This is a genomic window from Stenotrophomonas sp. ASS1 (assembly GCF_004346925.1).
Lineage (GTDB): Bacteria > Pseudomonadota > Gammaproteobacteria > Xanthomonadales > Xanthomonadaceae > Stenotrophomonas > Stenotrophomonas maltophilia_A.
Window position 1 is genome coordinate 169929 of sequence record NZ_CP031167.1, and the last position, 113025, is coordinate 282953.

At 66.5% G+C, this 113025-nt stretch carries 106 protein-coding genes, 1 tRNA gene and 1 riboswitch (2 of these 108 running past the window's edge); of the genes, 68 read left to right on the plus strand and 39 right to left on the minus strand.

Annotated features, from left to right (window positions below):
• Positions 1 to 402: the 5' portion of an XAC0231 family protein gene (locus MG068_RS00750; RefSeq protein ID WP_132808774.1), read on the minus strand. Its footprint begins 75 nt before the window's first position; 402 of the gene's 477 nt are visible here — the first part of the coding sequence; the start codon lies at positions 400 to 402; its stop codon lies off the left edge, out of view.
• Positions 403 to 817: 415 nt separating this feature from the next.
• On the opposite strand from MG068_RS00750, the gene MG068_RS00755 reads away from it, so the two are divergent.
• The 4 genes from MG068_RS00755 (at position 818) to MG068_RS00770 (ending at position 6306) form a co-directional block, all read left to right on the plus strand.
• Positions 818 to 3667 (plus strand): M16 family metallopeptidase, encoded by a 2850-nt coding sequence (locus tag MG068_RS00755; protein ID WP_107431624.1) that lies wholly within the window; start codon positions 818 to 820, stop codon positions 3665 to 3667.
• Between the two features lie 215 nt (positions 3668 to 3882).
• Positions 3883 to 4200, plus strand: a complete 318-nt coding sequence (locus MG068_RS00760; RefSeq protein WP_005407628.1) for a DUF4156 domain-containing protein — start codon at positions 3883 to 3885, stop codon at positions 4198 to 4200.
• A 103-nt stretch (positions 4201 to 4303) separates the two neighbouring features.
• Complete coding sequence (locus MG068_RS00765) at positions 4304 to 5320, plus strand: 3-oxoacyl-ACP synthase III (protein WP_014035559.1); 1017 nt, start codon at positions 4304 to 4306, stop codon at positions 5318 to 5320.
• Between the two features lie 95 nt (positions 5321 to 5415).
• The gene (locus tag MG068_RS00770; RefSeq protein WP_132808776.1) at positions 5416 to 6306 is read left to right on the plus strand and encodes an alpha/beta fold hydrolase; all 891 of its coding nucleotides are present in this window, start codon (positions 5416 to 5418) and stop codon (positions 6304 to 6306) included.
• 88 nt (positions 6307 to 6394) lie between these two features.
• On the opposite strand, the gene MG068_RS00775 is transcribed toward MG068_RS00770, so the two are convergent.
• Complete coding sequence (locus MG068_RS00775) at positions 6395 to 6820, minus strand: YkgJ family cysteine cluster protein (RefSeq protein ID WP_004135417.1); 426 nt, start codon at positions 6818 to 6820, stop codon at positions 6395 to 6397.
• Between the two features lie 104 nt (positions 6821 to 6924).
• On the opposite strand from MG068_RS00775, the gene oleC reads away from it, so the two are divergent.
• The 3 genes from oleC (at position 6925) to MG068_RS00790 (ending at position 9810) form a co-directional block, all read left to right on the plus strand.
• On the plus strand, positions 6925 to 8583 hold the full coding sequence (gene oleC / locus MG068_RS00780; protein WP_049421105.1) for an olefin beta-lactone synthetase: 1659 nt from the start codon (positions 6925 to 6927) through the stop codon (positions 8581 to 8583).
• Positions 8580 to 9572, plus strand: coding sequence for a 2-alkyl-3-oxoalkanoate reductase (oleD, locus tag MG068_RS00785; protein ID WP_032130147.1), 993 nt, complete (start codon positions 8580 to 8582; stop codon positions 9570 to 9572). Before oleC ends, oleD begins: the two co-directional genes overlap by 4 nt.
• Positions 9573 to 9654: 82 nt before the next feature.
• Entirely contained in the window at positions 9655 to 9810 is a 156-nt protein-coding gene (locus tag MG068_RS00790) for a DUF1328 domain-containing protein (RefSeq protein ID WP_004153593.1), read from the plus strand.
• A gap of 157 nt (positions 9811 to 9967) precedes the next feature.
• Here MG068_RS00790 and ddlA read toward each other — a convergent pair whose 3' ends face one another.
• Positions 9968 to 11062 (minus strand): D-alanine--D-alanine ligase, encoded by a 1095-nt coding sequence (gene ddlA / locus MG068_RS00795; RefSeq protein WP_132808778.1) that lies wholly within the window; start codon positions 11060 to 11062, stop codon positions 9968 to 9970.
• A 411-nt stretch (positions 11063 to 11473) separates the two neighbouring features.
• On the opposite strand from ddlA, the gene MG068_RS00805 reads away from it, so the two are divergent.
• The 4 genes from MG068_RS00805 (at position 11474) to MG068_RS00820 (ending at position 15230) form a co-directional block, all read left to right on the plus strand.
• Positions 11474 to 12109, plus strand: a complete 636-nt coding sequence (locus tag MG068_RS00805) for a ubiquinone biosynthesis accessory factor UbiJ (protein WP_132808782.1) — start codon at positions 11474 to 11476, stop codon at positions 12107 to 12109.
• Complete coding sequence (gene ubiB, locus MG068_RS00810; protein ID WP_110710728.1) at positions 12106 to 13761, plus strand: ubiquinone biosynthesis regulatory protein kinase UbiB; 1656 nt, start codon at positions 12106 to 12108, stop codon at positions 13759 to 13761. The genes MG068_RS00805 and ubiB overlap by 4 nt, the downstream gene beginning before the upstream one ends.
• Before the next feature lie 5 nt (positions 13762 to 13766).
• Positions 13767 to 14345: an O-methyltransferase gene (locus MG068_RS00815; protein WP_132808784.1), complete on the plus strand. Its 579-nt coding sequence runs from the start codon at positions 13767 to 13769 to the stop codon at positions 14343 to 14345.
• A 117-nt stretch (positions 14346 to 14462) separates the two neighbouring features.
• Entirely contained in the window at positions 14463 to 15230 is a 768-nt protein-coding gene (locus tag MG068_RS00820; protein ID WP_489686037.1) for a pseudouridine synthase, read from the plus strand.
• A 75-nt stretch (positions 15231 to 15305) separates the two neighbouring features.
• Here the strand turns inward: MG068_RS00820 and MG068_RS00825 are convergent, their stop codons facing one another.
• Complete coding sequence (locus MG068_RS00825; protein ID WP_010487093.1) at positions 15306 to 15833, minus strand: DUF2059 domain-containing protein; 528 nt, start codon at positions 15831 to 15833, stop codon at positions 15306 to 15308.
• Positions 15834 to 15966: 133 nt separating this feature from the next.
• On the opposite strand from MG068_RS00825, the gene arfB reads away from it, so the two are divergent.
• From arfB to dcp, 3 genes are all read left to right on the plus strand, one after another.
• The gene (gene arfB, locus MG068_RS00830; protein WP_032130467.1) at positions 15967 to 16398 is read left to right on the plus strand and encodes an alternative ribosome rescue aminoacyl-tRNA hydrolase ArfB; all 432 of its coding nucleotides are present in this window, start codon (positions 15967 to 15969) and stop codon (positions 16396 to 16398) included.
• Positions 16399 to 16444: 46 nt separating this feature from the next.
• On the plus strand, positions 16445 to 17005 hold the full coding sequence (locus tag MG068_RS00835) for a lysophospholipid acyltransferase family protein (protein ID WP_223276957.1): 561 nt from the start codon (positions 16445 to 16447) through the stop codon (positions 17003 to 17005).
• Between the two features lie 111 nt (positions 17006 to 17116).
• Positions 17117 to 19273, plus strand: coding sequence for a peptidyl-dipeptidase Dcp (gene dcp, locus MG068_RS00840; RefSeq protein ID WP_032130469.1), 2157 nt, complete (start codon positions 17117 to 17119; stop codon positions 19271 to 19273).
• A 117-nt stretch (positions 19274 to 19390) separates the two neighbouring features.
• On the opposite strand, the gene MG068_RS00845 is transcribed toward dcp, so the two are convergent.
• Positions 19391 to 20653, minus strand: a complete 1263-nt coding sequence (locus MG068_RS00845; protein WP_132808788.1) for a hypothetical protein — start codon at positions 20651 to 20653, stop codon at positions 19391 to 19393.
• Between the two features lie 258 nt (positions 20654 to 20911).
• On the opposite strand from MG068_RS00845, the gene MG068_RS00850 reads away from it, so the two are divergent.
• The 4 genes from MG068_RS00850 to MG068_RS00865 all read left to right on the plus strand — a co-directional run bounded on the left by MG068_RS00850 (position 20912) and on the right by MG068_RS00865 (position 23906).
• Positions 20912 to 21307: a hypothetical protein gene (locus tag MG068_RS00850; protein ID WP_132808790.1), complete on the plus strand. Its 396-nt coding sequence runs from the start codon at positions 20912 to 20914 to the stop codon at positions 21305 to 21307.
• Between the two features lie 3 nt (positions 21308 to 21310).
• Positions 21311 to 21757, plus strand: coding sequence for a 3-dehydroquinate dehydratase (locus tag MG068_RS00855; protein WP_132808792.1), 447 nt, complete (start codon positions 21311 to 21313; stop codon positions 21755 to 21757).
• 142 nt (positions 21758 to 21899) lie between these two features.
• Positions 21900 to 22526, plus strand: a complete 627-nt coding sequence (lepB, locus tag MG068_RS00860; RefSeq protein ID WP_132808794.1) for a signal peptidase I — start codon at positions 21900 to 21902, stop codon at positions 22524 to 22526.
• A 123-nt stretch (positions 22527 to 22649) separates the two neighbouring features.
• On the plus strand, positions 22650 to 23906 hold the full coding sequence (locus tag MG068_RS00865; RefSeq protein ID WP_132808796.1) for an MFS transporter: 1257 nt from the start codon (positions 22650 to 22652) through the stop codon (positions 23904 to 23906).
• An 82-nt stretch (positions 23907 to 23988) separates the two neighbouring features.
• On the opposite strand, the gene MG068_RS00870 is transcribed toward MG068_RS00865, so the two are convergent.
• Both MG068_RS00870 and MG068_RS00875 read right to left on the minus strand, forming a co-directional pair.
• Positions 23989 to 24897 carry a LysR family transcriptional regulator gene (locus MG068_RS00870; RefSeq protein WP_049461669.1) on the minus strand — a complete coding sequence of 303 codons (909 nt, stop codon included), beginning with the start codon at positions 24895 to 24897 and terminating at the stop codon, positions 23989 to 23991.
• 275 nt (positions 24898 to 25172) lie between these two features.
• Complete coding sequence (locus MG068_RS00875; protein WP_132808798.1) at positions 25173 to 26141, minus strand: LysR family transcriptional regulator; 969 nt, start codon at positions 26139 to 26141, stop codon at positions 25173 to 25175.
• A 110-nt stretch (positions 26142 to 26251) separates the two neighbouring features.
• On the opposite strand from MG068_RS00875, the gene aceB reads away from it, so the two are divergent.
• From aceB to MG068_RS00895, 4 genes are all read left to right on the plus strand, one after another.
• On the plus strand, positions 26252 to 27889 hold the full coding sequence (gene aceB / locus MG068_RS00880) for a malate synthase A (protein ID WP_132808800.1): 1638 nt from the start codon (positions 26252 to 26254) through the stop codon (positions 27887 to 27889).
• A gap of 64 nt (positions 27890 to 27953) precedes the next feature.
• A complete protein-coding gene (gene aceA, locus MG068_RS00885; RefSeq protein ID WP_004153647.1) occupies positions 27954 to 29255 on the plus strand; it encodes an isocitrate lyase in 1302 nt (433 codons plus the stop codon).
• Between the two features lie 419 nt (positions 29256 to 29674).
• Positions 29675 to 30718, plus strand: coding sequence for a GGDEF domain-containing protein (locus MG068_RS00890; RefSeq protein WP_132808802.1), 1044 nt, complete (start codon positions 29675 to 29677; stop codon positions 30716 to 30718).
• A 42-nt stretch (positions 30719 to 30760) separates the two neighbouring features.
• Entirely contained in the window at positions 30761 to 33250 is a 2490-nt protein-coding gene (locus MG068_RS00895) for a putative peptide modification system cyclase (protein ID WP_132808804.1), read from the plus strand.
• Between the two features lie 3 nt (positions 33251 to 33253).
• Here MG068_RS00895 and MG068_RS00900 read toward each other — a convergent pair whose 3' ends face one another.
• The gene (locus tag MG068_RS00900) at positions 33254 to 33541 is read right to left on the minus strand and encodes an NHLP-related RiPP peptide (RefSeq protein WP_132808806.1); all 288 of its coding nucleotides are present in this window, start codon (positions 33539 to 33541) and stop codon (positions 33254 to 33256) included.
• 120 nt (positions 33542 to 33661) lie between these two features.
• On the opposite strand from MG068_RS00900, the gene MG068_RS00905 reads away from it, so the two are divergent.
• Positions 33662 to 34858, plus strand: a complete 1197-nt coding sequence (locus MG068_RS00905; RefSeq protein WP_071229560.1) for a putative peptide maturation dehydrogenase — start codon at positions 33662 to 33664, stop codon at positions 34856 to 34858.
• An 18-nt stretch (positions 34859 to 34876) separates the two neighbouring features.
• On the opposite strand, the gene MG068_RS00910 is transcribed toward MG068_RS00905, so the two are convergent.
• Genes MG068_RS00910 through MG068_RS00920 form a run of 3 tightly spaced genes read right to left on the minus strand, consistent with a single transcriptional unit; the run spans position 34877 to position 39670 of the window.
• Positions 34877 to 36859 carry an acetyl/propionyl/methylcrotonyl-CoA carboxylase subunit alpha gene (locus MG068_RS00910; protein WP_132808808.1) on the minus strand — a complete coding sequence of 661 codons (1983 nt, stop codon included), beginning with the start codon at positions 36857 to 36859 and terminating at the stop codon, positions 34877 to 34879.
• A gap of 26 nt (positions 36860 to 36885) precedes the next feature.
• Complete coding sequence (locus MG068_RS00915) at positions 36886 to 38496, minus strand: carboxyl transferase domain-containing protein (protein WP_049400582.1); 1611 nt, start codon at positions 38494 to 38496, stop codon at positions 36886 to 36888.
• Positions 38497 to 38506: 10 nt separating this feature from the next.
• Positions 38507 to 39670: an isovaleryl-CoA dehydrogenase gene (locus MG068_RS00920; protein ID WP_014645571.1), complete on the minus strand. Its 1164-nt coding sequence runs from the start codon at positions 39668 to 39670 to the stop codon at positions 38507 to 38509.
• A 161-nt stretch (positions 39671 to 39831) separates the two neighbouring features.
• Here MG068_RS00920 and MG068_RS00925 point away from each other — a divergent pair, with 161 nt between their 5' ends.
• The 3 genes from MG068_RS00925 to MG068_RS00935 all read left to right on the plus strand — a co-directional run bounded on the left by MG068_RS00925 (position 39832) and on the right by MG068_RS00935 (position 42732).
• On the plus strand, positions 39832 to 40440 hold the full coding sequence (locus tag MG068_RS00925) for a TetR/AcrR family transcriptional regulator (protein ID WP_005407661.1): 609 nt from the start codon (positions 39832 to 39834) through the stop codon (positions 40438 to 40440).
• Positions 40441 to 40645: 205 nt separating this feature from the next.
• Positions 40646 to 41164 carry a c-type cytochrome gene (locus MG068_RS00930; protein ID WP_005407662.1) on the plus strand — a complete coding sequence of 173 codons (519 nt, stop codon included), beginning with the start codon at positions 40646 to 40648 and terminating at the stop codon, positions 41162 to 41164.
• A gap of 125 nt (positions 41165 to 41289) precedes the next feature.
• Positions 41290 to 42732, plus strand: coding sequence for an ExeM/NucH family extracellular endonuclease (locus MG068_RS00935; RefSeq protein WP_132808810.1), 1443 nt, complete (start codon positions 41290 to 41292; stop codon positions 42730 to 42732).
• 60 nt (positions 42733 to 42792) lie between these two features.
• Here the strand turns inward: MG068_RS00935 and MG068_RS00940 are convergent, their stop codons facing one another.
• Entirely contained in the window at positions 42793 to 43650 is an 858-nt protein-coding gene (locus MG068_RS00940; protein ID WP_132808812.1) for an EamA family transporter, read from the minus strand.
• Positions 43651 to 43693: 43 nt separating this feature from the next.
• Between MG068_RS00940 and MG068_RS00945 the strand changes: the two genes are divergently transcribed.
• Entirely contained in the window at positions 43694 to 44365 is a 672-nt protein-coding gene (locus tag MG068_RS00945; RefSeq protein WP_132808814.1) for an alpha/beta hydrolase, read from the plus strand.
• Complete coding sequence (gene zapE / locus MG068_RS00950) at positions 44362 to 45462, plus strand: cell division protein ZapE (protein ID WP_132808816.1); 1101 nt, start codon at positions 44362 to 44364, stop codon at positions 45460 to 45462. The genes MG068_RS00945 and zapE overlap by 4 nt, the downstream gene beginning before the upstream one ends.
• A 75-nt stretch (positions 45463 to 45537) precedes the next feature.
• On the opposite strand, the gene MG068_RS00955 is transcribed toward zapE, so the two are convergent.
• On the minus strand, positions 45538 to 46374 hold the full coding sequence (locus tag MG068_RS00955) for a DUF2884 family protein (protein ID WP_132808818.1): 837 nt from the start codon (positions 46372 to 46374) through the stop codon (positions 45538 to 45540).
• A 552-nt stretch (positions 46375 to 46926) separates the two neighbouring features.
• Here MG068_RS00955 and MG068_RS00960 point away from each other — a divergent pair.
• Positions 46927 to 49329, plus strand: coding sequence for a ribonucleoside-diphosphate reductase subunit alpha (locus MG068_RS00960; RefSeq protein WP_132808819.1), 2403 nt, complete (start codon positions 46927 to 46929; stop codon positions 49327 to 49329).
• 118 nt (positions 49330 to 49447) lie between these two features.
• On the plus strand, positions 49448 to 50467 hold the full coding sequence (locus MG068_RS00965; RefSeq protein WP_004153683.1) for a ribonucleotide-diphosphate reductase subunit beta: 1020 nt from the start codon (positions 49448 to 49450) through the stop codon (positions 50465 to 50467).
• A gap of 189 nt (positions 50468 to 50656) precedes the next feature.
• On the opposite strand, the gene MG068_RS00970 is transcribed toward MG068_RS00965, so the two are convergent.
• On the minus strand, positions 50657 to 51292 hold the full coding sequence (locus tag MG068_RS00970) for a LysE family translocator (RefSeq protein WP_032128209.1): 636 nt from the start codon (positions 51290 to 51292) through the stop codon (positions 50657 to 50659).
• Positions 51293 to 51444: 152 nt separating this feature from the next.
• Here MG068_RS00970 and MG068_RS00975 point away from each other — a divergent pair, with 152 nt between their 5' ends.
• From MG068_RS00975 to MG068_RS00985, 3 genes are all read left to right on the plus strand, one after another.
• Entirely contained in the window at positions 51445 to 51846 is a 402-nt protein-coding gene (locus MG068_RS00975; protein WP_004153688.1) for an acyl-CoA thioesterase, read from the plus strand.
• Positions 51847 to 51901: 55 nt separating this feature from the next.
• On the plus strand, positions 51902 to 52708 hold the full coding sequence (locus tag MG068_RS00980; protein ID WP_049399769.1) for an NAD-dependent protein deacetylase: 807 nt from the start codon (positions 51902 to 51904) through the stop codon (positions 52706 to 52708).
• A gap of 113 nt (positions 52709 to 52821) precedes the next feature.
• Positions 52822 to 53922, plus strand: a complete 1101-nt coding sequence (locus MG068_RS00985) for an NADH:flavin oxidoreductase/NADH oxidase (protein WP_132808821.1) — start codon at positions 52822 to 52824, stop codon at positions 53920 to 53922.
• A gap of 3 nt (positions 53923 to 53925) precedes the next feature.
• Here the strand turns inward: MG068_RS00985 and MG068_RS00990 are convergent, their stop codons facing one another.
• Positions 53926 to 54837 carry a LysR family transcriptional regulator gene (locus tag MG068_RS00990; protein WP_049399772.1) on the minus strand — a complete coding sequence of 304 codons (912 nt, stop codon included), beginning with the start codon at positions 54835 to 54837 and terminating at the stop codon, positions 53926 to 53928.
• A 114-nt stretch (positions 54838 to 54951) separates the two neighbouring features.
• Here MG068_RS00990 and purU point away from each other — a divergent pair, with 114 nt between their 5' ends.
• Positions 54952 to 55803, plus strand: a complete 852-nt coding sequence (gene purU, locus MG068_RS00995; RefSeq protein ID WP_132811091.1) for a formyltetrahydrofolate deformylase — start codon at positions 54952 to 54954, stop codon at positions 55801 to 55803.
• 287 nt (positions 55804 to 56090) lie between these two features.
• Here purU and pncA read toward each other — a convergent pair whose 3' ends face one another.
• Both pncA and MG068_RS01005 read right to left on the minus strand, forming a co-directional pair.
• Positions 56091 to 56717 (minus strand): bifunctional nicotinamidase/pyrazinamidase, encoded by a 627-nt coding sequence (pncA, locus tag MG068_RS01000; protein ID WP_132808823.1) that lies wholly within the window; start codon positions 56715 to 56717, stop codon positions 56091 to 56093.
• Positions 56718 to 56772: 55 nt separating this feature from the next.
• Entirely contained in the window at positions 56773 to 57459 is a 687-nt protein-coding gene (locus MG068_RS01005) for an epoxyqueuosine reductase QueH (protein WP_080291760.1), read from the minus strand.
• 161 nt (positions 57460 to 57620) lie between these two features.
• Positions 57621 to 57835, minus strand: a riboswitch (cobalamin riboswitch).
• Positions 57836 to 57989: 154 nt separating this feature from the next.
• Here MG068_RS01005 and MG068_RS01010 point away from each other — a divergent pair.
• Complete coding sequence (locus tag MG068_RS01010) at positions 57990 to 59837, plus strand: patatin-like phospholipase family protein (RefSeq protein ID WP_165929913.1); 1848 nt, start codon at positions 57990 to 57992, stop codon at positions 59835 to 59837.
• Positions 59838 to 59881: 44 nt separating this feature from the next.
• Complete coding sequence (locus MG068_RS01015) at positions 59882 to 60319, plus strand: hypothetical protein (RefSeq protein ID WP_132808827.1); 438 nt, start codon at positions 59882 to 59884, stop codon at positions 60317 to 60319.
• Positions 60320 to 60505: 186 nt separating this feature from the next.
• On the opposite strand, the gene MG068_RS01025 is transcribed toward MG068_RS01015, so the two are convergent.
• The gene (locus MG068_RS01025; protein WP_132808831.1) at positions 60506 to 61873 is read right to left on the minus strand and encodes a helix-turn-helix domain-containing protein; all 1368 of its coding nucleotides are present in this window, start codon (positions 61871 to 61873) and stop codon (positions 60506 to 60508) included.
• A 115-nt stretch (positions 61874 to 61988) separates the two neighbouring features.
• Between MG068_RS01025 and MG068_RS01030 the strand changes: the two genes are divergently transcribed.
• Genes MG068_RS01030 through mmsB form a run of 5 tightly spaced genes read left to right on the plus strand, consistent with a single transcriptional unit; the run spans position 61989 to position 67528 of the window.
• Entirely contained in the window at positions 61989 to 63494 is a 1506-nt protein-coding gene (locus tag MG068_RS01030) for a CoA-acylating methylmalonate-semialdehyde dehydrogenase (protein WP_049399840.1), read from the plus strand.
• A 14-nt stretch (positions 63495 to 63508) separates the two neighbouring features.
• Positions 63509 to 64675: an acyl-CoA dehydrogenase family protein gene (locus tag MG068_RS01035; RefSeq protein WP_071229412.1), complete on the plus strand. Its 1167-nt coding sequence runs from the start codon at positions 63509 to 63511 to the stop codon at positions 64673 to 64675.
• Positions 64672 to 65469, plus strand: a complete 798-nt coding sequence (locus MG068_RS01040) for an enoyl-CoA hydratase (RefSeq protein ID WP_132808833.1) — start codon at positions 64672 to 64674, stop codon at positions 65467 to 65469. The genes MG068_RS01035 and MG068_RS01040 overlap by 4 nt, the downstream gene beginning before the upstream one ends.
• Complete coding sequence (locus MG068_RS01045; RefSeq protein WP_132808835.1) at positions 65466 to 66641, plus strand: enoyl-CoA hydratase/isomerase family protein; 1176 nt, start codon at positions 65466 to 65468, stop codon at positions 66639 to 66641. The genes MG068_RS01040 and MG068_RS01045 overlap by 4 nt, the downstream gene beginning before the upstream one ends.
• Complete coding sequence (mmsB, locus tag MG068_RS01050; protein WP_004136647.1) at positions 66638 to 67528, plus strand: 3-hydroxyisobutyrate dehydrogenase; 891 nt, start codon at positions 66638 to 66640, stop codon at positions 67526 to 67528. The genes MG068_RS01045 and mmsB overlap by 4 nt, the downstream gene beginning before the upstream one ends.
• A 100-nt stretch (positions 67529 to 67628) precedes the next feature.
• Here the strand turns inward: mmsB and MG068_RS01055 are convergent, their stop codons facing one another.
• From MG068_RS01055 to MG068_RS01070, 4 genes are all read right to left on the minus strand, one after another.
• Positions 67629 to 68519 (minus strand): nucleotidyl transferase AbiEii/AbiGii toxin family protein, encoded by an 891-nt coding sequence (locus MG068_RS01055; protein WP_049399844.1) that lies wholly within the window; start codon positions 68517 to 68519, stop codon positions 67629 to 67631.
• 9 nt (positions 68520 to 68528) lie between these two features.
• A complete protein-coding gene (locus MG068_RS01060; RefSeq protein WP_049463053.1) occupies positions 68529 to 69455 on the minus strand; it encodes a type IV toxin-antitoxin system AbiEi family antitoxin domain-containing protein in 927 nt (308 codons plus the stop codon).
• A gap of 280 nt (positions 69456 to 69735) precedes the next feature.
• Positions 69736 to 70161: an organic hydroperoxide resistance protein gene (locus MG068_RS01065; protein WP_004153735.1), complete on the minus strand. Its 426-nt coding sequence runs from the start codon at positions 70159 to 70161 to the stop codon at positions 69736 to 69738.
• 111 nt (positions 70162 to 70272) lie between these two features.
• Positions 70273 to 71229 carry a cation diffusion facilitator family transporter gene (locus MG068_RS01070; protein ID WP_132808837.1) on the minus strand — a complete coding sequence of 319 codons (957 nt, stop codon included), beginning with the start codon at positions 71227 to 71229 and terminating at the stop codon, positions 70273 to 70275.
• Between the two features lie 242 nt (positions 71230 to 71471).
• Here MG068_RS01070 and MG068_RS01075 point away from each other — a divergent pair, with 242 nt between their 5' ends.
• The 6 genes from MG068_RS01075 (at position 71472) to MG068_RS01100 (ending at position 77762) form a co-directional block, all read left to right on the plus strand.
• Complete coding sequence (locus MG068_RS01075) at positions 71472 to 72935, plus strand: SulP family inorganic anion transporter (RefSeq protein ID WP_132808839.1); 1464 nt, start codon at positions 71472 to 71474, stop codon at positions 72933 to 72935.
• Between the two features lie 144 nt (positions 72936 to 73079).
• Complete coding sequence (locus tag MG068_RS01080) at positions 73080 to 73730, plus strand: DUF6338 family protein (protein ID WP_049399849.1); 651 nt, start codon at positions 73080 to 73082, stop codon at positions 73728 to 73730.
• A gap of 206 nt (positions 73731 to 73936) precedes the next feature.
• Positions 73937 to 74968, plus strand: a complete 1032-nt coding sequence (gene dusA / locus MG068_RS01085; RefSeq protein WP_132808841.1) for a tRNA dihydrouridine(20/20a) synthase DusA — start codon at positions 73937 to 73939, stop codon at positions 74966 to 74968.
• Positions 74969 to 75180: 212 nt separating this feature from the next.
• The gene (locus tag MG068_RS01090) at positions 75181 to 75555 is read left to right on the plus strand and encodes a hypothetical protein (protein ID WP_049399851.1); all 375 of its coding nucleotides are present in this window, start codon (positions 75181 to 75183) and stop codon (positions 75553 to 75555) included.
• Positions 75556 to 75628: 73 nt separating this feature from the next.
• On the plus strand, positions 75629 to 76312 hold the full coding sequence (locus MG068_RS01095; protein ID WP_004136763.1) for a response regulator transcription factor: 684 nt from the start codon (positions 75629 to 75631) through the stop codon (positions 76310 to 76312).
• Positions 76313 to 76337: 25 nt separating this feature from the next.
• Entirely contained in the window at positions 76338 to 77762 is a 1425-nt protein-coding gene (locus MG068_RS01100; protein WP_071229404.1) for an ATP-binding protein, read from the plus strand.
• A 298-nt stretch (positions 77763 to 78060) separates the two neighbouring features.
• Here the strand turns inward: MG068_RS01100 and MG068_RS01110 are convergent, their stop codons facing one another.
• Both MG068_RS01110 and MG068_RS01115 read right to left on the minus strand, forming a co-directional pair.
• A complete protein-coding gene (locus MG068_RS01110; RefSeq protein ID WP_165929914.1) occupies positions 78061 to 78852 on the minus strand; it encodes a M90 family metallopeptidase in 792 nt (263 codons plus the stop codon).
• Complete coding sequence (locus MG068_RS01115) at positions 78819 to 79097, minus strand: hypothetical protein (RefSeq protein WP_032128189.1); 279 nt, start codon at positions 79095 to 79097, stop codon at positions 78819 to 78821. The genes MG068_RS01110 and MG068_RS01115 overlap by 34 nt, the downstream gene beginning before the upstream one ends.
• A gap of 144 nt (positions 79098 to 79241) precedes the next feature.
• Between MG068_RS01115 and birA the strand changes: the two genes are divergently transcribed.
• The 4 genes from birA (at position 79242) to MG068_RS01135 (ending at position 81912) form a co-directional block, all read left to right on the plus strand.
• Positions 79242 to 80210, plus strand: a complete 969-nt coding sequence (gene birA / locus MG068_RS01120; protein WP_132808845.1) for a bifunctional biotin--[acetyl-CoA-carboxylase] ligase/biotin operon repressor BirA — start codon at positions 79242 to 79244, stop codon at positions 80208 to 80210.
• Complete coding sequence (locus tag MG068_RS01125) at positions 80207 to 80938, plus strand: type III pantothenate kinase (RefSeq protein ID WP_005407698.1); 732 nt, start codon at positions 80207 to 80209, stop codon at positions 80936 to 80938. The genes birA and MG068_RS01125 overlap by 4 nt, the downstream gene beginning before the upstream one ends.
• Before the next feature lie 9 nt (positions 80939 to 80947).
• Positions 80948 to 81796 carry an SPOR domain-containing protein gene (locus tag MG068_RS01130; RefSeq protein WP_132808847.1) on the plus strand — a complete coding sequence of 283 codons (849 nt, stop codon included), beginning with the start codon at positions 80948 to 80950 and terminating at the stop codon, positions 81794 to 81796.
• 40 nt (positions 81797 to 81836) lie between these two features.
• Positions 81837 to 81912: transfer RNA gene (locus tag MG068_RS01135), tRNA-Thr, on the plus strand.
• A gap of 84 nt (positions 81913 to 81996) precedes the next feature.
• Here MG068_RS01135 and MG068_RS01140 read toward each other — a convergent pair.
• On the minus strand, positions 81997 to 83121 hold the full coding sequence (locus tag MG068_RS01140) for an XVIPCD domain-containing protein (protein WP_132808849.1): 1125 nt from the start codon (positions 83119 to 83121) through the stop codon (positions 81997 to 81999).
• Between the two features lie 27 nt (positions 83122 to 83148).
• Positions 83149 to 83748 carry a hypothetical protein gene (locus MG068_RS01145; protein WP_132808851.1) on the minus strand — a complete coding sequence of 200 codons (600 nt, stop codon included), beginning with the start codon at positions 83746 to 83748 and terminating at the stop codon, positions 83149 to 83151.
• Between the two features lie 231 nt (positions 83749 to 83979).
• Here MG068_RS01145 and MG068_RS01150 point away from each other — a divergent pair, with 231 nt between their 5' ends.
• Positions 83980 to 84267, plus strand: coding sequence for a type II toxin-antitoxin system RelE/ParE family toxin (locus MG068_RS01150; protein WP_132808853.1), 288 nt, complete (start codon positions 83980 to 83982; stop codon positions 84265 to 84267).
• Between the two features lie 58 nt (positions 84268 to 84325).
• Positions 84326 to 84628 (plus strand): addiction module antidote protein, encoded by a 303-nt coding sequence (locus MG068_RS01155; protein ID WP_029380112.1) that lies wholly within the window; start codon positions 84326 to 84328, stop codon positions 84626 to 84628.
• Between the two features lie 175 nt (positions 84629 to 84803).
• On the opposite strand, the gene MG068_RS01160 is transcribed toward MG068_RS01155, so the two are convergent.
• Positions 84804 to 85205, minus strand: a complete 402-nt coding sequence (locus MG068_RS01160) for a hypothetical protein (RefSeq protein ID WP_132808855.1) — start codon at positions 85203 to 85205, stop codon at positions 84804 to 84806.
• Between the two features lie 596 nt (positions 85206 to 85801).
• Here MG068_RS01160 and MG068_RS01165 point away from each other — a divergent pair.
• Together MG068_RS01165 and MG068_RS01170 are read left to right on the plus strand one after the other, a co-directional pair.
• Positions 85802 to 86572: a DUF3011 domain-containing protein gene (locus MG068_RS01165; RefSeq protein ID WP_132808857.1), complete on the plus strand. Its 771-nt coding sequence runs from the start codon at positions 85802 to 85804 to the stop codon at positions 86570 to 86572.
• A gap of 58 nt (positions 86573 to 86630) precedes the next feature.
• Entirely contained in the window at positions 86631 to 87575 is a 945-nt protein-coding gene (locus tag MG068_RS01170) for an ankyrin repeat domain-containing protein (protein ID WP_132808859.1), read from the plus strand.
• A 17-nt stretch (positions 87576 to 87592) separates the two neighbouring features.
• On the opposite strand, the gene MG068_RS01175 is transcribed toward MG068_RS01170, so the two are convergent.
• Positions 87593 to 87940, minus strand: a complete 348-nt coding sequence (locus tag MG068_RS01175) for a hypothetical protein (RefSeq protein ID WP_132808861.1) — start codon at positions 87938 to 87940, stop codon at positions 87593 to 87595.
• A gap of 130 nt (positions 87941 to 88070) precedes the next feature.
• Here MG068_RS01175 and rocF point away from each other — a divergent pair, with 130 nt between their 5' ends.
• The 3 genes from rocF to MG068_RS01190 all read left to right on the plus strand — a co-directional run bounded on the left by rocF (position 88071) and on the right by MG068_RS01190 (position 89716).
• The gene (gene rocF / locus MG068_RS01180) at positions 88071 to 88991 is read left to right on the plus strand and encodes an arginase (RefSeq protein WP_094001609.1); all 921 of its coding nucleotides are present in this window, start codon (positions 88071 to 88073) and stop codon (positions 88989 to 88991) included.
• A 162-nt stretch (positions 88992 to 89153) separates the two neighbouring features.
• Positions 89154 to 89291 carry an entericidin A/B family lipoprotein gene (locus MG068_RS01185; protein WP_008266021.1) on the plus strand — a complete coding sequence of 46 codons (138 nt, stop codon included), beginning with the start codon at positions 89154 to 89156 and terminating at the stop codon, positions 89289 to 89291.
• A 203-nt stretch (positions 89292 to 89494) separates the two neighbouring features.
• Complete coding sequence (locus MG068_RS01190; RefSeq protein ID WP_004153772.1) at positions 89495 to 89716, plus strand: CsbD family protein; 222 nt, start codon at positions 89495 to 89497, stop codon at positions 89714 to 89716.
• Between the two features lie 73 nt (positions 89717 to 89789).
• Here MG068_RS01190 and MG068_RS01195 read toward each other — a convergent pair whose 3' ends face one another.
• A complete protein-coding gene (locus tag MG068_RS01195; protein WP_132808863.1) occupies positions 89790 to 90590 on the minus strand; it encodes a hypothetical protein in 801 nt (266 codons plus the stop codon).
• A 108-nt stretch (positions 90591 to 90698) separates the two neighbouring features.
• Between MG068_RS01195 and MG068_RS01200 the strand changes: the two genes are divergently transcribed.
• From MG068_RS01200 to MG068_RS01215, 4 genes are all read left to right on the plus strand, one after another.
• Positions 90699 to 91991 carry a tryptophan--tRNA ligase gene (locus tag MG068_RS01200; RefSeq protein WP_132808864.1) on the plus strand — a complete coding sequence of 431 codons (1293 nt, stop codon included), beginning with the start codon at positions 90699 to 90701 and terminating at the stop codon, positions 91989 to 91991.
• Between the two features lie 137 nt (positions 91992 to 92128).
• Positions 92129 to 92431, plus strand: a complete 303-nt coding sequence (locus MG068_RS01205) for a hypothetical protein (RefSeq protein ID WP_065724234.1) — start codon at positions 92129 to 92131, stop codon at positions 92429 to 92431.
• Between the two features lie 110 nt (positions 92432 to 92541).
• Complete coding sequence (locus tag MG068_RS01210) at positions 92542 to 93474, plus strand: MBL fold metallo-hydrolase (RefSeq protein ID WP_132808866.1); 933 nt, start codon at positions 92542 to 92544, stop codon at positions 93472 to 93474.
• A 105-nt stretch (positions 93475 to 93579) separates the two neighbouring features.
• Positions 93580 to 95232, plus strand: coding sequence for a M28 family metallopeptidase (locus MG068_RS01215; RefSeq protein ID WP_132811093.1), 1653 nt, complete (start codon positions 93580 to 93582; stop codon positions 95230 to 95232).
• A gap of 126 nt (positions 95233 to 95358) precedes the next feature.
• On the opposite strand, the gene MG068_RS01220 is transcribed toward MG068_RS01215, so the two are convergent.
• The gene (locus tag MG068_RS01220; RefSeq protein WP_132811094.1) at positions 95359 to 95655 is read right to left on the minus strand and encodes a hypothetical protein; all 297 of its coding nucleotides are present in this window, start codon (positions 95653 to 95655) and stop codon (positions 95359 to 95361) included.
• 67 nt (positions 95656 to 95722) lie between these two features.
• Positions 95723 to 97057 carry an MFS transporter gene (locus MG068_RS01225; protein WP_043035190.1) on the minus strand — a complete coding sequence of 445 codons (1335 nt, stop codon included), beginning with the start codon at positions 97055 to 97057 and terminating at the stop codon, positions 95723 to 95725.
• 223 nt (positions 97058 to 97280) lie between these two features.
• Between MG068_RS01225 and yedA the strand changes: the two genes are divergently transcribed.
• Complete coding sequence (gene yedA / locus MG068_RS01230) at positions 97281 to 98186, plus strand: drug/metabolite exporter YedA (protein WP_132808868.1); 906 nt, start codon at positions 97281 to 97283, stop codon at positions 98184 to 98186.
• Entirely contained in the window at positions 98183 to 99079 is an 897-nt protein-coding gene (rarD, locus tag MG068_RS01235; RefSeq protein WP_132808870.1) for an EamA family transporter RarD, read from the plus strand. The genes yedA and rarD overlap by 4 nt, the downstream gene beginning before the upstream one ends.
• 118 nt (positions 99080 to 99197) lie before the next feature.
• On the opposite strand, the gene MG068_RS01240 is transcribed toward rarD, so the two are convergent.
• The 5 genes from MG068_RS01240 to MG068_RS01260 all read right to left on the minus strand — a co-directional run bounded on the left by MG068_RS01240 (position 99198) and on the right by MG068_RS01260 (position 107003).
• Positions 99198 to 102023, minus strand: a complete 2826-nt coding sequence (locus MG068_RS01240; RefSeq protein WP_132808872.1) for a TonB-dependent receptor — start codon at positions 102021 to 102023, stop codon at positions 99198 to 99200.
• 426 nt (positions 102024 to 102449) lie between these two features.
• Positions 102450 to 103772 carry an ABC transporter permease gene (locus MG068_RS01245; protein WP_132808873.1) on the minus strand — a complete coding sequence of 441 codons (1323 nt, stop codon included), beginning with the start codon at positions 103770 to 103772 and terminating at the stop codon, positions 102450 to 102452.
• A gap of 13 nt (positions 103773 to 103785) precedes the next feature.
• Complete coding sequence (locus MG068_RS01250) at positions 103786 to 104943, minus strand: ABC transporter permease (RefSeq protein ID WP_132808875.1); 1158 nt, start codon at positions 104941 to 104943, stop codon at positions 103786 to 103788.
• Positions 104944 to 104957: 14 nt separating this feature from the next.
• Positions 104958 to 105647, minus strand: coding sequence for an ABC transporter ATP-binding protein (locus MG068_RS01255; RefSeq protein WP_049399872.1), 690 nt, complete (start codon positions 105645 to 105647; stop codon positions 104958 to 104960).
• Positions 105648 to 105749: 102 nt separating this feature from the next.
• Complete coding sequence (locus MG068_RS01260; protein WP_132808877.1) at positions 105750 to 107003, minus strand: efflux RND transporter periplasmic adaptor subunit; 1254 nt, start codon at positions 107001 to 107003, stop codon at positions 105750 to 105752.
• Positions 107004 to 107205: 202 nt separating this feature from the next.
• Here MG068_RS01260 and MG068_RS01265 point away from each other — a divergent pair, with 202 nt between their 5' ends.
• Genes MG068_RS01265 through MG068_RS01280 form a run of 4 tightly spaced genes read left to right on the plus strand, consistent with a single transcriptional unit; the run spans position 107206 to position 110695 of the window.
• Positions 107206 to 108102, plus strand: a complete 897-nt coding sequence (locus tag MG068_RS01265; protein WP_132808879.1) for an ABC transporter ATP-binding protein — start codon at positions 107206 to 107208, stop codon at positions 108100 to 108102.
• Positions 108099 to 108875 carry an ABC transporter permease gene (locus MG068_RS01270; protein ID WP_107431384.1) on the plus strand — a complete coding sequence of 259 codons (777 nt, stop codon included), beginning with the start codon at positions 108099 to 108101 and terminating at the stop codon, positions 108873 to 108875. The genes MG068_RS01265 and MG068_RS01270 overlap by 4 nt, the downstream gene beginning before the upstream one ends.
• 6 nt (positions 108876 to 108881) lie before the next feature.
• Positions 108882 to 110096, plus strand: coding sequence for a sensor histidine kinase (locus tag MG068_RS01275; RefSeq protein ID WP_121505145.1), 1215 nt, complete (start codon positions 108882 to 108884; stop codon positions 110094 to 110096).
• Positions 110093 to 110695: a response regulator transcription factor gene (locus tag MG068_RS01280; protein ID WP_014645643.1), complete on the plus strand. Its 603-nt coding sequence runs from the start codon at positions 110093 to 110095 to the stop codon at positions 110693 to 110695. Before MG068_RS01275 ends, MG068_RS01280 begins: the two co-directional genes overlap by 4 nt.
• A gap of 467 nt (positions 110696 to 111162) precedes the next feature.
• On the opposite strand, the gene MG068_RS01285 is transcribed toward MG068_RS01280, so the two are convergent.
• The 3 genes from MG068_RS01285 to MG068_RS01295 form a co-directional block, all read right to left on the minus strand.
• Positions 111163 to 111699, minus strand: a complete 537-nt coding sequence (locus tag MG068_RS01285; RefSeq protein WP_132808881.1) for a cytochrome b — start codon at positions 111697 to 111699, stop codon at positions 111163 to 111165.
• Entirely contained in the window at positions 111696 to 112799 is a 1104-nt protein-coding gene (locus MG068_RS01290) for a catalase family peroxidase (protein ID WP_132808882.1), read from the minus strand. Before MG068_RS01290 ends, MG068_RS01285 begins: the two co-directional genes overlap by 4 nt.
• A gap of 135 nt (positions 112800 to 112934) precedes the next feature.
• Positions 112935 to 113025, minus strand: partial view of a leucyl aminopeptidase family protein gene (locus MG068_RS01295; RefSeq protein ID WP_049398105.1) — the final stretch only. It continues 1277 nt past the right edge of the window; only the last 91 of its 1368 coding nucleotides appear in the window; its start codon lies off the right edge, out of view; the stop codon is at positions 112935 to 112937.

The window sequence follows — 113025 nt, forward strand, 5'->3', positions numbered from 1 at the left end:
GGCCGGCAGGTTGACGATGACCGAGTTGGTGACGTTGGTGGCGGCAGCAGCCAGGGTGGCGGCGTAGCGCTGGGCTTCCATTTCGGCGGCCAGGGCGACGCGCTGTTCCAGGCTCGGGCGCACTTCCACCGAGGCCAGGGTGGTGATCGGCATCGCGGCAGCAACCGGGGCGGCAACGTAGCCGTTGCGCTCGGCCAGCTGGTCGGCGCTGGGGCGCACTTCCACGGTGGCCAGGGTCGGGATGCCGCTGGCCTGTTCCCAGGCCTGCTGGGCCAGCTGGTCGGCGGCCGGGCGAACCTGCACGGTGGACAGGGTCTTGATGGATTCGGAGGCCTGCACCGACGAAACAACCGCGGTGCCGGCGATCAGGGCGATGGCGATGGCAATGGTCTTGGCGTTCATGACGGGGCCTGTTTAGTGTTGGTGAGCAGTGGTGTGGTAGTAAGGTAGTACACCAATTCTGGGCATGCAAGAGAAATTTTCTATTTCCTGCATTTGTTCAGTCTTCAGTCAGCTTTTGTCTGAAGCCCTTCCTGGCGCAGGAAGTACCAAGCAATCCGCGTGCCAACTTTTAGTTATTGATTTGCAAGAGTTTTTGTTTGGCCGAGAAGTGTCCGGTAGGCGGACACCTGTCCATTCGATGTGCTGCGGACACTGTCCGGACGGTCCTGGCGGGCGCTTGTGACCGGTCGGGCAGCGCAGATCGGCGCTGCGGATGGGGCACAGGGGCAAACACCCCCAGTGACTGCTGGCCGATTCCTGCCGCTGCGTGCGCAGGCTAGGATCGGGGTTCACCTATGTGACCAAGGATCCGGATATGTCTCTCGCCCTTCGCCCGCGCGCTGCACTGCTGGCCGTCGCCCTCAGCACCGCCCTGGGCACGCTTGTGCCTTCCCATGCGCTGGCGGCCAAGCCGGCCGCACCGGCCAAGGTCGATATCCCGTATGAGCAGTTCACCCTGCCCAACGGCCTGCGCGTGATCGTGCATACCGATCGCAAGGCGCCGATCGTCGCCGTCAATGTCTGGTACCACGTGGGCAGCAAGGACGAACCGGCCGGCCGTACCGGCTTCGCGCACCTGTTCGAACACCTGATGTTCCAGGGCAGCGAAAACCACGACGGCGAATTCTTCGAACCGTTCAAGCAGGTCGGTGCCACCAACCAGAACGGCACCACCAATACCGACCGCACCAACTACTTCGAGAACGTGCCCACCACCGCGCTGGACATGGCGCTGTGGATGGAGTCGGACCGCATGGGCCATCTGGTCGGTGCGATCGACCAGGCGGCGCTGGACGAGCAGCGTGGCGTGGTGCAGAACGAGAAGCGCCAGGGCGAGAACCAGCCCTACGGTCAGGCCTGGGACCAGCTCAACAAGGCGCTGTACCCGGTAGGCCACCCGTATCACCACGGCGTGATCGGTTCGATGAACGATCTGAACGCGGCGTCGCTGGATGACGTGAAGACCTGGTTCCGCACCTGGTACGGCCCGAACAATGCGGTGCTGGTGCTGGCCGGCGACATCGACCTGGCCACTGCCAAGGAAAAGGTCGGCAAGTACTTCGGCAGCATCCCGGCCGGCCCGACCATGGCGCAGCCGGCAGTGAACGTGGCCAAGCGCAGCGCCGACACGCGCGAGACGATGACCGACAAGGTGCCGCAGGCGCGCATCTACCGCGCCTGGAACGTGCCGCAGGTCGGCACCACGGATGTCGATCAGCTGCAGCTGTTCGCGCAGGTCCTGGGCGGTGCCAAGTCCTCGCGCCTGAGCCAGCGCTTGCAGCACCAGGACAAACTGGTGGACAGCATCGCCTCGGGCCTTTCGACCTCGCAGCTGGGTTCGAACTTCGTGATCATGGCGACGGTCAAGCAGGGCCAGGACCCGGCCAAGGTCGAGAAGATCATCGACGAGGAACTGGACCGCCTGATCAAGCAGGGCCCCACCGCGGCCGAGCTGGAGCGCGCCAAGACCGGTGCCCGCGCCGGCTTCATCCGCGGCATCGAGCGCATCGGCGGCTTCGGCGGCAAGGCCGACGCACTGGCCGAGTGCGCGGTGTTCACCGGCGACCCGGGCTGCTTCCGCACCTCGCTGGCCAACATCGAGAAGGCCAGTGCCGCTGATCTGAGCCGGCTGGGCGCGCAGTGGCTGGACAAGGGCAGCCACACCCTGGTGATCGCACCGGGTGAGCGTGTGGCGCTGAAGGAAGACCCGAGCCAGGCGCCGAAGCCGTTCAACGTTCCCGCGGTGGACCCCAAGTACAGCACCCTGCCGGAGCAGGTCGACCGCAAGGCCGGCGTACCGCAGACCCGCGAGTTCCCGCAGCTGAAGTTCCCGGCGCTGCAGCGCGCCACGCTGAAGAACGGCACCCAGGTGATCCTGGCCGAGCGCCATGAGATTCCGGTGGTGCAGTTCAGCTACCAGTTCCCGGGCGGCTTCAGCGCCGACCAGGGCCGCAAGCCAGGCACCGCCAACTTCACCATGAGCCTGATGACCGAAGGCGCCGGCAAGCTCGGCTCGCTGGCCTTCGCCGATGCTGCCGATGCGCTGGGCGCCAGCCTGGATGCCTCGGCCGGCCTGGACTCGATGAGCGTGGACCTGTCGGCACTGAAGGAAAACCTGGCACCGTCGCTGGCGCTGTACCGCGACCTGCTGCGCGAGCCGCGCTTCGAGCAGGGTGAGATCGACCGGGTCAAGGCGACCTGGATCGCCGGCATCCAGCAGGAGAAGGTCAACCCGGGTGCGGTGGCGATGCGCGTGCTGCCGCCACTGCTGTATGGCAAGGGCCACCCGTATGCCATTCCGTTCACCGGCAGTGGCGATGAGGCGGCGATCAGCGGCCTGACCCGCGAAGATCTGGTTGATTTCCACCACGACTGGCTGCGCCCGCAGAACGGCACCCTGATCGTGGTCGGTGATACCACGCTGGCGGAAATCGTGCCGCTGCTGGACAAGCAGCTGGGCGACTGGAAGGCTGCCGGCGATGCTCCGCAGGTGAAGGCGGCGACCGACGTCGCATTGCCGAAGGGCCCGCGTGTGTTCCTGATCGACCAGCCGGGCGCGGTGCAGGCCAACCTGTTCGCCGGCCAGGTGGTCGCGCCGTCCAGCGCCACCAGCTCGACCCGCTTCGATATCGCCAACGGCGTGATCGGTGGCGACTTCACCTCGCGCCTGAACATGAACCTGCGTGAGGACAAGCACTGGTCGTACGGTGCGCGCAGCAGCGCGATCAATTCGGTGGGCCAGCGCCCGTGGATGGCCAGCGCGCCGGTGCAGATCGACAAGACCGGCCCGGCGATGGCGGAAATGCGCAAGGAAATCGCCGCGTTCGCCGACGGCAGCAAGCCGGCCACCGCCGCCGAGGTCAACCGCATCCGCAACATCCAGACCCTGAGCCTGCCCGGTGCCTACGAGACCGCCAGCGCGGTGGCGTCGACCATCGGTTCGATCGTGCAGTTCAAGCGCCCGGATGACTACGTGCTGCGCCGCAAGGCCGAGATCGAGGCGATGACCCCGGCACAGGTGCAGCAGGCCGCCGCCGAGATCAAGCCGCAGGCGCTGACCTGGGTGGTGGTGGGTGACCTCAAGCAGACCGAAGCGGCCGTGCGCGCGCTGAACCTGGGCGAGGTGACCGTGATCGACGCCGAAGGCAACCCGGTCAAGAAATAAGGGATGCGCCTGCCCGCCCCCGCGGGCAGGCCTCCCCGGGTAGTGCCGGCCGCTGGCCAGCAACCTTGCTCTGGTAGTGCCGGCCGCTGGCCGGCAACTCCGTGACCCGAAGGCGGGGTCAGGCCCCCCCTGCGGGGGATCTGACCCCACCCACCGGCTACCCCCGATTCAGGCTGTTCAGGCAGAATCCCCCCATACCCTTCCAGGATCTGCCCATGCGCGTTCTGCTGCTTTCCTCCCTGCTGCTCACCGTCACTGCCTGTACCTGGGTGCCGATCGAACCGGCCGGCAAGGCGACCCGCGTGCTGCCGGCAGGCCCGGTTCCGGCCGGCTGCATCGCCAAGGGCGAGGTGGTGGTCACCGTGAAGAGCAAGGTCGGCTTCTACAACCGCAACCCGCTGCGCGTGCAGGAAGAGCTGGAAACCCTGGCCCGCAACGAGGCCCCGAGCGCCGGCGCCAACGCCGTACAGGCCGCCGCCGCGCCCGCCGATGGCAGCCAGCGCTTCGCCGCTTTCCAGTGCCCGCCGCGCTGAACGCTTCACCATACGGGCAAGGCTGAATTCGTAAAGATGCGGTGAAGGCCCCGGGGGTTATAGAATAGCGCCCCCTTTTGCCTGAGCCTTGGCGCTAACCTCGATGCTCTTCAAGAATGTCTCGATCGCCGGCCTGGCACACGTTGATGCGCCGCATACGCTGACGACCAAGGAAATCAACGAGCGGCTGCAGCCGACGTTGGATCGCCTCGGTATCCGCACCGACGTGCTCGGCGATATCGCCGGCATCCATGCCCGCCGCCTGTGGGACAACGGCGTGCTTGCGTCCGATGCCGCCACCATGGCCGGCCGCAAGGCGCTGGAAGACGCGGGCATCGATGCAACGCAGGTCGGCCTGCTGGTCAACACCTCGGTCAGCCGCGACTACCTGGAGCCGTCCACGGCCTCCATCGTGTCGGGCAACCTCGGCGTCAGCGACGAGTGCATGACCTTCGACGTCGCCAATGCCTGCCTGGCCTTCATCAACGGCATGGACATCGCGGCGCGCATGATCGAGCGCGGCGACATCGACTACGCGCTGGTGGTGGATGGCGAGACCGCCAACCTAGTGTACGAGAAGACCCTGGAGCGCATGACCGCCCCGGACGTCACCGCCGACGATTTCCGCAACGAGCTGGCCGCCCTGACCACGGGTTCGGGCGCCGCCGCGATGGTGATGGCGCGCTCGGAGCTGGTGCCGGATGCGCCGCGCTACAAGGGCGGCGTGACCCGCTCGGCCACCGAGTGGAACCAGCTGTGCCTGGGCAACCTGGACCGCATGGTCACCGATACCCGACTGCTGCTGATCGAAGGCATCAAGCTGGCGCAGAAGACCTTCACCGCCGCCAAGATCGCCTTGGGCTGGGCCGTGGAAGAGCTGGACCAGTTCGTCATCCACCAGGTCAGCCAGCCGCACACCGCCGCGTTCATCAAGAACTTCGGCATCGACCCGAAGAAGGTCATGACCATCTTCGGCGAGCACGGCAACATCGGCCCGGCCTCGGTGCCGATCGTGCTGAGCAAGCTCAAGCAGCTGGGCAAGCTGAAGAAGGGCGATCGCATCGCGCTTCTGGGCATTGGCTCGGGCCTGAACTGCTCGATGGCTGAAGTGGTCTGGTAAAAAAGTCACCGCTGACCTGCTGCACGATGGGCAGCGATGATTTTTCCAAGTGTCCAGGGGCCGGTTCTACCGGCCCTTGCTACAGGTGCGATTCGATGTCCCAGCTTCCCGGTTACCCCGCCCACCCGCAGCGCTTCGAGGTCCGCCCCGGCCTGTCGATGAACTATCTCGACGAAGGCCCGCGCGATGGCGAAGTGGTGGTGATGGTGCACGGCAACCCGTCGTGGAGCTATTACTGGCGCACGCTGGTGGCCGGCCTGTCGGACACGTACCGCTGCATCGTGCCGGACCACATCGGCATGGGCCTGTCGGACAAACCCGATGACAGCCGCTACGAGTACACGCTGCAGTCGCGCGTGGACGACCTTGATGCGCTGCTGAAGCACCTGGGCATCACCGGTCCGGTGACCCTGGCCGTGCACGACTGGGGCGGCATGATCGGCTTCGGCTGGGCGCTGTCGCACCACGACCAGGTGAAGCGCCTGGTGGTGCTCAACACCGCCGCGTTCCCGATGCCGGCGGCGAAGACGATGCCGTGGCAGATCGCGCTGGGCCGGCACTGGAAGATCGGCGAGTGGATCATCCGCACCTTCAACGCGTTCTCGTCCGGCGCCTCGTGGCTGGGCGTGGAGCGGAAGATGCCGGCCGACGTGCGCCGCGCCTACGTGTCGCCGTACAACAGCTACGCCAACCGCATCAGCACCATCCGTTTCATGCAGGACATCCCGCTGTCGCCGGCCGACAAGGCCTGGTCGCTGCTGGAGCGGGCCGGCAAGGCGCTGCCGTCGTTCGCCGACCGCCCGGCCTTCCTCGGCTGGGGCCTGCGCGACTTCGTGTTCGACCACCACTTCCTGAAGGGCTTCCAGGCGGCGCTACCGCAGGCCCAGGTGCATGCCTTCGAGGATGCCGGGCATTACGTGCTGGAAGACAAGCATGAAGTGCTGGTGCCGGAAATCCGCGCGTTCCTGGACGCCAACCCGCTCTGATCGGATCCCGGTAGTGCCGGCCGCTGGCCGGCAAGCGCGCAATGCGCGCCGGGTTCATGAGGTTGCCGGCCAGCGGCCGGCACTACCACTACGCCGCGATCGGCGCCTGCGGTGACGGGCTGTTGCCGTTGTCGTCCGGGTGGTCGTCGTCGTTGCCCGCTTCGTCGCGCCAGCGCCAGTCGGCCAGGGTCAACGGATCCAGGCCGTAGGCGATGCGCGCCTTGTCGCACTGCGGGCTGGCCTTGCCGTACTCCCACGATGCATCCACCTCACGGCACACGCTGGGCCGGTTGGGGTGGATCGTGCAGCGTGAATACACGCCGATCTGCGCATCCAGCGCCACGCAGCGCACCGGCTTGGAGTGGGTGCCGCGCATGCACAGGCGATGCGGGTCCAGCACCTCGGTCAGCTGGTGCGGTACGCCGCCGGGGGTGACCTCGTCTGATTCCATCCAGTGGAAGGCCACGCGGTATTGGGTGCAGCAGGCGCCGCAGGTCATGCAGGGATGTTGCATGGGCAAGCCGCCTCGGGCGGCAGTCGGAATCAGGAACGAGGGTGCGGATTTTCCACGAAGTTGGCCGCCGCGCAAGAAATTCCGTAAGCGGCGACAATGAACGGATGAACCGACCCTGCAATATTGCCGCCCGTTTGCCTGAACTGGCGCGTGAACGGCCCGACCAGATCGCCATCCGCTGCCCGGGCCGCCGTGGCGCCGGCAACGGCATGGCCGCCTACGACGTGACCCTGGATTACCGCCAGCTGGACGCCCGCAGCGACGCCATGGCGGCTGGCCTGGCAGGCTACGGGATCGGTCGCGGGGTGCGCACGGTGGTGATGGTGCGGCCGTCGCCGGAGTTCTTCCTGTTGATGTTTGCCCTGTTCAAACTGGGTGCGGTGCCGGTGCTGGTCGACCCGGGCATCGACAAACGCGCGCTGAAGCAGTGCCTGGATGAGGCGCAGCCGGAGGCTTTCATTGGCATTCCGCTGGCACACGTGGCGCGGTTGGCGCTGCGCTGGGCGCCCTCGGCGACCCGCCTGGTCACCGTCGGCCGCCGCCTCGGCTGGGGCGGGACCACGCTGGCCGCGCTGGAGCGCGCCGGTGCCAACGGGGGGGCGATGCTGGCCGCCACCGATGGCGAGGACATGGCCGCGATCCTGTTCACCAGCGGCTCCACCGGCGTGCCCAAGGGCGTGGTCTACCGCCACCGTCATTTCGTCGGCCAGATCCAGCTGCTGGGCAGTGCCTTCGGCATGGAAGCGGGCGGCGTGGACCTGCCGACCTTCCCGCCGTTTGCCTTGTTCGACCCGGCGCTGGGCCTGACCTCGGTGATCCCGGACATGGACCCGACCCGGCCGGCACAGGCCGACCCGGCACGCCTGCACGATGCCATCCAGCGTTTCGGCGTGACCCAACTGTTTGGCTCGCCTGCGCTGATGCGGGTGCTGGCCCGTCACGGCCGGCCGTTGCCGACGGTGACCCGGGTGACCTCGGCCGGTGCGCCGGTGCCGCCGGATGTGGTCGCCACCATCCGCAGCCTGTTGCCGGCCGATGCGCAGTTCTGGACCCCGTACGGCGCCACCGAGTGCCTGCCGGTGGCGGTGGTGGAAGGCCGCGAGCTGGAGCGTACCCGCGCGGCCACCGAGGCCGGTGCCGGTACCTGCGTGGGCAGCGTGGTTGAACCGAATGAGGTGCGCATCATCGCCATCGATGACGCACCGTTGGCCGACTGGTCGCAGGCGCGCGTGCTGGCCACCGGCGAGGTGGGCGAGATCACCGTGGCCGGACCGACCGCTACCGACAGTTACTTCAACCGCCCGCAGGCCACCGCGGCGGCGAAGATCCGCGAGACGCTGGCCGATGGCAGCACGCGCGTGGTGCATCGCATGGGTGACGTAGGCTACTTCGATGCGCAGGGCCGCCTGTGGTTCTGCGGCCGCAAGACCCATCGCGTGGAAACCGCACAGGGGCCGCTGTACACCGAACAGGTGGAGCCGGTGTTCAACACCGTGCCGGGCGTGGCGCGCACGGCACTGGTTGGCGTTGGCCCGGCGGGTGCGCAGGTGCCGGTGCTGTGCGTGGAACTGCAGCGTGGCCAGAGCGACAGCCCGGCGTTGCGCGAGGCGCTGCGCGCCCAGGCCACCCTGCGATTGCCCGAGGCGAACCTGCAGCACGTACTGATGCACCCCGCGTTCCCCGTCGATATCCGTCACAACGCCAAGATCGGCCGCGAGAAGCTCGCCGTCTGGGCCAGCGCCGAACTGGAGAAGCGCGCATGAAGATCCTGGTCACCGGTGGTGGTGGTTTCCTTGGCCAGGCGCTGTGCCGTGGGCTGGTCGAACGTGGCCACCAGGTGCTGGCGTTCAACCGCAGCCACTACCCGGAACTGCAGGCCATGGGCGTGGGCCAGATCCGTGGCGATCTGGCCGATGCGCAGGCGGTGCTGCATGCAGTGGCCGGCGTCGATGCGGTGTTCCATAACGGCGCCAAGGCCGGCGCCTGGGGCAGCTATGACAGCTACCACCAGGCCAACGTGGTCGGCACCGACAACGTGATCGCCGCCTGCCGCGCGCACGGCATCAGCCGGCTGGTCTACACCTCCACGCCCAGCGTGACCCACCGCGCGACCCACCCGGTGGAAGGCCTGGGGGCTGATGAGGTGCCGTACGGCGAGGACTTCCAGGCACCGTATGCGGCGACCAAGGCGATCGCCGAACAGCGCGTGCTGGCCGCCAACGATGCGTCGCTGGCGACGGTGGCGCTGCGCCCGCGCCTGATCTGGGGCCCGGGCGACCAGCAGCTGGTGCCGCGCCTGGCCGAACGTGCGCGGCAGGGCCGCCTGCGGCTGGTCGGCGACGGCAACAACAAGGTGGATACCACTTACATCGACAATGCCGCGCTCGCGCACTTCCTCGCTTTCGAAGCATTGGCGCCGGGCGCGGCTTGTGCGGGCAAGGCCTATTTCATCTCCAACGGCGAACCGCTGCCCATGCGCGAGCTGGTCAACAAGCTGCTGTCCGCGGTGGGTGCACCAACGGTGGACAAGGCGATCAGCTTCAAGACCGCTTATCGCATCGGTGCGGTCTGCGAGCGGCTGTGGCCGCTGCTGCGCCTGCGTGGCGAGCCGCCGCTGACCCGCTTCCTGGCCGAGCAGCTGTGCACGCCGCACTGGTACAGCATGGAGCCGGCGCGCCGTGACTTCGGCTACGTGCCGCAGGTCAGCATTGAAGAAGGGCTGCGCAGGCTGAAGGCTTCATCTGCCGCATAGGTCGCCATCACTGGTTGCACACCGCCAGATCGGGAGGATGGACCCACGCCATCCAACGGCCCGGACATCTGCGAGGAGCACCATGCTGCATTACGCCGTTATTTTCTTCGTCATCGCCATCATCGCTGCCGTGCTCGGCTTCTCCGGCATCGCCGGTGCAGCCAGCAACATCGCCTGGATCCTGTTCGTTGTGTTCCTGGTACTGGCAGTGATTTCGATGTTCCGCAAGCGCGGCTAGAAGACCGCTGGGTAGTGCCGGCCGCTGGCCGGCACTGTTCTTTCCGGTGGGTGCCGACCGTTGGTCGGCACGCCATCGTCTGGTAGGTGCCTACCTTGGTTGGCACGCCTTTTGTAGAGTCGAGCATCGCTCGACTCTACAGAGACACACAGCGCCTCTACACGGCGCTATGCAATCCGCGATCGGCTTCATGGCGCTCCAGCGCCAGTTCGATCAGGCGCGTGATCAGCGTGGTGTAGTCCACACCGCTGGCGCCCCACAGCTTCGGGTACATGCTGATGCGGGTGAAGCCCGGCAGCGTGTTGACCTCGTTGATGACGATCTCGCCGTCTGCGGTGAGGAACACATCCACGCGCGCCATGCCCGCACACTCCAGCGCCTGGTAGGCCCGCAGCGCGATCTGCTGGATACGCGCCTGGGTTGCAGCATCGATATCCGCCGGCACCACCACCTCGGCGCCATCCTCGTTGATGTACTTGGTGTCGTAGGCGTAGAACTCGTCGTGCACCACCACCTCGCCGCACAGGCTGGCCTGCGGCTGTTCGTTGCCCAGCACCGCGCACTCGATCTCACGGCCGGCCACCGCCGATTCGACCAGCACCTTGTGGTCATAGCGCAGCGCCAATGCAAGTGCCGCGGCGAAGCCCGCCGCATCCTTGACCTTGCTCACACCCACCGACGAACCCTGGTTGGCCGGCTTCACGAACAGCGGCAGGCCGAGCTGCGCGATCACCGCATCGACATCGACGTCAGGGGCCTGGTGACGCCGGATGCACAGCCACGGCGCCACCTGCAGGCCAGCGTCGCGCAGCAGGCGCTTGGTCACGTCCTTGTCCATCGCCACCGCCGAGCCCAGTATCGGCGAACCGACGAAAGGCAGGTTGGCCATGCGCAGCAGCCCCTGCAGCGCACCGTCCTCGCCCAGCGGCCCGTGCACGATCGGCAGTACCACATCGATCTGGCCCAGCGCGCTGGCCGCATCGGAGGGCTGCAGCTGTGCCTGTTCCACACCCGGGCGCACCGCCAGCGACGTGCCGGACCGATGCAGCGCGATGCGCGACGGATCATCGGCGTTGATCAGGAAGGTATCCGGCTGGCTCAGATGCCATTGGCCCTGCTTGTCGATACCGACCAGCACCGGCTCGAAGCGCTCGCGATCAAGCGCATCGAGGATGTTCTTCGCCGACTGCAGCGAAACTTCGTGCTCGGAAGACTTGCCCCCGAAAATGATGCCAACCCGGGTCCGTGCCATGGGGAATGCGATGTCCTGTGCGTTGCGTGGCCCCATAGCATGAACCTTCATCGGCCCACCGCGTGAGGCACAGATGAACCAGAAATCCATCCATGCATGGCGTGGATCTACCGTCCTCATGGCCCATCAACAGGGGTCGGAGCCCGTTGCGCAACAACGGGATCCAACCCCACGGACGACAGGAAACTGTCGAAGGCGGGGTGGGTCCGGTTGTGGGGGCGTGAGCCGCATGGATGCGGCGACCGAGCTTACATGGACGTACTTGCAGCGTCCCCCGCAACCGGACCCACCCCGCCATCCCACGGATAGCCAGCTTTTGATGTTGATCTTGCCGGCCAGCGGCCGGCACTACCACGGGTGCCGGGCGGCAGCCCGGCCCAAGCCCCCCACCCACGCAGGTAGAATGCGCACATGGCTCTCTCCCTGCTCAAGTCCCTCAAGCCGGTCGCTGGCCGCGCCCTGCAGATCGCCCTGAACCGCGCGCTGGCGCTGGATCCGGATACCCGCCATGCACTGGCCAGCCTCGACGGCCGGCACATCGACCTGACCCTGGAAGCGCCGTCGCTGGCCATGCGCATCAGCGTCGACGGTGATGCACTGCGGGTCGGCCCGGTGGACGCACAGGAAGCCGACCTGGCCGTGCGCAGCAGCCTGGCCGGCGTGCTGGCGCAGCTGCCGCTGCTGGCCAACGCACGGCGCGGCGACAACAACGGCAAGGGTCGCGTGCGCGTGGCCGGTGATGCCGAACTGGCGCGTCGCCTGCAGCAGCTCGCCAAGGGCTTCGATCCTGACTGGCAGCAGCCCTTCGTCAGCGTGTTCGGCGAGGTGCTGGGCGTGCAGGTGGCCAACACCCTGCGCGGTGCCCTTCAGCATGCGCGCCAGGGCGCGATCGACCTGGCCCACAGCGCCGCCGAGTTCATCACCGAGGAATCGCGCGACGTGGTGCCGCGTGCCGAGCTGGATGCCTTCCACGACGATGTGGACGTGCTGCGCGACGACGTCGAACGCCTCGGTGCACGCGTGCAGCGTCTGCGGGGTGCCGCATGAAGGCCGTGCTGCGTGCCAGCCGCATCGGCCGGGTGATCCTGCGTTACCGCCTCGACGACCTGTTGCAGGGCACTCCCGCCGAGCGCTGGCTGCGCCTGGCCAAGCCGTTCGTGCCGCGCGCCTCGGCCGACATCGCCGCTCAGTCGCGCGGTGCACGCCTGCGTCTGGCGCTGCAGGATCTGGGCCCGATCTTCGTCAAGTTCGGCCAGATCCTGTCCACCCGCCGCGACCTGGTGCCGCCGGATGTGGCCAATGAACTGACCCTGCTGCAGGACCGGGTCAAGCCGTTCGATGGTGAGACCGCGCGTCGCATCGTCGAGGAAGCGCTGGGCCTGCCGGTCAGCGAAGCCTTCGCCAGCTTCGATACCGAACCGCTGGCCTCGGCCTCGATCGCGCAGGTGCACGCGGCGACGCTGGCCGATGGCCGCCAGGTGGTGGTCAAGGTGCTGCGCCCGGGCATCGAGAAGCAGATCGACGCCGATATCGCGTTGCTCAATTCGCTGGCTGCCCTGGTCGAGCGCACCCACCCGCGCGCCGACAAGATCCGCCCGCGCGAAGTGGTGGCCGAAGTCGAGAACACCCTGGCTGCCGAGCTGGACCTGCAGCGCGAAGGCGCCAATGCCAGCGTGCTGCGCCGCTTCTGGGAAAACAGCGACGATCTGTACGTGCCGGAAGTGATCTGGAGCCACACCGCCGAGCGGGCACTGACCCTGGAACGCGTGTGGGGCATCCCGTCCGATGACATCGCCGCACTGGACAAGGCCGGCATCGACCGCAAGGCGCTGGCCGCCAAGGGCGTGCGGGTGTTCTACACCCAGGTGTTCCGCGACAACTTCTTCCACGCCGATGCGCACGCCGGCAACATCTGGGTCGACACCGATCCGGCGCGCCGCGCCAACCCGCGTTTCATCGCGCTGGACTTCGGCATCATGGGCCAGCTCTCGCAGGAAGATCAGTACTACCTGGCCGAGAACTTCATGGCCATCTTCAACCGCGATTACCGCCGCATCGCCGAACTGCACGTGCAGGCGCGCTGGATGCCGGACAACGTGCGCATCGATGACCTCGAAGCCGCCGTGCGTTCGGTGTGCGAGCCGTACTTCACCCGGCCGCTGTCGCAGATCTCGCTGGCCGAAGTGCTGATGAAGCTGTTCCGCGTGGCCCAGCGTTACCAGCTGACCCTGCAGCCGCAGCTGATCCTGCTGCAGAAGACCCTGCTGAACATCGAAGGCGTCGGCCGCCAGCTCGACCCGCAGATCGACATCTGGGCGGTGGCCAAGCCGGTGCTGGCGAAGATCCTGCGCGAGCGTTACAGCCCGCGCCGGGTGGTACGCGAGATCGGCAAGCGCCTGCCGGAAATCATGACCCATGCGCCGGACATGCCGCGCCTGGTGCACGCCTGGCTGACCCAGCAGGTGGAAGGCCGCCACGAACTGTCGATGCGTTCGCGCGACCTGGCCGCACTGGATGCCAGCGTGCAGCGCCTGCAGAAGCATGCGGTCGGCGCGATCACCGGTGTCGGCCTGCTGGCCATCGCTGCACTGATGTATGTGCTGCAGCCGCCGGGCTGGTACTGGGGCGACGTGCCGGCGTGGAGCTGGCTGTCCGGTGCGGTCGGCGCAGTGGCGCTGCTGCGCGCGTGGTGGAAGTAGGCCCCATGCTGCAGGCACTCAAGGACGAACTGATCCGCTTCGGCGCCGACAACGACGCACGCGAAAGCGAGCGCGGCCGACGCATGCTCAACATCACGCCCGACACCGGTGAATTCCTGTCGGTGCTGGTGCGCTTCGGCAACGCTCGCCGGGTGCTGGAAATCGGTACGTCCAACGGCTATTCCACGCTGTGGCTGGCCGAGGCAGCCACAGCCATCGACGGCCACGTGACCACGCTGGAGTACGCCGACGACAAGGTGGCGATGGCGCGAGCCACGTTTGCACGGAGTGGCCTGGGTGATCGCATCAGCCTGGTCCATGGCGATGCCGGGCTCTGGCTGGCGCAGGCCGCCGATGCCTGCATCGACCTGCTGTTCCTCGATTCGGACCGCGGGCAGTACGCCGGCTGGTGGCCGCAGCTGCGTCGCGTGCTGCGCCCGGGTGGCCTGCTGGTGGTGGACAACGCCACCTCGCATGCGGAAGAGATGCAACCGCTGCGCGTGCTGCTGGACGCTGATCCGGACTTCAGCACCAGCCTGGTGCCGGTGGGCAACGGCGAGCTGTTGGCCGTGCGCAGCGCCTGACCGCTCTAAAGGTAGGTGCCAACCTTGGTTGGCACGCGGTTGCCGGCCGCTGGCCGGCAACCGCAGCCATCCGATTGCCCGGAGGCAGCCGGCCAGCGGCCGGCTCTACCCCATTCAGTGCCCAGCCCCGATAATCCTGCCGTGAGCACCGAACCCAATACCCTCGCCGCGGTCGAGACCGACACCGCGCCCCTGCAGCTGCTGCACCTGGATGAGCGCCTGGCCGTGGTCAACAAGCCTGCCGGGCTGATGGTCCACGACAGCAAGCTGGCCCGTGGCGAAGACGACTTCCTGGCCGACCGCCTGCGCGAGCAGCTGGGCCGCCCGATCTTCCTCGTGCATCGCCTGGACCGGGCCACCAGTGGCTGCCTGCTGCTGGCCTTCGACCGCGATACCGCCAGTGCGCTGGGCAAGGCCCTGATGGGCGGCGAAGTGCTGAAGGACTACCTGACGGTCTGCCGGGGCTGGCCGGCCGAGCTCACCTGGCAGGTCGATCATGATCTGGACGGCGGCCCGGGCAAGCCGGTGAAAAAGCCGGCGATCACCGACTTCCAGCGCCTGGCCACCGGCGAGCTGTCGGTGCCGGTCGGTGAATTCACCAGCTCGCGCTACGCACTGCTGCGCTGCCAGCCGCAGACCGGACGCTTCCGGCAGATCCGCCGGCACCTCAAGCACCTCTCGCATCACATGATCGGCGACACCAGCCACGGCGATGGCCGCCACAACCGCATCTTCCGCATGCAGGGCGTGCACCGCATGCTGCTGCACGCCGAGCGCCTGCGCTTCCCGCATCCGGACGGTGGCACGGTGGACGTGCGTGCGCCGTTGGACGGCGGGTTCCAGAAGGCGCTGGACCTGTTCGGCTGGCAGGTGGATACCGATTGACGGTAGTGCCGGCCGCTGGCCGGCATCTGCGCGATTCCAGATGTAATGGGGAGCCGGCCAGCGGCCGGCACTACCTCATTTCTTTTCCGGCTCGTTGACGATCGCTTCCAGATCCTTCTGCAGGTCCGCGAACAGCGGCTGCATGCGCGCCTGGATTGCCACCATCACGTTCTGCATCAGCGCCGGGGTCTTGTCCAGCAGGCTCTGGCCGGCCGCGCTCTCGTAGAACTCGGCCATCGCCAGCACGTCTTCCTTGCTGAAGGTCTTTTTGTACAGGTCCACGTACATCGGCCGCAGCTGCTGCCAGGACAGGGCCTGGCGCAGGGTCTGGCTGGTCCGTGCCTGGATCCGCTTCAGCTGTTCCTGCTGCTGGGCATTGAGCTGGCGCTGTGCGGCTACCTGCTGGAACTGCTGCTGCTGCATCGCCTCGATCTGCGGCAGCATGGTGTCGATCATGCTCTGCGCACGTGACGCCGACAGCAGGCGGTTGATGTCGCCATCGGTCGGCGGCGCGGCCAGGGCCGGAACGCTCGCCACGGCCAGCGCCAGCAGCAGGGCGGCGCGGCGCAGCAGGGACGGCAGGGCGGGTGCGGTGCGGGTCATGCGGGCTTCCTGCAGTACATGGGACGGCCAGCATACCCGCAGCCAAGGCGAAGGCGGCGTGTTCGGTACCTGATCGGCGGCATACGGCGCGCGATGCCGCACTCCGGTGCGTGGCTGCCGCTACAATGCGCGGATGGGCAGTGGACCGGTCACCATCAGCGCGCAGCTTGAAATCCCCGACGGCGAGATCGTCGAGCGGTTCGTGCGTGCCAGTGGCGCCGGTGGCCAGAACGTCAACAAGGTCTCCACTGCGGTGGAACTACGTTTCGATGTGGCCAACTCGCCCTCGTTGCCTGAACCGTTGCGCGCGCGCCTGCTGGCGCGGCGTGACCGGCGCATGACCGGCGAAGGCGTGCTGGTCATCGACGCGCAACGTTTCCGGACCCAGGATCGCAATCGCGAGGATGCGCGCGATCGGCTGGCGGCCTTCATCCAGGCCGGGCTGAGCGTGCCCAAGCCGCGCAAGGCCACCAAGCCGACCCTCGGGTCGAAACTGCGTCGTCTGGACGCCAAACGCGGGCGCGCGCAGATCAAGCGCGGGCGCTCATCACGTGACTGGGAGTGATTGCTTGAACAACCCGACTTCGTTGCTGCCGGCCGTGCCGCCGCAGATGCCGCAGGTCAAACCCAACGCCTTCCTGCGCTGGCTGGCGCGCTGCACCCTGCGCATGGGCGGCTGGAAGGTGACCGGTACCCTGCCTGACATCCCCAGGCTGGTCTTCATCATCGCCCCGCATTCGTCCAACTGGGACGGCCTGTGGGGCATGGCCGCGAAGATCGCGCTGGGCATGAAGGTGAAGGTGCTGGGCAAGGCATCGCTGTTCTGGTGGCCGCTCGGCCCGCTGCTGCACAAGCTGGGCGTGATCCCGCTCGATCGCAGCTCGCCGCAGGGCACGGTGGGCCAGGCGGTGGATCTGCTGCGCAACAACGAGAAGATGTGGTTCGCCATCACGCCCGAGGGCACCCGCAAGGCCGTGAAGGACTGGAAGGCCGGCTTCCTGAAGATCGCGCGGATGGCCGACGTGCCGATCCTGGCCGCGTATTTCCACTACCCGGAAAAGACCATCGGCATCGGCCCGCTGTTCACGCCGACCGGCGATGACGCCGCCGACATGGCCGCCATCCGCGAGTTCTACCGGCCTTGGATCGGCAAGACCCGCGGTACGGTCTGAGCCGGCCGCAGGCCGCCGCATAGACGCCACGTCCGGCACATGCCGGGCGAGCGCGACAGGAGTAGGGTGGAGGGCTGGTATCCCGTACCGTCTGCCCAAGGAGTGTTTTACATGTCGCGTACCGTAGTCCTGGCCGCCGCCATCAGCCTGGCGCTGGCGGCCTGTTCCGGCAAGGAGTCCACCCCCGTGTCCGATGCCCAGAAAGCCCCGGCCCAGCAGCCGGCCGAAGCCTCCACCAATCCGCTGCTGAGCGCCAGCACGCTGCCGTTCCAGGCGCCGCAGTTCGACAAGATCAAGGACAGCGACTACCTGCCGGCGTTCGAAGAAGGCATGCGCCAGCACCTGGCCGACGTGCGCAAGATCGCTGACAGCAGCGAGCCGGCCACCTTCGACAACACCATCGTGGCGATGGAGCGCAGCGGCGAGACGCTGAACCGCGTGTCGCGCATCTTCTTCGGCCTGGTCCAGGCCGATACCAACGATGCGCGCCAGAAGATCCAGGAAGACGTGGCGCCGAAGCTGGCCGCGCACCAGGACGAGATCAACCTCGATCCGAAGCTGTTCGCGCGCGTGAAGTCGCTGTACGACCAGCGTGACACGCTGGAGCTGGACCCGGTGCAGAAGCGCCTGGTCGAGCACTACTACGACGGCCTGGTGCGCGCCGGTGCGCAGCTGTCCGATGCCGACAAGGCGAGCCTGCGCAAGCTCAACGTGGAAGAGACCACCCTTTCCACCCAGTTCCATACCCGCCTGGTGGCCGCCACCGCCGCTGCGGCCGTCGTTGTCGACGACAAGGCCAAGCTGGCCGGCCTGGACGAGGACGCGATCAACAACGCCGCCAACGCCGCCAAGGACCGCAAGCTGGATGGCAAGTTCCTGCTGCCGCTGCAGAACACCACCCAGCAGCCGGTGCTCGGCTCGCTGAGCGACCGCGACCAGCGTGCCGCCGTGCTGAAGGCTTCGGAAACCCGCGCCGAGCGTGGCGATGCCAACGACACCCGGCAGACCGTGCAGCGCCTGGCCCAGCTGCGTGCGCAGAAGGCCAAGCTGCTCGGCTTTGACACCTTCGCCGACTACCAGCTGGGCGACCAGATGGCCAAGACCCCGGCCGCCGCGCTCAAGCTGCTGACCGACACCGTGCCGGCCGCCACCGCCAAGGCGCGCGCCGAGGCCGGCGAGATCCAGAAGGTGATCGACGCGCAGAAGGGTGGTTTCCAAGTCGCTGCCTCGGACTGGGACTTCTACGCCGAGCAGGTGCGCAAGGCCAAGTACGATCTGGACGAGTCGCAGATCAAGCCGTACTTCGAACTGGACAACGTGCTGCAGAACGGCGTCTTCTACGCCGCCACCCAGCTGTACGGCATCACCTTCAAGCCGCGTACCGACATTCCGACCTACAACCCGGACATGAAGGTGTACGAAGTGTTCGACAAGGACGGCACCTCGCTGGCCCTGTTCTACACCGACTACTTCAAGCGTGACAGCAAGTCCGGCGGTGCCTGGATGGACGTGTTCGTCGAACAGGACGGCCTGACCGGTGCCAAGCCGGTGGTCTACAACGTCTGCAACTTCACCAAGCCGGCCGCCGGCCAGCCTGCGCTGATCAGCTTCGACGACGTCACCACCATGTTCCATGAGTTCGGCCATGCGCTGCACGGCATGTTCTCGAACGTGAAGTACCCGTCGATCGCGGGCACCGCCACCTCGCGCGACTTCGTCGAGTTCCCGTCGCAGTTCAACGAGCACTGGGCACTGGATCCGAAGGTGTTCGCCAACTACGCCAAGCACTACAAGACCGGCGAGGCGATGCCGCAGGAACTGGTCGACAAGATCCTCAAGGCACGCAGCTTCAACCAGGGCTACGCGACTACCGAGTACCTGTCGGCCGCACTGCTGGACCTGGCCTGGCATACGCAGAAGGCCGATGCGCCGCTGCAGGATGTCGGCGCCTTTGAAGCCAGCGCGCTGAAGAAGTTCAAGGTCGACCTGCCGCAGGTGCCGCCGCGCTACCGCACCACCTACTTCGACCACATCTGGGGTGGCGGTTACTCGGCCGGTTACTACGCCTACTTCTGGGCCGAGGTGCTGGACCATGACGCCTACCAGTGGTTCACCGAACACGGTGGCCTGACGGCGGCCAACGGCCAGGAGTTCCGCGACAAGATCCTCTCGCGCGGCAACAGCGTGGAGCTGTCGACCCTGTACCGCGATTTCCGCGGCAAGGACCCGTCGGTGGAACCGCTGCTGAAGTTCCGCGGGCTGAAATAAGAAAGCGAAAACGGCGGGGGCAACCCCGCCGTTTTTCTTTGTGTAGCGTCGAGCTTGCTCGACTCCTTTCTCGGTGCCCGATACGCGTCCTCAGCATCTTTGGCGGTGGGAATGCAATCAAATAGCGTGTTTAAGAATTTCTTCAGCTGCAACCAGGACATACCCCGGACGGGTCTTGATCTCTTTCGAATGATTTGAATCTGGCGCGGGCATGCTATGGATGAGGCCCAGAGTCCCAAGGAGTCCGCCGAGTGCCGTGGTGGGGCCTTCCGTTGCGAGGCATACGGCTGAGACACAGAGTCCAAGGATTCCGGTTGCACTGCGTTTCAGTGACGCAGAACGAGAAGTAGCGATCTCCAACTCCGCGCGTGCTGTTGCAGCTTGCTCACGCAGTTCGGCGACGGTGTCCACCCAGGCTAACGGGTTCAATGAGGATGGCGTGCTTGTCAGTCGTCTTGCGAGAAATTCTCGCAATGAAGGTAGTGCAGCGCTTGCAGCAGACCTCAGCTCCAACGTCTGTTTTATGGAAAGGCCAGAAACCCAAGGAAGATTGGCGGCTCTTTCAGCAGAAAATGCTTGCAGATTCCAAGATTCTTCAGATCGTCTGTCATCTGATATGAGGGCCGATATGCCCGCCGGCGAATTTGAGAACACGCTTCCTCCGATGCTGCTAGCGCTTTGCGCATCGAAGAATGTCGTCCTAATGCAATCTTTTAGTGATTCTCTAATAATTTGTTCATCGGGAACTCCATTTATCCTATGGGCATCTAAGTGTATGAGTACGCCGGGGCTATAGACTTGAGTGAAATCAAGTGTTGCTGTTTCTCCGCTTCTATCGATCTTGAGCGATGAATAAATTTCGCGTAGGACTTGATCGGTGAGGATGTCGATGCGCTCTTCAAATGGCTTCGCGCAACTCAAACAGAATTGATGGAGAGGGGTTGAGAATTTTAGAATTCCAGCCTCGATCAATGGCTGAATCTTCTTAAGGACCATCACGTCCACTAAGAGTGGAAAAATGTCGTTGTTCGTCGGTCTTGATTTTAGGGAATTTATTTCGTCGAAGAACGAGTCGCCCACAATGACTTCGTCTGCCATTAGGGCAATGCTACGAGCTATTTGAGAAGCGTAGCCAATCCTGCACGGTGGTGCTTGGCAGGCGCCCATGCCGCCAAAGAGGTCGAGGCCTCCACTGAGCACTGCCTTGAATCCGTCAGAAGTACTGACTTTCGATGCCACTGGCGTGGACGTTGATTGATCCTTGAGCTCTCGAGTCATGCCCTTGAGCTTCCGCATTGCTGCCCGACTATCAGAGAAGTCGAATTTCTCGTTCAAGAGGACGGCGATGTGGGCAGGAAGTCCATCTGAAGCATCTATCATTCCTTTGCTCCCAACCTTGTTGTTGATTCCAATCTTGCCAAAATACTGATCTTCATTCCGCTACGAATTCGTACCCCGTTGCATCGCCAACCTGACGTTGTCGAGATAGGCAGCGCCAAAGGCACTCGGGTTGCACGACTCGGCGAAAGGCGTTACGCACCTTTTACGCCCCGCGCCATCGCCCACCATCGCACCTTTACGGCTTGCACGCGCATCGTGTGCCTACCGCGCCGCAGGGCGCTTTATGCAAGGTGGTGTATGACCCTCCTGGTGATCCGGCACGCGCCGTCGTCGGCGCCGCGCCCGCAGCTTCCGCTAGAACTGTGTGGCCACCGCGTGCTGTGCAACGACTGCGCCAGCCTGTCCGATGTGCGCCAGTGCCTGTGCCAGGCCCAGGCCGATGACTGGGTGCTGCTGGACGTGGGCGTGGCCGACGATGCGCAGTGGCAGGCCGAGGGCGGTGCGCTGCAGGCAGCGCTGGAGCGCATGCCTGCAGCGTACATCGAACTGCAGGCCCCGCACGAACCCGGCCTGGAAGCGCGTCTGCGCCTGCAGCACGGCCCGGCCGCCGTGGTAGTCGACCAGCGCAGCCAGCAGACCGGGTACCCGCTGTCGCTGGCCATCGTCGGCCGTCGCCTGGCGCAGGGGGGCTGAGCCATGTCGATCTTCATCATCCGCGGCCCGGAAGCGGCCGGCACGCTCATCCGCACGGCCATGCCGCTGCCTGCGCCGGTACTGAAATCGCTGGTGCACCGCGCGATCGACGCCGGCACCAGCGTGGCCATCCGCGCCTGTGGTTCGGAACAGGAGCTGCTGGATGCCCTGCGCGTGGCCGACCACAGCCGCGGCGAAGTGACCCTGCTCGACCCCGGTGCCTGTGCGGGCAGCCTGCGCCTGCAGCGTCTGCTGCCGTACCTGCACAACGCCTACGTGGAAGTGCACGACGACGGCGCTGTCGCCGAACCCTGCCTGCCGGCCGGCGTCGGCCAGCGCCTGGGCATCGCCGCCGGGTACGGCGCGCAGAGCTACGTGCTGGCGCTGGACATCGCCCTGGACCACCTTGGCCTGGGCGAGCACGCCAACCGCGTGCACGTCGGCACCTGAACGCGATCGGTAGCGGCGGGCCATGCCCGGCGGATTGCCGGAACCACCGCGCTGCGCGCTCGCCGGGCATGCCCCGGCGCTACCGGGAACCTCCTGCGCCTGCATGTGGTCTGATACCGCTACCACCTACCCGGAGCCTGTCATGGATGCTGTTGCCCGCCCTCCCTTTTCCGAACGCGCGCTGGCCTGGCTGAAGAAGGAAGCATTGCCGCTGCTGGTGATGCTCGGCCTGCTCGCCGCCTCCCGCGATACCCTCGCCAACCACTACGTGGTACCCAGCGGCTCGATGCAGCCGACCCTGCAGCCCGGCGACCGGGTGGTGGTGGACATGCGCGCCTATGGCCTGCGCCTGCCGTTCACCGGCAAGGAACTGATGCCCACCGGTGTTCCGCAGCGCGGTGAAGTGGCGGTGTTCGATTCACCGGCCGACGGCACCCGCCTGATCAAGCGCGTGGCGGCGGTGGCCGGTGACCATGTGCAGATGCGCGAGGGCCATCTGAGCATCAACGGCCAGCCGCTGCAGATCGCCGACCTGCAGGACGTGGAAGCCTTCGGCGACCGCCGTGCCCGCCTCGACCTGGACATGGGCGGCGGCCCGGACATCGCCGATCTGGTGGTGCCTGCCGGCAAGGTGCTGGTACTGGGTGACCACCGCGGCAACAGCTTCGACGGTCGCTTCTTCGGCTTCGTTGACGCCGACAAGCTCTACGGCCGCGCCGTGGCGGTGTACTACCGCCGGGGTGCCGGCTTCGAATGGCAGCGCCTGTAAGCTGAATTGATACTTTTAGTGTATCAATCCTGACCTATCAGGTTATGGATCGACTGGATCGACGGGCCTAGTCTGAGGCCCGTTCCCTCCCACGCTTGGCCGCCCCACCGGCCCATCGATCCCATGACTGGCGAAACCGTGGTGGCCGTTGAAGGCCGCCCCTCCACCGTCGATTCCATCGCCGAGACCCGCATCCAGCAGGGCACACCGGCCTTCCGCCGCACCGCGCTCGCGTTGTTCCTGGCCGGTTTCTCCACCTTCGGCCTGCTCTACACGGTGCAGCCGCTGCTGCCGGAGTTCAGCCGTCATTTCGGCGTGTCCGCCGCCGGCAGCGCGATGTCGCTGTCGTTGACCACCGGCACGCTGGCGGTGGCGATGCTGCTGGCCGGCCTGCTCTCCGATGCGGTTGGCCGCCGCCCGATGATGATCGCCGCGCTGCTGGCCTCGGCCACGCTGTCGCTGTGCACGGCGCTGGTGGATGACTGGACCACGCTGCTGGTGCTGCGCACGCTGCTCGGCCTGGCGTTGAGCGGCGTGCCGGCAGTGGCGATGACCTACCTTGTCGAGGAAATGGACAGCCGCGCGCTGGGCCTGGCGATGGGCCTGTACATCGGCGGCAACGCCATCGGTGGCATGAGCGGGCGCCTGCTGGCCGGCATCATCGCCGACCATTGGGGCTGGCGATGGGGCATCGGCGTGGTTTCGATCATCGCCATCGCCAGTACCGTGCTGTTGTGGCTGCAGCTGCCACCGTCGCGGCACTTCCATGCACGTCGCGGCGGCCTGCGCCAATTGCCGTCGCGCTGGCGCACGCTGTTCGCCGACCCGGGCCTGCCGTGGCTGTTCGCCACCTCGTTCGTGCTGATGGGCGTGTTCGTCACCCTCTACAACTACCTCGGGTATCACCTGCTGGCGCCGCCGTACCACCTCAGCCAGACCGTGGTGGGGCTGATCTTCAGCGTGTACCTGGTAGGCACCTTCAGTTCGGCGTGGATGGGCCAGCAGGCGACGCGTTACGGGCGCGGGCGCATCCTGTCGATCTCGTTCGCACTGATTGGTGCCGGCATCGCGCTGTTGGCGATGCCGTGGCTGAGCACGATGGCACTCGGTATCGCGCTGGTGACGTTCGGCTTCTTCGGCGGTCACTCCGTGGCCAGCAGCTGGGTCGGCAGCCGCGCCGGTGCGATGCGCGCCGAAGCCTCGGCGCTGTACCTGTTCGCCTACTACCTGGGTTCGAGCGTGCTCGGTGGTGTGGGTGGCCTGGCCTATGCAGCGTGGGACTGGCTGGGTGTGTGCCTGTTCGCCGCCGTACTGACCCTGATCGGCGGTGGCATCGTCTGGGCACTGCAGCAGCGCGCGCCGCAGCCGGTGACGGCGTGAACCTGCTCTGGTAGATGCCGACCTTGGTCGGCGCTGTGGCCGTGGGCCAACCAAGGTTGGCCGCTACCGGGTGGGTTGCATCTCACCCTTCCGCGAACGCCTCACGCAACAGCCCGGCGAAGTTGCGGATCAGCGGCGTCACACCCTCGCGGTGCCACGCCAGCTGCACTTCCGAATGCGCCCCGGCATCGGCCAGCGCCACGAAGCGCGCGCCTTCCACCCGGATGTGATCACAGGACGACGGCAGGATCGCCGCACCCAGGCCAGCAGCGGCCAGACTGATCAGCGTCGATGCCTCACCGGCTTCCTGCACGATGCGCGGAGTGAACCCGGCAGCCGCACACAGCGCGATCATGTGGTCGTGGATGCCGGCACCGGCACTGCGGCGGAACGCCACGAACGGTTCCTGCGCGAAGTCGCGCAGCGACAACGTGCCCTGCTTCGACAGTCTGCGCAGGGCAGGATGGTCGGCATGCACGATCAACGCCAGCGGATCAACGAACAGGCTGTGCGCCACCAGTTCCGGCGGCAACGCGCGCTTGCGGATGATGCCCACGTCCAGGCTGCCATCGAGCAGTGCATCGATCTGCTGCAGGGTGTTCATCTCGCTCAGCTGCAGCCGCACCTGCGGATAGCGTTGGCGGTACTGCAGGATTGAACGCGGAATCTGCGGCGACAGCGGCGTGGCGCGGGTCAATCCGATGCGCAGCTCACCCTGCTCACCGCGCTGCGCGCGCTGCACCTCGTCCACCGCCGTTTCCACCTGCTGCACGATGGCGCGTGCACGTTCCTGCAGCAGCTCACCGGCAGGCGTCAGCTGCACACGACGATGGCTGCGCACGAACAGGCGCGCACCGATCAGATCTTCCAGCTGGCGGATCTGCTGGCTGAGCGGCGGCTGCGACATACCCAGCCGCTCCGCCGCCTGTCCGAAGTGCAGCGTATCGGCAACGGCAAGGAAGTAACGCAGATGGCGGAGTTCGATGGACATGGGGCCAGTTTATTCATCGCCAGCCGGAAATGGGGTCAGAGCCCGTTGCGCAGCAACGGGATCCGACCCCGACAGATCGCGGCCAACTGTCGAAGGCGGGGTGGGTCCGGTTGCGGGGGCGTGAGCCGCATGGATGCGGCGACCGAGCTTACATGGACGTACTTGCAGCGCCCCCCGCAACCGGACCCACCCCGCCATCTCACGGAAGTCCGGCTTTTGACGTTGCAGTTGCCGTTGCTTCGGCAGGTGCAGGGCGCAGCCCTGCCGAACACCCCTCACCGCTCGGAATGCCCGCTCTGGTCGTAGTCGCGCGGACTGAACAACTCCGGCTGGATCAGCTCCACAAACGCCCGCGCCTGCGCCGACAGCGCCTTGCCACGCCGCACGATCACCCCGTAACTGCGTTCCGGGAACCAGCGCTTCATCGACCGCGCCGCCAGCCGCTCGCGGTCGGCCTCGTTCAGGCACAGCGCCGGCACGATGGAAATACCCATGCCCATCGCCACGTACTGCTTGATCACCTCCCAGCCGCCCACCTCCAGCGCCACGGTGTAGGCGATGCGGTGGCGCTGGAAGACCTGGTCCACCAGGCGGTAGGTGATCTGCCGCTTCGGCGGCAGCACCAGCGGATAGCGCGCGATGTCGGCCAGTTCCAGCTCGCCGCCACTGGCCAGCGGATGGTCGTGCGGCGCGATCAGCACCTGCTCGAAGCGGTAGGCCGGGGCGTAGCTGAGGTCGGCCGGCACGTCTGTCATCGAACCGATCGCCAGGTCGGCGGCGTCCTCGCGCAGCAGGTCGGTGCCATCGGCGCTGATCGCGTTGTGCAGGGTCAGGCGCACGTCCGGATGATGCAGGCGGAAGCGTTCGACGATCTTCGGCAGCAGGTAGAGGATGGTCGAGCTGTTGGCGGCGATGTTCAGCTCGCCCGCGTCCAGGCCGCGCACCTTGTCGCGGAACCGCGCCTCCAGCCCGTCCAGGTTCTCCACCAGCGGCTGTGCCATTTCGTACAGCAGCTGGCCCTCGCGGCTGGGCACCAGGCGGCGCCCGCTGCGCTCGAACAACGGCACCCCCAGTTCACGCTCCAGCGCCTGCAGCTGCAGGCTGATGGCCGGCTGGCTGACGAAAAGTGCCTCAGCCGCCCGTGAGACCGAGCCCAGGCGCACGGTCTGGCAGAACGCGCGCAATGGCTTCAGCCGGTCGGATTTGTAGGAAAAACGCGGACTTGGCGGGGGGCGTGTGGTCATCGCGTCACAAGTATTAGCACAATTTATGTAGAACATTGCAAAAACTGTTTTGCCAAATACTCGGCCCCGGCGGCACCGTGGAGGCGTTCCCCCACTGCTGGAGTCGCCCCATGTCCGCCGTCGCTTCCGCTGTTCCCACCCCCGCCAGCAAGGCCACCCCCGGCATCGCCCTGGCGACCCGCGTGGCCGGCCAGGACACCCTGCTGCCGGCGCCGCTGCTGGCCCTGCTGGTGTCGCTGCACCGTGCGGTGGAACCGGGCCGGCAGGCACGGCTGCAGGCACGCCGCGAGCGCCAGGCATTCTTCGACCAGGGCGGCCTGCCGGACTTCCGCGGAGACACCACCGCGATCCGCAGCGGCGACTGGCGCGTTGCGCCGCTGCCGACCGCGCTGCAGGACCGCCGCGTCGAGATCACCGGCCCGACCGACCCGAAGATGGTCATCAATGCGCTGAACTCCGGCGCCAAGGTGTTCATGGCCGACTTCGAGGATTCGACCTCGCCGACCTGGCGCAACCTGCTGGCCGGCCAGCAGTCGCTGGCCGCCGCGGTGCGTGGCGATCTCGAGTACACCGCACCGGCATCCAACGGGAAGGCCGGCAAGCACTACACCTTGCGCCCGTTCGACGAACAGGCGGTGCTGATCGTGCGCCCGCGCGGCTGGCACCTGGACGAGAAGCACGTGCGCATCGATGGCCAGTTCATCGCTGGTGGCCTGTTCGATGCGGCGGTGTTCGCCTTCCATAATGCCCGCACCCTGCAGGCGAAGGATCGTGGCCCGTACTTCTACCTGCCCAAGCTGCAGAGCATGGAAGAGGCAGCGCTGTGGGAAACCGCGCTGTCGCACATCGAGGGCATGCTCGGCCTGCCGCACGGCCAGATCAAGGTGACGGTACTGATCGAAACGCTGCCGGCGGTGTTCGAGATGGACGAGATCCTGCACGCGCTGCGTGACCGCATCGTCGGCCTGAACTGCGGGCGCTGGGACTACATCTTTTCGTACCTGAAGACCTTCCGCCGCCACGCCGACCGCGTGCTGCCCGAACGCGGCCAGGTGACCATGACCCAGCCGTTCCTGAAGGCGTATTCGGAGCTGCTGATCCAGACCTGCCATCGCCGTGGTGCGCATGCGATGGGCGGCATGGCCGCGCAGATTCCGATCAACAACGATGCCGCTGCCAACGAGCAGGCGATGGCCCGTGTGCGCGCCGACAAGCTGCGCGAAGTGACCGCCGGCCACGACGGCACCTGGGTCGCGCATCCGGCATTGATTCCGGTGGCGATGGCGATCTTCGACGAACACATGCCCGGTGCGAACCAGCACAGCGTGCTGCGCCAGGATGTGCGCGTCGGCCGCGACGAACTGATCGCACGGCCGCCCGGCACCATCACCCGCGCCGGCTTCGAAGGCAACGTGGAAGTCTGCGTGCGCTACCTGGCGGCGTGGCTGGATGGCAACGGCTGCGTGCCGATCCACCACCTGATGGAGGACGCGGCCACCGCCGAGATCAGCCGCAGCCAGCTGTGGCAGTGGCTGCACACGCCGGGCCAGCAGCTGGACGATGGCACTGCGATCGACCTGGCGCTGCTGGATTCCACCCTGTCGCAGCTGCCGGCACGGCTGGGCGATACCACCGCGCTGCCCGGTGGCGCACGCATCGGCGAGGCCATCACCCTGCTCGGCGAACTGAGCCGCAGCGACGAACTGACCGATTTCCTGACCCTGCCGGCCTACGCGCGCATCGACTGACCGACTGCCCGCAAACCCGCCGTTTCCCTCCCCGCTGCACGCACGAACCGAACTGGAGAAAGACATGAGCAAGCTGCCCACTGCCGAACAGATCCAGCACGACTGGGATACCAACCCGCGTTGGGAAGGCATCCAGCGCAACTACAGCGCTGCCGACGTGGTGCGCCTGCGCGGCACCGTCCACATCGAGCATTCGCTGGCCCGCCTGGGTGCAGAGAAGCTGTGGGCATCGCTGCATGAGCGCGAGTTCGTCAACGCGCTGGGTGCATTGACCGGCAACCAGGCCATGCAGCAGGTCAAGGCCGGGCTGAAGGCGATCTACCTGTCTGGCTGGCAGGTGGCGGCCGACGCCAACCTGGCCGGGCAGATGTACCCGGACCAGTCGCTGTACCCGGCCGATTCGGTGCCGGCGGTAGTCAAGCGCATCAACAACACGCTGCTGCGCGCCGACCAGCTGCACCACGCCGAAGGCAAGGACGACATCGACTTCCTGCAGCCGATCGTGGCCGATGCCGAAGCCGGTTTCGGCGGCGTGCTCAATGCGTTCGAACTGATGAAGGCGATGATCGAGGCCGGTGCCGCTGGCGTGCATTTCGAAGACCAGCTGGCCTCGGTGAAGAAATGTGGCCACATGGGCGGCAAGGTGCTGGTGCCGACCCGCGAGGCGATCGAGAAGCTCAACGCTGCGCGCCTGGCCGCCGACGTGCTGGGCGTGCCGACCCTGCTGGTGGCACGTACCGATGCCGAAGCCGCGGATCTGCTGACCAGCGACATCGATGGCAACGACAAGCCGTTCGCCACCGGCGAGCGTACCGTGGAAGGCTTCTACAAGACCCGCAACGGCCTGGACCAGGCGATCAGCCGTGGCCTGGCCTATGCGCCCTACGCCGACCTGGTGTGGTGCGAGACCGGCAAGCCGGACCTGGAGTTCGCGCGCAAGTTCGCCGAGGCGATCCATGCGAAGTTCCCGGGCAAGCTGCTGGCCTACAACTGCTCGCCCAGCTTCAACTGGAAGAAGAACCTGGACGACGCCACCATCGCCAAGTTCCAGCGCGAGCTGGGCAGCTACGGCTACAAGTTCCAGTTCATCACCCTGGCCGGCTTCCATGCATTGAACTACGGCATGTTCAATCTGGCCCACGGCTATGCACGCCGCCAGATGAGCGCGTTCGTGGAACTGCAGGAAGCCGAGTTTGAAGCGGCCGAGCGCGGCTTCACTGCGGTCAAGCATCAGCGTGAGGTTGGCACCGGCTACTTCGATGCGGTGACCCAGGCGATCCAGCAAGGCCAGTCCTCGACCACCGCATTGACCGGTTCGACCGAGGAAGAGCAGTTCCACGGCGGGCGCAGCGAACGCGCGGCGTGATGCGGTAGTGCCGGCCGCTGGCCGGCAACCGCGTGATCCTTCGGGCACCACAGGGAAGCCGGCCAGCGGCCGGCGCTACCGAAGCTTCGGAATCCGATCAGGGTGGCCAGGGAAGGGCCAGACAACGCCGGCCGGTCGGGGGACCTGCCGGCGTTGTTGTATCGATGCAAGGGAGCAGCGCGCAGCAGCGTCAATCAGGCGCACCCCCGCGTGCCGGCAACTTGGCCGAAAGCCTGTGAAACCCAGCATCGGATTGATCCAGCAGGGGTTTTGCCCGGACACCCGTGACCAGAACGGGCCACCACCGATCTTCACATCAATCAAGATCGGCAGACGGGTCAAAATGAGATAGGGCGCACACTTTAAAGCGGTGCTATGCTCCGCGGCTCACCAGGGGACGCTGGCGGCGGGTGCAGGGAATGACCGGCAGGGGTGCGGCCGAGAACAGTGATGTGACGTCAGGTATCGCCCGGGTGGCGATGGCCGAGATCGTGCACGCGCTGCTTTCCACTGCTGAGGTTGCATTGTTCGCCAGATTTGCCCGTCCATGCAAGCTTCATGCCGGACAATGGTTGTTCCAGCGTGGCCATCGCGGCGAACGGATGTATGTGATCCTCCAAGGCCAGATCGAACTGGACTTCGGCGAGGACCTGGTGATCAAGACGCTCGGCCAGCATGAGTTCTTCGGTGAGCTTGGCCTGCTGGTCGGCGATCACCTGCGCAGCGCCAGTGCACGCGCGCTGGCCGACTGTGAAGTACTGGAGCTGGGCCCGGCCGACTTCCATCGCCTGGTGGAATCCGATCCCGGCCTGGTCGCCTACTTCCTGCGCCGTACGATCATGCGCGTGCTGACCAACGAGCAGGCGCTGATCAGCCAGCTGCGTCGGCGCAACCACGATCTGGAAACCGCGCTGGACAACCTGTACATCACCACCCACCAGTTGACCCACACCCGTGAACTGGTACGTACCGATGAACTGACCGGGCTGCACAACCGTCGTGGCCTCACCCTGTACCTGCAGGAATGCCGCGCCGATGGCGAAGGGTTGCCGCAGGCACTGCTGCTGATCGACTGCGACCGCTTCAAGCAGATCAATGATCGCCACGGCCACCAGGCCGGCGACCGTGTACTGCAGAGCATGGGCAACATCCTGCGCTCGATGGCCGGCGAACAGGACCTGGCCTGCCGCCTCGGCGGCGATGAGTTCTGCCTGATCCTGCGCCGTGGCAACCATGAGATCGTGCAGCACGCGGCCGAGTTCATCCTCAGCGCGGTGCATGGCCTGCTCGAACGCAGTCATGGCACGCCGCACGTCAGCCTGGTCAGCATCGGTGCCAGCCTGCTGGCGCCGGAGGCGGGCTGGAGCGAGTGGTACGCCAACGCGGACCGCGCGCTGTACCAGGCCAAGCGCGATGGTGGCAACTGCCTGCGCTGGGGCGGCGACTCCGAAAGCGGACAATGAGCAGCAGAGGTGGCAATGGACGGCATTCCGGATTTTCTCCCGATGCAGAGTTCGCAGGTGCGGACTCTGCTGTTCACCGATCTGTGCGATTCGCTGCAGCTGGTCGAGCGGATCGGTGACATTGCCGCCGCTGAGCTGTTCCAGCAGCATGACCGCCTGGTGCTTGGCCTGCAGCAGCGCTGGAACGGCCAGCTGATCGATCGGTCTGACGGATTGTTCATCCTGTTCGAACGTCCCATCGATGGCATCGGCTTTGCTCTTTCCTACCAGAACGCCGTTGATGCACTGGGGCGCGAACGTGGCGTTGTTCTGCGTGCACGCGCCGGCCTGCACGTGGGTGACGTGCTGCTGTGGAACAACAGTGCCGAGGCCGTTGCCCACGGCGCAAAACCGGTGGAGGTGGAAGGCCTGGCCAAGCCCATGGCTGCGCGCCTGATGCAGCTGGCGTGGCCTGGACAGGTCCTGCTGTCCGCGGCCGCCGAACAGATGACGCGTCGGGCAGCCAGCGAACTGCCCTGGGCGGCTGACGAGCTGCGCTGGAAGGATCACGGCTGCTGGCGCTTCAAGGGCATCGGCGAACGCCAGGAAGTATTCGAAGTGGGATTGCGTGGCAGCGCCCCGCTACGTCGCCCGCGCTCGGGTGAAAAAGCGTGGCGGGATCTGCCGCTGTGGCGTCGCCCAGCGGCGCTGGTGACCGAGGCGGCACTCATGCTGGCGCTATGCGGAGTGCTGTGGACGCTGTTTCGGCCGGCACCGGCCATCGCCTTCGCCGAACGCGACTGGGTGATCGTGGCGGCGGTGCACAACGCCACGGCTTATCCCCAGTTGGACAGCAGCCTGGAGCAGGCGCTGTACATCAGCCTGGGGCAGTCGCGTTTCGTCAACATCCTCAGCGAGCTGAAGGTGCGTGACACCCTGCAGCTGATGCAGCGGCCGCCGCAGGCGCGGCTGGACCGCAGGCTGGCCATCGAGGTCGCGCTGCGTGACGGAGTTCGTGCGGTACTGATCCCCAGTGTGCTGGAGCTCAATGGCAAAGTACGGGTCAGTGTCGAAGTCGTGGATCCGCGTAGCGGACAGACCGTTTACACGCGCTTTGCCGACGGTCGCGGGCTGGATTCGATCCTCGCCTCGACCGATCACGTGGTTGCGGCGCTGCGTACCGACCTTGGCGAAGCGCTTCGTGACGTCGGCGCAGACCAGCGGCCGCTGCCAACCGTGGCTACCGCCAATCTGGACGCACTGCATGCCTATGCCAAGGGCGTCGATGCAACGGCTGCCGCGCGCTATGACGATGCGTTGATGTTCTTCGAGCAGGCGACCCGGCTGGATCCTGCCTTTGCCTTCGCCTACGTCGGGCAGATGAACATCCAGCACGCAAAGGGCAATCTGGAGCAGGCCGCGGCGCTGTACCGCAAGGCGGTCAGCCAACGTACGCACCTGACCGCGCGCGACCAGCTCTATCTCGATGCCTGGGCGGCCGATTTCGAAGGGGCACCGCCTGCACGCATCGCTGATAAATGGCGCATGCTGACCGAGTTGTACCCGGACGACCCGGCCGGCTGGATGAACTACTCGATGGTGCAGTTCGCGCAGGGTGACTACGATGGCGCACTGGCCGCGACGCAGCCGCTGCTGGGACGCCAGCATTCGCGCCGTGCATTGGTGCTGGCGTTTGTTGCACGCATCCAATTGGCCCGTGGCGAAGCCTCCGCAGCGGAAGCAGCCCTGCGCGGTGCGCGGCTGCACCCGGGTTGGAACGGCGATGGCATGGAGCCGGTGATTGCCGCATTGGCTGGCGATTTCGACGCGGCCAACGCCGGGTTCACCGCGATGGGGCCACTGGGCCCCGGGACACGCATGGAGCGGGCTGCCGTGCTGACCATGCAGGGTCGCAGCGCTGAAGCTGCGGGCGACATGCAGCAGGCTGCGTCGCAGTGCCCCAGCGCAGGTGGGATGTGTGACATCCTCGCTTTGCAGGCGCTGGCCTGGCGCGCACGGCAAGGCGTTTCCGTGCCGGGGCAGGAGTACCAGCAGGTGCTCGATCGCGCGCTCGCGGCGATCGATCGTGGCCAGCCTGCACCGGCACGGCGCAACGCATTCATCGCTCTTGCCGCTGCCTACCATGCGCTGCGCGCCGGCCAGGCAACGGTGGTCATGCAGCGAAGGGACGCGCTGCAGGCGCTGCCCGAACGCGACGACGATCCGCGCCTGCGCGAACTGTGGAACCTGCTGCAGGCACGCATGGCCCTGGACGCTGGAGAAACGCTGCGTGCACAGCAGTTGTTGGCGCAGCAGCGCCAGGCAAGTTTGTTCCAGTGGCGCGTGCTGCAGTTGGATCTGCTGCGATCCCAGGGTCAGCACGATGCAGCGCAGCGTCAGCTGCGCTGGCTTCAACACCATGCCGGCCTGGCCTTTGCAGAGAACATCGGCGACTACGCACTGCTGCCGTTGAACGTGAACGACGTGCAGCGGCTGGCATTGATGGAGAGTCCCGTGGCCTCTCACAGCAGCCCGGACGCAGCGGCACCCTGATCGTTACTCCTGCTGGAGACCAGGCAAGCCATCCTCGAACAGGAACGGCACATTGAAGGCGGCGCGTGTCCCAAGCAGGGTCCGCATGCGTGATGCGGCCTGGGCGAACTCCATCTTGCTGCCCAGGGACGCCAGTGATGCACGGCAGGCACGCACGGTGTCTTCGTCCGCACCCAGTGCGAGCAGGGCCAGGCCGGGATCCTTGGCAAACTCGGACCGGAAGGCATCATCGCTGGCCAGGCGCTCCAGCAGCTGCTGGGCAACGTCGGCGGAAAGGGGGGAAGCAGACATGGGATCAGCACCAGCAGAATGGGAAAATGGAATTATCGGCGGTGGCGCCGCGAAGTTGATGGGTACGTGCACCCGCCACGCTATGATCGGCGCCCCGAACAGCCCTCGGATGCCATTGCGATGAGATTCCGTCGTTGCCGGACCTTGTTCGTCGAGCCGGTCGAACGCCCGTCCTTCAACCTGCAGGAACTGCTGGCTGGTGGTACCGGCGTGCAGCTGCAGCCGGTCCTGCAGGTGCGTGCGGCGCACCTGCCGTCGGTGCAGGTGATCGACGCGGAAAGCTGTGCCTGGTTGCTGGCCTGCAGTGCCGAACAGTGGCAGCCGTTGCCGGAAGCAGCGGACGCGCGCGGTCGGGTGCTGTCATTGCTGCAGCAGGGCCTGCTGGTCAGCGATGATCCGGCCCACGCCAAGGCCTGCGCTGCCGAGCAGCGCCTGCGCGATAGTCATTGGTGGCCGCTGTCGGCGCTGCACTACCAGCAGTCGTGCTGGGACGAGGTGGACAGCGTGCAGGACATGGAGCAGCACCAGCTGGTGACCGCACGCGATCTGGTGCGCAGCTACGGCAGTCCGCCACCCGAGGCACCTCCGCGTATACATGGCGCGCAGGCACTGCCGTGCTACGAGGATGATCCGATGCAGTCGCAGCTGCAGGCACGGGCTACCTGCCGCAACTTCGATAGCGCGCGTGCGCTGCCGTTGCCACTGCTGGCGCGCGTGCTGCAGCAGGTGCTGATGGCACAGGCCGAGGTGGAAACCGATCCAGGTGTGCGGTTCCTGAAGAAGAACGTGCCTTCAGCCGGCAGCCTGCATCCGCTGGAGGCCTACTTGCTGGTACGCAACGTGGAGGGAATGGCCCCGGGGCTGTATCACTACCATGCGGTGGCGCACGAGCTGGGCCGGCTGCCGGCACAGCCACAGGACCTGGAGTCGCTGTGCCAGCGCTTGCTGGCCGGGCAGCATTGGTTCGCCGATGCACACGTGCTGCTGGTGCTGGTGTGCCGCTTCGAGCGCAACTTCTGGAAGTATCGGAACCATGCCAAGGCCTACCGCGCTGTCACGCTGGATGCAGGCCATGTTTCACAGGCACTGTATGCGTCGGCCACCGCACTGGGCCTGGGCGCTTTTGTTACAGCGGCCATCAATGAATCCGAGGCCGGGCGTGCGCTTGGCCTGCAGCCGATGGCCGAAGGTGCGTTGGCGATCTGCGGGCTGGGCTGGCGCAGTGGCACAAAGATCACCGCGGAGCTGGACCCGGATGGCCACGTGTGGCCGCGGGCGGACCCACGCGCAGGGAATGCCGATGCAGCCGGGCCCTAGGGCCCGGCGCGTCATCGTTCACGCCGCTTCGAAGTCCACCAGCACCGCACCGTCACCCACCTGGTCGCCGGCCTTGGCGCGGTAGCCCTTCACCGTGCCGTCTGCCGGTGCCTGCAGGGTGTGCTCCATCTTCATCGCTTCCAGCACCACCAGCGGCGTGCCGCGCTTGACCTCGGTGCCGGCCGCGACCAGTGTCGCGACGATCCTGCCCGGCATCGGCGCCAGCAGGCTGTCGGCATCGGCCACGGCGTGGTCCGATTCGCCCACCGGATCGTGCAGGGTGAAGCGGTGCTGGCCATCGGCGCCGAACAGATACAGCTGGTCGCCTTCGCGCAGTAGCTGCAACGACCAGCGGCGCTCGCCCAGCAGCACGGTCAGGTGCTGCGCATCGGCCGTGCCAAGCACCTGCACCGGCGCGGCGTCATCGCACTGCACGCGCCAGCCATCGGTCTGCGTCCACACCTTCAGCGTGTGCTTGCGTTCGCCCTGCTGCAGCGGCAGCACGCGCGATGCCGATGCGCCAAGGCGCCAGCCGTCCTGGGCCTGCCACGGCGAATGCGGATCGCGCGCGTCGGTGCTGGCGCCGCCCGTGCTTGCAACCGCAGCCACGGCGGCCAGCAGCCACAGGGCATCATCCGTGTCGCCCACTGCACTCAATGCCGCCTGTTCGCGTTCGATCAGCGCGGTGTCCAGCTTGGCGTGCGCGAACGAATCGGTGTTCACCAGGCGGCGCAGGAAGCCGGCATTGGTGGTCACGCCCACCACCTGGCAGTCCGCCAGCGCCTGGCTCATGCGGCGCAGGGCGGCATCGCGGTCCACGTCCCAGACGATCAGCTTGGCGATCATCGGGTCGTAGTACGGGGTGATGCTGTCGCCTTCCTCCACGCCGGTATCCACGCGCACATGGGCCGACGGGGTCGGCAGGCGCAGGCGGCGCAGGGTGCCGGTGGAGGGCAGGAAGCCCCGGTCGGCATCTTCGGCATACAGGCGCGCTTCGATGGCGTGGCCGTGGATCGCCAGCTGTTCCTGGCGCAGCGGCAGCGGCTGGCCCGAGGCCACGCGCAGCTGCCACTCCACTAGGTCGGTACCGGTGATGTACTCGGTCACCGGGTGCTCGACCTGCAGGCGGGTGTTCATTTCCATGAAGTAGAAATCGCCGTCCGGGCCGGCAATGAACTCCACCGTGCCGGCACCGACGTAGCCCACTGCGCGCGCGGCATCGACTGCCGCCTTGCCCATTGCAGCGCGACGTTCTGCGCTCATGCCCGGCGCCGGCGCCTCTTCCAGCACCTTCTGGTGGCGGCGCTGCACCGAGCAGTCGCGCTCGAACAGATAGACCGCCTCACCGTGGCTGTCGCCGAACACCTGGATCTCGATATGGCGCGGGCGCTCGACATACTTCTCGACCAGCACGTGGTCGTTGCCGAACGCCGAGGCCGCCTCGCGCTGGCAGCTGGCCAGCGCATCGACGAAGTCCTCGCTGCGCTCGACCTTGCGCATGCCCTTGCCACCGCCGCCGGCGCTGGCCTTGATCAGCACCGGGTAGCCGATGGCGTCGGCCTGTGCGCGCAGGAAGTCCGGCGCCTGCTGGTCGCCGTGATAGCCGGGGGTCAGTGGCACACCGGCCTTGGCCATCAGTGCCTTGGCCGCGCTCTTGTCGCCCATCGCGCGGATGGCGCTGGCCGGCGGGCCGATGAAGGTGATGCCGGCCGCCGCGCAGGCATCGGCGAAGTCGGCATTCTCGGACAGGAAGCCGTAACCGGGGTGGATCGCCTGCGCGCCGGTCAGGCGTGCGGCATCGAGCAGGGCATCACCGCGCAGGTAGCTCTCACGTGCGGCGGCAGGACCAATGTGGATGGCTTCGTCGGCCAGCCGCACGTGGCGCGCGTTGCGGTCGGCATCGGAATACACCGCCACGGTGGCGATGCCGAGGCGGCGGCAGGTGGCGATGACGCGGCAGGCGATTTCGCCGCGGTTGGCGATCAGGACTTTGGTGAACATGGCAACAGGCTCGGTCATGGCACGGGTTACATGCGGAACACGCCGAAGCGCGTCTGCTGCGGGGCGGCGTTGAGGCTGGCCGACAGCGCCAGGGCCAGCACCCGGCGGGTGTCGGCCGGATCGATCACGCCGTCATCCCACAGGCGCGCGCTGGCGTAGTACGGATGGCCCTGCTGCTCGAACTGGTCGCGGATCGGTGCCTTGAATGCATCTTCCTCCACTGCCGGCCACTGGCCGCCCTTGGCTTCGATGCCATCGCGCTTGACCGTGGCCAGCACGCTGGCGGCCTGTTCGCCGCCCATCACGCCGATGCGCGCGTTCGGCCACATCCACAGGAAGTTCGGCGAGTATGCGCGGCCGCACATGCCGTAGTTGCCGGCACCGAACGAACCACCGATGACCACGGTGAACTTGGGCACCTTGGCGCAGGCCACGGCCATCACCAGCTTGGCGCCGTCCTTGGCGATGCCGCCCTGTTCGTACTTGCGGCCGACCATGAAGCCGGTAATGTTCTGCAGGAACACCAGCGGGATGTTGCGCTGGGTGCACAGCTCGATGAAGTGTGCGCCCTTCAGTGCCGACTCGGAGAACAGGATGCCGTTGTTGGCGATGATGCCGATCGGGTAGCCGTTCAGATGCGCAAAGCCGGTCACCAGCGTTGCGCCGTAGCGCGGCTTGAACTCATCGAAGCGCGAGCCATCGACCAGGCGCGCGATGACCTCGCGCACGTCGTAGGGCTTGCGCGTGTCGGCCGGGATCACGCCATACAGCTCGTGCGCCGGCAACAGTGGTTCCTCGTTGGCCTGCACCGCCATCGCCGGCTCCGGCTTGCGCCAGTTCAACTGCGCGATGATCGCGCGCACCCGCGCCAGCGCCTGCAGGTCGTTGTCGGCCATGTGGTCGGCAACGCCGGAAATGCGCGTGTGCACGTCGGCACCGCCCAGTTCCTCGGCCGTCACCACTTCACCGGTGGCGGCCTTCACCAGCGGCGGGCCGCCGAGGAAGATGGTGCCCTGTTCGCGCACGATCACCGTCTCATCGCTCATCGCCGGCACATAGGCGCCGCCGGCGGTGCAGCTACCCATCACGCAGGCAATCTGCGGGATGCCCTGCGCGGACAGGTTGGCCTGGTTGTAGAAGATGCGGCCGAAATGATCGCGGTCGGGGAACACCTCGTCCTGCAGCGGCAGGAAGGCGCCACCGGAATCGACCAGGTAGATGCAGGGCAGGTGGTTCTGCTCGGCGATCTCCTGCGCGCGCAGGTGCTTCTTCACCGTCATCGGGTAGTAGGTGCCGCCCTTCACCGTGGCGTCGTTGGCCACGATCACGCATTCCACGCCGCTGACGCGGCCGATGCCGGCCACCACGCCCGCGGCGGGCACGGCGTCTTCGTACATGCCGTGTGCGGCCAGCGGCGCGATTTCCAGGAAGGCGCTGCCGGGATCGAGCAGGGCGTCGATGCGGTCGCGCACCAGCAGCTTGCCGCGTGCGGTGTGCTTGGCGCGCGCGGCTTCGCTGCCGCCCAGCGCGGTGCGGGCGAGGGTGGCATGCAGGTCGTCGACCACGGCCTGCATGGCGGCGCGGTTGCTTTCAAACGTTTCGCTGCCCGGTTGCAGCTGGCTGTTCAGGACGGTCATCGCGTTGGCCTTACAGGGTGCGCTGGAACAGTTCGCGGCCGATCAGCATGCGGCGGATCTCCGACGTGCCGGCGCCGATTTCATACAGCTTGGCGTCGCGCCACAAGCGGCCGGTCGGATATTCGTTGATGTAGCCGTTGCCGCCCAGGATCTGGATCGCCTGGCCGGTCAGCCAGGTGGCCTTCTCGGCGGCGTACAGAATGGCACCGGCGGCATCCTGGCGGGTGGTGCGGCCCTGGTCGCAGGCGCGCGCGACGGCATAGACGTAGGCGCGGCACGCGCCCAGCCCCACGTACATGTCGGCAATCTTGGCCTGGATCAGCTGGAAGCTGCCGATCGGTTCGCCGAACTGGTGGCGCTCGTGCACATAGGGCATGACCACGTCCATGGCCGCGGCCATCAGGCCCAGCGGGCCACCAGAAAGGACCACGCGCTCGTAATCCAGGCCGGACATCAACACGCGCACGCCACCACCGACCTGGCCCAGCACGTTTTCTTCGGGAATCTCGCAGTCCTGGAACACCAGCTCGCAGGTGGGCGAGGAGCGCATGCCCAGCTTGTCCAGCTTCTGCGCGGTGGAGAAGCCCTTCATGCCCTTCTCGACCAGGAACGCGGTGATGCCCTTGGCGCCGGCCTCCATGTCGGTCTTGGCATAGACCACCAGCACGTCGGCGTCCGGGCCGTTGGTGATCCACATCTTGTTGCCGTTGAGCACGTAGCGGTCACCGCGCTTGTCGGCGCGCAGCTTCATCGACACCACGTCCGAACCGGCACCCGGCTCGCTCATCGCCAGCGCGCCGACCAGGCTGCCGTTGCACAGGCCGGGCAGGAAGCGCTGCTTCTGTTCTTCGTTGCCGTTCTTGCGCAGCTGGTTCACGCACAGGTTGGAGTGCGCGCCATAGGACAGGCCGATGCCGCCGGAGGCACGCGAGATTTCTTCCATCGCCACCACATGGGCCAGGTAACCCATGCCGGTGCCGCCGTATTCTTCTTCCACGGTGAGGCCGAGCAGGCCCTGCTCGCCCAGCTTCGGCCACAGGGCCAGCGGGAACTGGTTGCTGGCATCGGCCTCGGCGGCCAGCGGTGCGACCTCGGCGGCGGCAAAATGGGCCACGCTCTGGCGCAGCAGGTCGATGTCTTCGCCAAGATCGAAGTTCAGGGATGGCACGTGCATTGTGGTGGCTCCACGGCGGGATGGCAGGAAATGGACGCACCCGGCGGGGGAGCGGGCGGCGGTCTGCAGGACCGCTGCCCGCACGGGCGATTGGACCCCAGCGTAGCGGGGTTCGGGTAAGAAGTGAATACAAATTCAAAAATTGAAACTAGAATCAAAACATGGCCTACAAACGCTCTGCACTGATGGAAGAACGCCTGGCCGGGGCCCGTGAACGGATCCTGCTGGCCACCCGTGAGCTGGTCGCCACCGGCGGCTGGCGCAATGCCCCGGTGACCGCCGTGGCGACCCAGGCGGGGGTGTCCACCGGCCTGATCTACCGGCACTTCCCGTCCAAGGCCGAGCTGTTCGTGGAGGTGCTCAACGCCGCGGTGGCCCACGAGGTCGCGATCATGGAGCGCATCGCCAGCGGCCCGGAGGTGGCCAGCGAGCGCCTGCGGTTGGCGATCACCGCCTTCGTCCGCCGCGCACTGGCCGGGCCGGGGCTGGCGCATGCCTTCATCGTCGAACCGGTCGACCCGGACGTGGAAGCCGAGCGCATGCGTGGTCGTCGCGCCTTCGGCGACGTGTTCCTGCGGCTGGTGGAGGAGGGCGTGGCCGCCGGTGAGCTGCCGGCACAGGACGCGCATGTGGCGGCCGCCTGCCTGGTCGGCGCCTTCACCGAGGCGATGGTCGGCCCCACCGCGCCCAGCCGCGAAGCACACCGCGACGAAGACGCACTGGTGGATGCGATCTGCAGCTTCTGCCTGCGCGCGATCGGCGCCCGGTAATCCGGTAGAGCCGGTCGCTGGCCGGCTTCTGCACGATCCATCCGGCGGGCTGGCGATGCCGGGTAGCGGCCGGCACTACCGGGTCCGAATGCTGCGCCGCACCAGCAGTGACGCCTGTTGTCGCACGCAAAGCGCGTTCTATACTCGGTCCATCACGCAGTCGCTCAGCCGTGGTCCAACGACTATCAGCCAGGGGTAACGAAGAGTGCGGAATTACGATCTGGAGTTCCTGAAACGCTTCTCCATGGTGATCGCGCTGCTGGCGACCATCACCCTCGGCCTGATCCTCCTTGCCGCTTACATCCACACCCGGATTCCGCCCGAGGTGTCGCCGACCGCGGCCAAGCGCACCGAGCAGCGCATCTCGCCCACCGGCGCGGTCTATGCCGGCAGCACCGGCGCCGCCGCGCAGGCTGCGGCCAAGGCCGCCGCGCTGGCCAAGGCCGCCTCGCAGGTGGCCTACGGCGGCACCAAGGACGGCAAGGTCATCTTCGACAACCTGTGCACCGCCTGCCACACCACCGGCGTGGGCATGGCGCCGACGCTGGACCATTCGCACTGGGACAAGCGCATCGCACAGGGCAAGGACACTCTCTACAAGCACGCCATCGAGGGCTATACCGGTCCGGATGGCGGCATCATGCCGCCCAAGGGCGGCAACCCGGCGCTGACCGAGGAACAGATCCACGCCACCGTGGACTGGATGCTGGGCAACCTGAAGTAACCGGTAGTGCCGGCCAGCGGCCGGCACTCCCCAGGCTTTGCCCACCAAGGTCAAAACCCTGCCCGCAGGCGGGGTTTCGCATTTCAGGGTTAGTCTGTGCGCCTCTTCCATGGAGTCGCCCGTCGATGCGCCGCCGTTCCCTCGCCCTTGCCCTGTCCCTGCTGCTGCCGGCCGGCGCCTTTGCCCAGGCCCAGCCGCAGGCCGCACCGGTCGCGTCGCCGTCCGCCGCGCGCAGCAGCGCCACCGTGGTGCTGACCGCCGCGCCGTCCGACTGGCGCGCGCTGGATGGCCAGCGCGTGCGCATCGCTGCACCGCTCACCCTGGCCGGTACCGATGGCCTGGAACGCTTCGGCCAGCTCACCGTGGCCTTCGATGGCCGCCTCTGGCAGCCGACCGAAGTGGCCGCGCCGGGTACTGCCGGCTATGAGCAGGTGATGGCCGACAACCAGCGCCGCCGCCTGCTGCTGGACGACGGCAGCGAAGCCCGCGACCCGGCCAGCGTGGCCTACCTGCCAGCCAACCCGGTGCTGCGCACCGGCATGCAGCTGCGCAATGTGGAAGGTGTCGTGCACGTGGACGCACAGGGCCGTCCGCGCCTGCAGGTCGAGGGTGCACTCACGTTGCCCGAGCTGAAGCGTCCGGCGGTGCCGACGGTGCCGGGCAGCCTGCATATCGCTGCATTCAACCTGGAGAACTTCTTCAATGGCGATGGCCAGGGCGGTGGCTTCCCGACCCTGCGCGGCGCACGCACGCTGGAAGAGCACAAGGCGCAGGTCGGCAAGCTGGTGGCCACGGTCAACGCGCTCGGTGCCGACATCGCCGCGTTGATGGAACTGGAAAACGATGGCTATGGCCCGCAGTCGGCCATCGCCGAACTGGTCAGCGCCCTTAACGCCGGTCTTGCCGCCGACAAGCAGTGGGCCTTCGTCGATGCCGGCGAGGGGCCGGGCAGCAACCCGATCCGGGTTGGCATCATCTATCGCAGGAGCGCGTTCAAGCCGCTGGGCAAGCCTTTGACCAGAACCGACGGTCCGTTCGCCGAACACAGCCGCGCACCGCTGGCGCAGGCCTTCCAGGGCAAGGGCGCACCGTTCATGGTGGTCGCCAACCATTTCAAGTCCAAGGGCTGCCGTGATGCCAGCGGCGGCGATGCCGACCGCAACGATGGCCAGGGTTGCTGGAATGCCACCCGGGTGGAATCGGCAAAGCAGTTGAACCAGTGGGTGCAGGCCGAAGCTGGCCGCCTGAAGGTGAAGGACGTGGTGCTGCTGGGCGATTTCAACGCCTACGCGATGGAAGACCCGATCCGCACCCTGCATGACCTGGGCTGGCAGGACGCATTCAAGGTCGCCCAGGTCGAGCATCCTTACAGCTACGTCTACAACGGCTATACCGGCCGCCTCGACCATGCACTGCTGAGCCCGGGCATGGCCCAGCGCCTGCGCGGTGCCGCCGAGTGGCACAGCAATGCCGACGAACAGGACGCCAGCGGCTACCAGGGCCGCAACGTGCAGGGCCCGTGGCGCAGCTCCGACCACGACCCGCTGCTGCTGGGTTTCGATAAATAACGCCCAGCGCCGGGGTCGGATCCCATTCCAACGAAATGGGCTCTGACCCCGAGGCCGGGCTCAGCCCCAGGCGATCAATCCAATCGCCAGCACCGCCAGCGCCAGCCCGGCGCGGTTCCACTTCGTGGTGGTCTCGCCGAAGGCGAACACGCCCACCAGCGCGCCCAGCACCACCACGCCGATGTTCATGCCGGCGAACACGGTGGCCGGGCTCTCCGGCATGGACTGATGCGCGTGCACATAGAAAAGAATGTTGCCGCCGTTGAGCAGGCCCAGCAGCGCGCCCGCACCGAGGTTGCGCCAGGCCAACCGGCTGCGGCCACTGGCGTGCCGCCACAGCTGCAGTGCCAGCATCAGCACGAAGGCCACGCTGAAGCTGGCCAGCACCGCCGCCATCGACGGCGTGCCGGACAGCGCCACCTGCTTGAGCAGCACGTCGACCACCGCGAACCCGGCCCAGACGCCCAGCAGCCAGCCCCAGCCGCCGGGTGAGGACGCCACCGCCGGGCCGCGCGGGCGCAGGCTGATCGCCACCATCGCCAGCAGGCCCAGGCCGAGACCGGCGAGCTTCCACGGCGTCGCAGTCTGGCCGAAGAACAGAAAGGCGGCGGCCAAAGACAGCAGCAGCGACAAACGCTGTGCCACGTCGCTGCGGACGATGCCGGCCACCGCCACCGCGCGGCCCAGCACCAGGAAGATCGACGGCAGCACCACCGCCAGGGCCAGCAATGACAGCCACGGGGCATGTGGCGCGCGCAGTGCGTCCAGCGGCGGCTGCAGCACCACGGCGGTGAGCGTTGCCGCCACCAGATAGTTCCAGGTGACCATCTGCGAAACATCCAGCTGGCGGCGTCCGGCCACCTTCAACAACACCGAAACCAGCACGCTGCAGATCACGGCCAAGGACAGGTAGAGCATGGGGCGGGCACAGGGCAGGGGCAGGGGACGGTATCATGGTGCCATGCACAAGCCTTCGTTCCCCGTCGCCCCCGGCGAAACCGCCTGCCTCGAACTGGACGGCCCGGCCGGCCCGCTGGAAGTGGTCGTCGACCTGCCCAAGGCCGATGTGCCGGCGCAGCCGATCGTGGCCATCATCTGCCATCCGCTGTCCACCGAAGGCGGCACCCTGCACAACAAGGTGGTCACCATGACCGCCACCACCCTGCGCGAGCTGGGCATCGCCACGGTGCGCTTCAACTTCCGCAGCGTCGGCGCGTCGGCCGGTGAGTTCGACCATGGCGTGGGCGAGCAGGACGACCTGAAAGCCGTCGCCGCCTGGGTGCGCAGCCAGCGCCCGGATGACCGCCTGTGGCTGGCCGGTTTCAGCTTCGGCTCGTTCGTTTCTTTGAAGGCCGCTGCCGCGCTGCAGCCGGAAGCGCTGATCTCGATCGCGCCGCCGGCCGGTCGCTGGGATTTCGATGGCATCGCGCCGCCGGCGCGCTGGCTGGTGATCCAGGGCGAGCAGGATGAGATCGTCGACCCGCAGGCCGTCTACCAGTGGCTGGACACGCTGGACGTCCCGCATGAGCTGGTGCGCATGCCCGAGACCAGCCACTTCTTCCACCGCAAGCTGATCGATCTGCGTGGCGCGCTGACCCACGGCGTGAAGCACTGGCTGGGCGCGGCGGCATGAGTGCAACCGAGCTGACCCCGTCGCAGCGGTACGCGGAAGGGGTTGCCCGTGGCGACTGGCAGAACGACCCGGCCCAGCACGCAGCGCTGGCCGAACTGGACCGCATCCACCTGGGCCTGGTCGACAGCGCCGAAGACGGCTGGCTGGACCGCCTGTCCTCGTTCTGGAAGAAGCCCGAGCCGGTGAAGGGTCTGTACTTCTGGGGCGGCGTCGGCCGTGGCAAGACCTTCCTGGTCGACCTGTTCTACGACGGCCTGCCGATCAAACAGAAGTACCGCACGCATTTCCACCGCTTCATGCGCAGCGTCCACGAGCGCCTGCGCGAGCACCAGGGGCAGAGCGACCCGCTGGCGAAGATCGCCCAGGAATGGCGCAGCAACCTGCGCGTGCTGGTGCTGGACGAATTCTTCGTCACCGACATCGGCGACGCGATGTTGCTGGCACGGCTGCTGGAGCGCCTGTTCGCCGAGGGCGTGACCCTGGTGACCACCTCCAACACGGCGGTGGAGAACCTGTACCTCAACGGCCTGCAGCGTGAGAGCTTCATGCCGGCCATCGGCCTGCTGCAGCGCTTCTGCGTCGAGCTGTACGCCGAGGGTACCGAGGACTACCGCATGCGCGCGCTGACCCGCTCGCCGGTGTACCGCGCACCGCTGGCCGCCGACAGTGATGAGTGGCTGGCCACGCGCTGGAACGAACTGAGCGGCGGCCAGCCGGCCAAGCCCGGCAACATCGAGATCGAGGGCCGCAAGATTGCGGTGCGTGGGCGCGGCAAGAGCATTGCCTGGTTCGATTTCGCCGCGTTGTGCGAAGGCCCGCGTGGCCCGTCGGATTACATCGAGATCGCGCACGAGTTCAATACCGTGCTGCTGGGTGGCATCCCCGCCTTCGATCGCCTGAACGAAGATGCCGCGCGCCGCTTCGTCAATCTGATCGACGAGCTGTACGACCGCCACGTCAACCTGGTCTGCACCGCCAGCACCTCGCCGATCGAGCTGTACACCGGCCAGCGCCTGCAGGGCGCGTTCGAGCGCACCGCCTCGCGCCTGATCGAGATGCAGAGCGCCGAGTACCTGGGTACCCCGCACCGGGCGTGAGGGCGCCACCCAGGTAAATGCGTTGCCGGCCAGGGTTCCGGTAGTGCCGGCCGCTGGCCGGCATCCGCCGCGCGGTTACCGGGTCGGCGCCACGGCGTTCCCACGCGGCCGCTCATCCGGCCCGGCCGACACATGCAGGCCCGAGCCATCGCCGTGCTCTACCCGTACGCTCTCGCCGCGCTCCAGCAGCCGCAGTGGCTGGCCCTGGTAGCGCACCTCCAGCGCGTCGTGGGCCGCTGCCAGCGACTGCACCAGCGGGCACAGCGACTGTGCTTGGGCCTCGATGCGTTCGGCGCGGCCTTCCAGCTGCTGTTCCATCTGCGCGTCCAGGCGGTCGGCGCGTTCTTCCATCGCATCGCTGCGGCCGGTGAACACCTGCCACAGCACGCTGCGGGCGATGGACGCGGACAGCGACTCGGCCATGTCCTGCACCTTGGCCTCGAAGCCCGGCCCGAACACCGCCTGTTCCCAGTAGCCCTTGCCCAGCGTGCCGCCGATCCAGTCATCGGCCTGCCGGCGCAGGCGCCGGACCTTGCGGCTGTTGGCGGTGCCGGTGAGGCTCTCATAGACCCCGTCGAGCACGTCGAAGCTCAACCCGCTCACTTCATGGGCCAGCGCGGTGGCCGCCGGCATCAGCTGCCGCGCCCCGGCCTCCATCTGCCGCAGGCGGGCGGCGTCGGCCTCGCTGACCGGCACGACCGTGTCGTCCAGGCTCAGCACGCCATCGTGGAACACCACCTCGTGCGGTGCCTGCGGGCCATGCCGCAGCCAGATGCCACCGCTGTCCACCAGCACGTCATAGTCGGTGTGGATACCGCACTGGTCCGCGCGCAGCTTCGGGGTGTCAGCGGCAATTGCAGGTACGGTGACCACAGCAGCCAGCAGGGCCAAGGCGGGTGCTGACAGGCGCATGGTGGAATCCTTTCCGGTCATTGCAGGACCTCAGCATCCCGCGTTCGGCAGGCGCCGTCACCCGCCGAAAGTCACTGCGCGATGGCGATTCGTCCGGCCATACCGGCTTTCCCACCGGCTGCCCACCAGCTATCCACAGGGTTGTCCCTAGCCAGTTTCATCACTGTCATGTGAAGCTGTCATTGTTCCGTTTTCGCGGTGCGTTGTACCACCGCGATGACGCCTTTCGGGCTTGACTGCGCAGCCTGTTCCGGCAGGTCTGAAGCGTCTGATCCGGGCGCCGATGGCACGATCCTTGCGGCGCAAGGGATTGCCGAATTTCACTACATTTGGCGTTGACGGACCCCATCACCCCCACTATCTTGTGGCCGTCGGTCGCAGCAACCCCAATTCCAGGGGTGCCCGGGGTACCCATCCGCGATCGTCAACGGCAGTGGCAGGCGCAGGGTCTCATCCCCTGCGACGCCGTCCTGCCATCCTGGGCTGTCATGTCCCGGGCTGCGTCACCCGATGCATCGAGCACCCACCAATCACGCCAAGAGGACACACGCCGTGACCACCGAATCCAGCGCCACCATCGAGAAGGAAAGCGAATTCCTGTTGACGTCGCCGCCGACGGCCAACGCGATGAGTGTGACCAAGCGCAATGGCACGACCGAACTGGTGGACCTGAACAAGATCGTGCGCGCGGTGCAGCGTTCCTCCGAAGGCCTGCACGCCGTCGATCCGATGCGCGTGGCCACCCGCACCATTTCCGGCCTGTACAACGGCGCCACCACCCGCGAGCTGGACGAACTGTCCATCCGCACCGCCGCCCTGCTGATCGGTGAAGAGCCCGAGTACGGCCGCCTCGCTGCGCGCCTGCTGGCCAACTACATCGCCAAGGAAGTCTCGGGCCAGGAAATCTACGCCTTCTCGCAGTCGGTCAGCCGTGGCCATGAAGTCGGCCTGATCAACGACCGCCTGCTGAACTTCGTGCAGACCAACGCGCGCAAGCTCAACGATGCCATCGACATCTCGCTGGACCTGAACTTCGATTACTTCGGCCTGCGTACCCTGTACGACCGTTACCTGCTGCGCCACCCGCACACCCGCAAGGTGATCGAGACCCCGCAGCAGTTCTTCCTGCGCATTGCCAGCGCGCTGAGCGAGGATGTGTCCGAGACCCTGGCGCTGTACAAGCGCATGGGCAACCTGGACTACCTGCCGTCCAGCCCGACCCTGTTCAATTCCGGCACCACCCACGAGCAGCTGTCCTCGTGCTTCCTGCTGGATTCGCCGCAGGACTCGCTGGAGTCGATCTATTCCAAGTACGGCGACATCGCCCAGCTGTCGAAGTTCTCCGGCGGCATCGGCGTCAGCTACACCCGCGTGCGTTCGCGTGGTTCGCTGATCAAGTCGACCAACGGCCACTCCAACGGCATCGTGCCGTGGCTGAAGACCATGGATTCGTCCGTGGCCGCGGTGAACCAGGGCGGCAAGCGCAAGGGCGCAGCCTGTGTGTACCTGGAAACCTGGCACGCCGACATCGAGGACTTCCTCGAACTGCGCGACAACACCGGTGACGAAGCCCGCCGTGCGCACAACCTGAACCTGGCCAACTGGGTGCCGGACCTGTTCATGAAGCGCGTCGAAGCCGACCAGGAATGGTCGCTGTTCGATCCGCGCGTCGTGCCGGAGTTCACCGACCTGTTCGGCGAAGCCTTCGAGCAGGCCTACCTGCAGGCCGAAGCCCAGGGCAAGGCCAACCGCACCATCTCCGCGCGCAAGCTGTATGCCCGCATGATGCGTACGCTGGCCGAGACCGGCAACGGCTGGATGACCTTCAAGGACAAGTGCAACCGCGCCAGTAACCAGACCCTGCGCGCCGGCAACGTGATCCACCTGTCGAACCTGTGCACCGAGATCCTGGAAGTCACCTCCAACGATGAAACCGCGGTGTGCAACCTGGGTTCGATCAACCTGGGCAACCACTTCGACGAGCACAACGAGTTCGACTTCGAGAAGCTGGCCGAGACCGTGCGCCTGGCCGTGCGCCAGCTCGACCGCGTCATCGACCTGAACTTCTACCCGATCGAAACCGCCCGCCGCGCCAACCTGCGCTGGCGTCCGGTCGGCCTGGGCTGCATGGGCCTGCAGGACGTGTTCTTCCGCAAGCGCCTGCCGTTCGACAGCGCCGAAGCCCGCGCTCTGTCGAAGAAGATCGCCGAAGCAATCTACTTCCACGCGCTGGAAACCTCTTGCGAGCTGGCCCAGGAACGCGGCAAGCACCCGTCGTTCAACGACACCCGCGCCGCCGGTGGCGAACTGCAGTTCGACGCCTGGAACGTGGTGCCGGAAGACACCGCGCGCTGGGATGCCCTGCGTGCCCGCATCAAGGAGCATGGCCTGCGCAACTCGCTGATGATCGCGATTGCACCGACCGCCACCATCGCCTCGATCGCCGGCTGCTACGAGTGCGTCGAGCCGCAGGTGTCCAACCTGTTCAAGCGCGAGACCCTGTCCGGTGACTTCCTGCAGGTCAACCGCTACCTGGTGAACGAGCTGAAGAAGCTGGGCCTGTGGACTGCCGACATGCGCGACGCCATCAAGCTGGCCGAAGGCTCCATCGCCGGCGTGGCACAGATTCCGGAAACGCTGCGCGAGGTCTACCGCACCGCGTGGGAACTGCCGATGCGTTCGCTGATCGACATGGCCGCCGAGCGTGGTGCCTTCATCGACCAGTCGGCCTCGCTCAACCTGTTCATGGAAAGCCCGAACATCGGCGCGATGTCCTCCATGTACATGTACGCCTGGAAGCAGGGCATCAAGACCACCTACTACCTGCGTTCGCGCCCGGCCACCAAGATCGCCAAGACCACGGTGAGCAGCGCAGCCCCGGCCAAGGTGTTCAGCCCGGACGAAGCCATCGCCTGCTCGCTGGAAAACCCGGAAGCCTGCGAGGCCTGCCAGTAAGAGCGGCACCGCCGCGCGGTAGTGCCGGCCGCTGGCCGGCAACCCCGGCCAACGATCATCACCCACGGTAGCGCCGGGCCATGCCCGGCGGCTCACCCAGGAATTCAAGGAAACACCCATGGCCGACAAGCCCAAGCAGATGCTGCTCGATCCCGGTTTTGAACTGACCCTGCGCCCGATGCGCTACCCGCAGTTCTATGACATGTACCGGAACGCGATCAAGAACACCTGGACGGTGGAAGAGATCAACTTCCAGATCGACATCACCGATCTGCACAGCAAGATGTCGCCGGGCGAGCGTCACCTGATCCACCGCCTGGTCGCGTTCTTCGCCACCGGCGACTCGATCGTGTCCAACAACCTGGTGCTGAACCTGTACCAGCACTTGAACGCGCCCGAAGCGCGCATGTACCTGTCGCGCCAGCTGTATGAAGAAGCGCTGCACGTGCAGTTCTACCTGACCCTGCTCGACAACTACCTGCCGGATCCGGAAGAGCGCGTCAAAGCCTTCGCCGCGGTGGAGAACATCGACTCGATCAAGAAGAAGGCCGATTTCTGCTTCAAGTGGATCGACTCGATCCAGGACCTGAAGCGCATCGAGACCCGTGCCGAGCGCCGCCAGTTCCTGCTCAACCAGATCTGCTTCGCCGCCTGCATCGAAGGCCTGTTCTTCTTCGCGGCCTTTGCCTACGTGTACTACTTCCGTTCGCGCGGCCTGCTGCCGGGCCTGGCCTCGGGCACCAACTGGGTGTTCCGCGACGAGAGCGCGCACATGGAGTTCGCGTTCGAGTCGGTGCGCGTGGTGCGTGAGGAAGAACCGGACCTGTTCGACGAAGAGATGAAGCAGCAGGTCTACGACATGCTGGCCGAAGCCATCGAATGCGAGGTGCAGTTCGCCGAGGACGTGCTGTCCGGCGGCGTGGCCGGCATCTCGACCCGCGACATGCGCCAGTACCTGCAGCACTGTGCCGACCAGCACTTCGCCAAGCTGGGCATGGAAAAGAAGTACAACGTGCGCAACCCGCTGCCGTTCATGGAACTGCAGGACGTGCAGGAGCTGACCAACTTCTTCGAACGCCGCGTCTCGGCCTACCAGGTCGGCGTGCAGGGCGAAGTCGCCTTCGACATGAACTTCTGATCGAACCGGTCAGATCTGTCGCAACGAGAAACCCCGGCCAGCGCCGGGGTTTCTTGTTGGTAGCGCCGGGCCATGTCCGGCGGAGCCTGCCTGGTGCTACCGGCCGTCATGCTGCACGCGGGCCTGTGTAGAGTCGAGCTTGCTCGACTGCCGTTCGCGCAAAGCAGTCGAGCAAGCTCGACTCTACAATCAGCGTCGCCCTTCCACCGCCATGCGTACCGCCAGCCCGGCCAGCACCGTGCCCATCAGCCAGCGCTGTACCACCTGCCAGGTCGGGCGCGCGGCCAGGAAACCGGCGATGCTGCCAGCGGTCAGCGCAATCATGCCGTTCACGGTCACACTCACCGCGATCTGGGTGGAGCCCAGCACGATCGACTGCATCAGCACACTGCCCTCGCCGTCCGGATGCAGGAACTGCGGCAGCAGCGACAGGTACATCACCGCCACTTTCGGGTTCAGCAGGTTGGTCAGGAAGCCCATCGTGAACAGTTTGCGCGGGCTGTCCTGCGGCAGTTCGCGCACCGCGAACGGCGAACGGCCACCCGGCTTGAGCGCCTGCCAGGCCAGGTACAGCAGGTACAGCGCGCCGCCGATGCGCAGCGCGTCGTAGGCGAACGGCACGGTCATCAGCAGGGCGGTGATGCCCAGTGCCGCACACAGCATGTAGAACACGAAGCCCAGCGCCACCCCGCCCAGCGAGATCAGGCCTGCCATCGGCCCCTGGCAGATCGAGCGTGAGATCAGGTAGATCATGTTCGGCCCGGGCGTGAGCACCATGGCCAGTGAAACCAGCGCGAAGGCCAGCAGGTCAGAAGTGGCGGGCATGGGCGGTCCTGGCAGTGGGCGTGGCGCAGTGTAACGCCTGCCGCAAACGCGGCCTGCGCAGGCACCGCTGCCGGGTGACCGTTGCACGTGCATTCCGATGGCCATCACGCCGGTCGCTTAGAATCCGCAGCACCCCACACCGAAGCCCCCCAATGACCCCCATCCCCGAGACCGTGCCGCCCACCGAAGTGCGCATGGCCGAAATCGTCTTTCCCAACCACACCAACCACCTTGGCACCCTGTTCGGTGGCCAGGCGCTGGCGTGGATGGACAAGGCCGCCTTCCTGGCCGCCGCCCGTTACTCGCGCCGCACCGTGGTGACCGCGCGCAGCGACCAGGTCGACTTCAAGCTGCCGATCCGCATCGGCCAGATGGTGGAAACCATCGGCCGCATCGTCGAAGTCGGCCGCAGCTCGATGAAGGTGGAGGTGGAACTGGTCGCCGAAGACCTGCACAGCGGCGAGCGCAAGCTGTGCACCCGCGGCCACTTCGTGATGATCGCGCTGGACGAGGAAGGCCACCCGATCGCGGTACCGCCGCTGCCGGCGGCCTGACCCGGCCAACGGACCGGCGCTTGCGGGGGCGCCACCGCGCCCCCATCTGGCAGCCATGACCCTGCCACTGACCGACTTCATCGACCGTGCCCAGCGCCTGTTCGTGCTGACCGGCGCCGGCTGCAGCACCGCCTCGGGCATTCCCGATTACCGGGATGCCGACGGCCAGTGGAAACGCACGCCGCCGGTGACCTACCAGGCCTTCATGGGCGAGGCGGCCACCCGCCAGCGCTACTGGGCGCGCAGCCTGCTCGGCTGGCCGCGCTTCGGCCTGGCCCGGCCCAACGGCACCCACCAGGCCCTGGCCGCGCTGGAAAGCCGAGGCAAGCTGCAGGTGCTGCTGACCCAGAACGTGGACGGCCTGCACCAGCGTGCCGGCAGCCACAACGTGATCGACCTGCATGGCCGCCTGGATCTGGTGCGCTGCATGGGTTGCGAGCGTCGCAGCGGCCGCGAGGATTTCCAGCAGCGCCTGCTGGACGCCAATCCCGGCTGGGACGCGCTGGAGGCAGGCATCGCGCCCGATGGTGATGCCGATCTGGAGACCGATTTCTCCGCGTTCGTGGTGCCCGAGTGCCCGCATTGCGGCAGCGTGTTGAAGCCGGATGTGGTGTTCTTCGGCGAAAACGTGCCGCGGGAGCGCGTGCAGGCGGTGCAGGAGCACCTGCAGCAGGCCGACGCCGTGCTGGTGGTGGGTTCATCGCTGATGGTCTATTCCGGCTTCCGCTTCGTGCAGGCGGCGGCCAGGGCAGGGCTGCCGGTGGCGGCGTTGAACCGTGGCCGCACCCGCGCCGACGACCTGCTGCAGTTCAAGGATGAACGGGACTGCGCCGAGGCGCTGGCCGCGTGGGCTTCGTCCTGAGCCGAGCACACGCTCGGCTGCACGCCCACCGCGAAACAGCGATCCATCCAGACGGTTGATTCGCAGGCCGTGCGGCGGTGCAATACGCACCCCCTACGTCGTTCATCACCGTCTTGAGCCAGCTGTTTTCGCCGATCTCGTTCGGCCCCCTGACCCTGTCCAACCGCATCGTCATCGCGCCGATGTGCCAGTACTCCGCCGAAGACGGTCGCGCCAGCGACTGGCACGCCATGCATCTGGGCAACCTGGCGCAGTCCGGTGCCGGCCTGCTGATCCTGGAAGCCACCGCGGTCGAGCCGCGCGGCCGCATCAGCTGGGCCGACCTGGGCCTGTGGGATGACGGCACCGAGGCCGCGCTGGCACAGGTGCTGGCCAGCGTCCGGCGCTGGTCGCCGATGCCGCTGGGCATCCAGTTGGGCCACGCCGGCCGCAAGGCCTCGGTGAAGCGTCCGTGGGACGGTGGTGGCCAGTTGCCGGCCGACGATGCGCGTGGCTGGGCCACCGTGGCGCCGTCGCCGCTGCCGTTCCATGCCGCCGATCCGGCACCGCAGGAACTGGACGAGGCCGGCATCGCCGAGGTCATCGCCGCCTTCGCTGCCAGTGCGGTGCGCGCCGAGCGCCTGGGCTTCGAGCTGATCGAGCTGCATGCCGCGCACGGTTACCTGCTGCACCAGTTCCTGTCGCCGCTGAGCAACCGCCGCACCGATGGCTACGGTGGCTCGTTGCCGAACCGCCTGCGCCTGCTGGTGGAGGTTTTCGATGCGGTGCGTGCGGCAGTGTCCGACAAGGTCGCGGTGGGCGTGCGCATCTCCGCCAGCGACTGGGTCGATGGCGGCTGGGATCTGGTGCAGAGCGAAGCGCTGGCGCAGGTGATGGACGCGCGCGGCTGCAACTTCCTGCATGTCTCCAGCGGTGGCCTGGACGAGCGCCAGAAGATCACCGTCGGCCCGGGCTATCAGGTGCCGTTCGCGGCGGCGATCAAGTCCAAGGTGCGCATGCCGGTCATCGCCGTGGGCATGATCACCGAACCGGAGCAGGCCGAATCGATCCTGCGCCATCGCCACGCCGATGCGGTAGCCCTGGCGCGCGGCATCCTCTACGACCCGCGCTGGCCGTGGCATGCTGCCGCCGCATTGCGCGACAGCGTGGAACCGGCTCCGCAGTACCTGCGCTGCGAGCCGCGCGATGCGCGCGGCGTGTTCAAGACGCGCTGAGGTTCACACCCGCCAGGCCGGCGCCATGCCGGCCTGCAGGTGCTCGAACAGCGCGCGGATCTTGGCAGTGAAATCGCGGCGGTCGCTGACGCAGAAATAGACCTCCATCGGCTCCGGGCGCCATGCAGTGTCGGCGCCGAACACTGCCTGCAGGCGGCCATCGCGCAGGTACGGCTCTGCCACGAATGCGGCCAGCCGGGTGATGCCGGCACCGGCTGCGGCCAGCGTCGCCAGCGCATCGATGTCATCGCAGACCATGCTCGGCGGCAGTGCGGCGTCCACGCGCTGGCCATCCTTCAGCAGGCCCCAGCGCAGCGGCCGGCCATCGGTGGGGAAGCGGTGCAGCAGCCCGCGATGGCCGCTCAGCTCGGAGGGTTGCTGCGGGGTGCCGTGTGCCTTCAGGTAGGCCGGCGAGGCGCAGAACACGAACGGCACGCGCGCCAGCTGCCGTGCGACGACCCCGTCCTCCAGCTGTGCACCGATGCGGATGCTGGCATCCACCGCTTCCGGGCCGTGCTGCACGGCGCGGTCAGTCAGGCGCAGCTCCAGCTGCAGTTGCGGGTAGCGCTGCTGCAGCGAAGGCAGCAAGGGGGCAAGTACGTGGCGACCGAACGCGCTGCTGCTGGCGATGCGTAGTGGTCCGGCCGGTTCGATGTCACCAGAGGTGACCATCGCCTGCGCGCGCGCCAGGTCGGCTTCGATGTGGCGCACCTGCGCCAGGTACAGCGCGCCGGCCTCGCTGAGGGCCAGCTGGCGCGTACTTCGGTTCAGCAACCGTACGCCCAGATGCGCCTCCAGCCGGTTGATGTTCTGGCCGACTGCGGTGGCGCTGATGCCAAGGATGCGGGCCGCTGCGGCAATGCTGCCGGTCTCTGCGGTGCGGGTGAAGCTGCGGATCAGTTGCAACAGGTTCATGACCGACCAGCTTGCCATGGAGAAACCCAAGTATCGCTTGGGACTGAACCAAGCAGGTCGGTTGCATCGGTGACCATCGATCCCGAGGACAGGCTGCTGCCCTACACTCGGGCGATGCGCCCCGATTCCATCCTCACCCTGTCCTGTCCCGACCGTACCGGCATCGTCTACCGCGTATCCGGCCTGCTGTTCGACCACGGCTGCAACATTCTCGACGCCCAGCAGTTCGGCGACGAGGAGAGCGGCCGCTTCTTCCTGCGCGTGCATTTCGATCGCGATGCCGGCCTGCCGCTGGAGACCGTGCACGCCGCCATGGCCACGCTCGCCGCCGGCTTCGGCATGGACTGGCAGCTGCATGATGGCCGCCGCCGTGCACGCCTGCTGGTGCTGGTCAGCAAGCAGGGGCACTGCCTCAACGACCTGCTGTTCCGTGCCCACAGCGGCCAGCTGAAGGTGGACATTGCCGCAGTAGCGTCCAACCACGCCGACTTCGCGCCGCTGGCGGCGTCCTACCAAGTGCCGTTCCACCACCTGCCGGTGACCGCTGATACGCGCGCGGTGCAGCAACAGCAGATCATCGACCTGGTCGAGCGCGAACGCATCGATCTGGTGGTGCTGGCGCGCTACATGCAGATCCTGTCACCCACGCTGTGCCGCGCGCTGGCCGGCCGTGCGATCAACATCCACCACAGCTTCCTGCCCAGCTTCAAGGGCGCGCAGCCGTACCACCAGGCACACGCGCGCGGGGTCAAGATCATCGGCGCCACCGCGCACTACGTCACCGAGGATCTGGACGAAGGCCCGATCATCGAACAGGACGTGGCCCGCGTGGACCACGCGATGGCGCCGCGCGAGCTGGTGCGGCTGGGCAGCGATACCGAATCGCTGGTGCTGGCGCGCGCCGTGCGCCGCCATGTGGAGCACCGCATCCTGCTCAACGGGCACCGAACGGTGGTGTTCCGGTAATCGCCCATCCCGCGTCCGCCGGGCATGGCCCGGCGCTACCACGGGTGCTATCCGGTAGTGCCGGCCGCTGGCCGGCAACTGCAGAGATCCCGAGGTTGCCGGCCAGCGGCCGGCACTACCGAATCCTGATTTCATCCAATGAAAAGCCCCCGGTTCGGCCGTCCCGTGATCTGTAGGGGGGCGTAGTTAGGGGGCTGGATGAATCGATTGTGTTGTCGTGGGCAGGAGCGCGCAAGCGGCATAAGCGACGTGCGCGGTAGCGCCGGGCCATGCCCGGCGGTCACGCCTCAGGCGATCGAAATCCCCGCCTTGCCCAGCGCTTCACGCACCATCGCGTCGTTGGCGTCGGTCACCGGCTTGGTCAGCTCCCACAGGAATTTCACCCGGAAGCCGGACTTCACCGCGTCCTGCGCGCTCCACAGCACGCAGTAGTCGCGGGCCAGGCCGCACAAGTGCACTTCGCGGATGCGGCGTTCGTGCAGCCAGCCGGCCAGGCCGGTGGCCGGGCGCTCGCCATCGGGGCCATGGTTCTCGCGGAAGGCGCTGTATGAATCCACCTGTTGGCGCGTGCCCTTGCGCAGGATCAGGTCGGCCACGGTCCAGTCCACGCCCGGATGCAGCGCGGCACCGGCGCTGCCCTGCACGCAGTGGTCCGGCCACAGGGTCTGCGGCTGCGCGTGCAGCAGGATGGTCTCGAAGGGGCGTTGGCCGGGGTGCTGGCTGGCGAACGAGGCATGGTCGGCCGGGTGCCAGTCCTGTGTTGCCACCACGGTGCGGTAGCGGCGCTGTGCCAGCAGATCGGCGATCGGTGCCACCAGCGCATCGCCTTGGTCGCAGGCCAGCGCGCCACCGGGCATGAAGTCCGGCTGCAGGTCGATCACCAGCAGGGCGACATCGGCGGGCAGGGCGGTCATGGCAGTTCCGGTACAGCAGAAGGGGCGACCAGCGTGGCCGCCCCATGCCCACACGTCAATCGCCCTGCGGCGTCTCAGCGTCCTGCCCGTAGTACAGCAGGCCGATCTTGATCCGTTCGCGGCCATTCTCGCGGCGGTGACGGTTGGCATCGCGCAGCGAGTACACGCAGCCGCAGTATTCCTGCTGGTAGAACTGCTCGCGCTTGCTGATCTCGATCATGCGGCTGGCACCGCCGCCCTTGCGCCAGTTGTAGTCCCAGTACTGCAGGCCTTCATAGCGCGACGCGGCACGGATGCCGCAGTCGTTGATCTGCGCCATGTTCTTCCAGCGCGAGATGCCCAGCGACGAACTGATGGTGTCGTAGCCGTGCTCGTGCGCGTACAGCGCAGTGCGCTCGAAGCGCATGTCGAAGCACATCGTGCAGCGGATGCCGCGCTCGGGCTCGTTTTCCATGCCGCGTGCACGGCTGAACCAATTGTCGGTGTCGTAGTCGCAGTCGATGAACGGGATGTCGTGCTGTTCGGCGAAGCGGATGTTCTCCTGCTTGCGCAGCTCGTATTCCTTCACCGGGTGGATGTTGGGGTTGTAGAAGAAGATTGCGTAGTCGATCCCGGAGGCGGTGATCGCCTCCATCACTTCGCCGGAGCAGGGGGCGCAGCACGAGTGCAGCAGCAGGCGCTGGCCGTTTTCGGGCAGGGACAGGGTGGGGCGTTGGAGCTCGGTCATCGTCAGGTACCGCATGGACCGCCGGCAACGGCGGTGGCCCATGCATCAGCGCGTGGGTGAACAGGTCTGGCCGGAAACCGTGAACAGGACGCACGCGGCCGCACCGCCTGCACGCGCAGGACAACGACGGCCCCGGCAACCTCCCCGCGGAGATTCCAGGTCGAGTCAGGGGACGGTCGTGTCCCCCGGCCGGGGCCGGTATTCGGGCTGATGGACACGGGCCGCAGCCCACCTACTACCCGCCGCTTCCCAGGCGTGAGCCCAGTGCCGTTGGCAGGATTCGTTTCCATTCACCGCTGCGGGGCAGCTCCGGAATGGGCGCGCGAGGCGCCTTCACCGGATTCCCGTTTAAATCCCTGCCGCCATCAATGCCACGGCAGGGATACCTTCGGCGTGCCCACGGTGGACGCGTCGAGGCCAATGGTCAAGGGCCAATGAAAGCGCAGGGCTGTGGCTCGCTTCTCAGGCTGTGAGAGCGCCTCTTGCCATACTGGGCTCCGACAGACGGGAGGTGGCTCGTGGCGGCGAAGTACTGCGATCTGGTCATGAAAGGTGGCATCACCAGCGGCATCGTGTACCCCAATGCGGTACTGGCGCTGGCGCGCGAGTATCGCTTCAAGAGCATCGGCGGCACCTCGGCCGGCGCCATCGCTGCAGCCGTAGCGGCCGCGGCGGCATGCGGTGATCGCCGCCAGCAGGCCGGCGAGCACCTGCCCGGCGATGCCGGCTACGGCGGGCTGTCGGCGGTGTCGGCGCAGCTGTCGCGGCGCGGCTTCATCTACAGCCTGTTCCAGCCGGCACGGGGCGCGCGCGCCGCCTACCGGTTGCTGGTGGTGCTGACCGGCAATGCCCGCCTGCCACACAAGCTGCTATGCCTGGCCATCGCGGTGTTCGAGATTGCGCCACTGGAGGTGCTGGTGTCGCTGGCGCTGCTGCTCGGCCTGGGCTGGTGGGGCGGCGGTTGGAGCGGCGTGGCCGCCACGCTGCTGCCATCACTGCTGTGCGCGTACGGTGTCGGCGTGGCCGGTGCCGCGCTGCGGATAGCGCGGGTGGCGCGCCGTAACCTGCTGGGCCTGTGCAGCGGCCTCGGCCGCGATGCACGCACGCCGGCATTGACCGAATGGTTGCACGAGTGCCTGCAGCAGCTGTCCGGCAAGCCGCTGGATGCACCGCTCACGTTCGCCGATCTGCACGATGCGCCGCGCTATGCCGGCGAGCCGGACAGCCCGCATGCGATCAGCCTGCAGATGATCACCACCTGCGTGTCGCACAATGAGCCGCGCACGCTGCCGCTGGGCGGCGCGCAGTTCTGGTTCCTGCGCGAGGAGTTCGAGCAGCTGTTTCCGGCCAGCGTGGTGCAGTGGCTGGTGACGCAGGCCGGCCCGCCACTGGAGGTGGAAGGGCGCCGGTACTACCACCTGCCGCAGGGCCCGAAGCTGCCGGTGCTGGTGGCCACGCGCATGAGCCTGAGCTTCCCGCTGCTGATCAGCGCGGTGCCGTTGCATGAGCCCTCGCGCCGCGAGCGTCGCTGCGAACCGACCGCACCTGCGGCCGACCAGGAGCACAATGTGGCCGACAGCATGGAAGGGCTGACCAGTGCCGGGCAGACCTGCGGCCCGGTGATCACCGCTTTCCGCATCTGCTGGTTCTCCGATGGTGGCATCAGCAGCAACTTCCCGATCCACCTGTTCGATGCCGCGTTGCCACGCTGGCCGACCTTCGCCATCAATCTGGTCTACCCGCAGCACGCCGAAGACGTGAGCCACGGCAGCAGTGGCCGCCAGGCGCTGGAACACGCCGTGTTCCTGCCCACCGAGAACCGCCACGGCTGGCAGCGTACCTACCAGTCGATCGCTACGCCGCTGGCGGCCGCAGAACTGGGCCGTTTCCTGTTCGCGGTGGTGGCGACCATGCAGAACTGGCGCGACCTGCTGCAGGCGCGCGCACCGGGCTACCGCGACCGCATCGTGCACGTCAGCCTGCAGGGCGACGAAGGCGGCATGAACCTGGACATGCCACAGGAGGTGCTGACCCGCATTGCCGATAAGGGCAGCCTGGCCGGTGCACGCTTCTGTTCGTTCTCGTTCGAGAACCATTACTGGATCCGCTGGCGCAACCTGGCCTCGGCCTACCAGCGCTACACGCTGGAAGTGGCGCGCACCGACGACCCGGCGCAGCAGGTACTGGCCTACCGCGCGGCGTACTCGATGGTTGCCAGTGGCCAGCCGGCGCCACCGTCGTACAAGCTGGGCTCGGAAGACAAGCGGCTGGCATCGCAGCAGTTGTGGGGGCTGATGGTCGAGCAGGGACGTACCTGGGAGGACCTCGGCCCGGACCTCACCGACGGCGCACCGCGCCCGCTGCCGCAGATGAAGGTGACGCCGATCTATTGATCGCGATGGATACAATCGCGGCTCCCCATTGCAAGGAATGCCCCATGTCCCCTCGCCAGAAGCTGCTGGACGTGCTTGAACGCCTCGATCAACGCGATCCGGAGCACCTGCCGGTGGTGCCGCTGGCCGCGTATTTCGAAGGCAACGATTTCGAGGAGTGCATCGCACCGAACCAGTGGGGCTATGGGCGCCCACCGATTGCCGAGGTATACGCACGCTTGGTTGCGATTGCGGCAAAGTCTGAAGTGGAAGGTGTCTACGTGGGCCTGCACCAAGACTGGGGCAGTGCATTGGAAGACGACAGCGAATGGCCAGCTGCAGAGAACGTGCACGTCTTGACCAGCGCCGATGCCGCAACCGTGGAAGGCTGGCTGCAGGGCCTGGAATGCGACGGCGTCGGCGAAGGCTGGCCGTACGGGCAACACATCGACGCGCCTGCGCCCTCCACAGGTCACCGCGTGTTGACCGTGTTCTGGGACTAGTAGAGCCACGCCACGCGTGGATGCACTTCGCGCACGGCAAGGTTGTGCCAACCAAGGTTGGCACCTACCAAATCGGTTGTCCGGACCCGCCCCGCCAACCCATGGAATGCCAGCTGTTGCTTTTGAGGTTGCCGGCCAGCGGCCGGCACTACCGCAGGTGCAGGGCGCAGCCCTGCCGAACCAACCCTACCGCCCCGGCAACTGCGCGAACGCGCGCTGCATGCAGTCCTCACGCGGACACACCCGGCACCCCGGCCCGATCGACACCGAATTGCCCGGGCTCTGCACATCCAGTCCCAGTGAATACACCAGCCGCTCGGCATGTTGCAGATCGCACCCCAGCGCCACCGCGAAGGTCTTGCGCGGTTGGCCATGGCCCACCGGGCCACTGCTGACCTGCCGCGCCAGCCAGAAATGGCGGCGCCCATCGGGCATGCGCGCCGTCTGCGTAAGGATGCGTCCGGGCTGGTTGAACGCCTCGTAGACGATCCACAGCGGACAAGAACCACCCACCTGCGAGAAATGGAAATCGGTGGCCGAATGGCGTTTGGACACGTTGCCGGCACGGTCCACGCGGATGAAGAAGAACGGCAGGCCGGGCGCGCTGCGCCGCGCCAACGTGCTCAGCCGATGACAGACCGCTTCAAAGCCCACGCCGAACTGGTGCGCCAGCAGCTCGATGTCGTAACTGCTGGCCTCGGCCGCACGCAGGAAACGCATGTACGGCATCACCAACGCACCGGCGAAGTAATTCGACAAGCCAATCCGCGCCTGCGCGATGCGTGCCTCATCGGTAAAGCCAGCGCGCGCCACTACCGCATCGATCTGCGGCAGGTAGCCGTGAAGGGCCAGCTCGGCCGCCATCTGGAACGCCTGCTGGCCGGGCTCAAGGTAATCGGGCAGCCACAGCCGCCGCGCACCGGCATCGTATTGCCGTTTCTCGCGCCCGGCCTGCAGTGCGGCCACTTCCACCAGCACACCATGGCGGTCGGCCAGCAGCTGGCGCAGCCGCGGTGCCACATGCCCGGGCGACAGCCCCCATTCGGCGAACAGCTGCTCGGCCAGCTCGTCCAGTTCGGGGATGTGGTTGTGCATGCGGTTGAAGAACTCGCGCACCTGGTCACCGGCGGGCAGGGTGCTGCCGGCACCGGGCTCGCCCAGCTGGAACTCCAGCGCGGCGGCATGCTCGCGCAGCGCCAGGTGGCGGCGATGCAGGTCCAGCAGCGCGCGGCTGACCTGCGGCAGGTTGCCGGCCAGCGCGCGCAGCTCGGTCGCGCTGACTTCGGCCAGGCCGAGGTCGCGCAGAGTCTCGCCCAGCGCTTCCTGCAGAGCGGCGGGCTCATCTTCGTCGAACAACGAAGAAACGTCGCCCAATACCTCGCCCAGCTTCTTCTGCACCGCTGGCGTGAGTGGGCGCTTGTTGCGCTCGATCTGGTTCAGGTAACTGGCCGACAGTCCCAGCGCCCGTGCCAGATCCGCCTGGCTGTAGCCGCGCTGCTCGCGCAGCCGCAGCAGGCGCAGGCCGAGTTGACGCTGGGTGGCTGAATAATTCACAGAATTAACATGAATCGTCTGGCGTGTTGGCCAGATTAAGCGGATTCAGCCCGGAAATCGAGGTGGGTGCTGTGAATAATGCCAAGCATCTTTCGCACCCTGTGGGATTGTCGTCATGACTGTTGCAGCGCCCCGTATCCGCATGCTGATCGATGGCCAGTTCGTTGAATCGGCCACCTCCCACTGGCAGGACGTGATCAATCCGGCCACCCAGGACGTGCTGGCCAAGGTGCCGTTCGCCACCACCGGCGAAGTGGACGCCGCCGTCGCCGCCGCCAAGGAAGCCTTCAAGACCTGGCGCAAGACCCCGATCGGCACCCGCGCGCGCATCTTCCTGAAGTACCAGCAGCTGATCCGCGAGAACATGAGCGAGCTGGCCCACATCCTCACCGCCGAACAGGGCAAGACCCTGCCGGACGCCGAAGGCGATGTGTTCCGCGGCCTGGAAGTGGTCGAGCACGCCGCCGCCATCGGCAACCTGCAGCTGGGCGAGCTGGCCAACAACGTGGCCAATGGCGTGGACACCTACACGATCATGCAGCCGCTGGGCGTGTGCGCCGGCATCACCCCGTTCAACTTCCCGGCGATGATCCCGCTGTGGATGTTCCCGATGGCGATTGCAACGGGCAACACCTTCATCCTCAAGCCGTCCGAGCAGGACCCGATGGTCACCATGCGCCTGGTCGAGCTTGCCTTGGAAGCAGGCATTCCGAAGGGCGTGCTGAACGTCGTCCACGGCGGCGAGGAAGTGGTCAACGCGATCTGCGACCACCCGGACATCAAGGCCGTGTCGTTCGTCGGTTCCACCCGCGTCGGCACCCACGTCTACAACCGTGCCTCGCTGGCCGGCAAGCGCGTGCAGTGCATGATGGGCGCCAAGAACCACGCCGTGGTGCTGCCGGACGCCAACAAGGAACAGACCCTCAACGCGATGGTCGGCGCCGCCTTCGGTGCCGCGGGGCAGCGCTGCATGGCCGCCTCCACCCTGGTGCTGGTGGGTGAAGCACGCAACTGGGTGCAGGACCTGGTCACCAAGGCCAAGACCCTGAAGGTCAGCGGCGGCACCGTCGCCGGCACCGACGTCGGTCCGGTCATTTCCTGCAGCGCCCGCGAGCGCGTGGAAGGCCTGATCGCCTCGGGCGTGGAGCAGGGCGCCAAGCTGGTGCTGGATGGCCGCAAGCCGCAGGTCGATGGTTTCGAGAAGGGCAACTTCGTTGGCCCGACCATCTTTGCCGGTGTCACCACCGACATGCGCATCTATCAGGAAGAAATCTTCGGGCCGGTGCTGGTCATCCTCGAAGCAGAGACGCTGGAAGAGGCCATCGCGATGGTCAACAGCAACCCGAACGGCAACGGCACCGCACTGTTCACCCAGTCCGGCGCCGCAGCGCGCAAGTTCCAGGAAGACATCGACGTCGGCCAGGTCGGCATCAACGTGCCGATCCCGGTGCCGGTGCCGCTGTTCTCGTTCACCGGTTCGCGCGCGTCCAAGCTGGGCGACCTGGGTCCGTATGGCAAGCAGGTGGTGCTGTTCTACACCCAGACCAAGACGGTCACCGCGCGCTGGTTCGATGACGAGACGCTCAGCCATGGCGTCAACACCACGATCAGCCTGAAGTAACGGCAGGAGCAGCCATGAGCCACTCGATGACGACGGAACTGGAAGAAGCGCAGCAGGCGTACCGCGAGGCGGCGCGCGACTTCGCACAGGCCGAACTGGCGCCGCACGCCGCGCGATGGGATGCGGAGGGCATCTTTCCGCGCGAGGCGATCGCCAAGGCCGGTGAACTGGGTTTCTGCGGCCTGTACATGGACCCGGAAGTGGGCGGCAGCGGCCTGAGCCGACTGGACGCCGCCGTCGTCATCGAGGAACTCGCCAACGTCGATCCGTCGACCGCGGCGTACATCAGCATCCATAACATGGCCTCGTGGATGGTGTCCAAGTGGGGCCAGCCGGCGCTGCGCGATGCGTGGGGCACCGATCTGTCTTCGGGCAACAAGCTGGCCTCGTACTGCCTGACCGAACCCGGTGCCGGTTCCGATGCGGCGTCGTTGAAGACCACCGCCGTGCGCGATGGTGACTTCTATGTGCTGAACGGTTCCAAGGCCTTCATCTCCGGCGCCGGTGCCACCGAACTGCTGGTGGTGATGGCACGTACCGGCGGTGCCGGTGCCGGCGGTGTCAGCGCCATTGCGGTGCCGGCGGACCTGCCGGGCATCAGCTTCGGCCGCAAGGAAGAGAAGATGGGCTGGAACAGCCAGCCCACCCGTGGCATCACCTTCGAAAACGTCCGCGTACCGGTCAGCCACCTTCTGGGAGAGGAAGGCGGCGGCTTCAAGCTGGCGATGAAGGGGCTGGACGGCGGCCGCATCAACATCGCCGCCTGCTCGCTGGGTGCGGCGCAGGGCGCGCTGGATGCCGCGCGCCGCTACATGGGCGAGCGCCGCCAGTTCGGCAAGGCGCTGGCCGAGTTCCAGGCACTGCAGTTCAAGCTGGCCGACATGGTCACCCAGCTGGTGGCTGCACGGCAGATGGTGCACACCGCCGCGCGCAAGCTCGATGCCGGTGCCAGCGATGCCAACGTCTGGTGCGCGATGGCCAAGCGCTTCGCCACCGATGCCGGTTTCAACGTCTGCAACGAAGCACTGCAGATCCACGGTGGCTACGGCTACATCCGCGAATACCCGATCGAGCGCCTGCTGCGTGACTGCCGCGTGCACCAGATCCTGGAAGGCACCAACGAGATCATGCGGGTGATCGTTGCCCGTCACCTGCTCAACACCGAAGAGGAACTGCGATGAAGGATTGGCGTACCCAGGAGCACGTGGGCCTGAAGGTGGAGGTGGATGGCCACACCGCCGTGGTCACCCTGCACAACCCGCCGGCGCATACCTGGACCGTGCACAGCCTGTCGGCACTGCGCGACCTGGTGGGCGCGCTCAACGCAGACCGCGAGATCTACGCGCTGGTGATTACCGGCGATGGCGAGAAGTTCTTCTCCGCCGGTGCCGACCTCAACCAGTTCGCCTCGGGCGACAAGGCCGCCGCACGCGAAGCCGCACGCCGTTTCGGCGAAGCCTTCGAGGCGCTGTCCGGTTTCCGTGGTGTGTCGATTGCCGCGATCAACGGCTACGCCATGGGCGGTGGCCTGGAATGCGCGCTGGCCTGTGACCTGCGCATCATCGAAGACCATGCCCAGGTCGCGCTGCCAGAGGCCACCGTCGGCCTGCTGCCGTGCGCCGGTGGCACCCAGAACCTGCCGCGCCTGGTTGGCGAGGGCTGGGCCAAGCGCATGATCCTGCTGGGCGAGCGCATCAACGCCGAGACCGCGCTGCGCATTGGCCTGGCCGAAGAAAAGGTCGGCAAGGGCGAAGCCAAGGCGCTGGCGCTGGAATGGGCGAAGAAGGCCGGCAAGCAGAGCCCGACCAGCATCGCCGCCTGCAAGACCCTGGTGCAGGCCACCCGCACCGGCACTCACGCTTCGGCGCTGGTGGCCGAACGCGAAGCCTTCGTCGATCTGTTCGACACCGCCGACCAGGTCGAGGGCGTGACCGCCTTCCTGGAAAAGCGCGCCGCGCAGTGGAAGAACGCATGAGCACCGACACCGCTGCCGACGACGCACCGGTGCTGTTCGAAGAGCGCGTGGCTGGCAACGGCACGCGCATCGGCATCGCCACGCTCAATGCGCCGCGTACGCTCAACGGTTTCTCGCTGCCGATGGCACACCTGCTGCTGAAGCAGTTGAATGCCTGGGCCGACGACGATGGCATCGCCATGGTGGTGCTGCAGGGTGCCGGCGAAAAGGCGTTCTGCGCCGGCGGTGACCTGCACAGCCTGTACAAGAGCATGGTCGACTTCCGCGAGGCCGGCCGCAGCGACATCCGCGAGAACGACTACGCAGCCGAGTTCTTCGACGTTGAATACCGCGTCGATTACCTCATCCACACCTACGCCAAGCCGATCCTGTGCTGGGGCCACGGCATCGTGATGGGCGGCGGCATCGGCCTGATGTCCGGCGCCAGCCACCGCGTGGTCAGCGAGCGCTCCAAGCTGGCCTTCCCGGAAATCACCGTCGGCCTTTTCCCCGATGTGGGTGGCAGCTGGCTGCTGCCGCGTGTACCCGGCAAGAGCGGCCTGTTCCTGGCGCTGACCGGCGCGCTGCTCAATCCGGGCGACGCCATCTACGCCGGCCTGGCCGACGTGCACGTGGCCGAAGAACGCCGCAGCGCGGTGTTCGATGCGCTGCTGCAGGTCGCGTGGTCCAGCGATGGCGCACACAACCACGAACGGCTCAGCCATCTGCTGCAGTCGCATGCCAGTGACGCCGCGACCGGCCCGCTGCTGGCCAATGCGGCGCAGGTTGATGCGTTGTGCGAAGGCGATGACCTGCAGGCCATCATTGCGCGCATTGCCGGTCTGCAGACCGAGGATGCCTGGCTGCAGGCAGCACAGAAGACCCTCGCCGCCGGTGCACCCGGTTCGGCACGGCTGTCGTACGAACTGCAGCGCCGCAGTGCCGGTCAGGACCTGGCCGCGATCTACCGCCTGGAGTACATCGTCGCCCTGCATTGCGCCGCCCACGGTGATTTCGCTGAAGGCATCCGCGCGCTGCTGATCGACAAGGACCGCAATCCGCAGTGGAACCCGGCCACTCTGGCCGAGGCCACCGGCGCGTGGGCCGACACCTTCTTCGCTTCCCCCTGGGCCGATGCCGCGCATCCGCTGGCCGACCTGGGCACTCCCCTTGTTGAAAGGAGCCTTGCATGAGCCGCATTGCATTCATCGGGTTGGGCAACATGGGTGGCCCGATGGCCGCCAATCTGGTCAAGAACGGTCATACCGTGCGCGTGTTCGATCTGGTCCCGGCCGCGGTGCAGGCCGCCGTCGATGCCGGCGCCAGCGCGGCCGCATCGGCGCGCGAAACCCTGGCCGATGCCGAGGTGGTGATCTCGATGCTGCCGGCCAGCCGCCACGTCGAAGGCGTGTACCTGGGCGATGACGGCATTCTTGCCGCGATTCCGGCCGGCGCACTGGTCATCGACTGCAGCACGATCGCACCGGCCAGCGCCCGCAAGGTCTCTGAAGCCGCTGCCGCACGGGGCCTGCAGATGATCGACGCACCGGTGTCCGGCGGTACCGCCGGTGCCCAGGCCGGCACCCTGACCTTCATCGTCGGTGGCGAGGAGGATGCGCTGGAGCGCGCCCGCCCGGTGCTGCAGGCGATGGGCAAGAACATTTTCCATGTGGGCGCCAGTGGTGCCGGCCAAGTGGCCAAGCTGTGCAACAACATGGCGCTGGGCGTGATCATGGCGGTGACCGGTGAAGCCATCGCGCTGGGCGTGGCACACGGGCTGGACCCGAAGGTGCTGTCGCAGATGATGGCGGTCAGCACCGGCCGCAGCTGGGCCACCGAAGTGTGCAACCCGTGGCCGGGCGTGCTGGAAAACGCCCCGGCCTCGCGCGGCTACAGCGGCGGCTTCGGCAGCGATCTGATGCTGAAGGACATGGGCCTGGCGGTGGAAGCGGCGATGAGTGTCGGCGCCTCGATCCCGCTGGGCGAAGTGGCCCGCAACCTGTACTCGATGAATCACCAGGCTGGCCGCGGCAAGCTGGATTTCTCCAGCGTCGTGCAGCTCATTACGAGCGAGAAGTGACCTGGTAGTGCCGGCCGCTGGCCGGCAACCTCATGCCCCCGTGCGGGACAACGAAGGTGGGATGGGCGGATGTTCGGTTTCGACCGGCATCCGCCCATTTTTACGTCTTCTGGATGGGGAATGGGTTGGCAATAGGCAGGATGAGGCAGGATTCCCAATAGGCGACAATCGCCTGCAGATTCGTCCACGCGGTGTTGAAGTCGATGTCCTTGGGTAAGGTCGGGTCAGATTCGTAAGTGGCCTTGGTTACGGCGAGAGCTTCCGAGAACGTCGCCATGTTGCTGCAGTCGATGAAGCGGGACGCGCAGGCAAGTTTGAATTCGGCGCCCGCGGCATTCCAGAACGCAGTGTCTTCGAGCGGATGCGCTGCCAGTATCTTTGAAACATCATAGATATCCTTGACGCGGACGACTTCACCTGGCTTCTGGACTTTGGTCCGATAGGCGGGAAGCGAGCTGAGAAATGCCCTGAGCTTTTCGCCAGCGATGCGCTCAAGCGTGTAGGCGAATACGGTGTGCCCATCGACCTCCAATGGGGCAACGGCAATGTCACCCAGGGCCTCTGGCGCAGCAACGTCAAATGAAACGAACGGAAGCCCACGAACGCCTTCGTTGTTGAAGTCTTTCAATCTCACCTTCACATCAAAGGCATTCCAGCCCATGGGATGGTTGGGTGGGTTGTGCGTGATGTCCAATCTGTCCAGTTCGAAACGTACAGGATCCTGTGCCGAAGCGAAGTTGGAAATCGCAGTGCTGAACAAGTCGTGCAGGATTGCTGACTGCTCGTTTCTATCTGGCGTTCTGACCGCGAACGATAGAAGGATGTTGGCATCCAGGTCATAAGACGCTCTTTGTTGCCCTCCAAGCCGCAGGGCAAGGATGCGGGCACCTTTGTAGACGATTTTTCGGGACAGTTCGTTGCAGCTGGCCAGTGCCTGGAAACACATATCGAGGGCTTCGCGCTTCCATGCATCCTGTTGACTCCGATTCATGCACTTTCCTCAAGGTGTTCGCAGGTGCCAGTCGTTCGCGGTATTGCTGTATGGAATGCCTGGAAGCAGTGATTCGGGAGGTTGGTCGGTGGGAAAACCCCTCAGTGCGCTGCGGATCTGATCCAGCAAGGCAGAAGTGGTTTGGTGGTACTCCAGCATGTAACCGGCGCGCCGCATCAGGTTGGGGTTTTGGATCGAGTCGAGCAGCGCCCAAAGCTTTGCGGCATTTGATCGGGGCAAGCCGGATGCCCAGGCCTCGAAAACAACGGCCGGCCCGCCGGCGCTTCGGGGGCGATGCAGGCAATCGAGCAATGTCTGCTCAAGTGTGGTGACCCGCACCGTGCACTGCGAGTGGAGCTGGCGGCGTTGTATGCCCTGGAGATTGTTCGGGTCGCGGCTGGTCAGGAAGCACTTCACATCCTCAAGCGTGAACACTTCAACGCCGAGAGATTGCGGTTTGTCACTGCTTTCTGCCGGCGGCTCGACGGCAGAAGACGCTATGCCTGGCCTGAATTCCGCCAGGTGATAGTGAGGTGTCGGTTGGGTCGTCAACCCGTGCAGTTCCAGGGCCGAAAAATAGCAAAGCGTCCCGGCGGGACGGTAAGCCTGCATGACCTCCAGAGCGGAGGGCTGCGAGGTTTCATTGAAGCCCAGGACGTAGATTTTCACGGGCCTGCCCCGTGGTGACGTCAGTGGCAACCGGCGCAGCAGTTCAGCGCTCTCCAACACCGCGATGATCCTGACCGCAGAGTAGGTGCGGAACGTACCTGAGGTGAGCGCCTTCTGCGTCCGCTGGATGATCGGTACGAGCGAAGCGTGGCTGATGCAGCGCGTAGACGGCAGTTCCTGGGAGGCCGTCAGCAGGGTGAGCTGAAATACGTCAATCAGCTCCGCCGTTGCGTCTATTACTGCTCGATCTCGCAGGTCATTTTTCATTGGTCACTGCGGCCTCAGGCTTCGCAGGCGAAGCCTGAGGCCGCAGTGACCCATTGTCAAACTGAGCGCTTGAATTGGTTCAGGAGTGCAGGACTGAGGCCAATGCGGGCCACAGGGTCCTTCAGTCGGATCTGATCCACCAGTGGCGACTAAGCTTCGCAGGCGAAGCTTAGTCGCCACTGGTGGATATGTCAAACAAATCGCCATCATATTTCGTCAGATTACCTGAATCGGGGTCGGATCCCGTTCACAAGGCGAAATGAACCCGACCCCGGTTCCATCAGGCAACGATCAGCGTCACGTCGATGTTGCCGCGCGTGGCATTCGAGTACGGGCACACGATGTGCGCCTTCTGCACCAGTTCTTCCACCTGCTCGCGCGGCACGCCCGGCACGTTGATGGTCAGCTCGGCCTCGATGCCGAAACCGGTCGGGATCTGGCCGATGCCGACCTTGCCGGTCACGGTGGTGTCGGCCGGCAGCGCGACCTTGGCCTGGCCAGCCACGAACTTCAGCGCGCCCAGGAAGCAAGCCGAGTAGCCGGCCGCGAACAGCTGTTCCGGGTTGGTGCCCGGGCCGCCGGCGCCGCCCAGCTCGCGCGGGGTCGACAGCTGGATATCCAGCACGTTGTCGGAGGAGACGGAACGGCCTTCACGGCCGCCGGTGGAGGTGGCCTGGGCGGTGTACAGAACCTTTTCGATGGACATCGGGATGCTCCTGGTCGGTGGGTGGGTGTTGCGATGGAGCCTACTTTGCCCGGTTTCCGCGTACGTTGGGTTGCAATGCGTACGAAAAACTTGATCGATCGTCCTGCCGGCCTAGATCGTCCATTCGCGGTCGGTGGTGAACATGATGGTCAGCCAGCGGTCCGGCGAGGCCTCGCCCAGTGCATCGCCGATCTCGTCGCGCAGCTGGTCCCATTCCACCAGGGGCCGCGGCGGGTCGTTTTCCGGCACCACGAAGAACAGCTCGATCTGCTCGCCACGCCCCACCTGGGCCACGTAGCTGCGGTGCTCGACGAAGCCGTGCTTGGCCACGATCCCGCGTGCCACTGCATCCACATGGGCCTGCAGTTCCGGCGGGGTGACCAGCAGGATGCCGGCCAGCGCCCGGCGCACCGTGCCGAGCGGGGCGATCATCACCAGCACGCAGACGAAGGCGAGGATGGCCGGGTCGATGTACGGCCCGACCCATGCCCACGAGGTGCCCTGTACCAGCACGCCGCCGAGAAACGCTAGCAGGTAGCAGGCCGACATGCTGGCCGCGATCACCCAGTTCTTCGCGTCCAGCGCGATGAACTCCGAGCCGATGCGGCGGTTGGCGCGCAGGATGAACCAGGCCAGCGCGGCTTCGCCTACGATCGACAGCCCGGCGAAGGCAATGGCCGGGCCGAGGGCGATGTGGCGGCCCCCGGACATCAACGCGTCCACCGCATTGACCAGCGCATACAGCGCCGCACCGATCATCAGTGTGCCGCTCACCCCCAGCACGATCGGCTCCAGGTGCCAGAAGCCCATGGTGAAGCGCTGGTTGAGCCGCGATTGCAGCGCATCGGTCTGCGTGGACAGCGCGATCAGGCGCGCCACCAGCAGTGACAGCCAGGTCATCACCACGTCGATCAGGCCGTAGATGCCGTCGAAGATGATCAGCGAGGAATTGGCCAGCAGGCCGAACACCACCGCCGCCGCGGCCAGCACCAGAGAGGCGGCGATCGACAGGCGCAGCACGCCCTGTTCGGTGGCGGGGTCGAAGAACTGCGGGCGGTTGGCGGCCATGGTTCAATTGTAGAGCGGAGCCAGGCTCCGCTGCCTTTCGCTGCCTTCGCCGGCCAACCGCGCTACCCCCGTGGGGCCGCTTCCCGTAGACTGCGTGCCTCCCACGTACCGACGTCCGCCTGCAGTGATCACGCCACCCTGACCCTTGCCGCACATCGGCAGCCGGCCCGCCCGGCTCAGGAACCCGTGTCTTTCCACTGCAGCGCCATGCGGCCACGCCCGCCTGTGCGCGGAGCTTTCCCATGCAAACGTTCTACCCCCTGCGCCAGCAATGGCTCGGCAACATCCGTGGCGACCTGCTGTCCGGCATCGTCGTAGCCCTGGCCCTGATTCCCGAGGCCATCGCGTTCTCGCTCATTGCCGGCGTCGACCCCAAGGTTGGCCTGTACGCCGCGTTCTCGATTGCCGTCATCACTGCCATTGCTGGCGGCCGCCCTGGCATGATCTCCGCCGCCACCGGTGCAATGGCGCTGGTGATGGTCGACCTGGTCAAGGACCATGGCCTGCAGTACCTGTTCGCCGCCAGTATCCTGGCCGGCCTGCTGCAGGTGCTGGCCGGCGTGTTCAAGCTCGGCGCGTTGATGCGCTTCGTCTCGCGCTCGGTCATCACCGGCTTCGTCAACGCGCTGGCGATCCTGATCTTCCTGGCGCAGATGCCCGAGCTGATCGGTCGCGGACCTACGGTCTATGTGCTGTGCGCCGCCGCGCTGGCGATCATCTACCTGCTGCCACGCATTACCCGCGCCGTGCCATCACCGCTGGTGGCCATTGTGGTGCTGACCGCCGTGGTGATCGGCTTCGGCGTTGACGTACGCAGCGTCGGCGACATGGGCCAGCTGCCCGAGAACCTGCCGCATTTCCTGCTGCCCGATGTGCCGCTCACCTGGGAGACGCTGCGCATCCTGCTGCCGGTGTCGGCCACGCTGGCCGTGGTCGGCCTGCTCGAATCGATGATGACCCTGCAGATCGTCGAGGACATCACCGAGACGCCGAGCGAGCGCAACCGCGAATGTGTCGGCCAGGGCGTGGCGAACACGGTCACCGGCTTCCTCGGTGGCATGGCCGGTTGCGCGATGATCGGCCAGTCGGTGATCAACGTGACCTCCGGTGGCCGCGGCCGCCTGTCCTGCCTGGTGGCTGGCGTGTTCCTGCTGGTGCTGGTGGTGTACGGCAGCGATCTGGTACGGCAGATCCCAATGGCGGCGCTGGTGGCGGTGATGATCATGGTCAGCATCGGCACCTTCAGCTGGCGCTCGCTGCGCGACCTGCGCACGCATCCGCGCAGTTCCTCTGCGGTGATGCTGCTGACGGTGGTGGTCACCGTGGCTACCCACGATCTGGCCAAGGGCGTGCTCAGCGGTGTGCTGCTGTCGGCCCTGTTCTTCGCGCGCAAGGTTGGCCGCATGCTGGACGTGCAGCGCGACGATGCCGATGACACGCAGGTCTATCGCGTGCGCGGGCAGGTGTTCTTTGCCTCGGCAGGGCAGCTGGGTGCGGTGTTCGATTACCAGCACGTGGCGCCGAAGGTGCAGATCGATCTGCGCGATGCCCACCTGTGGGATCTGACTGCCGTGGCCGCGCTGGAGCGGGCGCAGGAAAAGCTGGCCGCGCATGGGGCGGAGGTGACGGTGGTGGGGCTCAATGCGGCCAGCCAGACCCTCATTGAGCAGGTGGGTGGCAAAGGCGCTGCTGGCAGCGCGCATTGACGCTATCGGCTCTCGTGGAGCAACTGCAACGCCATGGCCGCTGTTGCGGTTGCTGCATCTTCAGCCTGTGAACCCCACCCAAGGTGGAAGAATCGCTGTGATCGTGCTCCGTTGTGATCCTCACGACGGAGTACTTCTGCCGGAATGGATTCGCTCTTCAACAACGCCACCACGCTGCTGACCTTTCTGCTGCCGGGTTTCCTGTCTGCATGGGTGTTCTACGGGCTGACATCCCATCCCAAGCCGCCGCAGTTCGAACGGACCGTGGAAGCGTTGGTGTTCACCTTCGCGGTCCAGGTGCTGGTCAAGTTCACCGAACTGATGCTCCTGCTGGCTGGTCGCTGCTTTGTGCTGGGGACCTGGACCGAGACCAGCAGCCTGCTATGGGGTTTTGTCCTCGCCGCACTGCTTGGGGCAGGATTGGCCCTCGCTGCGAACAAGGATTCCCTCCACAGGGTTCTCCGTCGTGCAGGCTTCACTACCCGTACGTCCCACCCGAGCGAGTGGTACTGCGTGCTGGGTACGCGTCCTGCCTTCGTGGTGCTGCAATTGAAGGATGGCCGTCGATTGACCGGCTACCCCAAGGAGTGGCCGATCAGCCCCGCTGCGGGACAGTTCTACATGCAGATGCCGGCCTGGCTGGTGGATGCGGATCCACCCGATGAAGGTGCCGATCCAGCAGCGGATCCCGTGGCCAGCCCCGCCGTGGTCGAGCTTCCGCAGCTCGATGGCATACTGATTCACGCAGTGGATGTGCAGTGGGTCGAGATTCTCCAGGAGACAGACGATGGCTAAGTTGAGGAAGGGTTCCAACCCGCCACTGGACCAGTTGGTCGTATCCATGGAGAACGCGAACCCCAAGCTCCCCGAGGGCAGGAAGCGTCCGCCGCCACCGCCCAGCCCGCCCCGGCCGCCAGCCGGAGCCGGGCCCAACCGGCGCTCGCCGCGCGGCTGACCGGGCGCATTCAGCCGCCCGGTGTAAACTATTGATCTCACTGGCAATGCCAGTCTCCACGATCAACGCCCCGATGACGTCCGCCACCGCCCGTTACGCCGATTCCCTGCGCCTGTCCGTTGCCCCCATGATGGACTGGACGGACCGCCATTGCCGCGTGTTCCATCGCGTGCTGGCGCCGGGCGCGCGCCTGTACACGGAAATGGTGCACGCCAACGCGGTCATCCACGGCGACCGCGAGCGCCTGCTCGGCTTCGACCGCAGCGAACAGCCGCTGGCCCTGCAATTGGGTGGCAGTGATCCTGCCCTGCTGGCGCAGGCCGCCCGCATCGCCGCCGAATGGGGTTATGACGAGGTCAACCTCAACTGCGGCTGCCCGTCTGATCGCGTGCAGGCCGGGCGTTTTGGCGCGTGCCTGATGCGCGAGCCGGCGCTGGTGGCCGAGTGCGTTGCGGCCATGGTCGATGCGGTTGATATCCCGGTGACGGTGAAGTGCCGCCTGGGCGTGGACGAGGACAACGACTACGACGTGTTTGCCAGCTTCGTCGACCGCCAGGTCGCCGCCGGTGCGGCGATGGTGGTGGTGCACGCGCGCAACGCGTGGCTGAAGGGCCTGTCGCCGAAGGAGAACCGCGAGGTTCCGCCGCTGAAGTACGACTGGGCCTACCGCCTGAAGCAGGAGCGCCCGGCACTGCCGGTGGTGATCAACGGCGGCCTAGCCAGCATCGAGGCGGTGCAGGCGCAGGCCGCGCACGTCGATGGCGTGATGCTGGGCCGCGCGGCCTACCACGACCCTTACCTGCTGCATCAGCTGGAGGCGCTGCACACCGGCGCCCCGCTGCAGGCCCGTGGCGACCTGCTGCGCGCGATGCGCCCCTACATCGAGGCGCGGCTGGGCGAAGGCCTGGCGCTGAAGCACATCACCCGCCACCTGCTCGGCCTGTTCCACGGCCAACCCGGTGGGCGAGCATTCCGCCAGGTGCTGAGCGAGGGCGCACACCGCCCCGGCGCCGGCTGGAGCCTGATCGAACAGGCCTTGGCGGTCACCGACCGCGAAGCTGATCGCGCAGCAGTGTGACCGCAGTCACATTCCTGACTTGACAAGAGACGGCGATTCGTCCCGAATGTTCACTTAGCTGAACGACTCGGGCGCAGGGCCGGAAAAGTTCAGACCGGATTCACCGCTGTAAACCAAGAATTTGCAAAAGATTTGTAAAACGCTGGGTTTCGAACCCGGCGCCGGATTTACGACTTTTGAACGAATCGCCGTGCTCGGCTAGGATCGCATCGATGTCTTCCGCTCCCTTCCACCGCCGCATTGCCCTGGCCACCTGCGTGGTCCTATCGGCTGTGCCGCTGTCTTCGGCGCTGGCGCAACAGCCGCCGCGCGGCGACCAGGGGCGGGCGGAGATGATGGAGCGGGGCGAGCGCGGCAACCGTGGCGACGAGCGTTCGCTGTCCGATGCCGTGCGCCGCGTGCAGCGCACCACCGGCGGCCACATCCTCGGCGCCGAGCGCGTGCCGTTCGATGGTCGTGATATCAACCGGGTGAAGTACATGGACGATCGGGGCCGGGTCCGCTACATGGACGACCCCGCGCCGTCGCGTTCACAGCCGCGCACGCCGCGGTCGGATATGTCATCACTACGCGGCGATAACCCCTGAACAGGGATAGTTGTCGCTATCAACCCGTACCCCACAGGCCTCCGGGCCATACCCAGGACACTAGGGAGAGTTCATGCGTATCCTTCTGGTCGAAGACGAAGCCCCGCTGCGTGAGACCCTGGCAGCCCGGCTCAAGCGCGAAGGCTTTGCCGTCGATGCTGCGCAGGACGGCGAGGAAGGCCTCTACATGGGGCGCGAAGTCCCGTTCGATGTCGGCATCATCGACCTCGGCCTGCCCAAGATGTCGGGCATGGAGCTGATCAAGGCCCTGCGTGACGAAGGCAAGAAGTTCCCGGTGCTGATCCTGACCGCGCGTTCGAGCTGGCAGGACAAGGTCGAGGGCCTGAAGCAGGGCGCCGACGATTACCTGGTCAAGCCGTTCCACGTCGAAGAACTGCTGGCCCGCGTCAACGCGCTGCTGCGCCGCGCCGCTGGCTGGAGCAAGCCGACGCTGGAATGCGGCCCGGTTGCGCTGGATCTCGCCGCCCAGACCGTCAGCGTGGCCGGCAGCAATGTCGACCTGACCAGCTACGAGTACAAGGTGCTGGAGTACCTGATGATGCATGCCGGTGAACTGGTCTCGAAGGCCGATCTCACCGAGCACATCTACCAGCAGGACTTCGACCGCGACTCGAACGTGCTGGAGGTCTTCATCGGCCGCCTGCGCAAGAAGCTGGACCCGGATGGCGAACTGAAGCCGATCGAGACCGTGCGCGGTCGCGGCTACCGTTTCGCGATCCCGCGCAACGAGGGCTGAGCCGGCTCACCCTGGCGATAACACGATGTCCGGCCGTCTGTGGTTCTTCCGACGCTGGCGGCCGCGCTCACTGCAGGCGCGCCAGATGTTCGCCGCGTCCGTGGGTCTGGTCGCGTTCCTGGCGCTGGCCGGTTACGCGCTCGACGCCGCCTTCGCCGATACGGCGAAGGCGAACCTGCGTGAGCGCCTGAAGAACTACGCCACCGCCTATGCGGCCGGCATCGACTTCACCCGCGACCGCTCGCTGTACATCCGCGAGCAGCCACCGGATTCGCGCTTCGACGTGCCGGGCAGCGGCCTGTACCTGCAGGTGGTGATGCCGCACGGCAAGGGCAATTCGATGTCTGCCGAAGGCCCGATGCTGCCCACCGTCGGCGGCGGCCTGCTGGCACCTCGCCAGGAAGTGTTCGAAGGCCCGTTGCCGATGATCCAGATCGACGGCAGCCAAGGCTCGGTGTACCGCTATGGCCTGGGCCTGGTGTGGGATGCCGACGCCGACCCCGCCACCGAATTCCCGTACACCATCTACGTGATGGAAGACTCGCGCGCGCTGGGTGCACAGCTGCGGGTGTTCCGCAGCCGGGTCTGGTTCTACCTCGGTGGCATCGGCCTGATCCTGCTGCTGCTGCAGACCGTCATTCTGCAGTGGAGCCTGCGGCCCCTGCGTCGCGTGATTACCGAGCTGACCAAGGTGCAGCGCGGCGAAACCGAGCGCATGAGCGAGCGCCACCCGCGCGAGCTGGAACCGCTGACCGACAGCATCAACGCCTTCATTGAAAGCGAGCGCGAGAACCTCGAGCGTCAGCGCAATACCCTGGCCGACCTGGCGCACAGCCTGAAGACACCGATCGCAGTGCTGCGCACGCAGATGGACAGTGGCGCGGGCGATGGCGCGCTGCGCGAGGAGCTGGACGTGCAGCTGCAGCGCATGAACAACCTGGTCTCCTACCAGCTGGCACGTGCTGCGTCGTCGGGCCACAAGCTGTTCTCCGCGCCGCTGCCGATCGAATCCAACGCCGAGGAAATCGTGCGTGGCCTGGAGAAGGTCTACGCCTCCAAGGGCGTGCTGTGCGAATTCGATATCGACCCGGCCGCGCGCTTCCACGGCGAACCGGGCGACCTGCAGGAACTGCTCGGCAACCTGCTGGAAAACGCCTTCAAGTGGGCCAACCGCCGCGTGCTGCTGACCGCGCAGCCGCTGCCGGCACCGAACGCGCGCCGCGCGGGCCTGCTGCTTGCGGTGGACGACGATGGCCCCGGCATCGCCCCGGACGACATCGGCAAGGTGCTGCAGCGTGGCGTGCGTGGCGACGAGCGCGTGCAGGGCCACGGTATCGGCCTGTCGATCGTGCAGGACCTGATCAAGGATTATCGCGGTGAACTGGCTGTGGGCCGCTCCGAGGAACTGGGCGGCGCCCGTTTCGAAGTGCGCCTGCCGCCGGGGCCGTAACTCGCGCGTTCCCGTCCGCGGGGCATCGCTTGGCGCAACAGCGCGTGGCGTTCCGGTAGTGCCGGCCGCTGGCCGGCAACCTCATGATCTTCGGTGGCATTGCCAAGGTGCCGGCCAGCGGCCGGCACTACCGTATTTCGATCGCCGGCGGCTCGCCATAGAACCGCCGCAGCTGCGCGTTCCCGTCCGCCGGGCATCGCCTGGCGCAACAGCGCGTGGTGTTCCGGTAGTGCCGGCCGCTGGCCGGCAACCTCATGAACTTCGGTGGCATTGCCAAGGTGCCGGCCAGCGGCCGGCACTAACGTGTTTCGATCGCCGGCGGCTCGCCATAGAACCGCCGCAGTTGCGCAGCGACGTCCGGCAACGCCTGCTGCAGCAGATCCGGCGCGGAGAAGTGGTACTCGCTGGTCACCGCGAAGAATTCTTCCGGTGCCTCGGCCGCATACGGATCGATCAGCGATTCTTCGCCCGCATCGACCTGGGCACAGAAGGCGTCGTAGGCGCGCTGGAACGTGGCCGCCCACTCGCGCTGCCATGCGCGCGGCAGCGGCGGCGTGCCGTCCATCGCACCGTCCAGTGCATCCAGCTTGTGCACCATTTCGTGCACCGCCACGCAGTAGCCCTCGTGCGGCGCCGCCAGGTCGGCCTGCACATCGGCCCAGGACAGGATCAACGGACCGCTGTCCCACGATTCGCCAATCAGTTCGTCATCCCACTCATGCAGCACCCCGGCCGCATCCATGTGGCTGCGGTGCACGCGGAATGCGTCGGGGTAGATGATCAGCTGCGACCAGCCTTCCAGTCCCACCTCGCCGAATTCCAGCAGCGGCAGGCAGCACAGCGCGGCCAGCAGCACGCCATCGCCGGCCTGCAGCTGCAGCTCACCAATTGGGGTAATGGTCTTCTCATGCAGGAAGCGCGTGGTCAGCACACGCAGGCGCGTGCGGCGTTCGTCGTCCAGTCCGTGCAGCCAGGCCGCGCGGCGGAAGGCGTCATCCCAAAGTGCATCGTCGATCGGCCGCGGCGCAGGCCGCAGCCACTGCAGCAACGACTTGATCAGCGGAACATTCCCGGCAGGTAGCTGTGCCACTTCGGCGCGCGGATGCGCGGCAGCATGTCGTCGTCGCTGCCACCGCCACCGGTGGTGGTGCTGGCTGCCGGGCGTACCGGCGCCGCCTTGGTACTGGCGGCCGATGCGCTGGCGGTGGGCGCGCGCTGCGAGGCGGCATCGCCATTGGAGGACACGCAGGCCCCACGGCTGTCGTCCAGCGCTGCTGTCGCAGACGCCGCGAAGGGCATCAGCAGCAGGATCAGGCAATGGGCATAACGGCGCATTGACGACATCCACGTTAAGGGAGGGTGAGTTCCCGATTCTAGCCCGAACCCGGCGCCCCGTTGGAAGCCCCCGCGAAACCCAGCGTGGCGGGCGTCGCTGGCGGCTTTCCCGCATAATTCCTTCCTGACTTCGTGGAAGCTGCCGTGGACGATCGCCAATTGCTGGCCAAACTCGCTGCCGGTCGCCTGTCCGGCGACGCCCTGGCCCGTGAGCTGGGTCAGACCCGGGCGGCCATTTGGAAGCGTATTCAAGGACTTAGGGCCGCCGGTGTGGACATCGAGGGCCGTGCTGGCGAAGGCTATGGCCTGACCCGTCCGGTCGACCTGCTGGACCCGGACGCGATCCGCGCCGGCTTGCCTGCCGACGTCCAGACCCTGCTGCACGAGCTGCAGGTGGCCTGGACGGTGGACTCGACCAACGCCGAATTGCTGCGTTGCAGCGCGCCCCAGCGCGGGGTGAGCGTTCTGCTGGCCGAACGCCAGACCGGCGGCCGTGGCCGTCGCGGCCGTGCTTGGGCCTCGCCGCTGGCCGCGCATATCTACCTGTCGGTGCTGCGCCTGTACTCCGGTGGCCTCGGCCGCCTGGCCGGGCTGAGCCTGGTGGCCGGTATCGCCGTGGCCGAAGCGCTGCACGATCTGGGCTACACCCAGGCCCAGCTGAAGTGGCCGAATGACCTGATCGTCGACGGCAAGCGCAAGCTGGTCGGCCTGCTCGCAGAAGGCGGTGGCGAGTACGCCGGCCCGGCGCGCGCGGTGATCGGCATCGGCATCAACACGCATATGCCACCGTCGTTCGCCGAGCAGATCACCCAGCCGTGGGTGGACCTGGACACGCTGGCCGGCAAGCCGGTGGACCGCAACATGGTCGTTGCTGCCGTGCTGACGCGCCTGCTGCCGGCGCTGGAAGAATTCGATCGCGAAGGCCTCGCTCCGTTCCTGCCGCGCTACGCCGCGTTCGACATGCTGGCTGGCCGCGAAGTGCGCGTGGAACTGGACGGGCAGTGGCAGCACGGGACCGCACTTGGCTTGGCTGACGACGGCGCGCTGCGCGTGCGCATCGATGGCCAGGAACGCCTGCTGCACGCCGGCGAAGTCAGCGTGAGGGCGGCATGAGCGATTGGTTGTTCGACTTGGGCAACTCGCGCTTCAAGTTCGCGCCGTTGCAGGGTGACCGCGCCGGCGACGTACAGGCCTGGGCGCACGGCGCCGAAGGCATGGCCGGGCAGCCGCCGCACAGCCTGCCCAGCGGCACCACCGCGTTCGTGGCCAGCGTGGCCGCACCGTCGCTGACCAGCGCCATGCTGGACCAGCTGCAGCGCCGCTTCGAACACGTGCATGTGGTGCGCACCAGCGCCGAATGTGCCGGCGTGCGCATTGCCTATGCCAAGCCGGAAAAGTTCGGCGTCGACCGCTTCCTGGCCCTGCTGGCCGCCGCCAAGGCGCAGCGCCCGGTGCTGGTGGTTGGCGTGGGCACCGCCTTGACGATTGACCTGCTCGACGCCGATGGCCAGCACCACGGCGGGCGCATTTCCGCATCGCCCACCACCATGCGCGAAGCACTGCACGCGCGTGCCGTGCAGCTGCCGGCGACCGGCGGCGACTACAGCGAGTTCGCCAACGACACCGCCGACGCGCTGGCCTCTGGCTGCGACGGCGCGGCCGTGGCGCTGATCGAACGCAGCGCACAGCAGGCGCACACGCTGCTGGGCGTGGCACCGTCGCTGCTGGTGCATGGTGGCGGCGCACCGGCGCTGATGCCGCTGCTGCCCGGCGCCGACTACCACCCATCGCTGGTGCTGGATGGCCTCGCCCGCTGGGCGGTGCACCAGCCCGCAGGCTAGTATCCGCGCATGCTGACCCGTGCCCTGATCGTCGTACTGGCCATCCTCAATCTTGGCGTCGCCTGCTGGTGGCTGCTGCGCGATGCACCGCAACCGCCCGCGCCGCCGCCGCAACCGGCCGGTGTGGCCGAGCTGCGCTGGGTGCCCGGTGGTTTGGATGCCAATGCCGCAGCCGAAGCGACTGCCGCTGCCCCGACCGCACCGCTGGTGGAGCGCGAACCGGCGGCGAAGACGGCTGTGGCTGTGGCGCCCGCGCCGGCCTTGCCGGCCAAGCCGGACATTCCCAAGCCGCCGACGGCTGACGCTGCGGCGGTTGCTGCTGCCGCCAAGCCGGTAGCGCCGCCTGCACCCGTACCGTCACCGGAAAAACCCGCAACCCCGCCCGCGGCCGCCGAGCCGCCGCGCTGCGTCGCACTGGGCCCGTTCGCCGACCGCGCCGCTGCGAGCAGCGCGCAGGGCAAGGCCGGCACGCTGATCAGCCAGGTGCGCCTGCGCGAACAGCCCGCTGCCAGTGGCAGTGCCCGTTACCGGGTGATGCTGCCGGCCGCCGCCAACCGCGACGAAGCGCAGGCCACCGTGAAGCGCATCGTCGCCGCCGGCCTGAGCGACTACTACATCATCAGCCAGGGCGAGGACATCAACGCCGTGGCGCTGGGCCAGTACCGCAACCGCGAAGGCGCCGAGCGGCGCATGGCGGCGGTGCAGGCCGCCGGCTTCCAGCCGCGCCTGGTCGCCAGCGGCGATGCCGGCCAATGGTGGCTGGAAGGGCAGCTGGCGGTGGGCACGCAGCCGGCCCAGGCCCAGCTGCGTAGCGGGGCGGCACAGAGCCGTTCGCTGGAATGCACGCGGTTGCGCTAGAATCCCCGGACCGCGGCGCTGCCGCCGGTGCACCACCCATGCCGCTTTAGCTCAGTTGGTAGAGCAACTGTCTTGTAAACAGTAGGTCATCCGTTCGATTCGGATAAGCGGCACCATCTCCATGATTCAGCGTCTCTTTGCGCTGCTCCAGGTACCTGCCCGGTGGTTCGAAGGGCGGCAGAGCTGTTTTCTCGACAGCCTTACCTTGAGAACGATGGCCCGTCCTGCGCATGAACCTGCTGCGCCGGCTGCTGTTCAAGATTTGCGGCCAACGCTTCAGCGCGATGCAGGGACTCTGCTTCAGGCACGCGAAGCGCGTCCATCGTATTCATGGTTCCACGGCGTTGGGCAGGATCGTCCATCGCTCCCTCGACGATGAATACTTTCTCGCCACGTGCAAGGGACTCTGTCGGGTTGTTCAATACAACGTGGTCAACTCTTGCAAGCCCTTGCTCCTTCGCGAGTACCAACAGACTCGCGGACATGCGCTGGCTCGACTCATCCCACTGCTTCCCGCTCTCGGCGTCCAGGCGTTCCACACCCGCTCTTATCTGCATGTAGAGAAAGCGGTCAGCGTTGCCGAGTTCAGCTACTGAGGAAGCTGTTCGCTGCACTGGGAGTGAGTCGTCGGCGACCACGGCGTCTCTTTCCGCAGCCGAAGTGCGCTCGGCGTCAAATTCTGGCTCGGGCCTACGTCGACGCTGCGTGGGTGCTATGTGCTGATCATAGTGCGCGCCATAGTAAAGCTCGTATGTCGCATGAGGACCAACAGAAGGAGCCTCCGTCTTGAACACCTCAGCGATCTGACTTAGTGCTTGGTTACGGTTGATCTGCCCTGCCTCGAGTTTCGCGGCAATGGCTCCATACTGCTGGGGGCGATCGCCTGTGCCCGACACGCCAATGTTCGGTCCTCCGGCTGCGGTGATTTCACGCTGGACCTGGACATTGCTGAGCGTGGCAGCTGCTTCTCCTCGTAGCGAGGTGTTCACAAAGGACTGCTTAGACGCCCGATCTGGTTGCTCAGTGAAGAGATGATGCCCAACTTCATGAGAAAGAGAACGTGCGATTCTGGAGCCTTGCCCGATGGCGTTCTCGTCAATGACGATCTTCACACCGGGAACAAGATAGGTGCCGCCACCGGCTGGCCCCCATTCGACACCCAGGTTGTCGTGATCAGCCTGTGCAAGACCCGCTCGAAGTGTTGGGGATTTGGTCAGAAGCGGTACCAGCGAAGGATCAACCAAAGGCGAAACCGGACGATGTGTGGCCCCTGGTCGGCCACTCTCCTGCGGCTGTGACAGTGCAAATTCTTCAGCACGCTCCATGGTGCGGCTCCTTCGCAATGACAGGGATCAGCGCTGACTGATCGATACGTAGGTCAGCGTCTTGTGGTCAAGGGAGAGCCCGAGTACAACCTTGGCACTGTTCACCTGAGCAGACCAGTAAGGGCGGGAATCAGGCGCATCCGGATGGGGTGGATACATGGCGGATTCCTCCCAGATGATTTCCCCGAGCGCGATGCTCGGTGGGGCGACCTCAAAGACCAAGGTCGCGTGCGTAGGATCGTCGGCAGGACTTCTCAGCGTGATGTTCTGGATCTCAAGTCCGCCCAGCATGCCGCGTTCTGCGGTCCGCTCGTCCCTCAAGCCTTGTCGAGTCGGTTCTCCCAGGTGTGTGTGGAGCTGTTCATTCAATGCGTCGACATCATCAAAACGCACCTTGGTCAAACGCTCGATGTCGTTCTTGAATCGCTCCATACCAGTTTCACTCCCTGATTCGACGGACTGTCTTTGATTCAGATGATCTGATGGGGTCGGCGGCGCGGCACTCGAACATGCTGCCAGCACAAGCGCCGGAATAGCGATCGCGAGGCGACGACGCACTGCTATCCAGAGGTGGCGCCGAAGTCCACGTTTTGATGAAGAAGCGAATTTCTCGACCCATGCATCCATGAAAGCGTCTCTCGCGCCAACGTCACGCTCTTGAATCTAGCACAGCGTTTTGTGAGGACGGATCGGGTTCCCGTGAAAAATGAGCTACTGAAAACGCACTCGGTTCCACTTTCCAGTTTGAAAAACGCGGCGTCAGCTGCGAGGTAGGGAACGTCAAACGGAAGGCCGAGCACATCTCCATGCGCGCAATCCGATAGTTGAAAGGCTGTAGCCAGTAGGCTACAGTCCTCCATGAAGATCCAGCGTACCCGTCAGTTCGCGACATGGATTGACGCTCTCAAGGGCGTAACCGCACGCGCTCGCATCCTGGCCCGTATCGGTCGGCTCGCTGAAGGCCATCCCGATGATCACCGCTATCTGGCGGATGGCGTTTCTGAATTGCGTATCGATGCAGGGCCGGGTTACCGCGTTTACTACACCCAGCGCGGCAGGCAGTTGGTGATTCTCCTGGTTGGAGGCGACAAGGGTTCGCAGCAGCGCGATATCGAGAAGGCCAAGGAGATTGCGCGTGCCCTGTGAGCATCGAACTTGCTGTAGGTGAAACGACTCAATACCGAAGTACTGGAGCTGTCCCATCATGGCCATCAAGAGAAAAGTCGAACTCAAATCATTTGATGTGGCCGAGCACCTTCGGACACCGGAGGAGATGGCGGCCTATCTCGATGCCTGCATCGAGGAAAGCGATGGCGATTCCGCGTTCATTGCCAAGGCGCTCGGCGACATCGCGCGCGCTCAGGGCATGAGCAAGGTTGCGCGTGCGGCGGGCTTGTCGCGCGAGAGTCTGTATCGCGCACTGTCGGGCGAGCGCAGCCCGGATTTCGCGACCATCCTGAAGGTGACCCGGGCCCTGGGTGTGCGATTGCATGCCAGCGCAGCATAAGCACAGGCGCCGATCATGATGCGTCGGCGCGGCGCCGGTCGCAAAGGCGGTGGAACGAAAATAGAGAAACCGCCTTTCGCCGGTTTTTCTCGTCCCAACCCGGTGAGTCAGCTCACTGTATGACGTGGGCAGATCCTTCGATCAACGCCGCACACACACTGCGACCGCCGCAGCCTCAGCTACGCGCCTGCAACGCCACATACTCCGCCAGCCCCCGGCAGGCCAGCATCAGCCCTTCGCGCGAGCCATCGCCGATGTCGTCTTTCTCTTCCCCGTCCACGCGCACACGCTCGGCGGCGTGATACAGCTCCAGCAGCGACACCAGGCCCACCGCGGCGCGATCCCGGCGAGCGGCGGCCACGGCCTGGCCGGGTGTGCTGGCCGGCCCTTGCCACGGCTGTCCGTCGGCGGCATCACCGGCGCGGATGCGCTGCAGGCAGCCGGGAAGATTGATCGGCGCGGGTGCCTCGTTCGCAGCGGCAAAAGCGGCTTCCAACGGCTGCGCCAGTTCGGGCGGCAGGCGCAGGGCGGCCTCGCCCAGGGTGGCTGTCAGGTACGGGTGATGGGTCTTGGACATGCGGGCATCCTCGTGCGGAACAGAGGCGCCACCGGCAGGGGGTGGCGGGCGATGCGTGGCTTCCAAGACCGGAATCAACGAAACGGCGGGCACGAGGCCCCCACGCACCGCCCGCCGTCGATCGGCGAACGGATTGCCGGCCGGCGCCGCCCTTGGGAAGACGGCGCCGGCTGGCAAGCGTATACAGCATCGATTACGCGGGCTTGGAAGACCCGACCACCTTTGCAGGTGGCGATTCATCATGCGCACGTGAAATCACCGCCTGCCAGTCGTTTGTTTCGATGGCATCGGGTGATCTGAAAGGAAAAATGAATTATCGCGTTTGGCCCGTTTCGGGCATTGCAATGCCAGAAGCGACATATCGCGCCGAGCTGCAGCCAACGACGAATCCTGGTGCGTCTTGCTGTCGCACAACCCTTCATGGCCCAGGAAGTAAAGCTGGCTTAACCGTCCCGGCAAAGCTCCAAGAACACCCTATCAGACATGAATCCCCACGCGCGCCACGCGAATCTTGATATTCCTCACGGACAGCCCGCAGCGCCCTACCGCATACTGCCGCCACAAGCCCCCCCCCTGGGCCCTTTCGGGATAAGCACATGCGTCGCCATGCCCTGCCGCTCACCGTCGCACTGTTGTCCACCGCCTTCATGGCGCCGGCCATGGCGGCGGTACCGTTCTTCAACGCCAGCTGCCCAGGCGGCATCGATGTGCACGCCGACGATGGCGGACCGGTCTACGTGCAGGGCCGCGAGGCCACGCTAAAGCGCTTCAACGACCGCTACTTCGAAGCACGCGATGCCAACAGCGGCATCACCCTGTCGATCAGCCGCAACGATGAAGGCACGCCGCAGATCAGCTACACCGGCCGAGACGGCGCCAATGGCATCTGCCAGGTCATTGTCAGCGGAACGCCCGCATCGTCTGAACATCGCGACCACCGTCGCCACGATGACGACAACGACACGGCACTACCGCGCGAAGTCACCTGCGAGTCCACCGACCAGCGCCAGGTGTCGTGCGACATGGATACCCGTGGCAACGTGGAAATCGTGCGCCAGCTCAGCCACACCCGTTGCGAACAAGGCCAGAACTGGGGCCTGTCGCGGCATTCGGTGTGGGTCAATGGCGGGTGCCGCGCGGTGTTCCGCAATGTGTCCAAGGCGGCCAACAGCGCGCCGGCTGGCGATACCGCGCTGGGTTCCTGCAACATGCGCAAGGGTGCGCAGGGCACGCTGGTGACCCAGCTACCGGTGGGCAGCGATTACCAGGAACTGATCATCGATTATCCCGATGGCCGCTTCCTGTGCATGATGCGCAACAACGGCCAGGTGCAGAGCTTGACGCCGGTTCGCCGCCGCGGCGGTTGAGTTCGTCGCGCCTGCGGCCGTATGGTGGCCCCCCATACACCCGTCTGGTGGCACCTCCATGTCCCATCTTCTGGCCAAAGCAGCTGAGAAGCAGGATCTCGACCGCATCGACGCACTGCTGGATGCCGGCGCGGACATCGAGTGGCAGCACAAGGGTACCGGTCGCACGCCGTTGTTGTCGGCGGTGATCGCCGGAAAGGCTTACGCGGTGGCGCGGCTGCTGGACCGCGGCGCCAACATCGAGCATGCCTGCACGGCGGTGGGCTTTACCGCACTGGGATGGGCGACCGAGCGCAACGACGCAGACATCGGACGCCTGCTGATCGCGCGCGGCGCCTCGCTGGACGTGGCCTCGCCGGAACTGCATCGCACACCGCTGATGGTGGCGGCGCAGGGCGGTCATCTGCCGATGGTCGAGCTGTTGCTGGCTGGCGGTGCTGATGTTGCACGCGTGGATTTCGAAGGACGCAATGCGCTGTCGCTGGCCGAGGCGCGTGGGCATGCGGCTGTGGTGCAGTGCATGCAGGCAGCGGGCGCACAGATGCCACCAGTGTTGGAGGAGGCGCCGCCGCTTGCGTGGCCTGAACCGGCCGCAGAAGGGGAACCGGCAGCCGTGGTGCGTGGCTATATGCTGGCTTGCCATGCATGGGAAACGCGTGGTTACCGTGATGCCAAGGCCGGTGGAGACCTGCTCGGTAGTGCAGCATTCCAACAGGAGCGCGCGGACATCCTCGCGGCCTGGTGTACCGACCGGAAGCGGGTGTATTCCACGGGCATGTCGGTGGGCAATCCGCCGGTGCACGTGCCGGAGGATCTGTTGGCCGCCGTCGGTCAGCCGACGGCCTCCAAGGCCGAAGTGCTGGTACGTGACCATGCACAGAAATCCCGCGCGCTACGTTACGAACGCCTGTTCGTGCTCAAGCGCGTGGCAGGGCAGTGGCGTATCGATGTGCTGAAGAAGCGCCTGTTCCGCACCGAAGCGTGGTCATCGGCGATTCTCTGAGCGCGACCCGCCGCGCGTCAGCCGCACGTCTTCCGCAGCAAAACCCACGCCAGCATCAGGGCGAACGTTCCGACCAAGGTCAGCCCGAACCACAGCGCGGCCACTTTTACGTTGCCGATCAACGCCGCCAGCATACGGTGCAGTTCGCTCTTCAGGATTGGATATTCAGCGTGTGCCTTGCGCAGACGCTGCCAACCCAACCCGAGGAATACCAGGGTCGAGAACGGCACCAGCAGGAGCGCCATCTGGATCAACCAACCGTTCGGCGTCGCATCAACCGTGCTGTTCAACAGAACCGCAAAAAGGGCGATGGGCAGTGCCACGATGAAAAAGCGCGGCCAGGCGGTATTGATGAAGGGCGACATCGCAATCTTCCATGAGGGGCGGCTGGGTCCGCGCGGCATCATGCCATGCCAATGTCCTGCTGCACCGCCGCGAGTGGTGTCACATCCCTCTGGCTAGACTGTGCTTCTTTTTCCCCCGCAGGAGGCACCCATGGCCCATCCCATCTCCGTATCCCTGATTGGCGTTCCCACCGACGTGGGTGCGGGCCATCGTGGTGCCCGGCTTGGCCCGGAAGCGCTGCGCGTGGCGGGCCTGCCGGAGGCGCTGGAGGCGCGCGGCGTGGACGTGCGTGACCTGGGCAACCTGGATGGCCCGCGCAACCCGTGGACCGCGCCGGTGGAAGGCTACCGCCACCTGGATGAAGTGGTGGCGTGGAACCATGCGCTGATGGAAGCCAGCTATGCCGAACTGCAGGCTGGCCGCATGCCGATCATGCTCGGCGGCGACCACTGCCTGGGCATCGGTTCGATCACCGCCGTGGCGCGCTGGTGCCGCGAGCAGGGCAAGACCCTGCGCGTGCTGTGGCTGGATGCCCATTCGGATTTCAACACCAGCGACGTGACCCCGTCGGGCAACATCCACGGCATGCCGGTGGCCTGCCTGTGCGGCCTCGGCCCGGATGCGTTGACCCGCCTCGGCGGCACCGTGCCGGCGATCACCCCGGCGCAGATGCACCAGATCGGCATCCGTTCGGTGGACCCGGACGAGAAGCGCCTGATCAAGACCCACAAGGTGGATGTCTATGACATGCGCTACATCGACGAGAACGGCATGAAGCGCACCGTAGAAGCAGCGCTGGCAGGCATCGACGAGAACACCCATCTGCATGTCAGCTTCGATGTGGACTTCCTCGACCCCAGCATCGCGCCGGGCGTGGGCACCACTGTGCCGGGCGGGGTGAACTACCGCGAGGCGCAGCTGGTGATGGAGATGATCGCCGACACCGGGCGCATGGGTTCGCTGGACATCGTCGAGCTCAACCCCTTGCTGGACAAGCAGAATGCCACCGCCGAACTGGCCGTGGACCTGGTCGAAAGCCTGTTCGGCAAGTCCACCCTGATGCGTGACTGACGGCGCCGCCTGAACGGATCTGTGATCCGTTCACGCCCGCTCCACGCCACTGCCGCCAGATTGCACTTCACGCGGCGGTGGTGGGCATTGGCCTTCTCCCGCCGAGCGAAAGAATCCCATCCGCGAATGAAGCGGTGTAGCGGCAAACCCAAGGAGAAGCCCATGAAGCGCGTAGTTGCCCTGATGCTGTTGTCGATGTTCTCGGTGGCCCTGCTGGCCGGCTGCAACACCATTGCCGGTGCCGGCAAGGACGTGCAGAAGGCGGGCGAGAAGGTCGAGGACACCGCGAAGGGCCGTTGAGCCCTGCACGGAACGGAAAGAGAAAAGGCCGGGGATTTCCCCGGCCTTTTTTTGCGCGTGCTTTTCGCTGCGTGCTGTCGATGCGGAGTGAACCATTCAAGCAGGTGAGCATCTATTTCATTGCCGGTTGACCGGTATTCAACAGCCGCTGCGCGAAGCTGGAGCCACGGTAAGAACGCCGTTGCAACCAAGGACTCCCAGCAATGAACAAAGACATCATTTCCGGCAAGTGGTCGCAGCTGAAGGGCAAGGCCCAGGCCAAGTGGGGCGATCTGACCAACGACGACTTCGATGTGGCCGAAGGCAATGCCGAGTATCTGGCCGGTCGCCTGCAGGAACGTTATGGCTGGGCCAAGGACCGCGCGGAGAAGGAAGTGCGTGAGTTCCAGGACGCCGTGAGCAAGGACTACCCGGACTACAAGTAAGCACTTCGGTTTCCCCCACGGCACAACGCCCGCACCGAGAGGTTGCGGGCGTTGTGTTGTCTGGGCGGGACGATCAGCGCGCCGGCGGGTCCGGCACGTAGCGGTTGGGGAAGGCCTGTGGTTCGCGCGGCAGGCGCGACGGCGAATCCACCAGGATGCCGCGTGCGCGCAGGTTGCGGGCGCTGTCGTAACGCAGCTGCAGTACCTGTGCGGGGCTGCGGCTGGCGCGTTCGAAGTCGGTATCGCGCACCGAAGACTGCTCGCGTGCACCGTGGCCGGTGCCCAGCGCTGGCGCCTGCGACTTGCTGGCATAGCCCTCGATGCGGCTGCTGCTGGCGCTGGCATCGGCCGACGCTTCCGCCGCCGGGGCTGGCAGCGGCAGGCCACGGCGCAGGATCGGATCCGGACGCCAGCGGCGCGCTTCCTCGAACACCGCTACGCCCACCACGCCGATGTTGTCCGGGCGGCCGGTGCGGCTGGCATAACTGCCGCTGGGGCTGCTGAACACGAACTGCGCCACTTCGTCCTGGCTCTTGCGCCAGCCGGTGATGTCGGCGCGCTGGCCGGGGTTGAGCACGTAGCCGGTCTGCGAGGGATCGGCATCTTCGCCGGAGATGGCGTTGACGCCGTCCACCGACAGCACCACCAGCACCCGGCGCGGGCTGTCGTTGTACAGGCGCACGGCGTAGCGGTGGCCGCGCTCGCCGGCCACCCAGCGCTGGCCCTCGGCGGGGTAGCTGCGCAGTTCGGTGCCGCGGTCGCGGTCGACCAGGGCCATGCGCACGGGGCCGCCCTCGTACACCGGCGGCGGCATCGGGGCCGGGCGGAAGCCGGCCAGGGGCAGGATCAGCAGCAGGGGCAGCAGGCGTTTCATCGGGCGTCTCCAGCGGGGTTGCGTGAATGAACGCGCCGCAGGCCCTGACGGGGTTGGTGGCGTGCAAGGTAAACTGGCCCCGTTCATCGAAGGTTACCCCACGCAGTCATGACGACCCGAGTCCTTACCGGCATCACCCCCTCCGGCACGCCCCACCTGGGCAACTACGTTGGCGCCATCCGTCCGGCCATCGCGGCCAGCCGCGCGCCGGGGATCGAGAGCTTCTTCTTCCTGGCCGACCTGCACAGCCTGATCAAGTCCCAGGACCCGCAGCGCACCCAGCGCGCGACCCTGGAGATCGCAGCCAGCTGGCTGGCCTGCGGGCTGGACCCGGAACACGTGTGGTTCTACCGCCAGAGCGACATCCGCGAGACCACCGAGCTGATGTGGTTCCTGACCGCCATCGCCAGCAAGGGCATCCTCAACCGCGCGCATGCCTACAAGGCGGCGGTGGACAAGAACCGCGAGGAAGGCGTGGACGAGGACGCAGGCGTCAGCGCCGGCCTGTTCATGTACCCGGTGCTGATGGCCGCCGACATCCTGATCTTCAAGGCCAACCAGGTACCGGTGGGCCGTGACCAGATCCAGCACATCGAGATGGCGCGCGATTTCGCCCAGCGCTTCAACCATGTGTACGGCAAGGAGTACTTCCCGCTGCCGGACGTGGTGATCGACGAGCAGGTGGCGACGCTGGCGGGCCTGGATGGCCGCAAGATGAGCAAGAGCTACCACAACACCATTCCGCTGTTCGTGCCGCGCGAAGAGCTGAAGAAGCTGGTGTTCTCGATCCTGACCGACTCGCGCGCACCGGGCGAGCCGAAGGACACCGAGGGCTCGGCGCTGTTCCAGATGTACCAGGCGTTCGCCACCCCGGAACAGACCGCGGAATTCGCCAAGGCGTTCGCCGCCGGCATCAGCTGGGGCGATGCCAAGCAGCAGCTGTTCGAGCGCATCGACAGTGAGCTCTCGCCGCTGCGCGAGCGCTACAACGCGCTGATGGCCGAGCCGGAGAAGATCGAGGCGCTGCTCAAGCGCCGTGGCCAGCATCTGCGCGAGCAGCTGGCGGCACCGCTGCTGGACGAGCTGCGCCATGCGGTCGGCCTGCGTGATCTGTCCAGCGCGGGCGATATCGCCAGCGAGGATGCCGGCGTGGCCCGCGTGGCACCGCCGCTGTTCAAGCAGTACCGCGAAAAGGATGGCCGCTTCTACTTCAAGCTGACCGCTGGTGACGGCACGCTGCTGATCCAGAGCGAAGGCTTCGATTCGCCGCGCGATGCGGGCCAGCTGATCGCGGTGATCAAGCAGGCCGAGCAGGGCGACCAGCTGCAGAGCGAGCTGTTCAAGCTGGACGCCGAGGTGGACGCCGTGCTGGCTGCCCTGGCCGTGCTGCGCGAAGCGTAAGGGGTAGTGCCGGCCGCTGGCCGGCAACTGCACGTTCCCCAGGCTCCCGGAAATGCCGGCCAGCGGCCGGCACTACCACGGCATTGACCCATGGCATGATGTCCGCGCGCCTCCGGCGCGATGACATGGAGTCTGCGATGGCCTGGTTGTCGCTGCTGCTGTTCCTGCCCTGGTTCCTGCTGCTGGGCAGCCTGTACTGGCTGTTCCCGCGCCAGCCGCGTACCGCGCGGCGGCGCCTGTTCGACAGCACCACCCTGGTGCTCGCATTCGCGCTGAGCATCGTGTCGATGCTGTGGGGCTACCGCATTGGCGTGGTGCAGCCGGGCGCCGGCCCGATCTGGCCGCAGGTGCTGGCGGTGCTGTACGCCTACGGCGCGTTCCTGGCGGTGCTGGTGTTGGCCCTGTTGCTGCGGCCGCGGTTCGCATTGCGCTCCGGCTGATCGGTAGTGCCGGCCGCTGGCCGGCACTACCCGACCAAAGCCGCATCGAACCCGGGCCGCCTGCGCGCCTACCATGGGGGTCTGTTCCCGATCCTGCCAGGTGCGTGCCGATGATCGCCGACCCCAGCATCCACACCATCGATACCGGCTTCCAGCGTCCCGACTTCGACGCGGCCTATCTGATCGTTGAAAACGACCGCGCCGCGTTCGTCGACTGTGGCACCGGCCTGTCGGTGCCGGCGATGCTGCAGGCGCTGGCCAACGCGGGTCTGGCCGTTGACGCGGTGGACTGGCTGCTGCTCACGCACGTGCACCTGGACCACGCCGGCGGCGCCGGCCTGCTGATGCAGCAGCTGCCCAACGCAAAGGCAGTGCTGCACCCGCGCGGTGCGCCGCACATGATCGACCCGACCCGGCTGATTGCCGGTGCCACGGCGGTGTACGGTGCCGAGGAAATCGCGCGCAGCTATGGTCGTATCAAGGCCATTCCCGAACATCGTGTGGTGGTGGCCGAGGACGGCCACCGTATCGACCTGGCCGGCCGCGAGCTGGTGCTGCTGCACACCCCGGGTCACGCGCTGCACCACTACTGCGTGTGGGATGCGCGCAGCCGCAGCTGGTTCACCGGCGATACGTTCGGCATCTCCTACCGCGAGCTGGACAGTGCGCGGGGTGCTTTCATCTTCCCCACCTCATCGCCGGTGCAGTTCGATCCGGAGGCGATGAAGGCCTCGATCCGGCGCATGCTCGATTACGCGCCGCAGGCGATGTACCTGACCCACTACGGACGTGTGGAACAGGTGCAGAAACTGGCCAACGACCTGTTCGAACAGATCGATGCGATGGCCACCATCGGCCGCCAGTGCGATGGCCGGCCGGACCGCCACCGCTGCCTGCTGGCCGCGCTGCAGGCGCTGTACCTGGAACGTGCACAGCTGCATGGCTGTGCGCTGGACGATGCAGCGGTGATCGCTGTTCTGGCGATGGACATCGAACTCAACGCGCAGGGCCTGGCCTGCTGGCTGGACCGCATCAGCAGGTAGACCCACGCCATGCGTGGATGACGTGGGCCCAGGCTGCGCCGTGATGTCACGACCACGTTACACTCTGGTGACTTCCAAGCTAGCCGTGGTACTGCCGTGAATCCGATGCGCGTGTTGCTGCTGTCGTCCTGCCTGTTTGTCGGTGGCCTGGCCCATGCGGCCAACGACCTCCCGGGTGGCGGCATCGATCCGCAGGCTCTGTCGCGGCACGTGCGTGTGCTGGCATCGGATGAATTCGAGGGCCGCGCGCCGGCCACCGAGGGCGAAGAGCGCACGGTGCAGTACCTGATCGAGCAGTTCCGCAGCTACGGCCTGCAGCCGGGTGGCGTGGATGGCAGCTGGGTGCAGCCGGTGCCGCTGGTGCGCGCGCAGCTGGACGGGCCGGCCAAGGCCAGCCTGTCGCTGAAGCAGGGCAAGCGCGCGCTGGCCAACGGCGTGGACGTGACCCTGCAGAGCCTGCAGCCGCGCAAGCACGTGCAGATCAAGGACGCGCCACTGGTGTTCGTCGGCTATGGCATCGACGCACCGGAACGCCGCTGGAACGACTACAAGGACGTGGACCTGCACGGCAAGATCGCCGTGGTGCTGATCAACGACGCCGATTTCGAGGCCGATGCACCGGGCGCGTTCGATGGCAAGGCGGTGACCTATTACGGACGCTGGACCTACAAGTTCGAGGAAGCCGCGCGCCGTGGTGCGGAAGGCGTGCTGATCGTGCACGAAACCGCGCCGGCCGCCTATGGCTGGGCCACGGTGAAGAGCTCGGGCACCTCGCCGCTGTTCGACATCGAACGCGGCCAGGCCGAGGCGATGGCGCAGCACACGCCGCTGCGTGGCTGGATGCAGCGCGAACTTGCCGAGGCGATCTTCGCCGACGCCGGCCTCGACTTCGATGCCGAGAAGCGCAAGGCGATGCGTGCCGACTTCCGCCCGGTGGCACTGGACAACGCGAAGCTGAGCGTGGATTTCGCGCTCAAGCGCGAGCAGGTGGTGACCCGCAACGTGGTGGCCAAGCTGCCCGGTGGTGAACACGCCGACGAGGCCGTGATCTTCTCCGCGCACTGGGATGCGTTCGGTATCGGCCAAGCCGACGCCAAGGGGGACCGCATCCGCCGTGGTGCGATCGACAACGCCACCGGCGTGGCCTCGGTGCTGGAACTGGGCCGCGTGTTCGCCGCCGGCCCGCAGCCGCAGCGCACGCTGTACTTCGTGGCCCTCACCGCCGAAGAGAAGGGCCTGCTGGGCGCCAGCTACTACGCCGCGCATCCGCTGGCGCCGCTGGACAAGACCGCTGCAGTGCTGAACATCGAGATGTTCAGCCCGGATGGCGCGACCCGCGACATCGCTTCGTGGGGCAAGGGCCGGGTGTCGCTGGAAGGCGATCTGGAACGCGTGGCCAAGGCCCGCGGTCGCAGCTACAGCCCGGACCCGAACCTGGAGGCCGGCTTCTTCTATCGCGCCGACCACTTCGCCTTTGCCCGCCTGGGCGTGCCGGCGATCACCATCGGCCCGGGCCTGGACAAGCTGGACGGCGGTGTTGAAGCCGGCCGCGCGCTGCGCGAGAAGTACTTCGCCGACTGCTACCACCAGGCCTGCGATGCCTGGACCCCGAGCTGGGATCCGAGCGGCCACGCGGCTGACACGCTGCTGGTCTACGACCTGGGTGCCGAGCTGGCCAACAGCCGCCGCTGGCCGACGTGGGAGAAGGAATCGGAGTTCCGCGGCGCGCGCGACAAGAGCGAAGCGGCCCGCCGTTGAGGTAGTGCCGGCCGCTGGCCGGCAACTCCCTGCTCTTTCCGGAGGTTCATGAGGTTGCCGGCCAGCGGCCGGCACTACCGAAAGAGGTGGCGTTGCCGGCCAGCGGCCGGCACGCCCGGGTATTCGTCAGCGCCGGCGCAGCAGCTTCCACGCACCCCAGCCACTGGCGGCGAGCGCTGCCAGATAGCACGCCACCATCGTGCGCAGTCCAACCGGCGACCCTGCATTGATGCCGCGATGCAGGCGCAGCTGCAGCGAGCTGTGGCCGCTGCCCAGGTCCAACGCCAGCTGCAGCGCCAGCGCGGCGCAGAACACCAGCAGGGCGACCCCGAAGCCGGTGCGTGGCCATGCGGCTTGTGCGTTGGGGCGGCGCAGCAGCCAGGCCAGTGCCGTGGCTGCGGCCAGCGCCGCCGCGATCCACATCAGTGGCGTGGCGGGAGATGCAGCGGCCACCGGCAGTGCACCGGTGGCCGCGATCACGGCAACGTGCTTACTTGCGGGTGCCGTCGAGCCAGTTCGGGCCCTTGTTGGTGAGGAAGAACACATAGACCACCAACGATACCGCGATCGTTGCGGTCACGTAGATGGCGAACCAGTCGACGTGGCCTGTCTTCAGCGCGCCCTGGTACAGCAGCGGGGCGGTGCCGCCGAACAGCGAGTTGGCCAGCGCGTAACCCAGGCCTACGCCCAGCGCACGCACGTGGGTGGGGAACAGCTCGGCCTTTACCACGGCATTGATCGAGGTGTAGCCGGTGAGGATGACGAAGGCCAGTGCCAGGGTCAGGAACGCCAGCGTGGCGTCGTGCTGGTGCGGCAGCTGGGTGATCAGGTACCAGCTGTACAGCACGCCGCCGACACCGAAGAACACCAGCAGGGTCTTGCGGCCGATGATGTCCGACAGCCAGCCGCCGACCGGCTGCAGCACCATCAGGAACGCCAGCACCCCCAGGTTGATCAGGGTGCCGGTCATCGGGTCGTTGCCCGCGAATGCGCTCTGGATCATTTTCGGGCCGTTCACCGAGTAGGTGTAGAAGGCCACGGTGCCACCGGCGGTGATCAGGAAGCACAGCAGCAGCGGCCGCCACTGGTGCACGAACAGCTCGTACATGGAGCCGGATTTCTGCGCCTTGCCCTCGCGCGCAGCTTCGATCGACGACTCCGACAGCGATTCGTCCATGCCGCGTCGCAGCCAGAACACCACCACTGCGGCGATGCCACCGATGCCGAAGGCGATGCGCCAGCCCCACTCGGAGATCTCCGGCTTGCCCCAGAAGGTCAGCATCAGCAGCAGGGTCAGCTGGGCCAGCACATGGCCGCCGACCAGGGTGACGTAGTGGAAGGAGGACAGGAAGCCGCGACGGCCGGGAATGGCGGCCTCTGACATGTAGGTGGCGCTGGCGCCATACTCGCCACCGGTGGCGAAGCCCTGCAGCAGGCGTGCGAACAGCAGGATGACCGCGGCCCAGATTCCGATGCTGGCGGCGGTGGGGGTGATGGCGATCAGGAACGAACACAGCGCCATCAGCGTGACCGAGACGGTCAGCGCCAGGCGGCGGCCATGGCGGTCGGCGAAGCGGCCGAAGAACCAGGCGCCGATCGGGCGCATCAGGAAGGTCGCCGCGAAGATCGCCCACACGTACATCGTGGAGTTCTTGTCATCGGGCGAGAAGAACTGCGATTCGAAGTACACGGCGAACACCGAGTACACGTAGACGTCGTACCACTCCACCAGGTTGCCGGCGGAGCCTTTGAGGGTGTTGGAGATCGACCTGCGCAGGGCAGCGCGGTCGTTCGCGGGTACGGCAGGTTGGGACGTGGTGCTCATCTGGGTGGGAATCCTCGATGCGGCGCGTCCGTGCGCAGGGAAAACGGCGCCCGGCCTTGGGGCGGCGCGGCCGGGCAGCCCTCTTGGTACTGCATCGGCCGTCAACACGGGGTAGCAGACCAGAGCAGGGTGCATGGATGGATGACAGCGTGCCACCGTCCGGGGTGCCGGACCATACTCAAAACGTCCTAGAATCCGCCTTCCCCCGGCTCCCTGGTGTGTCATGTCGGCTCCCCCCTCTTCGTCTGCGGCTGCCCCCCGGGGTGGCCTTGTCGCGCTGGCATTGCTGCTTGTCTACGTGGTCTGGGGCTCGACCTACCTGGGCATCGCCAAGGCCCTGCACGGCGGCGCGCTGCCGCTGACGATGGTTTCCGGCAGCCGGTTCATCATTGCCGGTGGCCTGATGTTCCTGGCCTTGCGCCTGTTCTGGAAGATGCCGAACCCGACCCTGCGGCAGTGGCGCAACCTGGTGGTGATGGGCGTGACCATGCTGGTGCTGGGCAACGGCATGGTGGTGCTGGCCGAGCGTGAGGTGTCCTCGGGCCTGGCCGCGACAGCGGTGGCCTCGGTGCCGCTGTGGATGGCGCTGTTCTCGGCGCTGCGCGGGCAGCATGCCAGCCGCGGTGAGTGGCTGGGCATCGCCATCGGCTTCCTCGGCGTGGTCTGGCTCAACGCCGGCAGCAGCCTGACGGCCTCGCCGACCGGGCTGGTGCTGCTGCTGATCGCGCCGATCGGCTGGGCCTTCGGTTCGGTGTGGGCGCGCGGGCTGGACCTGCCGGGCCCGTTCATGACCGCCGCCGGGCAGATGATCTGCGGTGGCGTGCTGCTGGTGCTGATCGGCCTGGCGGTCGGCGAGCGCCCGACCACGCTGCCCGATACCGGTGGCCTGCTGGCGATGGCCTACCTGTGCGTGTTCGGCTCCATCGTCGCGTTCACCGCCTACGTGTGGCTGCTGCAGAACGTGCGCCCCGCGCTGGCGGGCAGCTACGCGTACGTCAATCCGGTGATCGCGGTGCTGCTGGGCGCACTGCTCAACGGTGAACGCTTCGGCTGGCGCGACCTGCTGGCGATGGTGGTGATTCTTCTGGGTGTGGTGGTGCTGACGATGGCAAGGACGAGAAAGAAATGAGCATGGATGAGAAAGAACAACGCCGGGGCCTGCTGGTCACCGCGTCCACCTTCGTGATCTGGGGCCTGGTGCCGGTGTACTGGCACCTGCTCAACGAGGTACCCTCGTTCCAGATCATCGCCCACCGCATCATCTGGAGCACCGTGCTGGTGCTGGGCTGGCTGCTGATCAGCTCGCGCCTGGGTTGGTGGCAGAAGATCGCCGCACAGCCGCGCGCGCTGCCGATCCTGCTGGTGTCGAGCCTGACCATCGCCTTCAACTGGGGCCTGTACATCTGGGCGGTCAACGCCGGCCATGTCATCGAGACCAGCCTGGGCTACTTCATCAACCCGCTGGTGAACGTGCTGCTGGGCGTGCTGGTGCTGAAGGAACGCCTGCGCCGCCTGCAGTGGGTGGCGGTGGCAATGGCGGCGGTGGGCGTGGCCTGGCTGACCATCGATGCCGGTACACCACCGTGGATCGCGCTGGGCCTGGCCTGTTCGTTCGGCCTGTATGGCCTGCTGCGCAAGCTGGTTTCGGTCGACCCGGTGGCCGGCTTGGGCGTGGAAAGCATGTACCTGTTCCTGCCGGCGCTGGCCTTCGCGATCTGGGCCGAGAATGGCCACGGTGGCGCGTTCTTCCATGGCTGGGGCTGGCGCAACGACCTGCTGCTGATCTTCGGCGGCGCAGTCACCGCCGTGCCGCTGATCGGCTTCGCCTACGGCGTGAAGCGCATTCCGCTGTCGCTGGTCGGCATCCTGCAGTACATCGCGCCGAGCCTGCAGCTGCTGCTGGGTGTGTTCTTCTTCCACGAAACGTTCGACACCGCCAAGGCGATCGGCTTTGCCGCGATCTGGGCCGGCCTGGTGCTGTTCGTCGGCGACAACATCCGTACGATGCGCGCCAAGCGCTAGCGCCGCGTCCGCTCGGCTGACAGGTGTGCACAAAAAAGAGCGGCGCCCCGAGGGGCGCCGCTCTGCTTCCATCCACAGCCAGGAGAGAGTTGGCTGTGACGGGAACGCGGTTGCAGGCTTAGAAGCGCTGCTGGTACTTCATGTACATGAAACGACCGATATCGAAGCCACCGTAGTAGGTGAAGCTGCTGTTCGGCTGGCTGTACATGATCGGACCCTGGTGGTTGAACACGTTGTTCACGCCCAGCGACACGGTGCCGTCCCACGGCAGGCTGTAACGCACCTGCAGGTCGTGGAAGGTGTTGGAGCCCACCTTGTTGGTCGGCGATGCACTGGTGTACGACGAACTGAAGCCCGGCAGGTTGCACTCGTCCATGTACGAGCACTTCTCCTTCATGCTGGAGTAGTAGCGCGCGGTCCAGCCGATGCCGAGGTCGCCGTACTGCCAATCCAGGTTGAAGGTCGAGCGGACGCGGAAGTCGCCGCCCCAGCTGGTGCGCTGCTCCACCGGCGTGGTCGCGGCGTTGTCGTTGCGCTGCTTCAGGTAGTCGGTGTAGGTGGTGTTCCAGTTGACGGCGAACTGGCCGAACGTGGTTTCCGGCAGGCGGTAACGCACGTTGATGTCATAGCCGGCGGTTTCGCGGAAACCGGCATTGACCAGCGAGCGGTCCAGGCTGTTGACCTGGCCGTTGCTGCCACGGGTGAAGCGGCCACAGGCGGCGTCCGAACCCTGCACATAGCACTGCTCGAGAATGCTGTTGGTGGTCTCGGAGACGATGGCGTTGTTGATGCGGATCTTCCACCAGTCCAGGCTGACATCCAGGCCGGCCACGAAGTCCGGGCTGTACACCAGGCCCACGGTCCAGGTCTTGGCGGTTTCCGGCTTCAGCGCTGCGTTGGAACCCGAGTTGAAGTCGACGGTCGACTGCTGGCCCGGCTTGGTGGCAACGGTGCCATCGCTGTTGAGCTGGCGGAAGTTGGCCGGCACCTTCAGCGCCTGGCAACGGGCAGCAACGGTCGGGCTGGTGGCCGCGGTACCGAATGAGGTATCGCACGGATCGGTGAACGAATCGCGGGTGCTGACGGTACCGCCGTACAGGTCATCCACGGTCGGCGCACGGAAGCCGGTGCCATAGGTTGCGCGGACCAGCAGGCTGTCGATCGGCTTCCACTTCAGGCCGAACTTGCTGTTGGTGGTCGAACCGAAGTTGTTGTAGTCCGAGTAGCGGCCGGCCACGTCCAGCGACAGCTCGCGGGCGAACGGCAGGTCGGCCAGCAGCGGCACCTGCAGCTCCAGGTAGACCTCGTTGAGCGAGTAGTCGCCACGGGTCGGCTGGCCGCTGGTGCCGGTAATCTCACCCTTCTGCACCCGCATGTCCGGGGTGTAGCTGGCTTCTTCGCTGCGGTGCTCGAAGCCCATCGCGCCCATGATGTCGCCGGCCGGCAGGGTGAACAGCGAACCGGAGATGTTGGCGCTGGCCACCTTGGTGGTGCTCTTCATCTTGTCGACGAAGCGGGCGAACAGGTAGTCCTGTACGTCCTGGTTGCTCAGCGAGCCAGGGCCGGTATAACCCATCGGCGCAGCCGGGTTCCACGGCACGCAGCCGGCGATCACCGCACCCGGTGAGCCGCAGCGGGCCACGTTGCCATCCATGAAGGACGGGCCGACGGCCTGGTTGACGTGCGGCTGGTACATGCTGCCGGTACCGATGCGCTCGCCTTCATTGCGGTTGTACATGTAGCTGACGTTCCAGTCCCAGTACCGCGAACCGGTTTCGAAGCTGCCTTCCAGGCCGATGCTGGCGCGCTTGGTCTCCAGATTGTTCTCGGTGCCGCGCGGCAGCTCCTCGGAGCGGTGCGCGAACAGCACATCCTGGCCCCACAGGTTGAACGTGCTGTCCTTGGACAGGGCGGCACGGCTGCCGTTGCGCGCCTGCGCGGCGCTTACCGAGTACGGGTAGCCGGCTAGCTGCTTGGTCGATTCGCGCTTGCTGTACAGCGCGTCGGCGACGATGCGCAGGTCGTCGGTGATCGAGAAGCCGCCGTTGGCGAACACCGAGGTGCGCTCCAGGCCGGTCAGCAGGCTCATGTTGGTCTTGCTGTTGGCACCATCGGCCGGATCCGGCGCGTGGAAGTTGCCCTTCTGGCTCGGATCGCCGCCCGGGCCCACGGTCAGGTTCTTGCCACCCACGGTGACGTAGCCCCACGGGGTATTGCCGTTCAGGTTGTCGGTCGGGTGGCGCGGGCCGTTGGGATAGCGGCTGAACTCGCGATCCTTGCCCAGCACTTCGTCTTCCTTGGTGCGCTCGGCACCCACGGTGAACCAGCCGCGGTCGAAGGTCTTGCCGAAGGTGGCGCTGTAGGAACGCTTCTGGCCGTCACCCTGGCCGTACTGGCCGACGTAGACGCTGGCTTCGCCACCATCGAAGTTCTTGCGGGTGATGATGTTGACCACGCCGGCGATCGCGTCCGAGCCATACAGAGCGGATGCACCGTCGGTCAGCACTTCCACGCGCTCGACGATGGCCGACGGGATCGAGGCCAGGTCGGAGTAGCCGCCGGCGCTGACGCCCATGCGGCGGCCGTCGATCAGTACCAGGCTGCGTTCCGGGCCGAGGTTGCGCAGGCTGACGTACATGCCGCCGAAGTCGCGCGAGGAGGTCAGCGAAGACGCGCGGCTCATGCTCGGCGAACCAGCAGCGGGAATGTCCTGCAGGATGTCGGCGACGTTGACGTAGCCCTTCTTCTCGATCTCGGCGCGGTTGAGCGCGATCACCGGCTGTGCGGTCTCGACACTGGCCTGGCGGATGCGCGAGCCGGTGATTTCGATGCGGTCGAGAGTGGTGGTGGCGTCGCCGGTGCTCTGTGCGAAGGCGGGGGTGGTGCAGCTGGCGGCCAGCGCGATGACGATCGCGTTGCGCAGCGGATTGGTTTTCAGGGACATCCGTGAAATCTCGTGCTTCAGAAAAAACATGCGCCCGTTCTGTGGGCGCGTGGGGTGCTGCAAACCAACGTGGGGGCGCGATTCTAGAATGTTTCCATTCGTAACTGTTTATCGCTGTGCCGCGGATGTGCGCGAAAATGAATCGCAACCAACAATCCACAGATGTGATGTGCGCAACGTCACGTGCGTTGCGTTGGCGATGGGCAGAGGCATCGATAGCGGCGGATTTCCCGCAATCTGTAGCAGTGCGTGTGTGCAGGCATCCATCCACGCATGGCGTGGATCTACTGGACGTACTGGTTCATCACCAAGCCCGGCTGCATCGCCCTGAGTAGATCCACGCCATTCGCGGATGACGCGCAAGAAAAAGGGACGGAGCGTTCGCTCCGTCCCCTGCGTGATGCGCAGTCTGTCGCTGCGTGATGCTCAGGTTTCGCGCAGCGCCGTGGTGATGGGTAAACGTGCCGCGTGCAGCGCCGGGAACAGGCCGCCGACCAGGCCGATGCCCAGCGCCCATTTCAGGCCGGTCCACAGCAGTTCCGGCGACACATGGAACTTGAACACCACTGCGCTGAAGTTGCTGCCGATGGTGGACACGCTGTAGCCATTGAACAGCAGCCATGCCACTGCGCAACCGAGCAGGCCGCCGAGCAGGGCCAGCAGCATCGTCTCCAGCATCACCGCCGTCACCACCGGCAGGCCGCGGAAGCCGATCGCGCGCATGGTGGCGATCTCGCGCGCGCGCGTGGCCACTGCTGCATACATGGTGTTGAGCGCACCGAACACCGCACCCACCGCCATGATGGTGCCGATCACCTTGCCGAGGATGTCGATCAGCTTGGTCAGGCCACCGCCCTGCTTGCTGTAGTACACGCGGGTGGTTTCCACGTCCAGTTTCAGGCGCGGGTCGGCAGCGACGGCGGCCTTGAACTGCTCGAAGCCGGGCTTGCCATCGGTGCGCACGCTGATCGACTGCCACGCACTGCGCTGGTAGGTGGTGGCCAGCGTATCGGCGTCGGTCCACAGTTCCGAATCGTGTGCATCGCCGGTGGCGAACACACCGACCACGGTCCAGGTCTGGTTGCCCAGCGTCAGCGTCTTGCCAACGTCCAGATCGCGGAACTGGCCCTTGGCGCCCTGGCCGACCACGATCTCGCGCAGGCCGGTGGCGAACGTGCGGCCTTCGACGATCTTGACCTTGTCATGCACCGCCCACGCCTGCGGGCCGACGCCGCGGAATTGCGCATTGACGTCGGTACCGTCGGACTTTGACACCAGGTTGACCACCTGCGACAGCTCCGGTGACAGCAACGGCCGGCCTTCGGCATCGCGGCTGATGCCGGGCAGGGTGGACAGCGTGGGTACCTGCTCGCGGGTGATGACCGAGTTGGTTTCGGCCTGCGAGCCGCCACGCAGCACGATGGCAGTGGTGTCATCGCCGGTGTTGTTGAGCGTGGCCTGGAAGCCTTCGCCCATCGCCAGCATCGCCACCAGCACGCCGACCACGCCAGCGATGCCGACCACGATCACCGAGGACGCGCCCCAGCGCTGCGGCAGGCTGGCCACGCCGATGCGGGTGGCGGCCAGTGCAAGTCGCCCACCGCGGGTCAGCAGCAGCCACAGTGCCACCAGCACGGCCACGGCCAGCACGCCGATCCACGGCAGGCCGATCCACAGCACCAGGCCGAGCACCAGCAGCAGCACCGTCACGCCGTTGCCCAGCCACTTCTTGAGTTTGCTCTTGAACATGTCTGCGTTCTCCTCAGCGGCCGGCCAGTGCGTCGACGATCTTCAGGCGCTTGGCACGCAGCGCCGGCAACAAGCCGACGATGATGCCGATCACCACGATCAGGCCCAGCCCCATCAGCCAGGTCGGCGTCGGCACGTGCGGCGGCAGCATGCCGATGCTCTTCGGGCTGATGACCGGCAGGATCAGCGCGGCTAGGCCCATGCCGATCAGGCCACCCAGGCCGATCAGCAGCACCGACTCCACCATCACCAGGGTCAGCACGGTGCTGTCCTTGAAGCCCAGCGTCTTCAACGTGGCCAGTTCGGGCACGCGCTCGCGCACCGCCTGCGCCATGGTGTTGCCGGTCAACAGCAGCAGGGTGAAGAACACCGCGCCCATGATCGACGTGACGATCATGCCGATGTCGGCAAACTGCTTGACGAACGCCTGCTGGAACGCCGATTCGGTCTGGGTCTTGGTCTCGTGGTCGGAGTTGGCCGAGATCGCATCGATGGCCTGCGCCACCCGCGAGGACTGGTCCGGGTTGTCCAGCGTCACCGTGTACCAGCTCACCTGGTTCTTGATGTAGTCGTTGGATTCATCGAAGTACTTCCAGTTCATCATCAGCTGGCGTTCTTCGTTGGCGGCCAGCGCACGGTCCTTGGAGCGGTAGATGCCCTTCAGCTCCAGCGGCCAGTCGTTGCTGCCGCCACGCGGGAAGATGGTTGCCTGCAGCGGGATGGTGTCGCCGATCTTCCAGCCGAACTGCTTGGCCAGGGTCTCGCCGACGATGGCACCGGTGCGGGTCTGTTTCCAGTCCTCCAGCTGTGCCGGATCGATCTGCAGCTCGCGGTAGACATCGAAGTAGTTGGGTGACACCGAGAAGTTCGGGAAGAAGTTCTTCGGGTCCTGGTAGATGCCGCCGAACCACATGCCGTAGGCCACGTCGCGCACGCCGGCCACCTGCCGCACCTGGGCTTCCAGACGGATCGGCAGCGACTGGGTGATCGACAGCCGCGAGGCGACCACCAGCCGGTTGGCGCCTTCCACGCTGCCGCCGGAGGTGAATGCCACGCGTACCGAATCGAGCATGCCGAACAGCAGGAACGCGGCCACCACCGAAAGCAGGGTCAGCAATGTACGGGTGCGGCTGCGGAACAGCTGCGCCCACACCAACGAGAAATATTTCATCGCCGTGGCCTCCGTCAGTGGGCCAGCGGCGCGTCGGCCAGCTCGCCCTTGTCCAGGTGTACCGTGTGCGTGGCGTACTCGGCGGCCTTCGGGTCATGGGTGACCATGATGATGGTCTTGCCGTGCTCGCGGTTGAGCTGCTGCAGCAGGCCGAGGATTTCCTCGGCAGACTGGCGGTCGAGGTCGCCGGTCGGTTCGTCGCAGATCAGGAAAGTCGGGTCGGAGACGATTGCGCGCGCGATCGCCACGCGCTGCTGCTGGCCGCCGGACAGTTCATTCGGGCGGTGGCTGCGGCGGTCGGCCAGGCCGACCAGGGTCAGCGCGATCTCGGCGTTGCGCTTGCGCTGCGCCGCATTGAGATGGGTCAGCAGCAGTGGCAGTTCCACGTTCTTCTGCGCGGTCAGCATCGGCATCAGGTTGTAGAACTGGAACACGAAGCCGACGTGGTGGCTGCGCCAGGTCGACAGCTGGCCGCCACTCATCTGGTCGATGCGCTCGCCTTCGATGCTGATCTCGCCGCCGCTGGGGTTGTCCAGGCCGCCGATCAGGTTGAGCAGGGTGGTCTTGCCCGAGCCGGACGGGCCCATCAGCGCAACGAAGTCGCCGCTGGCGATGTCCAGGTCGATGCCGTGCAGCACCTGCACTTTCTCGGGGCCACGCTGGTAGGTCTTGGTGATGTTGCGCAATGAAACCAGGGTCGACATGGGTGGTTCTCCACGGAAGGCGGGAAACGGGGAAGCGCACCTGCGGTGGCCGCAGGCGTGCGTCGAGCGGTGTTGCCGGCGGCGCCCGCAGGCGCCAGGCCGTTACTGCGCTTGTTTCTGTTGCACCTTGGCGCCGTCGCGCAGGGTGTCCGGCGGGTTCACCACCACCGATTCACCCGCGCTCACGCCCTTGAGGATCTGGCGATCCTTGCCCATCGCCTGGCCAGCCTCGACCGTGCGCTGCTGCACGCGGCTCTCGTCACCCAGCACGAAGGCCACCGATGCGCCCTCGCGCTGGACCACGGCGCCACCTGGCACGCGCACGCCTTGCGGCTTGGCGGCCGCCTGCGGCTGTGCCTGTTCCAGGAAGCTGACCCGCACGCCCATCTCCGGCACGATGCGCGGGTCCTTCACCTTCAGCGCCACGCGTACTTTCACCGTGGCCTTGCCGCGGTCGGCGGTGGGGATGATGGCGATGACCTCGCCGGGAATCTTCCATTCCGGGTAGGCATTGAGCGTGGCTTCCACCGGCATCTTCGGCTGCACGCGGCCGATGAAGGCTTCGCCGACCTCGACTTCGATCTCCAGCGAGTCCATGTCGACGATGGTGCCGATGCCGGTGCGGGTGAAGCCGCCGCCGGCCGACAGCGGCGAAACGATTTCGCCGGGCTGCGCAGCCTTGGCGGTGACCACGCCGGAGAACGGCGCGCGCACGATGTTGTTGTCCACGCCCAGGTCGGCGATGGCCAGCTGGTCGTTGGCCACCTTGACGTTGCGCTGTGCGGTGTCCAGCTGGGCACGCAGGCTGTCGCGCTGGGCCACCGCCTGGTCGTACTGCGAGCGCGACACCAGCTGCTGGCCGACCAGTGCCTGCAGGCGGCTGGCTTCGGCGGCGGCCTGCTTCTGCTGTGCCTCCAGACCGGCCACCTGGCTGCGTGCGGCCTGCAGCTGCGAGGCATACAGGCTGCGCTGCGCGTCGGCATCGATCGGGTCCAGCGTGGCCATGATCTGGCCCTGCTCCACGCGCATGCCTTCCTCGATCATCACCTCGCGAACCTTGCCGGTGATCTTGGCCGAGACGGTGGCCATGCGCCGCGCAACTACATAGCCGCTGGCGTCGAGCACCGAACTGCTGGCGTTGCCCTGCTGGATGGCCACCGCAGGTGCGGTTTCCACGTCTACCGCCGGCGTACGCCCGAACAGGGCGAAAGCGACAGCGGCCAGCAGCAACACGACCACGATGATCGCGATCCACAGCCAGCGGCGGCCACCACCACTGCCACTCCCTCCGGAGGCGGGCGGCGGGGACTTGCGGTCGATACGGAGTTCCTTCAACAGCTCGGCAGAAGCGTTCATTCGTTCCATCACAGGCGTTCGGGCGGGTGTGACCGGAAGGGCGGACGGCGGCGGTTCCGGCGGTGGAGCGTGCGGCACAGCATGAAGGCAGGCACAGCGATGACGGCAGTGACAGCTGTCACCCGATGACACTGACGGCGGCAACTGCGAAATGTGACCACGGCGGCACAGGATGGCAACGTCCCCGCTACCGGTACCGCCCATGGATCCGATCGCCCCGTCGCTGGCCCGCCTGCAGCAGGTGCAGGTGCGTTACCGCGACCATACCGCCCTGCATGGCATCGACCTGCAGGTACGCGCTGGCCAGGTGCTGGCGCTGCTGGGCCGCAACGGTGCCGGCAAGAGTACCGCGATCAGCGTGCTGTTGGGTCTGCGCCGCGCCGACGCCGGACAGGTCGAGCTGCTTGGCGGTGACCCGCAGCAGCGCGCCAGCCGTATCGGCCTGGGCGTGATGCTGCAGAGCACCAGCCTGCCGCCGATGCTGCGGGTGGACGAACTGGTGGTGCAGGCCAGCGCCTGCTATCCCGACCCGATGCCGCTGCAGGAGGTACTGCAGCGCGCCGGCCTGCAGGCGCTCGCGCGCCGCCGCTATGGCCAGCTCTCCGGCGGCCAGCAGCGTGCCGTGCAGTTCGCCATCGCCCTGTGTGGCCGCCCACGCGTGCTGTTCCTGGACGAGCCCACCACCGGCCTGGACATCCAGGCGCGGCAGGCGATGTGGCAGGCGATCCGGCAGCTGGTGGCCGAAGGCTGTGGTGCGCTGCTGACCACCCATTACCTGGAGGAAGCCGAAGCGCTGGCGCAGCAGGTGGTGGTGCTGGAGCAGGGCCGGGTACTGGCCGACGCGCCGCTGAGCGAGCTGCGCCTGGCCGATCGGCCGCGCCGCATCCGCTGCCGCAGCGGGTTGCCCATTGCGGACGTGCAGCAGTGGCCGGGCGTGCAGCAGGTGCAGCGCGACGGCGAGCACCTGCAGCTGCTGGCGAGCCCGGCCGAGCCGGTGGTGGCACGCCTGCTGGCCGCCGACGCGCAGCTGCGCGAGCTGGAAGTACAGGGCGCGGCGCTGGCCGACGCCTTCCTCGACATGACCCGGGAGGCCGCATGAACACCCTTGTCCGTACCACCGGATTGCCGCTGCCTGCATGGCGCCAGGCACTACGTCCGTACCGCGCCGAGCTGATGGCCGAACTGCGCCGCGCCTGGCGCACGCCGGCGTTCGCGGTGCCCTCGTTGCTGTTCCCGGTGCTGTTCTATCTGCTGTTCGGCGTGCTGCTGGGGCGTGGTCACGCGCCGCTGTACCTGCTGGCCACCTACTGCGTGTTCGGTGCGATGGCCCCGGCCCTGTTCGGCTTCGGCGTGCAGCTGGCGCTGGACCGGGAAGGCGGCCTGCTGACCCTCAAGCGCGCGCTGCCGATGCCGGCGGCGGCACCGCTGCTGGCGCGGCTGGCGATGGCGGTGATGTTCGCGCTGCTGGTGGCGTCGTTGCTGATCGGCGTGGCGTTTGTGCTCGGTGGTGTGCAGCTGCACGCCCTGCAGGTGCTGCAGCTGCTGGCGGTGGCGGGCCTGGCGGCGCTGCCGCTGGGGGCGATCGGCCTGCTGATCGGCAGCCATGTCAGTGCCAGCGCGGCACCGGCGATGGTCAACCTGGTCTACCTGCCGCTGGCCCTGCTGTCGGGCCTGTGGCTGCCGCTGTCGGCGCTGCCCACGCTGTTCTCGACGATGGCCCCACTGTGGCCGACCTGGCATCTGGCGCAGCTGGCGCTGCCGGTGGTCGGGCTGCCGTCGGTGGGCAGCGTGGCCGGCCATCTGCTGGTGCTGCTGGCGGTCACGGTGGTCGCGCTGCTGCTGGCACGCCGTCGCCTGCGCCGGATCGGCTGAACTGGCATGATCGGCAGCGATCGTCCTCGCCTGGATTCTCCCGTGTCGTCGAGCTGGCTTGCGTCCCTGCTGCGCCCCGCACCGGATTCGGCGGTGGCCGAGCTGCTGCGACGTGGCAAGTCGCCCTGGAGCGGAGCGATCCACCTGCTGTGGTCGGTATGGATCTTCCTCACCCCGGTGCTGGGCAATGGCTTCACGCTGCGCTGGCTGCTGCTGACCCTGCTCAGCTATCCGTTGTTCCTGCTGCTCTATGCCAGGGTGATGCTGTCGCCACGGCACCATGGGTGGCGCTATGCGCTGGGCATGATCGTGCTGGCGCTGGTACTGCTGCCCTGGTACCCCTCGGGACTGAGCTACTTCGTGTTCGGCTGCGTGATGATCCGCATGAGCGGGCGCAGCAGCTGGTGGGCGTACCTGCTGCAGCTGACCGCGCTGAACCTGCTGTTCTGCGGCACCGCGCTGTACTTCGGCTATCCGTGGCAGGCCATGGTGTGGATGCCGGCGGTGTCGTTCATCGTCGGGCTGGTGGTGAACGTGGAGGCCCTGAGCCAGCAGCGCGACGTTGCCCTGCAGCTGTCGCAGGACGAGGTGCGGCGACTGGCCACCACCGCCGAGCGCGAGCGTATCGGCCGCGACCTGCACGACCTGCTGGGGCACACGCTGTCGCTGATCACGCTGAAGCTGGAGCTGGCACGCAAGCTCTACGATCGCGATGACGCGCGTGCACGGCAGGAGATCGGCGAGGCCGAGGACATTGCACGCGAAGCGCTGGCACAGGTGCGCAGTGCAGTGACCGGCATCCGCGCCAGTGATCTGGCGGGGGAACTGGCGTCGGCGCGTCTGCTGCTGGAATGCCAGCAGGTGCACCTGCAGTACACGGCGCCGCCAGCGATGCCGGTGGAGGTGGAACGCGGGCTGGCGCTGGTGTTGCGCGAGGCCGCCACCAACATCGTGCGCCATGCGCAGGCGACCCGGGTGCAGGTGGATTTCATGCTTGAGGACCGACAGTTGGAGATGCAGATACGCGATGACGGCCGTGGCGGCGTGCAGGCCGAGGGCAATGGGTTGAGTGGCATGCGTGAGCGGGCCGCAGCACTGGGTGGCCAGTTGACGCTGCAGTCGCCGCGCGGGGCGGGCACCGTGCTGACGGTACGCGTGCCGTTGATGGCCGCGACCACGCCGCTGTCGCCCACGTCGTTGGCGCAGGACGGTGCCGCATGATCCGCATCCTGCTGGCCGAAGACCAGGCCATGGTTCGCGGTGCGTTGTCGGCGCTGCTCGGCCTGGAGCCGGACATCGAAGTGCTGGGCAGCGCCGCCGATGGCGAAACCGCGTGGCGGATGCTGCAGCAGCTGCAGCCGGACATTCTGGTCACCGACATCGAGATGCCTGGCTTGTCCGGTCTGGAACTGGCGCAGCGCATCGCCCGCCACGAACTGCCGATCAAGGTGGTGATCGTGACCACCTTCGCCCGCGCCGGTTTCCTGCGCCGCGCGCTGGAAGCTGGCGTGCTGGGCTACCTGCTGAAGGACGCACCGGCCGAGAACCTGGCCGATGCCCTGCGCAAGGTGAAGCAGGGCATCCGTGCGATCGACCCGCAGCTGGCACTGGATGCGTGGTCGCAGGCCGACCCGCTGACCGACCGCGAACGCCGCGTGCTGCGGCTGGCGGGCGAGGGCCGTACCGCCAGCGAGATTGCCGAGCAGCTGGGGTTGTCGCACGGTACGGTGCGCAATTACCTGTCCGAGTGCATCGGCAAGCTGGGTGTGGCCAATCGCATCGAGGCGTACCGGCTGGCGCGGCAGAAGGGGTGGTTGTAGGGGCGGCCTGCTGTTCCCAATGATGTCGTTTCCGCGACCGCGGGTGGGTGTCACTTTCTTTGCTCGTGCAAAGAAAGTAACCAAAGAAACACGCCGCCAGAGCGCGAGCCGGTGCTACGCACCGGTGCCCTGCGCTTCTCGGGGAATCAGGGGACGGCGCCGAACTCGCTTCGCTCAAACACCGGCGCCTCTACGCCCCTGATTCCCCTGCGATGCTCGGCTCGCTAGAAGGCGGACCCAACGTCAAAAGCCACAGCTGCACCCAGTAGATCCACGCCATGCGTGGATGCTGTTGCTCTTGATCTTGACCTTCCAGTCCGCCTTCAAGCGAGCCGAGCACCGGAGTGCGAAGCACGCCGGCTCGCGGCCGGCGGAGCGTTTCTTTGGTTACTTTCTTTGCGCGCAAAGAAAGTGACACCCCTCCGCAGTCGCGGAAACAATCCGCCGGGAACGCCCGGCGAACCCTTTCAATCCTTCCCGCGCGCCATCGCCTGGAACACGCCATCGCGCCGCACCCACAGGTGGAACAGCGCCGCACCCACATGCATCAGCACCGTGGCGAACAACACATACGCCAGCAGGCTGTGCGCGTTGCGCAACGCGGCATACAGCGCCGGGGTATGCGGCACGATCGGCGGCAGGTGCAGGCCGCCCCAAAGCACGATCGGGTAACCGCCGGCCGAGAGCATCGCCCAGCCGATCAGCGGCATCGCCAGCATCAGCCCGTACAGCATCCAGTGCGACGCCTTGGCCGCCATCACCTGCCACACCGGAAGATCCGCCGGCAGTGGCGGCGGGCGATGGCGCAGCCGGTTGTACAGGCGCAGCAGCACCAGTACGCCGATGGCGATGCCCAACGGGCGATGCAGATCGATCAGCATCGGCCGCAAGTGCAGCGAGGCGACCATGGTCACGCCGATGAACAGCATGGCGATGATCATCAGTGCCATGGACCAGTGCAGCACGCGCGCGAGCAGGTTGAAGTGGCCGTTGCCGGTGCTCATCGTGCGGCCTCCTTCGGTTGCTCGACGTTGCCGGTGGCGCGCTCGCGTTCGCGGCGGTTGAAGGATTGCGAATACACCGCCGAGCGGGCCGCCAGGATCGGATCGTCACTGCCACGCACGCCACTGGGCAGGATCAGCGGATCGAAGTTGATCTGGCCGCACGCGCCTTGTTCCTGCGACTGCATGCGGTCCAGGCTGAGTACGCCGGCCACCACCTGATCACGCGATTCGGGCCACGGTACCGACGGATCATCGATGGCATCGCCAGGCTCGGCGGTGGTCACGACCAGGTTCCAGCGCACCGGGCCGCTGGCCAGGCGCTGCTGCAGTTCCTGGCTGAGGAAATCGACGCTGGCCTGCTTGCGGGTTTCCGCATCCATCTCCACCACCGGCGCCTGCGGCTGCCAGCGCCAGCGCACCGCGCGCTTCTGGCCCTGCGCGTTGGTGAACCAGAAGCTGTTGACGCTGTTGAAGGTGGTGTCGGCCCAGCTGCTGGTCCACGGCGCGGTCTTGGCCCACTGCTGGAAGGCCTGTGCACTGGGGTATTTCGCCAGCACCGCGGCCATCTTCTGCGGGTCGGGCTTGCCGGTGGTCGGGTCCGGGATGGAGGCGCGCGTCTGCTCGTAGAACGCCTCGGCGTTGGGCACGGCGAAGAACGGGAAGCTGTTCATCGCCATGCGCCATTCCTGGCCATCATCGCTGACCATCTGTACCGCGAGGCTGCGTACGCGTGCGGTGTTGTCGGCGCCGTAGGGGTCGCCGCCGCCGATCGACAGGCGACCCATCACCGGCACGCGGCGCTGCGAGAACACGCGGGCGCTGGACAGGGTGGGGGCCTGCGCACTGGGTTCGAACCAACCGCTTACACACACGCCCTTGCTGTGCGCACGGCGGAAGCCCGGATGGGCCGGGCCGGTGGCCTCGATTGTGTCGGTGAAGCGCTGCGCGGTCAGGCGGCCGCCAATCCAGCCGGCCAACCAGGCGAAGGCCAGCGCCACCGCACCCAGAATGAGTGCGATCAGTGCGATCCAGAGCAGGGGGGAATGCTTGCGCGGCGCGCCCGGTGTCTGGCCGGCGCGGGTGTAGCGGAAGAGCGACATGGTCGGAGTCCTGCCTTCACGGAGCGTGTGGGTGGTCGACCCACACATCCTCGCAGAACCCTTCCAGGCCCGGTATTCAATTTTTCGTCAAGTTTGCCGGGGACGGCGTGCCGACCAAGGTCGGCACCCACCCGATCAGCTGTAGCGCTGCTTCAGCATCGCCCACGCCGAGCGCAGCGCCAGCGCTTCGCCGCCAGCCGGCCGGCCCGGGCGTTCGCCGTCGTTC

Coding starts and splice junctions, on each gene's coding strand:
- MG068_RS00755 (WP_107431624.1), top strand. CDS start 818: ATGTCTCTCGCCCTTCGCCCGCGCGCTGCACTGCTGGCCGTCGCCCTC.
- MG068_RS00760 (WP_005407628.1), top strand. CDS start 3,883: ATGCGCGTTCTGCTGCTTTCCTCCCTGCTGCTCACCGTCACTGCCTGT.
- MG068_RS00765 (WP_014035559.1), top strand. CDS start 4,304: ATGCTCTTCAAGAATGTCTCGATCGCCGGCCTGGCACACGTTGATGCG.
- MG068_RS00770 (WP_132808776.1), top strand. CDS start 5,416: ATGTCCCAGCTTCCCGGTTACCCCGCCCACCCGCAGCGCTTCGAGGTC.
- MG068_RS00775 (WP_004135417.1), bottom strand. CDS start 6,820: ATGCAACATCCCTGCATGACCTGCGGCGCCTGCTGCACCCAATACCGC.
- oleC (WP_049421105.1), top strand. CDS start 6,925: ATGAACCGACCCTGCAATATTGCCGCCCGTTTGCCTGAACTGGCGCGT.
- oleD (WP_032130147.1), top strand. CDS start 8,580: ATGAAGATCCTGGTCACCGGTGGTGGTGGTTTCCTTGGCCAGGCGCTG.
- MG068_RS00790 (WP_004153593.1), top strand. CDS start 9,655: ATGCTGCATTACGCCGTTATTTTCTTCGTCATCGCCATCATCGCTGCC.
- ddlA (WP_132808778.1), bottom strand. CDS start 11,062: ATGGCACGGACCCGGGTTGGCATCATTTTCGGGGGCAAGTCTTCCGAG.
- MG068_RS00805 (WP_132808782.1), top strand. CDS start 11,474: ATGGCTCTCTCCCTGCTCAAGTCCCTCAAGCCGGTCGCTGGCCGCGCC.
- ubiB (WP_110710728.1), top strand. CDS start 12,106: ATGAAGGCCGTGCTGCGTGCCAGCCGCATCGGCCGGGTGATCCTGCGT.
- MG068_RS00815 (WP_132808784.1), top strand. CDS start 13,767: ATGCTGCAGGCACTCAAGGACGAACTGATCCGCTTCGGCGCCGACAAC.
- MG068_RS00825 (WP_010487093.1), bottom strand. CDS start 15,833: ATGACCCGCACCGCACCCGCCCTGCCGTCCCTGCTGCGCCGCGCCGCC.
- arfB (WP_032130467.1), top strand. CDS start 15,967: ATGGGCAGTGGACCGGTCACCATCAGCGCGCAGCTTGAAATCCCCGAC.
- MG068_RS00835 (WP_223276957.1), top strand. CDS start 16,445: ATGCCGCAGGTCAAACCCAACGCCTTCCTGCGCTGGCTGGCGCGCTGC.
- dcp (WP_032130469.1), top strand. CDS start 17,117: ATGTCGCGTACCGTAGTCCTGGCCGCCGCCATCAGCCTGGCGCTGGCG.
- MG068_RS00845 (WP_132808788.1), bottom strand. CDS start 20,653: ATGATAGATGCTTCAGATGGACTTCCTGCCCACATCGCCGTCCTCTTG.
- MG068_RS00850 (WP_132808790.1), top strand. CDS start 20,912: ATGACCCTCCTGGTGATCCGGCACGCGCCGTCGTCGGCGCCGCGCCCG.
- MG068_RS00855 (WP_132808792.1), top strand. CDS start 21,311: ATGTCGATCTTCATCATCCGCGGCCCGGAAGCGGCCGGCACGCTCATC.
- lepB (WP_132808794.1), top strand. CDS start 21,900: ATGGATGCTGTTGCCCGCCCTCCCTTTTCCGAACGCGCGCTGGCCTGG.
- MG068_RS00865 (WP_132808796.1), top strand. CDS start 22,650: ATGACTGGCGAAACCGTGGTGGCCGTTGAAGGCCGCCCCTCCACCGTC.
- MG068_RS00870 (WP_049461669.1), bottom strand. CDS start 24,897: ATGTCCATCGAACTCCGCCATCTGCGTTACTTCCTTGCCGTTGCCGAT.
- MG068_RS00875 (WP_132808798.1), bottom strand. CDS start 26,141: ATGACCACACGCCCCCCGCCAAGTCCGCGTTTTTCCTACAAATCCGAC.
- aceB (WP_132808800.1), top strand. CDS start 26,252: ATGTCCGCCGTCGCTTCCGCTGTTCCCACCCCCGCCAGCAAGGCCACC.
- aceA (WP_004153647.1), top strand. CDS start 27,954: ATGAGCAAGCTGCCCACTGCCGAACAGATCCAGCACGACTGGGATACC.
- MG068_RS00890 (WP_132808802.1), top strand. CDS start 29,675: ATGACCGGCAGGGGTGCGGCCGAGAACAGTGATGTGACGTCAGGTATC.
- MG068_RS00895 (WP_132808804.1), top strand. CDS start 30,761: ATGCAGAGTTCGCAGGTGCGGACTCTGCTGTTCACCGATCTGTGCGAT.
- MG068_RS00900 (WP_132808806.1), bottom strand. CDS start 33,541: ATGTCTGCTTCCCCCCTTTCCGCCGACGTTGCCCAGCAGCTGCTGGAG.
- MG068_RS00905 (WP_071229560.1), top strand. CDS start 33,662: ATGAGATTCCGTCGTTGCCGGACCTTGTTCGTCGAGCCGGTCGAACGC.
- MG068_RS00910 (WP_132808808.1), bottom strand. CDS start 36,859: ATGTTCACCAAAGTCCTGATCGCCAACCGCGGCGAAATCGCCTGCCGC.
- MG068_RS00915 (WP_049400582.1), bottom strand. CDS start 38,496: ATGACCGTCCTGAACAGCCAGCTGCAACCGGGCAGCGAAACGTTTGAA.
- MG068_RS00920 (WP_014645571.1), bottom strand. CDS start 39,670: ATGCACGTGCCATCCCTGAACTTCGATCTTGGCGAAGACATCGACCTG.
- MG068_RS00925 (WP_005407661.1), top strand. CDS start 39,832: ATGGCCTACAAACGCTCTGCACTGATGGAAGAACGCCTGGCCGGGGCC.
- MG068_RS00935 (WP_132808810.1), top strand. CDS start 41,290: ATGCGCCGCCGTTCCCTCGCCCTTGCCCTGTCCCTGCTGCTGCCGGCC.
- MG068_RS00940 (WP_132808812.1), bottom strand. CDS start 43,650: ATGCTCTACCTGTCCTTGGCCGTGATCTGCAGCGTGCTGGTTTCGGTG.
- MG068_RS00945 (WP_132808814.1), top strand. CDS start 43,694: ATGCACAAGCCTTCGTTCCCCGTCGCCCCCGGCGAAACCGCCTGCCTC.
- zapE (WP_132808816.1), top strand. CDS start 44,362: ATGAGTGCAACCGAGCTGACCCCGTCGCAGCGGTACGCGGAAGGGGTT.
- MG068_RS00955 (WP_132808818.1), bottom strand. CDS start 46,374: ATGCGCCTGTCAGCACCCGCCTTGGCCCTGCTGGCTGCTGTGGTCACC.
- MG068_RS00965 (WP_004153683.1), top strand. CDS start 49,448: ATGGCCGACAAGCCCAAGCAGATGCTGCTCGATCCCGGTTTTGAACTG.
- MG068_RS00970 (WP_032128209.1), bottom strand. CDS start 51,292: ATGCCCGCCACTTCTGACCTGCTGGCCTTCGCGCTGGTTTCACTGGCC.
- MG068_RS00975 (WP_004153688.1), top strand. CDS start 51,445: ATGACCCCCATCCCCGAGACCGTGCCGCCCACCGAAGTGCGCATGGCC.
- MG068_RS00980 (WP_049399769.1), top strand. CDS start 51,902: ATGACCCTGCCACTGACCGACTTCATCGACCGTGCCCAGCGCCTGTTC.
- MG068_RS00990 (WP_049399772.1), bottom strand. CDS start 54,837: ATGAACCTGTTGCAACTGATCCGCAGCTTCACCCGCACCGCAGAGACC.
- purU (WP_132811091.1), top strand. CDS start 54,952: ATGCGCCCCGATTCCATCCTCACCCTGTCCTGTCCCGACCGTACCGGC.
- pncA (WP_132808823.1), bottom strand. CDS start 56,717: ATGACCGCCCTGCCCGCCGATGTCGCCCTGCTGGTGATCGACCTGCAG.
- MG068_RS01005 (WP_080291760.1), bottom strand. CDS start 57,459: ATGCGGTACCTGACGATGACCGAGCTCCAACGCCCCACCCTGTCCCTG.
- MG068_RS01010 (WP_165929913.1), top strand. CDS start 57,990: ATGAAAGGTGGCATCACCAGCGGCATCGTGTACCCCAATGCGGTACTG.
- MG068_RS01015 (WP_132808827.1), top strand. CDS start 59,882: ATGTCCCCTCGCCAGAAGCTGCTGGACGTGCTTGAACGCCTCGATCAA.
- MG068_RS01030 (WP_049399840.1), top strand. CDS start 61,989: ATGACTGTTGCAGCGCCCCGTATCCGCATGCTGATCGATGGCCAGTTC.
- MG068_RS01035 (WP_071229412.1), top strand. CDS start 63,509: ATGAGCCACTCGATGACGACGGAACTGGAAGAAGCGCAGCAGGCGTAC.
- MG068_RS01040 (WP_132808833.1), top strand. CDS start 64,672: ATGAAGGATTGGCGTACCCAGGAGCACGTGGGCCTGAAGGTGGAGGTG.
- MG068_RS01045 (WP_132808835.1), top strand. CDS start 65,466: ATGAGCACCGACACCGCTGCCGACGACGCACCGGTGCTGTTCGAAGAG.
- mmsB (WP_004136647.1), top strand. CDS start 66,638: ATGAGCCGCATTGCATTCATCGGGTTGGGCAACATGGGTGGCCCGATG.
- MG068_RS01055 (WP_049399844.1), bottom strand. CDS start 68,519: ATGAATCGGAGTCAACAGGATGCATGGAAGCGCGAAGCCCTCGATATG.
- MG068_RS01060 (WP_049463053.1), bottom strand. CDS start 69,455: ATGAAAAATGACCTGCGAGATCGAGCAGTAATAGACGCAACGGCGGAG.
- MG068_RS01065 (WP_004153735.1), bottom strand. CDS start 70,161: ATGTCCATCGAAAAGGTTCTGTACACCGCCCAGGCCACCTCCACCGGC.
- MG068_RS01070 (WP_132808837.1), bottom strand. CDS start 71,229: ATGGCCGCCAACCGCCCGCAGTTCTTCGACCCCGCCACCGAACAGGGC.
- MG068_RS01075 (WP_132808839.1), top strand. CDS start 71,472: ATGCAAACGTTCTACCCCCTGCGCCAGCAATGGCTCGGCAACATCCGT.
- MG068_RS01080 (WP_049399849.1), top strand. CDS start 73,080: ATGGATTCGCTCTTCAACAACGCCACCACGCTGCTGACCTTTCTGCTG.
- dusA (WP_132808841.1), top strand. CDS start 73,937: ATGCCAGTCTCCACGATCAACGCCCCGATGACGTCCGCCACCGCCCGT.
- MG068_RS01090 (WP_049399851.1), top strand. CDS start 75,181: ATGTCTTCCGCTCCCTTCCACCGCCGCATTGCCCTGGCCACCTGCGTG.
- MG068_RS01095 (WP_004136763.1), top strand. CDS start 75,629: ATGCGTATCCTTCTGGTCGAAGACGAAGCCCCGCTGCGTGAGACCCTG.
- MG068_RS01100 (WP_071229404.1), top strand. CDS start 76,338: ATGTCCGGCCGTCTGTGGTTCTTCCGACGCTGGCGGCCGCGCTCACTG.
- MG068_RS01115 (WP_032128189.1), bottom strand. CDS start 79,097: ATGCGCCGTTATGCCCATTGCCTGATCCTGCTGCTGATGCCCTTCGCG.
- MG068_RS01125 (WP_005407698.1), top strand. CDS start 80,207: ATGAGCGATTGGTTGTTCGACTTGGGCAACTCGCGCTTCAAGTTCGCG.
- MG068_RS01130 (WP_132808847.1), top strand. CDS start 80,948: ATGCTGACCCGTGCCCTGATCGTCGTACTGGCCATCCTCAATCTTGGC.
- MG068_RS01140 (WP_132808849.1), bottom strand. CDS start 83,121: ATGGAGCGTGCTGAAGAATTTGCACTGTCACAGCCGCAGGAGAGTGGC.
- MG068_RS01145 (WP_132808851.1), bottom strand. CDS start 83,748: ATGGATGCATGGGTCGAGAAATTCGCTTCTTCATCAAAACGTGGACTT.
- MG068_RS01150 (WP_132808853.1), top strand. CDS start 83,980: ATGAAGATCCAGCGTACCCGTCAGTTCGCGACATGGATTGACGCTCTC.
- MG068_RS01155 (WP_029380112.1), top strand. CDS start 84,326: ATGGCCATCAAGAGAAAAGTCGAACTCAAATCATTTGATGTGGCCGAG.
- MG068_RS01160 (WP_132808855.1), bottom strand. CDS start 85,205: ATGTCCAAGACCCATCACCCGTACCTGACAGCCACCCTGGGCGAGGCC.
- MG068_RS01165 (WP_132808857.1), top strand. CDS start 85,802: ATGCGTCGCCATGCCCTGCCGCTCACCGTCGCACTGTTGTCCACCGCC.
- MG068_RS01170 (WP_132808859.1), top strand. CDS start 86,631: ATGTCCCATCTTCTGGCCAAAGCAGCTGAGAAGCAGGATCTCGACCGC.
- MG068_RS01175 (WP_132808861.1), bottom strand. CDS start 87,940: ATGTCGCCCTTCATCAATACCGCCTGGCCGCGCTTTTTCATCGTGGCA.
- rocF (WP_094001609.1), top strand. CDS start 88,071: ATGGCCCATCCCATCTCCGTATCCCTGATTGGCGTTCCCACCGACGTG.
- MG068_RS01185 (WP_008266021.1), top strand. CDS start 89,154: ATGAAGCGCGTAGTTGCCCTGATGCTGTTGTCGATGTTCTCGGTGGCC.
- MG068_RS01190 (WP_004153772.1), top strand. CDS start 89,495: ATGAACAAAGACATCATTTCCGGCAAGTGGTCGCAGCTGAAGGGCAAG.
- MG068_RS01195 (WP_132808863.1), bottom strand. CDS start 90,590: ATGAAACGCCTGCTGCCCCTGCTGCTGATCCTGCCCCTGGCCGGCTTC.
- MG068_RS01200 (WP_132808864.1), top strand. CDS start 90,699: ATGACGACCCGAGTCCTTACCGGCATCACCCCCTCCGGCACGCCCCAC.
- MG068_RS01205 (WP_065724234.1), top strand. CDS start 92,129: ATGGCCTGGTTGTCGCTGCTGCTGTTCCTGCCCTGGTTCCTGCTGCTG.
- MG068_RS01210 (WP_132808866.1), top strand. CDS start 92,542: ATGATCGCCGACCCCAGCATCCACACCATCGATACCGGCTTCCAGCGT.
- MG068_RS01215 (WP_132811093.1), top strand. CDS start 93,580: ATGCGCGTGTTGCTGCTGTCGTCCTGCCTGTTTGTCGGTGGCCTGGCC.
- MG068_RS01220 (WP_132811094.1), bottom strand. CDS start 95,655: ATGTGGATCGCGGCGGCGCTGGCCGCAGCCACGGCACTGGCCTGGCTG.
- MG068_RS01225 (WP_043035190.1), bottom strand. CDS start 97,057: ATGAGCACCACGTCCCAACCTGCCGTACCCGCGAACGACCGCGCTGCC.
- yedA (WP_132808868.1), top strand. CDS start 97,281: ATGTCGGCTCCCCCCTCTTCGTCTGCGGCTGCCCCCCGGGGTGGCCTT.
- rarD (WP_132808870.1), top strand. CDS start 98,183: ATGAGCATGGATGAGAAAGAACAACGCCGGGGCCTGCTGGTCACCGCG.
- MG068_RS01240 (WP_132808872.1), bottom strand. CDS start 102,023: ATGTCCCTGAAAACCAATCCGCTGCGCAACGCGATCGTCATCGCGCTG.
- MG068_RS01245 (WP_132808873.1), bottom strand. CDS start 103,772: ATGTTCAAGAGCAAACTCAAGAAGTGGCTGGGCAACGGCGTGACGGTG.
- MG068_RS01250 (WP_132808875.1), bottom strand. CDS start 104,943: ATGAAATATTTCTCGTTGGTGTGGGCGCAGCTGTTCCGCAGCCGCACC.
- MG068_RS01255 (WP_049399872.1), bottom strand. CDS start 105,647: ATGTCGACCCTGGTTTCATTGCGCAACATCACCAAGACCTACCAGCGT.
- MG068_RS01260 (WP_132808877.1), bottom strand. CDS start 107,003: ATGAACGCTTCTGCCGAGCTGTTGAAGGAACTCCGTATCGACCGCAAG.
- MG068_RS01265 (WP_132808879.1), top strand. CDS start 107,206: ATGGATCCGATCGCCCCGTCGCTGGCCCGCCTGCAGCAGGTGCAGGTG.
- MG068_RS01270 (WP_107431384.1), top strand. CDS start 108,099: ATGAACACCCTTGTCCGTACCACCGGATTGCCGCTGCCTGCATGGCGC.
- MG068_RS01275 (WP_121505145.1), top strand. CDS start 108,882: ATGATCGGCAGCGATCGTCCTCGCCTGGATTCTCCCGTGTCGTCGAGC.
- MG068_RS01280 (WP_014645643.1), top strand. CDS start 110,093: ATGATCCGCATCCTGCTGGCCGAAGACCAGGCCATGGTTCGCGGTGCG.
- MG068_RS01285 (WP_132808881.1), bottom strand. CDS start 111,699: ATGAGCACCGGCAACGGCCACTTCAACCTGCTCGCGCGCGTGCTGCAC.
- MG068_RS01290 (WP_132808882.1), bottom strand. CDS start 112,799: ATGTCGCTCTTCCGCTACACCCGCGCCGGCCAGACACCGGGCGCGCCG.